The sequence below is a fragment of the Anoxybacteroides voinovskiense genome (assembly GCF_014196205.1).
GTDB lineage: Bacteria > Bacillota > Bacilli > Bacillales > Anoxybacillaceae > Anoxybacteroides > Anoxybacteroides voinovskiense.
On record NZ_JACIDE010000007.1, the window covers coordinates 1 to 112,958 of the forward strand.

Below are 112,958 nucleotides of genomic sequence, written 5' to 3' on the forward strand. Positions count from 1 at the left end.
ATCTTTTTTGCTCATCCCCCTTCTGTTCAAGGAATCCTCCCCTTGAAACATATGGAAGAGGATTTAGCTTCCTCCCACAAACATTTTACTCATACTCGCTAATGATCGCGCGTAGCGACTAAGTCGCAAATGTAGCGCAATACGTCGTCTTGCACGTTGGCAGCTTGCAAATATCGTTTTGCTTCATGGATGTGAAAACGCAATTTGTCTTTTGCCCCTGCCATCGTTAAAAGCGATGGATAGGTCACTTTATCGTTCGCAACGTCGCTGCCGACGTTTTTGCCAATTTTTTCTTCCGACCCTTCAATGTCAAGAATATCATCGCGAATTTGAAACGCAAGCCCTAAATGGGACGCAAACGCATCCAAATTCGCAAGTTGTGCATCAGTCGCCTCGGCTAATAGCGCCCCAGCTAAGACGCTATATTGAAGCATTTTCCCCGTTTTATGGCGGTGAATGTATTCGAGTGCCGTGAGCGAAAGCTGCTTTCCTTCTCCTTCCATATCGGCGACTTGTCCTGCAACCATTCCTTCTGGACCTGCCGCTTTGGCGAGCTCAGCAATTAAGGCAATTTTTGTTGCGGGGGGAATGTTTGGGGCATCGGCAATGACTTGAAACGCATGTGTCAACAGCCCGTCTCCCGCTAAAATCGCCATCGCTTCGCCAAACACTTTATGGTTCGTTGGTTTTCCGCGCCGCAAATCGTCGTTATCCATGCTTGGCAAATCATCGTGAATTAACGAATATGTATGAATCATTTCAATCGCACAAGCAACTGGCAAGCCGGGCGCTAGCTCTTTTTGAAACGCATGCAACGTCGCCAATAAAAGGAGCGGACGGATGCGCTTCCCCCCAGCTTCGAGCGAATAAAGCATCGCCTGCTTTAACGTATCCGGCGCGTGTAGCATCGTGATATAGCGTGACAGTTCTTTTTCCACGAGCTGTTTTTGTTCCCGTAAAAATTGCTCGACTAACACGTTACTCCTCCTCAATGGAGAAAGGCGCTAATTGTCCGTCTTCGCGCAAAATATACTCCATTTGTTTTTCCGCATGTTGCAATTTGTCATGGCACCATTTCGATAGCCGCATTCCTTCTTGGAAAAAAGCAATCGCCTGTTCTAATGGAACGTTGCCTGCTTCCAACTTTCCAACGATTTCTTCGAGCTGTTTCATCGCTTCTTCAAACGTTAATTCTTTTTCTTCACTCATAAATAACTTCCTCCATTCCAAAGACATGGCAGTCAAGGTGCCCGTCTTGTAGGCGCACTTGAATCGCATCGCCTGGCTGTACTTGCCGGACGCTTTTAATCAACTCTTCTTTTTCATTATAAACTAAGCTATAGCCGCGCTCCATAATTTTTAGCGGGCTTAAGGCATGCAGCTGAGATAGAAGCGACGTAAACTGCCATTGTTTTTGCTGCAATAGCGCTTTTACTCCTTTTTCTAGCGATTTCGTAAGCGTTTGTTGCTTTTCTAGCAGTTGTGCTATTTTTTCTGCCGGATGGTGTGCGGTTAATTTGACATGTAGTTGTTCCAAACGTTCGGCTTTCCGTTCCATCATTCGCTCGGTGTTCCGCGTTAGCCGCTCAAGCAATATGTCAAGCTGCTGTTCTTTTTGTTCATATAGCTTTTTCGGATAGCGAAACGCATACGATGTTTGCAAACGGCGCAACCGCTCGGATTCCGTCGTCATTTTTTCTTTCATCGCACGAATTAAGCGGACGTTTCGCTGCGCGAGGCGTTCGGCGAGTTCGGCGACGTTCGGCACTGCCAGTTCTGCGGCCCCCGTTGGCGTTGGCGCACGCAAATCGGCGACAAAATCGGCAATCGTAAAGTCCGTTTCGTGCCCAACCGCCGAAATAATCGGCACGCGTGAGGCAAAAATCGCTCGTGCGACTTTTTCTTCGTTAAACGCCCACAATTCTTCGATCGAACCACCGCCGCGACCGACGATTAACACGTCAATATAGCCGAGCGCATTCGCTTTCTCGATCGAACGGACGATCGAATCAGCGGCTTGTTCCCCTTGAACAAGCGACGGGAACAAAATGATCGTTCCAAGTGGGTAGCGGCGGCGAATCGTTGTCACGATGTCGCGAATCGCTGCCCCAGTTGGCGAAGTGACAACCCCGATATAGCGCGGGAACGCCGGCAACGGCTGCTTATGTTCTTTCGCGAACAGCCCTTCTGCTTCTAGTCGCTGCTTTAGCTGCTCATACGCTAAATATAAATTGCCGATGCCTTCCGGTTGCATTTCTTTTACATATATTTGGTAATTACCGCTCGGTTCGTACACAGAAACTTCCCCGCGCACAAGCACTTTCATGCCGTTTTCGGGGCGGAATGCTAAGTAGCGATTATAACCAGCAAACATAACCGCTTGAATGCGCGCATTTTCGTCTTTGAGCGTAAAATACATATGGCCGCGCGAATGGGACGTAAAATTAGAAATTTCCCCCTTGATCCACAAATCTTGTAGATGGGGGTCGACTTCAAATTTTCGTTTAATGTATTTCGTTAGCGCGGTTACCGTTACATATTTAATATCTGCCACAACATTCTCCTCGCTTATTGTTGTTGATGCGCATCGCGCGCTGCTTCGACTGTATTATGAAGGAGCATCGTAATCGTCATCGGGCCAACGCCTTTTGGCACAGGGGTTAAATAGCTTGCGACTTCTTTTACTTCGTCAAAACGAACATCTCCACAAAGCTTGCCATTTTCTAACCGATTGACCCCGACGTCAATGACAATCGCGCCTTCTTTTACATGCTCTGCCCCGATAAGGTTCGCTTTTCCAACCGCGACAATTAAAATGTCGGCTTGGCGAGTAATGGCAGCTAAATCTTTCGTTTTCGAATGGCAATACGTCACTGTCGCATGCTCGCGTAAAAAGAGCTGACCAACTGGTTTTCCGACAATGTTGCTTCGTCCAACGACAACGACATGCTTTCCGGCAATTTCTACGCCAAGCGATTGCACCATAAATAAAATGCCGTACGGCGTACATGGAAGAAACGCTTTTTGTCCGACCATCATGCGCCCGACGTTAATCGGATGAAAGCCGTCGACATCTTTTTCTGGAGCAATCGCCTCGATTACTTTTAGTTCGTTAATATGGCTTGGTAGCGGTAGTTGGACTAAAATACCGTGCACCGTTTCGTCGCGGTTTAATTGGTCGATTTGTTCTAACAGCATTGATTCGGTAATTGTTGCTGGGAACGTTAAAAGCGTCGAACGAATGCCGACTTCAGCACACGCTTTTTGTTTTCCTTTGACATACGAATGGGACGCTGGGTCATCTCCAACAAGAATGACGGCAAGGCCTGGCTCGATTCCTAAGTTTTTTAATTCTTCTACTTCTTTTGCTAGTTGCGCCCGTTTTGCGCTTGCTAATTCTACTCCATTAATGATTTGTGCTGCCATTGTTCCTGCTCCCCTCTTTTGTGTCGTTTATCACTGAGAAATATTTAATGTGGCTTTTACTTTTGATAGCACGGCGTTAATAAATTTGCTTGATTTATCATCGCCAAACTTTTTTGCCAATTCAATCGCTTCGTCAAAGCTTACGCTCACCGGAACGTCGTCTACATATTTCATTTCGTACGTTGCCATGCGCAAAATGGAACGATCGACGTTTGCCACCCGCTCCAACGTCCATTTTTCTAAGTTGTTGCGCAATAGCTCATCAATTTCTGCTTGATGTTCAACAACTCCAAGTACGAGCTGACGAAAAAACGGATCGAGTTCCTCGCCGTCGACGATATTTTGCATCGCTTCTTCTGGCTCAATCCGGCCAACGTCAATTTGAAACAGCGCTTGAAGTGCTTTTTCCCTTGCTGTATGTCGTTTCATCGTTTCCCTCCTTGTTCCTTAGCGACAAACCAGTCGCCTCCGCTTTTCTTTCTTGTCTAGCTGCGGCTCCTAGCCCCTCGGGACGCTTCCGACCCGCTGCGGCGGCAACAGCCTCCTCGCGGGTCTTTCAGCGCCTGTCGGGGCTAACCAGTCGCCTCCGCTTTTCTTATAAACGAACGTTTATGATGATGATACCATATTTTTGTGATAAACGACACTATAATCCGTACAAATCATGAAGGAGATAGATAAAATTATCGGTTTTTACGAATAGAAATCGTTCTTACGCAGATTCGAACCGTCCTTCGCTTCGAGAATCCCCCAGTTTCCTCCGCTCTTTAAGATAACAAATTTTCGTCAAAAGACAAAGGGGGCAATTTTTTGCCCCCTTTGCTTATTCTACTTCTTCTTGTTTTCCTGTATCAAATTGAACGCCGACGATGTGTACATTAATTTCGCTCGTTTCTAATCCTGTCATGTTAAATAGCGCTTGGCGCACGTTCTCTTGCACTTTTTTCGCCACGCTTGGAATAGATACACCGAATTGAATGAGACAATAAATGTCAATAGCAACCCCATCTTCACGGATATCGACTTTCACGCCTTTTCCGTGGTTTTTCTTGCCTAACCGTTCTACAACCCCCGCTGCAAAGTTTCCGCGCATTTGGGCAACGCCTTCCACTTCGCTCGCGGCAATGCCAGCAATCACTTCAATCACTTCCGGAGCAATTTCTACTTTTCCTAACGTCAATTCTTGCCCCATTTCAAATACGTGCTCAGACATTTGACAGCACCTCCTATGATTTCATTACATCATACAACTCAAGAAACTTCGTGTTGAAGTCTCCTTGCACAAATTTCTCGTGCTCTAATAATTTTAAGTGAAAAGGAATCGTTGTATGAATCCCTTCGATAATAAATTCGCTAAGCGCTCGTTTCATGCGCGCAATCGCTTCTTCACGCGTCGGTGCATGGACGATGAGCTTCGCAATCATCGAATCATAATACGGCGGGATCGTATAGCCAGGATAAGCCGCAGAATCGACGCGCACCCCTAATCCTCCTGGCGGAAGGTACATTTGAATGCGCCCCGGCGATGGCATAAAGTTTTTCTCCGGATTTTCCGCATTAATTCGGCATTCAATTGCCCAGCCGTTAAACGTCACTTCGTCTTGCGTCAACGACAGCTTTTCACCTGAAGCGACGCGAATTTGCTCTTTAATTAAGTCCACGCCTGTAATTAATTCGGTCACTGGATGCTCGACTTGGATACGCGTATTCATTTCCATAAAATAAAACTTTTTCGCTTTATGGTCAAAAATGAACTCGACCGTCCCAGCACCTGTGTAATTCACGGCTTTCGCTGCTTTTACAGCCGCTTCTCCCATCTGCTTGCGCATTTCCTCATCTAACGCTGGCGAAGGAGCTTCTTCGACAAGTTTTTGCAACCGGCGCTGAATGGAGCAATCCCGCTCGCCTAAATGAATGACATTTCCATAAGAGTCCGCGAGCACTTGAATTTCCACGTGACGGAAATCCTCGATATATTTCTCGATATACACCCCTGGATTGCCAAACGCTGTCGCTGCTTCTTGCTGGGTAATGTTAATGCCTTTCACTAGCTCTTGCTCGTTTCTCGCAACGCGAATTCCTTTGCCACCGCCGCCTGCTGTCGCTTTAATAATGACCGGATAGCCGATTTCATTCGCTAGCGCAACCGCCTCATCGATTGTGCCGATGATTCCTTTAGAGCCTGGAACAATCGGAACACCGGCTTCGCGCATCGTTTCGCGCGCAATATCTTTAATCCCCATTTTTGTAATCGCTTCCGGGCTTGGGCCGACAAATGTAATGTTGCATTCTCGGCAAAGTTCAGCAAAAGCAGCGTTTTCCGCTAAAAAGCCGTATCCTGGATGAATGGCATCACAGCCCGTTAATGTCGCGACACTCATCATGTTCGTGAAATTTAAATAGCTGTCTTTGGAAGCGGTCGGTCCGATACAATACGCCTCATCCGCCAGTTGGACATGGAGCGCTTCGCGGTCGGCTTCCGAAAATACCGCCACCGTTTCAATGCCAAGCTCTTTGCACGCTCGAATGACGCGAACGGCGATTTCCCCCCGATTGGCTATTAATAATTTTTTAATCATGGCTCGTCCCCCTTATTTATTCTGGCTTGACAAGGAATAAAGGTTGTCCGTATTCGACGAGCTGGCCATTTTGGACAAGAATTTCGACGATTTCGCCGTTCACTTCTGCTTCAATTTCGTTAAAGAGTTTCATCGCTTCAATAATGCACACAATCGTATCGGTTTTCACCTTATCGCCTACTTTGACATACGGTGCGGCATCTGGAGATGGCGCAGCGTAAAACGTTCCGACCATCGGCGATGTAATTTTATGCAAATTGTCGGCTTTTACTTCTTGTTTTGGCGGTTCTGCTTGCTTTGCTTCTTGCACCGGCGCTGTCGGCATTTGCGTCGCTTCTTGTACAGGCGCTGCCGCTTCTTTCACAACCGCTTTCGGTGCTTCAACGACCGTTTGGACAACGGTTTCCACCGGCGTGCCGGCTGGTTTTTTCATATGTACTTTTGTTCCTTCATGCTCATATAAAAATTCCTCAATATTTGCTTGGTCAATCAATCGAATCAGTTCACGAATTTCTTGAATTTTCAACATCATTCACACCTCTCGCCCCAAAATTGTGTCATATACTACCATCATACGACAGACCTTCCCTCTTGTTCAACAATAGAATATGACTTTTCGGTAAGTTTACTACCTAGTCATACAAACAATTATTATTATATAGCATTAAAATCATTTTTCCACTATGAAAAATAAAATAAGCACTGTTTCCGAAAAAAAGCTGGCCTCTATGACAGAAGCCAGCTTTTTCTTATTTTGTCGGTTGGAATTCGACCGCGATATCTTGCATATCTTTTAATTCGCTCTTGACAAGCTGAATAATTTCATTTGCTGCTTGCTTAGAGCTTGTTTTTGCTTTGACGGTTACCCTTACTGTATCACCGTCCGCGCGAACGAGAACGTCTTCATATCCACCTTTCGATTTGATGAGCGTTTCTAGCGTTGCTTCTTTCTCGGCAAGTGCTTCGAGCTGTTGAATTTTATCCATCGCTTCGCTTTTTTGCTCCGCCGTCGCACTTGTTGAGGCAACAACCGCATTTAGTTGGTCGCGCAAACGGCTGCGCTGGTCCTCAATTTGCAGACGTAAAGCGGTAAAAACATCATCGCTAGCAATGCTTGATGTAACTTTTTCACCTTTCGCTTCCGTTTCTTGTACAGCTGCATCCCCTTTTGCCTTCTCTTTCCCGTCGTTTGTTTTCGTTTGATCATTCATAAATGCGACACTATCATTCATATCTTTTGGAGCCGTCACATAATAGACAGACAATACAACTACTAGGCTTAACATTGTCAATAACCAAACTGTTTGTTTTTTTAGCATGTAAATCAACCTCCCTTATTTTTTTGGCAAGACGGCGACGCGATAACTTGGGACATTGAGGACGCGTGTTACCGCTTCGACAATCCATTGTTTAATTTGTAAATTATCCGCCCCCTTCGCAACGACGAGCACCCCACGAATATCTGGTTTTTTCGTTGTGACAACAATTGGTTGTTCCCCTTCTCCGTCACGAGTCATCACCACTTGTTCGTTAAACGAGTGGTTTTCGATTTTCCGTTTACCACCTTCGCGGTCGGTTTCATCCGTTGTTTGCTGCTGAGTGACGCGGTTTTTTTCTAATACTTTTACTTCGGTTGCATCGACGTTGACAACGACTGTCACATCTTGTACGCCTTCGATCGCTTCTAGCGCTGCTTTTAGCTGCTCCTCGTATTGCTGTTCATACTCGGCAATGACTTTCGCTTTCGTATCCGACGTTTTTCCGAACGTTTCAACCGCTTTGTTGTCCGTTTTTCCTGAAACCGCGACAACGTTTGTTGATGATTGGTCTTTCCACGGATGGCTCATAAGCATGGCCAACACGCCGATACAGAGAAGAAGCAATACGTAAATCGCAGAGATAGGTTTTTTTTCTTTTGTTTCGTTTTCCGATAGTCCAAGCCATCGCTTAATGTACGGAAGCATCCCCCCAGTCCCTCCCTTCCATTTGGACAATGATTTTTTCTTCGTGTACCCCCCATTTCGTGGCGAAAAATGATGCGAGCGTTTTTCGCAATGCTTCATTTTCTCCATCGGTGGAAATAGGTTTTGACACATCGATTATCACTGGTTGAATGGTCTGTTGTGTTGGTGTGTGCTGTTGGCTGACAACTACTTCAATTGTTTGAATATCGTCCGAAGTTGGCAGCGAAGAACGTTCAGTTGTTTGTAAAGTAATTTGCTGCACCGTCAATCCATATTGTTTCATCAACTCCCCAGCTACTTGTTTTTTCATCTGGACAGCCATTTGTTCTAAAATATATGCACGTTGTGAGGCTTGTATTTCTTTTTTCTTTTGTTCTAACTCATTTTTCATCATTTCTTGTTGTTCACTTCCTCCTGTGGTCACTGTTGTTAAAAGGCGATCCACGTCGAGTGAAAAAATGCTTAGTAGTGGCGATAGCATGATAAGAAGGAGAATAAGCCCGATTACCATTTTTACATATTTTTGAAAACTTGAAGATGGTAGCAATAAATCAATGACTATCGTAAACAAAAGAAACACAATAATGGTCGTGACCCATGAAATGATAGCGTGCATCGCTTCTCCCCCTTAACGTACCATCATCGTAATATTTCCCGCGGTAATGATGACCGTTAAACTAAGAAAAAACATGAGCGAAACAATCGCTAACGCTGCTAAAATATAGAGAACGCTTTTGCTAATAATGTTTAAGCAAGCAATCACAGGACCGCCCCCAAGCGGCTGCAATACAGCTGCCGATAATTTATAGACAAAGGAGATGATAAAAATTTTTATAGCTGGAAAAACAGCAATCAGGAGCACTAACGCGACCCCAGCAACCCCAACCGCATTTTTTAATAACATGGAAGCAGTAACAACGGTATCGGTTGCATCGGTAAACATTTTTCCGATTACCGGAATAAAATTTCCAGCAACAAATTTAGCCGCTCGTAACGCAACCCCGTCTGCGATCGCTGCCGTTGCTCCTTTCACTGACATGACGCCGAGAAAAATTGTTAAAATCGCCCCGAGCGCCCCCATCGCTACTTTCGTAAATAAATCCGCTAATTGCGTCACTTTATAATGTTCAGACAGCGTGCTGACGATATTTAATAGCGCTGCTAAAAACAAAAGCGGCAAAGCAATGTATTCGACGATTGCTCCGGTTACATTCATGAGGAAAAGGACCATCGGATGAAAAAACGCTGCTGAAACAAGCCCACCAGAAGAAGCTAACAATGCCAATAAGAGCGGAATGAGGGCAATCATAAAATGGGTCATCGTTTGAATTGCCTCTTGGGCGTATTCCATTGCCAACCGAAAGCTATTGAGCGCAAGAATCATTAACACCATATAGACGACCGCATAGGCGACTTTGCTAACCGCCTGCTGTTCAAACGCATTTTGCAGCGACTGTAAAAACATGCTAAACACAGTTAATAATATAAGCATGCCAAGCAGCCTGCCGTTTGCTTGCAATTCATAGACAAGGAACTTTAACAAGGCGGTCAACCACGCGTTGAACGACCATTCTTTCTCTCCTTGCAAAAATTCTATTAACGAGCCTTTTTGACTTTCCGGCAAAAACCCACCGTATTTGACAATAATGTCGTTCCAATACTTTTGGATATCTCCTATATCGATTGCTTCTAGCTGTTTTTCTGCCATTTGCTGTTCGTTAGGGGCAGCTTGTACTATATATGGCGATAAAAAAAAGGAAGCGGCAACTAACGACAAGATGATCGCTTTTTTCAATCCATCACCCCCTTGAGGAAGGAATCAACCCAATTACCGTTTCAATAATGGCGGTTAAAATAGGGATAGCCATCGCTAAAATTAAAATTTTGCCGCCTAGTTCAATTTTTGAAGCGATGGCACCTTGCCCGGCATCTTTCGAGATTTGCGACGCAAATTCTGCAATATAGGCAATACCGATAATCTTTAAAATCGTTTCAAAATACACCATGTTGATGTTCGTGTCAGAAGCGATTTTTTGCAACATATGCAAAATCGCGCTAATTTGGTCAATTAAAAAAAGAAAAATGGCACACCCAACAAATACGGTTAATAAAAACGCCACGCTGGATTTTTGCTCTTTTAGCAACATAACTAAAAACGTGGCGATTAACCCTATGCCGACAATTTGCAACATTTCAATCGCCATCTCCCCCTAACGTTGGAACAAAAATACGTCTTTTATCTTTTGAAATAAGCTACTAATAACAGAGGCGACCATAAATAAAATGTAAATAAAGCCGATAAGCGTAATCCATTGGGCAAATTCTTTTTTTCCCATTTGCTCTAGTACGGTATGTAGCAAAGCAATTGCCATCCCCACCCCAGCGATTTTAAAAATAACATCGACATCGATTCCCATCATCGTTTTCCTCCTAGCGTTAAATCAATAAAATCACAAGAAGCAAGCCTACAAGGAAGCCTAAACTTTTCGCCATCTTTTCATAGCGCATTTTTTTGTCAAGTGCATCTTGCTCTTCGCGGTCAAGGTGAATAAGCGCCAAGGCAATTTGTTTTTGTTGAGCGATTCGGTCATATTGGCCTAGCGTTTCGCCAAATTGTTTCATCACTTCAAATTCTCCTTGTCTTAAAGCAGTCGCCCGCCAAATCGCCCGTAAGCTCTCTTCCCATGCTTCACAGACGTTCGTTTCCCCCGTCTTCAGTTTTTCAGCAAACCGTTCAAATAGGCGGGAAAACGGGAAAGCAAGTTGTCTTGCTAAATGCAGCGACGCTTCTGTGAGCGGGGTGTGGCCATACATAATTTCTGCTTCAAGCGCTTGCAACGCTGTTTTTAATTGCCGTAACTGGCGAGGACGTTCGTTCAACTGCCGGGCTGCTTCAAAGCCACTCCATGTCGTCGCAAGCAAAATCAGCAATGCGCCAAACCATTTCATCTTCCCACCTCCGCAAATAGCACCGTTCCTGACCGGTCGAGTACGCGTCTGACAGTCCCTGGGCCGCGGTCGTTCGTCAATTCAATAAAGCGTTCAAATACGCGTTGCTCGATAAGCGCACGCAACGTCGGACGGTTGACAACATCGTCCCAGTCTTTCCCGTGAACAGTCGTCCATACACATACCCCCGCACGGACGGCTTCTAATATCGCTTCACTATCTTCTAAGCGCCCAATTTCATCGACAACGAGTACGTCCGGACTCATCGAACGAATCATCATCATCATTCCCTCTGCTTTCGGACAAGCATCCAACACATCGACCCGGCTCCCTAATTCAAATTGGGGGATGCCTTTGACACATCCTGCAATTTCCGAGCGCTCATCGACAATGCCTACCTTTTGCGCCGAGATGTTTTTCGCTGGGACACCGCTACTAATCGTGCGGGCAATGTCGCGAAGAAGCGTTGTTTTTCCTGTTTGCGGAGAGCCGATAATCATCGTATGGCACCAGCGCCCGTCATACACATATGGAATTAACGGTTGGGCGATGCCAATTTTTTGTTTAGCAACGCGTATATTAAAGGAAGTCACGTAGCGAATCGCTTTCACGCTTCCCCCATCGGTAATCACTTTTCCTGCCAGCCCAACACGGTGTCCACCTTGAATCGTAATAAATCCGCGCTTTAATTCTTCTTCCATTGCATATATCGAATAGTGGCTAAGCTTGTTTAACAGGTGGACACCGTCGTCGGCAGTAACTTCGTAAGGAAGAAAGTACGGGGTTCCTTTCGCGATCACCTCTAACGGACGCTGGACGCGAAGGCGGATTTCCTCGATTTCGTTTTTCCACGGAAATGACCATTTTTCTAGTACGTCCGCAATGGTTTTTGGCAACACGTCTATAATTGGTTGCATACGCCCTGCCTCCTATTTATAAATTCCAAAGAGAATGAACGCGACACCAAGCCCAATCCAAAATAATTTGGCAAAAGAAAGCTCGTCCGTTAGCGAAAGAAGACCAATCGTCATCGTCGCAATAAAAATGATTGGGCCGACGACCGCAAGTAGCGCGTTGACGGCCACCGCTTTTTTTACATCGTTTAACAGGAGCATCGTTATTGCCGCTGTCAATTCAATAGCCGCAGATAATACCCGCAACCCTGCCATCGAAAGAACTGTTGCATCGAATAGCGCGAGCCACCGTTTCATCGAATCCCCCTAAAAAATATGATTAGTACAACCTATGCAGCACTTTTTTATTTCAGAAGTAGGGAAAAGAAAAAAACCCCTTGCTAAAATAGCAAGGAGTTTTTTGTTACGCGCGAGAAACGTATGTTCCGTCTGTTGTATTAATAATGAGAACGTCGCCTTCGTTGACGAAGAACGGCACTTGGACGACAAGGCCTGTTTCTAACGTTGCTGGTTTCGAGCCGCCAGAAGCAGTGTCGCCTTTAATGCCTGGCTCTGTTTCCACGACTTTAAGTTCTACTGTGTTTGGAAGTTCTACCCCAATTGTTTCGCCTTGGTACATCATAATGAATACTTCCATACTTTCTTTTAAAAACTTTAATTCATGCTCGATTTGTTGCGAAGGAAGTTCAATTTGCTCGTACGTTTCCGTGTCCATAAAGACGTGCTGGTCACCGTTCGCATATAAATATTGCATTTTTCGGTTGTCAATTTGAGCGCGGTTCACTTTTTCACCGGCACGGAACGTTCTTTCTTGAATCGAGCCTGTGCGAAGGTTGCGCAGCTTCGAACGAACGAACGCTGCCCCTTTTCCTGGTTTTACGTGTTGGAACTCGATGACGCGCCAAATCTCGCCATCTACTTCAATCGTTAGTCCTGTGCGAAAATCGTTTACTGAAATCATCGACCAATGTCCTCCTACTTCCAATATTATAAAATAATCAGCTCTTTTGGTGAGCGAGTCAGCGATTCGTTACCGTCCGCAGTGACAACCGTGTCGTCTTCAATGCGCACACCGCCTAGCCCCGCTATGTAAATGCCTGGCTCTACTGTGACAACCATTCCCGGCTCTAACACCGTGTCCGAGCGAACAGATAGCGCTGGTCCTTCGTGCACTTCAAGTCCGATGCCATGCCCAGTTGAATGACCAAAATATTCGCCGTATCCTTTTTCTGTAATATAGTCACGAGTAAGCGCATCCGCTTCACGACCAGTCATCCCTGGCTTAATGCCTGCCATGCCGCGCAATTGCGCTTGCAATACGACGTCATAAATTTGTTTTAATTCGTCAGTAATATCACCAACGGCAACGGTTCGCGTAATGTCGGAGCAATAGCCTTTGTAATAAGCGCCGAAATCAAGGGTTACGAACTCCCCTTTTTCGATTACTTTGTCGCTTGCCACTCCATGCGGTAACGCCGAACGATAGCCAGATGCAACGATAATATCAAAAGAAGAAGAAACAGCGCCTTGTTTGCGCATGAAAAACTCTAGTTCGTTCGCCACTTCTCTTTCGGTCACGCCAGGGCGAATAAACCGAATGATATGGTCAAACGCTGCATCGGCAATCTCTGCTGCTTCCTTTAATATCTTAATCTCTGCAGCGGACTTAATCAAGCGCAACTTTTCAATGATGCCGGAAACAGGTACAAGTTCGGCTTTTATTTCTTTTGCATACGTTTGAAACGTTGCGTACGACAGATGGTCTTGTTCAAATCCGAGCTTTCGAATGCCAAGCCGTTCGACTTGCTTTGCCACTTCTTCGATGAGTAGTCCGGTATGTTGAACAATTTCGTATCCTTCCACTTGCCGAGACGCCTGCTCAGTGTAGCGAAAATCGGTGATGAATACCGCTTGATTTGGCCCAATCACAACAACGCCAGCCGTCCCGGTAAACCCTGTCATGTACCGCCGGTTGTAGCCACTTGTAATGAGCATGCCGTCAATATCGTATTCCGCAAATCGTTCCCGTAATTTCTCTATTTTTTCCATCGTTCTTCTCCCTTCCCTTTTCTCTCTAACAGCGCCAAAATGGCCAACCGATAGCCGGTAAAGCCAAGTCCGACAATTTGCCCAATCGTCACTGGCGCAATGACCGATACGTGACGAAACGGCTCGCGGGCATGAATGTTGGAAATATGTACTTCTACCACAGGGACATTGACACTAGCAATTGCGTCACGAATGGCATAGCTATAATGAGTAAACGCCCCTGCGTTTAAAATAATGCCATCGTATGTGCCTTCCGCCGCGTGAATTTCGTCAATAATCTCTCCTTCGTGGTTGCTTTGAAAACAAGTAAGCGTCGCACCGTGTTCCGCAGCAAAAGCAATGAGTTGCTGTTCAAGGTCATTTAACGTGTCGCTCCCATAAATGTGCGGTTCACGCTTACCAAGCCGGTTTAAGTTCGGACCGTTAAGCAAAAGAAGACGTGCCATCGCCACCGCCCCTTACAAAGAATGTTCAAACAACCTTATTTTATCATAAACTTCCTGCTCCCACTACTCATTTACGGTGTTTGGCGCTTGTTTTCGCTGTTCGTTTTCTTGCGCTTCAAAGGAAATCGAATAGCCGATGAACAAGCCATATAACACGTACAGGCAAATAGTCGTAATGATTGTGTTTCGTTCTAGTTCTGTTACTGGGCGCAAACTTGGCAACATCGGATTTAAGATATAAAAAACGACAACCCAAAGTATCATCCCATATGCAACGCCGACCCACATGCTCTTTTGCTTCCGAAGCAGTACATAGTAAAGAAGCGCAACTGCAATGGATATTACACCGATGAGAAAAATGGCCAAATAGTTGCCTGTTTTTCCATATTTCCAATCCCCGATGTTCCATGGCAACAAAAGCATGTTCGGACTTAGTTCAGTGAAATGAAAAAAATAGGCTAAATACCCTAACAAGCTCCAAAATACGCCGCCGACAAATCCAGTGATGGCGGCCTTCATCCATAACGCCATCGGCTGTTCGCGTTTATTTTGTTCTAACGGTTCATTCGTTTTCATCATTGCCACCTCCACTTTTAGTATGACCTTTCATAGGAAAACTCATAATAAATTTATCCATACCATGTCTAACCAATTTTATTTTTGGCAATGATAATCATAACATCAACCTAGAGGTTTCCGACCGTTTCTTGTAGAATATAATAATAACAGAGGCGATAAATTTTAAGAAATAGGTTGGTGTAGACAATGGAGAAAGCGATGAAACCGATATACGGAGGACAGGCGGTTGTCGAGGGTGTGATGTTTGCTGGAAGAAAGCATTCTGTTACCGCTATTCGCCGCAAAGACAAATCAATTGAATATTTTCATCTGCCGCGAAAAGCGCACCCGACGTTGACAGCGCTCAAAAAAATTCCGTTTATTCGCGGAATTGTGGCGATTTTAGAAGCGAGCGCCAACGGAGCGAAACATTTTCAGTTTGCAAGCGACCGTTATGAATTAGACCCGAAGGAAACAGCGCAAATCGCGGAAAAAAAGGAAAGTTCGAAGCTATCGCTCGTTGTTAGCGTTGCCGTTGTCGGTATTTTATCCTTTTTGTTTGGCAAATTTTTATTTACAATGATTCCTGCGTTTTTGGCGAATTTTACGAAACCTATTTTTCCGTCCAAAATGGCGCAAATTTTTGTTGAAGGGGCATTTAAGCTATTGTTGCTGTTGCTATATATTTATTCGATTTCATTAACTCCGCTTGTTAAGCGAGTGTTCCAATACCACGGGGCAGAACATAAAGTCATTAATGCATTTGAAAATGGAATGCCGCTAACGGTCGAAAACGTGCAGCGACAGTCGCGGTTGCATTATCGCTGTGGCAGCAGTTTTATTTTATTTACGGTCATCGTCAGCGTGTTTGTGTATATGTTCGTTCCCGTCGATCCGCTTTGGGTGCGGATTGTCAATCGGCTTGCGTTAATTCCCGTCGTTCTTGGCATTTCGTTTGAAGTATTGCAGCTAACGAACCGATTAAGAGATGTTCCTGTCTTGCGCTGGCTTGGATATCCAGGGTTATGGCTGCAGCTATTGACGACAAAAGAGCCGACCGATGACCAAGTGGAAGTAGCGATTGCCTCATTTGAGCAATTGCTTCAGTTAGAAGAACAAGAAACGACAGCCGTTCGGTAACTTTTCAAAGGAGGTGGGGCGGAATGTTTCGTCGTACGATGCATCCGTTAATAGGGATTGTCCTTTTTCTTGGAGCGTTTGGGATCGTATATACACTGTTTGAGGAGCCGGGAGTTCTTTTCCGTCGCATCCTTTTTATTGGATTGTTGATTGTTTTGCTGTATGCCTTTTATCATTTTGTTTATCAACGCCGCATGAATAAGGAGCGGGCCGCTTATTTGAAAGCGGTGCAGCAGTCGAAAAAACTATATGTCGAGCGCGACCGAAAAACACTAGCGAAAGCATCCCAGCCGAAAAAAGGAACGCACCACCGTTTACCGAAAAAACGCAGCACCACACATTTAACGGTCATCGAAGGGAAAAAAGGGAAAAAGAAAAATCGGGCATCATTTTAGCCCGATTTTTTAATATGCCCACGTTTTTAAAAATTGTTCGGTTTTTTGTTTGCCGTAGGCGATTAGTTCGTCGCGAACGCTTTCGGTCATCGCAAATTCCGTCGACAGCACGTGGCGGACAGGAATAAAGATAATGTTTTTTTCGTGCCGTCGTGAAATGTAGCGAACGTCATGCGCTTCTTTCATCGCATGAAATAGCGCTTCGTATAGTTCAATAGCGTTACGAATCTTTTTTTTCGGCCGTTCTTCCGGTTTGGTGCTCAGTTGAATGCCGAGGACAGGGCGTTTTTTCTTTTCGTCGTCAAATAAAAATAGCGGAAAGTTGCTTAACACCCCTCCATCGACAACGATGGATGCGCCTTTTGCCGTATTGAGCTTCACTGGCTCAAAAAAATACGGAATGCTCGTGCTCATTCTTACTGCTTTGGCGACGGAAAACGTATTTGGATCAATGCCATACTGCGGCAAATCGGTCGGTAGAACGAGAATGCGGCCATTTGTGACATCGGAAGCAACGATATGTAAGCGGTCTTTTGGCAAATCACCAAACGTTCGCACTCCTTTTGCTGCTAACACGGTCGCAAGCCAATCTTCTAATAATTTTCCCTTATATAGCCCCATTTTCCAATATAAGAAAACCCATTTCATGAGGGGAAACGGTACAGCTAGTTTTTGCATATCAAGCAGCTTTTGCAAGTCTAGCTCGTCGATCATCGCAATCATTTCTTCGCTCGTATACCCCGCTGCGATTAGCGCAGCGACTAATGAACCAGCGCTCGTTCCCGCCATTCGTTTTGGCGTCAGCCCTTTTTTTTCAAGCGCTTGATATGCGCCAATAAGCGCAAATCCTTTCACACCGCCTCCTGAAAACACGATGTCAATATCCACGCTGTCCTCCCCTTTCTGGCGGTTTTCTATATATATAATAGGAAAACAGCTGATTTAGGTATGGAAAATAAAAAAAGAGTAAGAAACCTTACTCTACGGTCTGCTCATTTTGTTTTTGAATCGTGCGAAGCGTTTCGATTCGTTCGGGGTCTTCTTGAAAGTATTGCACTAAGTCGCCGATGCGGTCGATAGCATTCCAACTTAAATGGTGTTCGATTCCTTCTACATCGCGATAAATGTTCTCCTCATCAACGCCGATGATGCGCATAAACTGCTCTAGCAACTCATGGCGATACACGAGCCGCTTGCCGATTTTTTTTCCTTTCGCGGTTAATACGAGCCCACGATATTTTTCATATACTAAATATTCGTCTTTGTCGAGTTTTTGCACCATTTTTGTGACAGAGGAGGGATGAACGGACAATGCCTCGGCAATATCTGATACGCGGGCATATCCTTTTTCTTCGATAAGAATGTATATTTGCTCGATATAGTCCTCCATGCTCGGTGTCGGCATAACAGTCCCCTCCCATAAACCAATACTGATCAAAAATAGCAATCAGTATTATTATATCATGGGATAGTAAATTGACAAGGACAAGAGCCGATTACGTGAAATATTGTATTTTTGCCTCAGGGAAAAATTGATGGATATAATCGATCATCGTCGCCTCCAGTTTTTTTGCATCTTCATCTTGGTACACGTATTTGCCGATTCCGTACCGCCCCCATTTATATTTCCGTTTGCTCTCATCTAAATCGAGCTTTGTTTTCGGATAACGTTTTTGAATGACAGCCTTTGCTGGTTTTGTGAATCGGTGCTGGATGAGTTCGAATGTTAAATTAGACGTATTCACCCCTGTAAGCTGTTCACGTAACCGCTCAAATAACTCCAAATATCCTTCCTCCCATTCGTCGTGCATGTAAATCGGTGCGACGATAAAGCCGAGCGGATAGCCAGCGTGCGCCACTTTTCGCGCTGCCGCTAACCGCGCATCAAACGAAGACGTCCCTGGTTCAAAGTTTTGGATGACATACCGTGAATTCACGCTAAAGCGAAAGCGCGTTTTTCCGTTATGTTTCGCATCAAGCAAATGGTCGACGTGTTCATATTTCGTGACAAAGCGAAGCCGCCCGTATTCCGTCGCTCCAATAAATTCGATCGCTTTTTTTAATGAATGAGTTAAGTGATCGATGCCGACAATATCGGACGTACAAGCCGCTTCAAAGCGCGTAATGTCCGGCGATCGTTCGTCGATGTACTTTTTCGCTTGGGCAAAAATTTCATCAAGGTTGACATATACACGAATGTAGGGCTTGCTTCCGAGCGTCGTTTGCAAATAACAATAATGGCAATGGCCCATGCACCCTGTCGCAAGGGGAATCGCATATTCTGCCGACGGCTTGGACGTATCAAATTTTAATGTTCGTCTGACACCGACAACGAGCGTTGATTTTGCGTTTCGGTATTGCTGCAACTCGGTTTCGCCCGGGATGCCGCGCACTTGGTTATGCGATGTCGTTTCACGAATGTCAATATGCATATCCGTAAATTTTTCATATAGCTCTTTACCGAGCGGATAATTCAGCGCCTCGGGCTCAAAATAGACGAGCTGTGGAATAAATGGCTTCATACAATCACCTCATTGTTAGTATGGTTGATTGCTATGAGGTGATGAAATACAATTTTTGTCATTGTTTAGAAAAGAAAAAGGAACGGGGTTTCCCGCTCCTTTCTATGCATTACAGCCCGCATTTTAACTGCGCACCGCAGCTTGTGCATGTGTTGCAGCCGCCAATTTCTTCGACTGTTCCTTCGCGGCATACTGGGCAAATGTTTCCGACTTCCGACCCAATCGTGACATCGGTTGCGCGTAAATCTGGAATCGTTTCAACGAGGGCAACGGCTCGTTTTTTCGGTTCTTCTGGAATTAATTCAAGCTGTTCTTCGACTGCATGTTCTTCCGCTTTTAATGTCAATACTTGCGCATCGCGGCTGCCGTCAACATAGACCGTACCGCCTTTTGCGCCGCCTCGCCATAACCGCTCGTACACTTTTTGCACTTGCTCGACCGTATAGCCGCGCGGTGCGTTCACTGTTTTGGAGAGGCTGGAGTCGACCCAGCGCTGGATGATGCATTGCACATCGGCATGCGCTTCTGGCGATAAATCCATCGCGGTCACAAACCAATGCGGCAAATTGTTCGGATCTGCTTCTGGATGGTTGTCCAAATATTCTTGCACGATATCCGCCTTCACTTCAATAAACTTGCCAAGACGTCCACTTCGATAATAAGAAAAGGAAAAATATGGTTCAAGTCCTGTGGACACGCCGATCATTGTCCCTGTGGATCCAGTCGGAGCAACCGTTAATAAATGCGAGTTGCGAATACCGTATGTTAAAATATCTTGGCGAATATCGTCCGGCATTTTTTTCATATAACCGGTGTGAATAAACGCTTCGCGCAATTTCATCGTTTCTTCTTCCGTTTCGCCAACTAAAAACGGAAAGCTTCCTTTTTCTTTTGCGAGCTCAATCGACGCGCGGTATGCCGTTGTCGCAATTGTTTTAAACAGTTCGTCAACAAGTTGATTGCCTTCTTCGGAGCCGTACTCTTTTTCGCAATAAATGAGCAAATCGGCTAATCCCATCACGCCAAGACCGACGCGGCGCTCCCCGAGCGCTTGCTTTTTATTTTCTTCAAGGAAATATGGCGTTGCGTCAATGACGTTATCTTGCATACGGACGCCAACTTCAACCGTCCGTTTTAATTTTTCATAATCAACGACTTTCTTTTCTTTATCGACCATATTCGCCAAATTAATCGCGGCTAAATTGCACACAGAATAAGGTGCGAGTGGTTGTTCCAGCTTATGTTATCCTATCGGCTTTTTATCCGATAGTTCTAACGGTTCATTTCCCGTTAGCTCAGCATACGTTTTCACTAATGAATGTTCATTAGTGCTGCGGCCTCTTGCGGAGATTATATTCTGCCTTTTATATAGGCAGGTTCACTCCGTATGCGTTGCCCCTGACTGAGTTTTTAGGCTCAGCCTTCGGTTCAGGTTCCCATCTCAGGGTTCCTGCTTCATTCCGCAGTTTTTTACGTGAGGCAAACTACTCACCACACGGATTTGTTGCGACTACTTTTTGTCCGTACGCTCTGGCGTTCGTCATGTCGTTGGCGTTGTCGATAAAGAAAATGCCTGGCTCCGCTGAATACGTCGCGCAAATGTTAATCAGCTTCCATAGCTCGCGCGCACGAATTTTGCGATAGACGCGAACGCGATAGCCCATTTTCTCCCATTCGCGCACATCGCCGACTTCGTGCCATTTTTCGTTGTAGATGCGCATTTCTTCTTCCGAATACGTTTCCACATCTGGAAAGCGCAATTCGTATTCTTCGTCGTTTTCCACTGCCTGCATAAACTCTTTCGTTAAGCAAACGGAAATGTTTGCTCCTGTTAAAAAGTCGGGATTGTGCACGCTATACGTACCGCCTGTCCGCAACTTTTCTTCCGCGTCTTTAATAATTTTTTCGCTAAAGCCCCCGTATCCTGGGATGTTTTTATAGTTGACAATCCCTTGATACATCGCGCGCTCTTGCTCGGTGAGCGGCGTAAACTTTAATTTCTCTTTCGCTGCTTTTTGAATACCTTCATCTTCTGTATTTTCCAGCAAATAGCGCAAAATGCGCGGATTTTGCATTTTGGAAATAATGAATTCAATAATGTCCGGGTGCCAATCGGCTAGCATAATCATTTGAGCGCCACGGCGGGAGCCACCTTGCTCGACAAGATGGGTAAGTTTCGCAATGTCGTCTAGCCATGACACCGAGCCGGACGATTTTCCGTTGACTCCGCGCGCGAGCGTATTGCGTGGGCGAAGGGTAGAACCGTTCGTTCCGACACCGCCACCGCGGCTCATAATTTCCATCACTTGTTTTCGATGTTCAGAAATGCCTTCGCGCGAGTCTTTGACAAACGGCATGACGTAGCAGTTGAAGTACGTCACTTCTGTTCCAGACCCTGCGCCGTACAGCACGCGCCCAGCTGGAACAAAATTAAGACTGACGAGCTGTTCATAAAACTTTTCAACCCATTCTTGCCGCTTTTCTTCTGTTTTTTCAACAGCGGCTAACCCGGTTGCGTTCCGCTTCGCAATTTGCTCATAAAAAATTTCCAGCGGCTTTTCAATGACATCGAGCGAGCGAACAACAATGCCTGTTTTCGCTTCCTCTCCGTCTAACACATGCCGGTACTCCTCTTCCACAAGCACATGCGCTTTTTTGTTTTCCAAATCAAGCTTGACGATAAACCCAAGCCCGCGCGCCGGAAACTTCGGATCTTCCTTTACGGTTAAAACGACAAAATCCCCAACGCTTAACGTTAATTTTTCCGTATCTTTAAACGAGTAGCGGTCAAGCATCACTAAACGCGACACGCCTTTATGCGTAATGTGCATGTCCTCCGTAATCGGATGCACTTGCGGAAACAGGCGAATGTCCGCATTTAGTTTTGCAATATCCAGTTTCATTCGTTCAGAAGACGCAACCGTCATTCTTCAATCTCTCCTCTTCTTTCAAATTGTCCACTTTCTGCCTGCAAATTCTGTCTAGATTAAATTACCATATCGCCAACAAAAAAACAATATATAGTATGATATTTTTATCAAAACATACTATATATTGTGTATTAGGTCAACAAATTCGTATTTTGTCAAATAACAAAAACAATAGAAACGAGAGAAAAGAGGAGAAAATTGTCCAAAATCGCCTCATTTTCCCGATAAACGAAACATTTTGCTAGTTGCTTTTCAACAAAAACGAAGAAACGCGGATTTTTCCGCGTTTATCGTTTAAAATTCCACTCATCGCTCGCATATTTTTTTTCCGCGAGCTCGTTTACATACGCCATTTCTTCGACCGATAACGTATACGGTTCTAACACGATCTCAAGCCCTTTTTCAAACCCTTTATAAAACGCTTCTTTCGCCTCCGGAAGTGTAATTTTCCGCTCGGTTAGTTCATTCATTGCGACCGCCTTTTGTTTAAAGTTTTGCCGCAATCGCTCTTTCACTCGCTCGTTCGGGTACTTAAACAAGCTAAAAAGCATCTCTTCATCTAAGTCCAATAAAATCGAACCGTGTTGCAAAATAACCCCTTTTTGCCGCGTTTGTGCGCTTCCTGCCACTTTTCTCCCCTCAACAACGAGCTCATACCAGGACGGGGCATCAAAACAAACAGCCGAGCGCGGATTTTTCAAATCCGCTTTTTCTTCTTCTGTTTTCGGCACAGCAAAATACGCATCGAGCCCTAGGAAACGAAATCCTTCTAAAATGCCTTGTGAAATGACGCGATACGCTTCTGTCACCGTTTGCGGCATTTTTGGATGCGCTTCGGACACGATGACGCTGTACGTCAATTCTTGATCGTGAAGCACGCCGCGCCCGCCCGTCGGCCGTCTCACAAAGCCGAGACCGTATTTTTTCACTGCTTCCATATCAATTTCTTTTTCGACTTTTTGAAAATAGCCGATCGAAAGCGTCGGTGGATTCCAGCCGTAAAACCGAATCGTCGGCGGAATTTTTCCTTCGCTATGCCATTCTAACAACGCTTCATCAAGCGCCATATTAAACGCTGGGGAACAATCACCCGAGTCAATAAATCGCCATCTTTCTTTTTCCATCTATTCCACCCTTCTTTCCCCTTCTTTTGCGTCTATTAGTTTAACAAACAAAGTGGACGAAGGAAAGCGAAAATGCTTTGCGTCTCATGGATAACATCGATATAATAGAATTTGTCGAATGTTGAAAGAAAAGGGGGCTTGTGGCTCGTGCAATGGCTATGGATTATCATTGGCGCCTTGATTACCTATTCTGCTGTCATGTATTTCATGCAGCGCAAAATGGTGAAAACGCTCACGGAAGAAGAATTCCGCGCTGGCTATCGGAAAGCGCAACTCATTGACGTTCGCGAACCAGATGAATACGCTGCTGGCCATATTTTAGGCGCGCGCAATATTCCACTCACACAATTACGTATGCGCATGAAAGAATTGCGCAAAGACCAGCCGATCTATTTATATTGCCAAAGCGGACTTCGCAGCGGCCGCGCCGCCCAAATGCTGTACCGTAAAGGCTATCGTGACCTTTACCATTTAAAAGGCGGCTTTAAAACATGGACAGGGAAAGTGAAGAAAAAATAAGGTGCCAAGCAAAAACGCCTGGCACCTTTTGTTTTATTTCTGATAGCGCAAAATTGGTTTGCGAGCGGCAGTCGTTTCATCTAAGCGTCTCACGACCGTTGTATGCGGCGCTTCTTGGACGATTTCTGGCGTTTCTTCCGCTTCTTTCGCAATTTGGATCATCGCATCAATGAACGCATCAAGCGTTTCTTTTGACTCGGTTTCGGTCGGTTCGATCATCATGCACTCTTCGACAATTAACGGGAAGTAAATTGTCGGCGGATGATAGCCGAAATCAAGCAAACGCTTCGCAATATCAAGCGTGCGTACGCCTAGTTTCTTTTGCCGCTTTCCTGACAAGACAAACTCGTGTTTGCAATGACGGTTGTACGGCAAATCGTAATATTCCGCCAAACGGCGCATCATATAGTTGGCGTTTAATACCGCGTATTCTGTCACCGCTTTTAAGCCGTCTGGACCCATCGAACGAATATACGTATAGGCGCGAACGTTAATGCCGAAGTTGCCATAAAACGGCTTTACGCGCCCGATCGCCTGCGGTCTGTCATAGTCAAAATAGTAGCCGTTTTCTCCCTTTTCCACCGTCGGTTTTGGTAAAAACGGAATGAGGTCAGCCTTTACGCCGACAGGACCTGAACCAGGGCCACCGCCACCGTGTGGACCAGTGAACGTTTTATGAAGGTTTAAATGCACGACGTCAAAGCCCATATCTCCCGGTCTTGCTTTGCTTAACACTGCGTTTAAGTTCGCTCCGTCGTAATACAGCTTTCCGCCTGCAGCATGCACGATTTCCGCCATTTCTAAAATGTTTTCTTCAAAAAGACCGAGCGTATTCGGATTGGTGAGCATAAGCGCCGCTGTATCTGAACCGACGACGCGGCGTAAGTCGTCTAAATCGACAAGTCCTTCTTCCGTCGATTTCACCGTCACCGTTTCAAACCCAGCAACCGTTGCCGACGCAGGGTTTGTTCCGTGCGCCGTATCCGGAACAATGACTTTCGTCCGGTTGTAGTCGCCGTTTGCTTCATGGTAGGCGCGAATCATCATCAATCCTGTCCATTCGCCATGCGCCCCAGCGGCTGGCTGCAACGTCACCGCATCCATGCCAGTAATTTCTTTTAAATGCTCTTGTAAGTCATACATTAATTCAAGTGCCCCTTGCACCGTTTCTTCCGGCTGAAGCGGGTGAATGTGGGCAAACCCAGCAAAGCGGGCAACGTTTTCATTAATTTTCGGATTGTATTTCATCGTACACGATCCAAGCGGATAAAAGCCGGAATCTACTCCGTGGTTGCGCTTTGATAACGCTGTATAATGGCGCATAATGTCAAGCTCCGACACTTCTGGAAGCTCCGGTGCTTCTGTTCGAATGTAATCGGTTGGGATGACTTGTGCGACATCGATGGCTGGTACGTCTAGCGCTGGTAAGCTGTAGCCGATTCGTCCTGGCTTGCTTAATTCAAAAATAAGCGGTTGGTCTTTATGCATGACAATCCCCCAATTCTTTCACAAGCGTATCGATTTCTTCTTTCGTGCGCAATTCCGTCACGGCAATTAGCATGCAGTTTTGCAACTCTGGATACTCGCGCCCGAGATCGTAGCCGCCAATGATTCCTTTTTCCAATAGCTTTTTATTTACTTCCGCTGCCGGCTTGTTCATGCGAACGACAAACTCGTTGAAAAACGGTCCTGGAAATACAACATCAAATCCATGATTGACGAACGCTTCTTTTGCATAATGCGCTTTTTGAATATTCATCGTCGCCATTTCTTTTACGCCATTTTTGCCAAGCGCAGTCATCGCCACCGATGCAGCAAGCGCATTTAACGCTTGGTTCGAGCAAATATTCGATGTGGCTTTGTCGCGGCGGATGTGTTGCTCGCGCGCTTGTAATGTCAAGACGAAGCCGCGGCGACCTTCTTCGTCCGTTGTTTGCCCGACAAGACGCCCTGGAATTTTGCGCATGAGCGCTGATTTCACCGCAAAATAACCGCAATGCGGACCACCGAATTGGGCTGGAATTCCGAACGGTTGCGCATCGCCAACAACGATGTCCGCACCGAACTGGCCTGGCGGTGTTAATACCCCTAACGCAAGCGGATTGCTTGCGACAACGAACATTCCTTGATGCGCATGAGCGATTGGCTCTAGGTCTTTTAGCGGTTCGATTTGTCCGAAAAAGTTTGGATACTGGACAATAACGCATGCCACGTCTTCATCCATTTCTTTTTGCAAGGCATCCACATCCGTCACGCCGTTTTTGTGCGGAATTTCTACTACTTCAAGCCCCGGTCCTTTTGCGTACGTTTTCACGACGTCGCGATATTCTGGATGCACCGCGTTTGATAATAACACTTTTTTCTTTTTCGTATGCGCTGCACTTAATAACGCTGCTTCCGCTAGCGCTGTGCCACCGTCATACATCGATGAGTTCGCCACATCCATGCCCGTTAATTCACAAATCATCGTTTGAAACTCGAAAATTGCTTGCAGTTCCCCTTGTGAAATTTCTGGCTGATACGGTGTATAGGCAGTATAAAACTCCGAACGCGAAATCACGTGGTCAACAATCGTCGGAATGTAATGGTCGTACACCCCTGCTCCTAAAAACGAACAATACGTCTTCGTATCCGCATTTTTCGCTGCAAGTGCCATTAATTCTTTCATTAACTCCGGCTCTGATTTTGCCGGTTTCATGTTGTATTCGCCGCGAAAACGAACGCTTTCCGGGATGTCGGAAAACAGTTCGTCGATCGATTGTACCCCGATTGTTTGTAGCATTTGTTGCTTATCTTCTTCCGTCATTGGTAAATAACGATGAAGCATAACTCTCTCTCCTCACATTATTTTGTGCGCTTATAAAACGGTGTCGCCACCACTTTCGCTTTTAGCCGCTTCCCGCGAACGTCTACCTCTACCTCTGTATCAAGGGCAGAAAACGCAGTCGAAAGGAGTGCTAACCCGATATTTTTCTTCAACGTTGGCGATTGCGTTCCTGTCGTGACGACGCCAACTTGCTCACCGTTTCCATATACGGCATATCCGTGGCGCGGAATGCCTTTGTCGATCATTTCAATGCCGACAAGCTTCCGTGTCGTTCCTTCTTCTTTCTGTTTCTTGAATACTTCTTTTCCGAAAAAGTCAACGTCTTTATTCGTTTTGACCGCAAACCCAAGCCCTGCTTCGATTGGCGTAATGTCTTTCGCCAATTCTTGTCCATAAAGCGGCAAGCACGCTTCAAACCGGAGCGTATCGCGCGCACCAAGCCCGCACGGAAGCACTCCTTCTTCTTTCCCTGCCTCTAAAATCGCCCGCCAAAGCGTTTTAGCATCTTCTGCACGGCAATATAGCTCAAACCCGTCTTCTCCTGTATATCCTGTCCGCGACACGAGCGTTTTAACCCCTGCGACATCGACATCATCGGCGAAAGCGAAAAATTTGATGGCAGATAAATCGACAGTCGTCAATGGTTGCAACACTTTTTCGGCAAGTGGCCCTTGCAGCGCTAGTTGCGCGATATCGTTCGAGATATTGACAAGTTCGACATCGCCAGCTACATGCGCTTGAAGCCAAGCGAAATCTTTTTCAATATTTGCAGCGTTCACGACAAGCAAATAATGGTTGTCTGCTTTTTTATAAATCAACAAATCATCGACCGTTCCACCGTCTTCATAGCACATGAGCGTATATTGAGCACGACCATCTGTTAATTTGGCAACATCGTTTGTCATCATTTTTTGTAAAAAAGCAAGGCTATCTTTTCCTTTTACTTCAAACTCGCCCATATGCGACACGTCAAACAATCCTGCCCGCGTCCGTACGGCGTCGTGTTCTTCTTTAATGCTGGAAAATTGCACTGGCAGTTCCCAGCCGCCAAAATCAATCGTTTTGGCGCCATATTCTGCATACAACGAAAATAGCGGTGTTCTTTTTAGCATATGTTCCCCTCCTTGTCATAAAAAAAGACAGACGACTCCCATATATCGCGATATGGAAGTCTCTGTCCTTTCACCTGAAAGTTTCCCTATAATAGGTGTCCTCGTGGGTGGTTCACGTTCGTGAACGCTCTCCAGAGCTGCGTCAAACAAGAGTTCTTTTGCCTGAGAGATTCGTGTGACCACTTGCTCCTTCGGCGCTACATTCCGTAGTCTCTCCCCTTGTTCTCATCCGCCTATATATAATTTTTAAAAAAATGGTCAAACTATAGGAAAAGATGCCGCAGTTTTTTTAACTTTCTAATTTATTATTATACTACCATTAATATGCGCACAAGGGCAATAAAAATTCAGCGCGGCAAACAAAAAATACCCGAACTTTTTATTAGTAATTTCAGTAAACAATCGTTTATTCACCTATATTACTCTCTACTCAACTAAAAATGTTCGGTATTAAAGGAGACGAAACAATGATGGTCGAGATTGCATTTGATTCCGCGTGGACAGCAGGACTATTGGAACGAAGCGAAAAGGACGGGCCATGGGCGAGCTGGGAAATGTATGAGCTTGCGCTAGAGGCGGCGAAACATTTAGCGATACCTGATTTTGACGGGCTGCAAGCCCCGAAACATTTGCCACATTTAACGCCGCTTCCGCACCAGCTCGAGGTTGCCAAACAAGTCGTCGAAATAATGAACGGCAAGGCGATTTTAGCCGATGAAGTCGGGCTTGGAAAAACGATCGAAGCCGGATTAATCTTAAAAGAATATATGATTCGCGGGTTGGTGAAAAAAGTGCTCATTCTCGTTCCGGCTTCCCTCGTCTCTCAATGGGCGATGGAATTGAATGAAAAATTTTTCATTCCCGCCGTTGCGCAAAAAAAGAGCTACGTGTGGGAACAGTGCGATGTCGTCGTTTCCTCGATCGACACCGCCAAGCGAAGTCCGCATCGTGACATCATTTATGCCCAGCAGTACGACATGGTCATTATTGATGAAGCGCATAAATTAAAAAACAATAAAACAAAAAACTATGAATTCGTGCAACATTTAAAAAAGAAATTTTGTTTATTGCTCACGGCAACCCCGATTCAAAACCGAATCGAAGAAATTTTTCATCTCGTTTCTTTACTGAAGCCCGGCCATTTAGGAAACGCTTCTTCCTTTGCCGAAACGTACGGAAAGGGGCGCACGCTGCAAACCGATGAACATTTAAAAGCACTTGTTAATAAAGTGATGATTCGCAACCGCCGTCTAGATACCGGCATCGAATGGTCGAAGCGCCATGTCGAAACGGTGATGATTGAATTTTCCAAAGAAGAGCGGGAGTTATACGACGCTGTTCGCGCGTTAAAAGTAGACGACGGGCAATTTTCGCTGATAACGATGTTGCGCGAAGCTTGCAGTAGCCGCGAAGCGCTCTTTCTTACGTTAAAAAATATGATGAGCAAATATCCAGAGCCACCTGCGTATTTCGAGACGTTAATCGAAAAAATAAACGCCGTTACGACCAATGCAAAAGCCGAAAAAGCGCTTGAACTTATTCAAGGCATTAACGATAAAGTTATTATTTTTACGGAATATCGGGCGACGCAACTATATTTGCAATGGTTTTTGCAACAGCACGGTATTTCGTCCGTCCCGTTTCGCGGCGGATTTAAACGGGGCAAAAAAGATTGGATGAAAGAACTGTTTAAAACCCGTGCCCAAGTGCTTATTGCGACCGAGGCAGGGGGAGAAGGGATTAACTTGCAATTTTGCCATCATGTCATTAACTATGACCTCCCGTGGAACCCGATGCGGCTTGAGCAACGTATCGGACGCGTCCACCGCTTAGGGCAAACGAATGACGTATATATTTACAATTTTGCCGTGAAAGATACGGTCGAAGAGCATGTACTGAAACTTCTCTATGAAAAAATTCGCCTGTTTGAACGGGTCGTTGGCGAATTGGATGATATTTTAACAAAGATGAACATGACGGATTTCGAAGAATATTTACACGATATTGTGCAATCCCGCAACGAGCGAGAAATGAAAATTAAAATGGAAAATTTAGCGGCGGTAATCGATTTTGCCGACCAATTGGCTAGAGGTGAAGAATATGCGGCAAGATGAAATTCAACAGTTTCTTGAACGATATTTTCGCGCAAACGAGTGCGACATCGTCGAGTGCGAAGACGGATATATGACCGTGCAATTGACGATTGCGATGGATAAAGAATTAATGAACCGCCCGTTTTATTGGCATTACATCGAGCGAACGGGCGGAACACCCGAACCGGTGAAGTTGACGCTCATCACAAAACAAACAGAAAAAACAAAAACGCTCCACGGTGAACAACTTCATTTCGGCTCTCCGAGGCTTCATCAAATATTCCAATCGGCCCAGCGCCGTGGAAGCTATATTCGCCTTTATGAAAAAATGGATGCAACGTCGTCCGTTCCGCTTCATCCATGGCTAGGGATTAATGCCAAAATTTCGTATCAATGCGACCGAAAAAAAGACGCCATTTTGTCACTCGGATTGCATTTAATTACCGGAACGATCGTCGAACAGTTTCATGAAACACTACAAAAACTGCCGCTAACCCCAAAAATTCCGGACTATTGCTTTACTATTTCGCCCATCATTAAACCGCAAAGCGGGATGGTGCGCCTTGAACAATACATGAAAAAAAAGATTGCGCAAGACGATCATACGTGGGCAGAAAAAGCGATCGCACGCTGGAATGAAGACTTAGCGCTACTCGATCATTTTTATGAGGAGGCGGAAGAAAAACCAGAGTGTTATTATATGGAAAAACAAGCGTTAGAAGAACAGTATAAGCCAAAAATTACGATTTCTATCATTAACGGTGGGCTGTTTTACTTGCAGCCTCGCTCATAACCTTTTTAACCATAGAAAAATCTCCCGCAAAACGGGAGATTTATTTCCGGCGAAAAAGCATTTTCAACGAAAACGGAATCATGCCGAACCAGTGAGAAAGCAACGGCGGCTTTTCTTGTTTCCGCTGTTCGCGCAGTCTCTTTCGCTCCTCTTTCGGTTGGTCCATATAGCGAACAAACTGTTGTGTCATAAATTTCATATAATCGTTCACTAATGTTCACCGCCTTTTTTACTTCTATTCTTGCCGATTTTCCGTTTTCTTAATCCATTCTATTATTTCTTGCACAATTTCTTCCACACGCTTTCCTGTCGTGTCAATGACGATATGCGCTTCGGAATAGTACGGCAACCGTTGTTCCCATAATCGTTGGAACTCAGCCTGCTGGTTGGAAAACAGTGGGCGTGTATCATCATCGGCAAGCCTGCGCATAATTTCCGCAAACTCGCAATGTAAATAAATGACTGTTCCCGTTTGTTTCATCCATTCCCGATTTTCCGGCTGGATGACCATCCCGCCACCTGTCGTGACAATAAGTTTATCGGCCGGCAGCGTCCGTAAAAACTCCCGTTCATAGCGGCGAAACGCCGCCTCGCCTTCTTCGGCAAAAATTTGTTTAATTGGCTTGCCGACTTTCTCTTCAATATAGCTGTCCGTATCAATCATCGGTACACAGAGCTGTTCAGCTAGCGCTCGACCAACTGTCGTTTTTCCCGCTCCCATAAACCCTGTTAAATACACTCGTTTCCTCATCGGGCGATTCCTCTCCTTCCAAATCATAATAAGTGGTGGGTAGTTGACTTGCCAACTTCCCCTTTCTTTTTTTCCAACATATCATATTAAGGGGCAATAATGAACTATGAGTATGTTTCTTTCCATTCGATTAACTGTAACGACGGGAAAGAAATCGTAAACTCCGCACTATACCGAATGCCTTCGGAGGAAATAGCAATAAGCGTTACTTTGATGTCGTTTTGCGTCCCTTGTTTCCAATCGTATTGCACCGTGCCATTCGGATAAGTGAACGTCCCTTTCCCTGACTGCTTTCCTGGAGCGCTCGCAGCAATTTGCGCTTTCACATCGACGACAGCCATTTGCATGAGCGAATCAACGTCGGACGATTGCCGCACATAGTCTGCTAGCTGCATTTCTGTCTCGTACAGTTCTAAGGCGTGAAACACCGCCAAACAAAACAGGAAAGAAAACATCACCGTCATTGGAAAAATGACACCTTTTTCGTTTCGTTTCATCATCATCGGGCGATTCCTCCTTTCATTAGAGCTTTTTACAAGCCCCCACTTCAAAAGCCAGAGGCTTTAAGGGGTAGTTGACCGTCTCACCCGCACCGGAAAAAAAGTCGAAACAAACGCTTCGTATCGCTTTCCATTTGTCGCCGTCACCGTAATTTGCACCCCCGTTGTCGCTAGTTGATATTGCACATAAGAAACGTTTTGTAGCACAATTTCGTTTCCTTGCCCGTTCACTCGCCGCCGAATGAGCGTACCATACGTTTCAAAGCTCACTTTTTCCCCTGTTGGCTTATACGCATATAACGTGGTAGAGACATTCTCTAATTCTTTTGCTTCGCGAATTTCGCTTTTTATTTGTTGAAGAAACACTTGCCATTCGAGCGGCTGAAATTCGTTTTGTTTTTCGTGTAGCCAACGAACATCTAATAAAAGCGGAAAAAACGAAACGACAAGCAACACAACGGCTAAAACAACAAGCATCTCAAGCAACGTGAAGCCTCGACTGTTCATTTTTTTACATACCCGCACCTTTCCACCGTTCGATTCATCTCATCGTTCCAGCGAACGCACACCTTTTTCATCCCGTTCCCTAGCTCTGTCCAAAAAATAGCATACGTCACTTTTCCAACTGCCACGATTTTATCGTTCTGCGCGTCACGATTCATTTCTGCATAAAGAAGCTGCTCGGCTTCATTTTTTAATGCGACGTTATGCCTTTCCACCATAATTTGCGTCACCAGCGGCAACAGTGTTGTCGTTATCACTAACAATACTGCTAACGATACGAGCGCTTCGATAAATGTAAATCCATTACAATTTTTGTACATAAAACCTCCCTTTCCCGAGCAAAAACACGAGTCTGTACGTCGTTTTTCCGTTTTTCAATAACACCGTTCCTGATTTATTGACATTTCCATTTGCTAAAAACGTTAACGGATTTTGTAACGTCGCCAGTTCGATTTTCCATGGATTCGGAAGCGACCGCTCGAGTAAGACCGGTCCTAACGTATAGCGCTCCGTCATTCGATAGCGATCTTGCGCATTATAAAAAACGACAATGACCGATTGTTTATGCGTCAGTGCGTACGCTTGGGCGTATAATAAATCATCGGTCAACTGCTCGAGCATATGCGCTTCTTCTTTTGCTTTTTTTAGCTGATCGAGCTGCGGAATAACGATGATCGTCAGCGTACTGACGATCATCAACACGATTAACGTTTCGATGAGCGTAAAGCCATTTTTACGAGCCACTTTCGCTCACTTCTCCGTCGCTACCAATTTGAATCGTATGGCCATTTGGACATTTATTTGATTTAATATATTTTCCGTCAATGAGCTGCTGCACGGTCGGGATTACGTCGTTTTCCATTTCGTACGCCTTCACTTGTGCTTGGACGGTTTTTACGAACGCCTGGCACCCTTTATCATTAATCATTCCATTATGTTTCGTAATGTTTGGAATCATAATTAATAGCAATACGGAAATGACCATAAGCACAATTAACATTTCGATTAACGTAAACCCTTTTTCTTTCATCATCGATTCCCCCTATAGTTGATTCATTGTTTCAAACATTGGCAATAAAATCGCTAAATACAAACAAATGACAAGCAGACCGAGAACAGTGAATAGCAACGGCTGAATGAGCCTCGTCCATTTTTCGATTCGTTCTTCCATTTTTTGTAGAACAAATTGGCTGTAATGAAACAATTCTTTCGCCAGCTCTCCGTTCGATTGGCCGTGGCGAACGACGAGCAGAAGCGCTCGCTCATAATAAGGACGAACGGCAAGTAATGTTTCTAATTTTTCTCCTTTTGCCAACTGTTCTTTCATCGTACTTCCTTCCGCGCGCAAAAACGGAACGTGATGTTGTTTTTCAAATACTTGGAGCGCTTCATATGCCGACAAGCCGCCATTTAATAAATGGCTAAACTGCAACGAAAAGACGTGTGTGTAGTAAAGGGTGGCGACCGTACGAACGAGCGGAATTTTCAACGATAAGCGAATTTGCGTTAGCGGAGGAAGTCGTTTCGCCCAGATGGCATACACGCTTCCCCCTCCCGCACAAAGAAAGCAGATAGATAGAAAAAATATGGGCACCATCGAAACGATTTGTATAAGGAAGTGCGAAACGGAAGAACGAGTGGTGGCAAACGAAGACGAAAGATGAACAAACTGCGGAAGAAGCATTTGTTGAACAATAAGAAGCATCACCACCATAAAACAAAGGAGAAATAGCGGATAACTTGCTGCTTTGCGCAGGCGCTGCCAATACTTCGCTTTATTTAAAAGCATATTTCCCGCCTCGACTAACCCTTGCGCAAACTGCCCGTGTTGCTCAGCAAAAAATAAATATCCAATCGCTTCTGAATGAAACGAAAGCGGCTGCAATGCCTCATGAAACGATAAACCAGAGCGGAAAAACGATAAACAACGTTGTAAATCATGCTGGCGAGCAAGCGGTTGTTGAAATTGCAAAAATTCCATCGCCTGTGCCAATGAATAGCCTTTCTCAAGCAGTTTCCCAAGTTGCGTTAAAAATTGTCCTTGTTCTTCTAGCGACCATTGGTTGTTACGCTTCACCCATTCCCCACCCTTTCAATGAAGAAGGTGGCAAAAACCCGAGCGCAATTCCTTTCGCAATCATTCGCGGTAAGGTTGGATATCGATAAGTGACTAGTTCACCTCGCGCTTCTTTTAAGGCGCTTGCTAACGCTTCTCCATCGAGCCATTCGTAAATGGCGACGCGCCGCACCGACCGTTGTCTGCGGCAAAACGGCGAACATTTCTCGCCGCATAGCGGACAAACTAATTCGACAAGCCGCTGCGCAGTGACGGCTAACAACGTCTGTTCAATTTCTTGCAATGAAACATCAAATTCTAGCAGCCGATAAATCGCACCAACAGCATTTTTCGTATGCATCGTTGTCAGTACTAAATGACCTGTTAACGCTGCACGAACGGAAATTTTCGCCGTTTCCGCATCGCGAATCTCCCCGACCATAATAATGTCCGGATCATGGCGCAAAATCGCCTTCAACCCTGTCGCATACGTAATGCCTGCTTTTTCATTCACTTGCACTTGCAAGCATTCGGTGCGTTTTTCTACCGGGTCTTCTAACGTAATCACGTGACGATTCCACTCTTGACATAGGCGCAACAGCGTATATAACGTCGTCGTCTTGCCTGAACCAGTCGGTCCTGTGAAAATAATTAATCCATGTGAATGATGAAGAAGCGAAACTAATTTTTTCGTTGCACTCGGGAATAAAGAAAGCTGAGCTAGAGGAAGAAATGAGTCTTGCGGAAGAAGACGAATGACGAGGCTCTCGTCGTAAAACGTTGGCAATGTCGATAGCCGCAAACTAACTACACCGCCGTCGACTTCCATTTCCATCGCTCCGTTTTGCGGGCGCCGCCGCTCGCCGATGTCCATGTCAGCCAAAAATTTAAAGTGAGCGACAAGCCGTTCGTGCACATCTTTCGCCAATTTTTCGCGCATCACTAACGCCCCGTCGAGCCGAAATTGGACAATAGCGCCGTCTTTTTTCGGAACGATGTGAATATCGGACGCTTGTAAAGCTGCTGCCTCCCGCACTAACCGGTCGGCTACTTTTTCTACTTCCATTTCATCACCCTTTCTATTTTTCTCGCCTATGTAAATTCGTCGCCTTTTGCCAAATTCCTTCTTTTGTTTTAAAAAAAACGCCACCATTTTTTCTGTTTTTAAGACAAAACAGTGACTAATTTATGAATTTTCCCCGAACATTACAATTAATTACTATAAATATGATTCCAATGAAAAAATGAGTGTATTATAATAAACGTAGCATCGACAGTCTAGAGGTGAAAACAATGGACCAAATTTTAAAAATTACAAACGTCTTAGCCGATCCGACACGCTACCATATTTACGAATATATTACAAAAAAACATAAAGAAGTATCCGTCCAGGAAATTGCAGACGCATTTAATATTCATCCAAACGTCGCTCGGCTTCATTTAACAAAACTAGAAGACGTCAATATGCTCGTTTCGGAAACGCAAAAAACGGGCAAAGGTGGACGCCCGAGTCGCTTGTATCGTCTATCAGACGATGTTATCCAACTTCATTTTCCGTTCCGTGATTACCAACTTCTTTCTAAAATCGCGATTCAAACGATGATGAAGCTAGGAGAAGCAGGAAAACAAGTATTATACGAAACAGGGAAAGCATTTGGCCGAGAACTAGTGGAGCAACGGCTTTCCCACGATCAATCGCCAAGAACGTTAACGTTTTCTGAAAAAGTGAACATTTTAAAAGAAGCGGCGGAAACGGCTGGATTTTACCCATCGTTCGACTATAACGAACAAGAACAAAAAATTTATTTTCAAGTGTTTAACTGTCCGTTTAAAGAAATCGCTTTTCAACAGCCGGAAATGGTGTGTGGCATGCACCATGCATTTTTGCGCGGCATGTTTGAAGCGTTGTTTGATCGGGTAGAATTAGCAGAGTTAGAAAGCATGACAAGCGGCTGTGATTTTTGTGCGTATCGCGCCGTCGTCGATAACGAGCATTGATTTTTGAAAGCGTTGTTTACACGTTGATTACATGTACATTATAATATGTAAAGGCAATGATTTAACGAAAAAGGAGGGGAAAGCAATGGATCGCATGTTCCGCGTGTTGTCATTTTGGACGGGGATTTTTGCCGTCATGTTTTATCTTGGCCACATGCATACAACATCGTTAATTTTCTTCGGCCAAACGGTATTTTTCTTATTGCTTGGATACTTAAAATTAACCGAACGGATGTACATTTACATCTTCGGCGCATACTTAACGATCTTTTTCGCTGCATTTACGTACTGGACAACGTTTATGATGGTTCCAGGCATGGGCGAATAAGAAAAGCGCAAAGCGCCCGCCTATCGGCGAAGATCGCACAAGCCCCACCGAGGAGGGAACGGCTCAGGCCGATGGCGCTTGGAGCTAGACAGCGCTCCACCTAATGGTAAGATTTTATACTTTCTTACCTTTGAAAAAAGCGATGGGAAGCCATCGCTTTTTATTTTAAAAATTGCGGTTCTTTCCACATCGCATCCCAATCGACGTGTACGCCTTTTTGTTGAATCATCACGTGAAATGCCGAACTTATTCCTTCATCGATAATGAGCGAACGAATTGCTCGGTTGCGCCGGCTTTGTTCCGAAAACGGATTCGGGTCGTGATGTGCCACTAAATAGTCAAGAATCCCCGCTGCTAGTAAAAAGCGGTCTTGGCGAATCGTATCCACCCATTCCCATCCTGCTTGTTCCCCATACAACCGAAGCGCATCCCACGGAATATGAGACGTAATGTCCATTTCCCCCGGATAGGCAAGCGGGTTGGCAATAAGTCGATGTTGGTAATAGCCGCGCAAACTTCCTTCACGGCGTCCCGCTTGTTTCCACTCGTCGTCCGTATAGCCGTAATCAACGGTAAACATGACACATCGATCAAAAAATGACGCATGATCGAATAAAAACGCTTTCATCGCCAGCGGCACTTCTAGCCGTTGTCCCTCTAGTAGTTCTATCTTTCGTTCGCGCAAATACGCCAAAATCGCTTCGTTTTCAAGCGGCTGTTTTTCTTCTTGAAGCCGACCGTCTGTTACGGTCACAAATAGCTCATATAGCTCACCCCGTTCACGTGTAATAACGTGAACAGGTAGCGCATCGAAAAATTCGTTGCTAAAGACAATTCCAGAAAAGGAAGAACGTTGCTTACGAAAATCATCCAATCCTTCATAGGAAATGACATGCTGGTGAAAATCTGCGAGCGCCTGTTGTTGTTTTTTTCGTTGGTAAGGGCTTGTATCAACAATCATATACGTCAATTGTTCAAATGTCGCAGACGCTTGTTTCCATTCGGTTAACACGGCGCGAGCAAACTTCCCGTCCCCTCCACCAAGTTCACAAATGCACGGAGGAATCTTTCCTGCCTCCACAAGCTTTATAAATAGCGAAGCGAACAATTTTCCGAACACGTCCGAAACATAGATGCTTGTGTAAAAGTCACCAGTACGGCCGATTTTGTCACGATCTTTCATATAATAGCCGTTTTTTTCGTCGTACAATGCAAGATTCATATAATCAGCATATGAAATACGCTGGTTAGGTGACGACATAATCGCTTCGACGATAAAATTCATGTTTATTTGCTCCTCTTTTTGATTTTCACTATTGACATAGTAAAAATATTAATATATTGTTAAGATAGTAGCTTAACTATATCCCCTCCCATTATTGAGGATAGAACATCCCCCAAAGCCCCTTCTCGATGGAGAAGGGTCTTTTTTTATGCAGGGATTTAAAAGCCGTTTAAAAACGGGTTCGTATCCATTTCGCTAGCAAGCGTCGTTTCTCGTCCGTGCCCTGGCAATACAATTGTTTCTTCTGGCAATGCAAGCAAACGGTCATGGATACTTTCCATCAGCTGTTCATAATCTCCACCAGGCAAGTCGGTTCGGCCAATGCTTCCAGCAAACAATACATCTCCTGAAAAGACCGCACCGATCGCTTCGCAATAGTACGATACGCTTCCCGGGGAATGCCCTGGCGTTTCGAGCAAATTAAACGTAAACGCTCCAATCGCTAACGGCTTGTCTGTTTGTAAACATTGCGGGACGCAAGTTACCTTCACTTGTTTACCAATAAAGTAGGCGGAACCGTTTAAGAGCGGATCGGCTAGCCAATCAGTTTCTTTCGCATGAATGTATACCGGCAGTTCCCACTTAGCCAGCACGTCGTTAATGGCGCCGATATGGTCAAAATGGGCATGGGTTAATAAAATCGCTAACGGCGTATAGCCTTTTTCTTCGATGTAATGAACAAGCTTTGCCCCTTCACTTCCTGGGTCAAAAATGACGCACGTTCGGTCATCTGCATGCAAAATATATGCGTTTGTTTGCAGCGGCCCGAGCGGAATACGCTCCCACTTCATCATCATCCCTCCATCGCCTTCATTTTCCTTCAAAAGGCAGCTCGTGATTACTTTTCGTAGTTTTTTTGACGCTACCCACTTCTTTCTATCCATCATTTTACGCTATCGATTGTTTTGTTACAATGAAAGAAAACGAAAAGAAGGGATATTCGGTGAAAAAAAGATATGCGCTCGCTTCGGTTACTTCCGTCGAACCACATATAGTCACTGACCGCGATGAAGACTGGGTAATCGTTTCGGAACTTCCAGACGATGTTCACGACTATGAAACACTAATTGAACTCGATACCCCAACCGTCACGCCAATTTTTCTTGATTACGGATTCACCACTTTTAGCGGACGTGTTTACGTTTATGAATCCGTTGTCACCGCGTTTACCATCGTTGCAGGCGAAAGTATCGAAATCGACATGTTTTTGCTTCAGCTAGAAGAATATATCGTTGCTAGCGAACAAACGATATACTATATCGCCAAGCATCAACAACCGCTGCTTGAAAAAATAGCGGCCACCTACGGCGTGTCGATTCATATTTTCGACCTCGACAAATGTGGAAAAAACGATTAAAATGTAAAGAGATTATTGTACATATGGTAAAAGGGGGGTAGTGGCATGGGTTTAGTCATTATTTTTGCGTTAGTATCATTGTTAGCGCTTTACGGCATCGTCCGCTCGCTTCGTGAGAAAAATATACTTGCTTTATTGTTCGGTCTAGGAACAGCAGCTGTCTTCGGCTGGTTCACCATAATGACGGTGCTTCACCACGGATTTCCAACAGGAACGCACTAAAAACAAGAGGCTGTTACGCCTCTTGTTTTCGTTTTGCTTCCACGCTTTTCACTTTATCCTCCATGCGTTGTTTTTTATCGCGACGGTCATCGATGCGAATATTTGTCGCGACTCGCTGCACCCCTTTCGCAAACGGCACTTCGTGAATCGCTTGAATAACTTCAAACAGCACCGGAAGTTCTCCTTCAATAATCGTATTCATCGGGGTCAACATAAACTCAATTTTTCCATCATATGTTTCCAACACGTTATGAATTTCCGCGACATAGTCGCTGACGCTTGGGCCTTCTGTCCCAATGGGAATAACCGTAACATCGACAATAGCCATCGAAATTCTCCTTTCTCAACAAACGGCTAATAAAGCAAACAACATGTTGCGACTTGCTTCGTAAATCGCGTCAAACTGTGCAAGCGGCAGCGGGTTCACCCCTTCCCCTAGCTCAATCGTATAGCCAGGACGTTGCCATTTCTGAATAAACCAATCGCGGTAGCCGGCATGGCTATCGATATAACGAACGGCTTGATACCCACTTACCTTTGCCAATTCGTCCACAATCCGTTCTGCTTCTTTCGGTTCACATCCTTCATAGCCCCAATAAATTTCTTTTCCTTGCGTATGAAATGCCACGACGATAGCAAAATCGCTCTCTTCTGTTAGCCTCGCCATCGCCTTCGTTTCTGGCTCTGTCAATGGGGCAACCCCAGGGAAATCACGTGGGGCAGGCGCCTTCGGAATTTTGCGCATTTGTTCTATCTCCCATTTTGCCGGAAATTGATTGTTTAAGTCCACGCCACAAATATTCGCCTTCCATTGGGAAAAATCAGAACTTCCATCATTTATTTGAAGAACGTTGCTTCGATACGGCTCTATCTCCGGCGGCCCATTTAGCACTAAATTCACGCCGTCTGGGTTAACCATCGGAACAATTGATAACGTCACTTTTTGATAGTAGTCAAGCATCGACGCATCATTCGTTAAGCGCAACACATACTCATTCACAAACGCCATCACTACTGCGGTTGTAATCCATTCGTTCGCATGAAATGAGGCGTTTACATGAATTTTTTTCCGTCCACGCCCGATGGAAAGTTCAATGAGCGGCTGGCCAAGTACGCTCGTTCCAATCGTTCGTTGGCGAATGAATGGATAATACGTACATAAGTCATCCATATCTTGCTTCATCGTCGAAAAATCGTAAGGCTGCTTGCCATTCACAATCGACGTTTCTAAGCGACGCGGCAGCCGTAATAACAGCCGGTCTTCATTCATTCGCTCCAGCGCTTCCACCGAAAGCGAAAGCGACTGTGCCATTTGTTCGAGCGTATCCGTTGTTTGGCTATGGTACGTCACGACATCAAATCCTGGGATGCGAACAACCTCTCCGTCGTGTAATTCATGGGAAAGATGCGGGTTCGCATCTTGCAGTAAGGCTATTGGAACCGAAAACCAACGGCTATATAACTCCCACGTGTCTCCTTTACGCGCATAAATCATCGTATCGCCCCCTTTTTTCCAACATATGAACAAATGAAGAAAAAATGTGCACAAAACAAGGGGGCAGCCCTGCTTTACTCTCCAAACGCTTCTTTCGCCAACCAAGCGCCGCCGATAACACCAGCATCGTTACCGAGCGTAGCGATCACGATTTCCGCGCTTTCCGCCACGCGTGGAAAAGCAAACTGTTGAAAATATTTCGTCACTCGCTCTGCAAGCCAATCGCCAGCTTTCGACACACCACCGCCGATAACGATTTTCTCTGGATTTACTACATTTGCAGCATTCGCTAATGCTAATCCTAGATGAAAGAAGACATCTTCCGTCACTTCAAGCGCTAAACGATCGTTTTCTTTTGCTGCATCAAGCACGTCTTTTGCTGTAATCGTTCCCAGATTTCGTAACGAACTGTCCATATGGCTAGTAGCAAGCTTTTCGTTTGCTAGCCGAACGATTCCTGTTGCCGAAGCGATCGTTTCAAGGCAGCCCGTTTTTCCGCAGTTGCATCGCGCCCCGCCAGTTGGGACAGAAGTAATGTGCCCGATTTCTCCGGCTGCCCCGTTCGCTCCACGAACGATTTGTCCATTGGCAATTACTCCTCCACCAACACCTGTCCCGAGCGTCACGCAAATTAAGTTTTTCGCACCGCTTCCGGCTCCTTTCCACATCTCGCCAATTGCCGCAATATTCGCATCGTTGTCTACTGCCGCTGAAAGCGACGTTTCTACTTCCAGTACATTTTTTAACGGATAGTTTTTCCAGCCTAAATTGACCGCTTCATAAATCACTCCGGTATCCCCATCGACTGGTCCAGGCGCCCCCATACCGATGCCGATGAGCTTTTCTTTTGTTTGTCCGTGTTCCTCTAGCTTTTGATCGATTGATTTCGCGATATCGGTTACAATATATTTTCCTTGTTCGTTAAGATTCGTCGGAATTTCCCATTTGTCAATTAATTCCCCGTATACGCTGACAAATGCCATTTTAATCGTCGTCCCGCCTAAATCGACACCTACTAACCATTTTTCTGCCATTATCTCTCATCCTTTTTCATTCGTTTTTCGCGTTCTAATTGCGCTTCATGTCTGACAATCAAAAGCGCCATTTGATAGTCTTTCCCATCGATTAATTGCGATTGGTACAGCTCTTTTAACTCTTCTTCCATCAGTTCTAAGTCGGCTAATCGATCCCCTACATAAATAATCGTGCCATATTGTTTCAACAACTGCTGCACATCGTATACGCTTTCCATTTTTTCACCTACCGCCTTTTTTCTCCACTATAAATGTATAAAGAAACAACAAGCACCGTCAAGGAAAGAACGACAACTGACGGGAAAATGTCATAAAAAAACGCTTACCTCGCTAGCGAGATAAGCGTTACCTGTCGGGGTCGCGCGGATGCAACACGGTTGGTCGACGATTTTTGAGCGGAATAGGAGAACGAATGAACACATCGCGCATCGCTCGGTACGAAAACGGAATAAACGGCCATAAATACGGGACGTTGAACGATTTCATGCTCGCAAGCATAATGATCCATAGCGTTATGCCGAGAAGGTAACCGTATAGGCCAAACATGGCAGAAGCAATTAATAAACCAAGCCGAACGAGCCGATTCGCTAGCCCTAATTCATAGCTCGGCGTTGCAAATATGCCAATCGTCGCGATCGAAAAATAAAGGATGACTTCGTTAGAAAAAATACCAACTTCCACCGCAATGCCGCCAATCATTAATGCCGCGACAAGCCCAAGCGCTGTCGCTAACGACGAAGGGGTGTGAATCGCTGCCATTCGCAACATATCAATCCCTACTTCAATCATCAAAAGCTGCGCAAACAGCGGGAGCGCCCCTTCGCTTGCTTTTCCAACAAACGAAAGCGCCGCTGGCAGCTGTACTTTCTCGGTCATCATCAAATACCAAAGCGGCAATAAAAAAATCGACGCCCACACAGCTAAAAAGCGAACAAACCGTAAATATGCCCCGACGATTGGTTTATTGCGATACTCTTCGGCGTGCTGCAAATGGTGCCAAAACGTCGCCGGCAAAATTAATACACTCGGTGAGCCGTCCACGATAACAAGAATATGTCCTTCATATAAATGAGCCGCCGCTGTATCAGGGCGTTCGGTGTAGCGAACGACCGGATATGGATTCCAATGTCGTCCCGAAATAAATTCTTCTACCGTTTTTTCCCCCATCGGTAATCCGTCGGTGTCAATTTTCGCAATCGCTTCTTTAATATTCTTCACGATCATCGGATCAGCAATGTCTTCAATGTAACATACGCAAATATCCGTTTTTGACCGTCGCCCGACTTGCATATATTCCATCCGCAACGTTCGGTCGCGAACCCGCCGCCTCGTCAGCACTGTATTAAAAACGATCGTTTCTACAAACCCGTCCCTTGCCCCACGAACGACCCTCTCCATATCCGGCTCTTGCGGACCACGCACAGGATATGTGCGCGCATCAATTAAAATCGCATAGCTCACCCCATCGACGAGTAACGCCGTCGGTCCCGCCAACACCCCATCGACTACGCGGTTCAAATCGTCGGTTTTTTCTAACTCGACATACGGAATATATGTTTTTAACAATTTTTCAAGCGGATTGTCACGCAACTTTTCTTCACTTAAAATCGCAAAAAATTGCATAATGTAATGCAAAATATCGTCTTTTACAAATCCATCAATCATAAAAAAAGCCATTTCCCGCCCTGCATATTCGACATCTAAATGAAGGACGTCAAAACTTTTGCCGACCCCAAGCCTTTCCCGTAAATACGCGACATTTTCCGCTAGCACGGCTGAAACCGCTCGCTTTTCTTGCTTCATGTTTCCACCTGCCCATCATTTACCTTCCATCATGGACAAATTGCAAGAAGTTCATACATATTTTCCAATAAAGCTGCATACATTGGTGAAAAACTTGTCCGCATAGAGGGAGGAAACAATGAAACGAACATTCCAGCTGCTCGCGTTATGTATCGCGTTTTTGCTTACTTTGTATACATTCCCTTTCACTCTAGAGAAGCCGACAAAAGAAACAATTATTTTTTTTCCGCTTGACCGAACAGCAGCGTTTATTCAAGCAACAACGGCATTGCAAGCACAGCCAGAAAAGCCACGCAGTTCCTACTCGCTTCTTTGGAAAGTTTCTTCTTCGCTGAATGAAACCGCCTACTTGCGCCAAGACATTTCGCTTTTGTTTGCGGATGGTCGTTTAGTCGGAACGCTATCCAAATGGAAAGAAAACAGTCAGGCGTTGCTTCAAGAAAACAACATAAAGCAAACGGACAGCCACTTTTTCCAAGCGATTTCGTTTCACTACGGTGAACTACATCGAGGGCAAACGTTTACGAGCGCACAAAAAATGAGCGGGGATTATTTATATGTCGTCGCTTCTTCGTACGAACCGTTTACTTCCTTTCGCCGTGGAAAAACAGCCGCCGAAAAAGAATGGCAGCGCGTACTTACAAAAGCAACGACCGATTTTCTTCAGTACAATGCAAAAACGATGCTCGACCATTTAGGAATCCACACTGAAAATTACTACCATTTTTATTTGCCGGAATTGCTCCTCTATAACGAGCAGCCATTCCCAGGGGTGTCCCAAGCAAAAACAAAAAAAATTATTGGGAACCTTTGGGAAGGATTGTATAAAAACTATTTTCTTGGCGTGAAACAAAATGACGGAACGGTCGTTTCACCAATTGGTAGCACCATTCCGCTTCTTCTCATCAGCAAAGACTATTCTCATTTACTCGTCCTAACAAAAATGAAAAACGGGGAAACGGTGCAGCTTATGCAGCAAATTTCCCCATAACCTTTAGCGAAACCCAATCGATAAGCCAAACATAACGAGCAGCGACGCAAAAACAAACGCCGCAAGCTGCCGCTTCCATAAGCGGTGGCGCGGCAAGTGAACGATGCCAGCCGCTAAAAAGCCACCGATGAGCCCGCCGATATGTCCAGCATTATCGATCCCTGGAAGCAATAGCCCAAGCGCTAAATTCAGCACGACAAGCCCGATAATATTCGTTCCCATCGTTTGAAAAAAGAGATGGCGATAAACCGTCCCGAAATAAAGCAATGCGCCAAACAGCCCAAAAATGGCTCCTGATGCTCCTGCGGACAGCGATGTCGTAAACAAGAAACTGCCGAGCGTCCCGAAAAAACCAGCGACAAGGTAAATGAAACAAAAGCGGAAAGAGCCATACAACCGCTCGGTCGCCATGCCAATATAATAAAGTGCCATTGTGTTCATCAATAGATGAAAAAAGCCGATATGCAAAAAAATAGGCGTAATAAAGCGCCACCACTCTTGTTGCATCAGCGGGTTAAACTTCGCCCCGTAACGAATTAACACATCCGGATTCGTGCTGCCACCATGTGATTCCAATAAAAGAAACATCACAATTTGTAAGGCGATGAATACGTATGTAAATAGCGGGCGGCCGTAATCAAGCAGTCGCTCTTCGTTTTCCCGCCGCTCTTTTTCTAAACGAAACACGAGTCGCTGCACATGTTGCGCCGCCAGAAATGGATCGACTTCACGTGCAACAGGTTCTAATACAACCGGTTCACGAAGAACATCACTAATTTGTTGCAATGCATGTACCGCATTTCCTGAATGAAGCAAAACGGTATGCAACTGCGGGAAATGTTCTGTTGTCTTAGCAACGACCCATTCCCAATCATCGACCGGTGGATACGTCGATACGTATATATTTAATACGTGATTCCCTCGACGAAACGGTCGATTTTGCAGCTGCATCGCCACGTGCGTTGTATAATCGAGATCGCGCGCTAACCAGCTGCTCCAATCGACATCGTAGCGAACGAGGCGAACGAGCGGTGCATGTTGCCCGAACGACGCTAACCAAATTTCCTCAGGGGCATTGGCTAATTTGATGATACGGTATTGTTTTTTCACAAAAAAATAAACAAGCTGCCAATAAAGAAGCTCCACATTCCCCTCTCCCTTTCGCTAAAAAGAGCAATTTTTTCCTATTGTATCACACTTCGCGAACGACTTGGGAAACAATTAACTTACGGATGGCCGGAACGTTCATCCCCACCTGCACAAGCCACCGCCGCAACGGGCGAATGCGTAAAACGGCATTCAACACTTGATATCGATAGCGATACATCACCAACGAACTAAGCAAAATAAAAAGCGCATACACCATTTTTCTCATCATATCCCTCCTCTTTTCCGTTTGTTTATTCTTTTTTCCAAAAGAGAAGGAAATTATAAAAGCGTCCTCTTTACGGACGCTCATGACGGAAAAACGGATCCATTACTTGTTTCAATACGTTCGCTGAATGAGCAAATTTCGCACGCTCTTCTTCCGTCAGTTTTAACTCAATCACTTCGCGAATGCCGTTTCGGTTGACGACCGCTGGAACGCCGATATAAATGTCGTGCTGGCCATATTGACCGTCTAAATAAGCGGATACGGTAAGCACAGCATTTTCATTTTGTAAAATCGCTTTTGTCAATCGGACAAGTCCCATCGCAATTCCGTAATACGTTGCTCCTTTTCGTTGAATAATATGATAGGCCGCATCGCGAACGTTCGTAAAAATTTTCTCTAAATCTTCTTGTTTATATTCCGGACGCTCATTAACAAGGTCAAGCACCGATCTTCCGCCAATATCCGCATGGCTCCAAACCGGCAACTCCGTATCCCCATGCTCACCAATAATATAGGCATGGACGTTGCGGGCATCCACTTGAAAATACTCCCCAAGTAAATAACGAAAACGAGCCGTATCTAAAATTGTCCCTGAGCCAATGACCCGTTCTTTTGGCAGCCCAGAAAACTTCCACGTGGCGTACGTTAAAATATCCACTGGGTTTGTCGCAACGAGAAAAATGCCATTAAATCCGCTCGCCATCACTTGTGAAACGATCGATTGGAAAACTTTCATATTTTTATCCACTAAATCTAAGCGCGTCTCCCCTGGCTTTTGATTCGCCCCTGCCGTAATGACGACAAGGTCGGCATCTTTGCAATCGCTGTAGTCACCAAACCAAATTTTTGTTGGCGACGGCGCAAATGGAAGCCCGTGGTTTAAATCCATTGCATCGCCTTCTGATTTTTCTTTATTGAGATCAATGAGTACTAGTTCTTCTGTTATTCCTTGGTTGAGCATCGCAAATGCGTAACTTGAGCCGACAAATCCTGTTCCAATAAGCGCTACACGATTTACACCGTTCATTTTTTCTCCACCTTTCCCTTATCTCACGTTTTTTGATTGTACACCGTTTCTTTTTTTACTTTTCCTTATAACTATTACAACTTCATGACAAAAAAGTAAACAATCGTTGAACAAAAAATGGCGAGCCAGTTCACAACGTCATTATTTAACCAATCTTGCCCTTTTATTCTTATCGTTTGTTTTCCGCAATGCTTTCGCTTTTCCGTTTCGATTCCACACACCGTGCAGCGGTACGAAGCTTGCCAAACGGCACCGAGATATGTATCTACAACGCTGCCGAAAAAGCCGAAAGTACTGACGGCAACTATGGAAATGTCATGCCATAATACGTTCCCGACAAGCGCAATCACGAACGCGCCGAAAAAAGAGGCGAGCGTTCCAAGCGATGTCACCGCCCCCGATGTGCCTGGCTCGACTTTTTTCCACGTTGTAATCATTCTTGGGGATTGGCGGCTGACGCTCCCAATTTCCGATGCCCATGTATCTGCGTTCGCCGCGGCAATGGAAACGGCAAATAGCCCATGCCAACTCCAATGAGGGAAAACGAGAGCAAGCAAGCTAATCGCCGCTGGAATGCTGCCGTTGGCGAGCACTTGCACATAATCACGCTGTGCCCCTTTTTCTATTTTCTCTGCTAGTAATTGTTTTTGCTGATGGCGAAAATGGCTCCAAACACTAGACGTCGCAAAAAATACCCCGAGCAAACATAATCCTTGCCAAGAAAAGCTAGCCGCTACTGCCGTCCCGACAAGCATCGTCGCTATTGCCCCTGACAAAGAAAGCGAACGAACGAAAAACCCACCGATAGCAACGAATACGATCGCGATATACTCATTCATGGCAAACGATGACCTTTTCATTCGTAATAATAACATCGACCGGTATGTCGTGCGGCTCGATTGGCAGCTGTTCTATCACTTGAAACGAGTATGCTAACGAAGCAGTCGGGCTTTTCACTTGTTGTAAATACCGGTCATAATAGCCGCCGCCATATCCGATTCGATACCCATCGGTAGAAAAGCAAATACCAGGGACAATCATTAACTCAATCGCCTGTGGGGGTATTTCTTCTGTGATCGCTTCGATTGGCTCCCTTAGTCCAAAATATACTGTTTCTAGCTGGGCAAACGAGCGAATCGCGCGAAACGTCATCGTCTTCGTTTCCGGATAGCATTTTGGCACACAAACGATCTTCCCTTCTTCCCACGCCTTTTCAATGATAGGCATTGTATTAATCTCTTGCCCTTTGGAAACCGTCAGTGCCACCGTCGTCGCTTGTTGCCACCCCGAAAAAGCGTATAACTTAGCGGCAATTTGTTCGTCGTATGCTCGCTTTTCTTCCGGCGTTAATTGCCGCAGCCGTTCTCTCATTTGTTCGCGAATAAACGATTTCATCCTTTTCCTCCTTTAACAAAAAAGCAGCAGGAAATCGCTTCCTACTGCTTACTTTGTTTCACGATGAACAGTTGCTTTTTTATCTCGTGGGCAATATTTTTTTAGTTCCAGACGGTCTGGATTATTGCGTTTATTTTTTGTGGAAATATAGTTACGTTCGCCGCATTCTGTGCAAGCTAATGTAATGTTTACGCGCATCTTTTTCCCTCCAAACTTTTTATAATCAGACCTTTCTATGATAGCATTTTTTTTTCGCGATTTCCATATTTAATTTAGACATTTTGATATTGGCGAATTTTTTTTATATATCGTGTGACCGTTTCCCGCACTTTTTGCCCGTCAAACGCCTCAGAATAAATCGTAAATACCGGCTGATCTACTTCCGGCAAAATAAACGTCCAACTGCCATCCGGATGGCGTACTTTAATGCCGCCACCGACATCTACGTTCGTTTCGCTTTCGTCTTCGATAAGCTTCCGCATCACGACCGCGCGAGCGTTCCACGGGCAGAACACGTAATCTTTTAACCAATGTAGGCGTGGAAGGGAAGCGATAACTTGCGATAGCGGGCGGGCTTCGACGGCAAAAAGCTGAAGCAGCTGAACAAACGCAAACACCGCATCGTACAAAAAATGAAACGGATGCGACCATGCGCGCAACATTTCTCGTCGCGTTCCTTCTACTCGCTTCGTGCTGCCGTTTAAACGGCTGGCAACCGACTCTAATCCAGAAGGGGCATACGCCGGAAGCGGCACCGAGCGATCTGAATGAAAGAGAAGCGATACGAGCGTATAAAGCGAAAATAGCTGCTCCTCCGTTATCATATTCCCTGTTTCGTCCATTATGAAAAATTGTTCGCCGTCTTTTTTCGCCACGACAGCAAATAAGGCGTTTGTTGCTTTGAGATATTCGCGCAGTTCGTGAAGAGATGTTTGTTTAATTATGGTGACTTCGTGGGTTGAAAACAACTGTTCGATAAGTGAAGAAGCATTTGCGTCCGAAACAAAGAGCGCGTTTGGGTGAAGAGAAAGCGACATATATTGACGCATTGCTTGAATGTATGGAGCGCTTGGCTGACGTTCATAGTTGGCATACCCGATTTGTTCAAACGCAACGCGACGAATATTCCCTTGGGCAAATGTATGCTCTAGTTTTTTTTCTTGGAAGCGATCGAGTGGGTAGCCACATTCGTCATATAAATCGATATACACTTTGTCATTTTCTAAAAAGAAATATGCCCCACCAGCATGAGATAAGCGAGAGAGGTGGTAGCGGACGACTGGTGCTGTTGTCCCTTCTTGCCATTCGGTCGTACAAATGCCAGAGGCATGCAATCCTTGGGAAAACGATTGTTTCATCATGGTTGTAAACGGATGCCCATCACTCGCAACGATGACGTGGCTGTGTAGCGGCAATATGCTGCCGTAAGCGGCACCGAGTTTAGCCGCATAGTCTGGGGTCATCTCGACATTCGCTACTCCAGAAATGCCACGCACACCAAAGAGCGGTTGCGAAGCATCTGTTCCCCAGAAAAGAGACGAATGAACGACCGTTCCCTCGACAATCGTTTTACTTGGCCAGATTTTCGTATTCGGTTTCACATGCACGTTCGGCTGAATTGTACAATGGCTACCGACGACGGATTGTTCGAGCAACTCCACATGGTTCGCTACGTACGTATCGTTTGCGACTAAACTTCCACGCAATTCTGCATAGCGCCCGATATAGACGCGATCCCAAATAATGCTGCGTTTCACTGACGTATGTTCGCCGATATGCACGTTTGCGCCGATGACGGTATATGGGTCAATTTTCGCATATTTACGAACACATCCTCCTTCGCCAATAAACGCCGGGCCGACGATAACCGCGCCATCTTCAATTTTAGCGCCTGCACCGACCCAAACATGAGGAAATACTTCCTGCCCTGGGGGCGAAACATTTACGCGCTTATTTAACAAGTCGATATGTGCCTTTCGATATTGCTCAATGCTTCCGATATCCAACCAATAGCCATCCGCAAAAAAGGCATAAAGTGGGGCATTTTGCTGCATTAAGTATGGAAAAATATCGTTGCTAAAATCACATTTGTCTTCTTTCATGTATTGGAAAATCTCCCGTTCGAACAGATAAATTCCTGTGTTTACTAAATCGCTATACACTTCGTTCCATTTCGGCTTCTCCACCAATTGTTTTACCCGTCCATCGCTTGCCGTAATAATTCCGCCGTAATCGAGCGGATTAGCTTGCTTCGTTGCTACAATCGTCGCAAGCGCACCGCGGTCGCGGTGAAACGCCATCGCTTCAAATAAATCAATATCCGTTAAAGCGTCGCCGCTGACGACGATAAACGTATCGTCAATAAATGACATGGCGTTTTTTATGCTCCCTGCTGTTCCGAGCGGCTCTTGTTCTTCAAAATAACAAATATTCACTCCAAAGCGGCTGCCGTCCCCGAAATACGTCTTAATCGTTTCCCCCAAATAGTGAATCGTAATCGCAATATCCGTCACCCCAAACCGCTTTAGCCAATCAATTGCGTATTCTAGCACTGGCTTTCCAACAAGCGGCACCATTGGCTTTGGCACGTCGCAAGTAAGCGGTCGGAGCCGCGTTCCTCGCCCGCCAGCCATAATAATTGCTTTCATCCCCCCACCCCCTGGATTTTACGGAATATTCTTAAAATATCTCTGTTTTTATTTTATCTTTCGTCACTCACGTATACAAGATAGACATTTTGTCGATTTTATGTAGTTATTTATGTTATATTCAAAAAGGGTGATACAAATGATGGAATATGTGATGTTTGCACTAATTGGGATATCGGTTTTTTTACTACTTGTATCTTTTTTTGGAAAAGACCGCCTCAAACAAGTCGAAGAGCAGCTCGATCAGTTAACGCTTTCGCTTGCCCAAGAAACATACCAGCTAAAAAAACGGCTGAAAGTGTTAGAGGAAGAATTGCTGATGGACGACGTAATACAATCGACAAAAACACGGGCGGAAACCGCTGCTTTCTCTGTGCACGACCGCATCCGGCTCCTTTATAAACAAGGGCTTTCCGCAGAGCAAATTGCCCGAGAAACGGCAATGACGGTAGAAGAAGTTCGCATGGTGTTGCGGGGGATTGCTCGATGAAAAAAGAAATTCGCGCTTTTGCACTTGGCATGTTGCTTTCGACTTCTATCCTTGGGGTTGTCTATTATCAGTACGACAAGCAGCAACCGCTAACAAAAGCACAAGTAGACGCTTATTTGCAAAAACATCACAAAATTGCGCTGAGCAACGCGCAATATACTGCACTTAAAGAAAAAGCAAGCAAAGCGAACAAACAAGCAAAACAGCGGACACCGAATATTACTACCGTTCATATTTATCATCTTGTCATTGAAAAAGGGGACGTTCCTGCCAAGTTCGCGAAAGAATTAGAAGCAGCGAACATCATTGCCGATGCAGATGCTCTTACCTCTTACTTAGAAACGCATCAGCTTACACGGGCAATTCGCCCCGGCACGTACGAAATTCGTAGCGACATGAGCTACGAACAAATCGCGGCGATGTTAACGCATTAAGAAAAGCGCAAAGCGCCCGCCGATCGGCGAAGATCGCACAAGCCCCACCGAGGAGGCTTCGCCGCCGCAGCGTGGGGCGGAGCGACTCGAGCCGATGGCGCTTGGAGCTAGACAGCGCTCCACCTAATGGTAAGATTTTATACTTTCTTACCTTTTTGAAAAAAGGTGAGCCCTTCGCTCACCTTTTCATTAACTATTTAAATCATAATGTCTTCCTTTGACGAGATACACGACATGTTCTGCCATGTTGGTGACGTGGTCCGCTGTGCGCTCGAGATAGCGCGCAATTAATGACAGCATGTTCATTTGCGAGAAATTTTCTTGCGAATGCTCAAGCTGTAACAAATCACGCATAATTTGCCCATATAATTCATCGACTTCGTCGTCCATGTCGGAAATTTTGCGCGCTAATGCGACATCCTCTTCGTTATACGCTTTTAACCCGAGCGAAACCATGTCTAGCGCAATTTGATGCATGCGAACAAGCTTATCGATCCCCATCACAAACGGCTGTTCACCGATACGAATCGTCGCTTTCGCAATGTTCACCGCGTAATCGGCAATTCGCTCCACATCGGTCGCGATTTTAATGGCGACGACAATGCGGCGCAAGTCAATTGCGACGGGCTGTTGTTTGGCAATTAACAAAATCGCAAAATCGTTAATTTCTTCTTCTAACATGTCAATTTGGCTGTCGCGCTCGATCACTTCTAACGCTTGATCGACGTTTTTCGTTTGAAATGCCTCAATCGCTTGGATCAGCGCAGTTTCTGTTAAATTGCCTAACTCTATCAGTTTTTGTTGCAACGTTTTTAAGTCGTATTGAAATTTTCCTCTCATCGTTCCCGTCTCCTTTTTATCCGAATCGACCAGTAATGTAATCTTCTGTCCGCTTGTCTGCCGGAGTCGAGAATAATTGGTCTGTTTCCGCAAACTCGACTACTTCTCCATTCAAGAAAAACGCGGTCCGGTCGGAAATGCGAGCCGCTTGCTGCATGTTGTGCGTCACGATGATAATGCTGTAGTTTTTCTTTAACTCTTCAATCAATTCTTCGACTTTTAGCGTCGAAATCGGATCAAGCGCCGATGTCGGTTCGTCCATTAAAATGACATCTGGTTCAATCGCTAAGCAACGGGCGATGCATAACCGCTGTTGCTGTCCACCCGACAATCCATACGCATTTTCATGAAGGCGGTCTTTCACTTCGTCCCAAATCGCTGCCCCGCGCAAACTTTTTTCCACAATTTCATCGAGTATTTTTTTGTCGCGAATGCCATGAATGCGCGGACCATAGGCGACGTTTTCATAAATGGATTTCGGAAACGGATTTGGCTTTTGGAACACCATGCCCACTTGTGTGCGCAATTCTTCAACGCGATACGTCGGATCAAAAATATTGCGACCGCGATACGTAATTTCGCCCGATGTGCGCACGTTCGGTACAAGTTCAATCATTCGGTTTAACGTTTTAATGTACGTCGACTTCCCGCATCCTGATGGACCGATAATTGCCGTTACTTCGTTCTCATAAATGTCTAATTCAATATTTTTTAACGCATGATGCTCACCATACCATAAATTCAATTCTTTTGTGCGGTAAACAACTGCTTTTTCTTCAGTAGGCGCTATCGTCTTTTCTTTTACCATTGTCAACATAAAACCCCTCTCCTTCATCTAGGCGCTAAAACCGTTTTTGAAATTTATTCCGAATCCATATTGCAATCGAGTTGAGCATAACTAATAAAACAAGCAACACAACAATTCCTGCTGCTGCCACATGTTGAAACTCCTCTTGCGGTCTTCCCGTCCAGTTGTAAATTTGCATTGGCATGACCGTGAATGTATCGAACACACTTTTCGGCAAATATGCAATAAACGTTGGGATACCTAATACAATTAAAGGAGCTGTTTCACCGATTGCACGGGACAGTGCCAAAATGCTCCCAGTTAAAATGCCTGGAACGGCAGCTGGCAACACCACTCGGTAAATCGTCTGCCATTTCGTCGCTCCCATTCCGTACGATGCTTCCCGAAGCTGGTTTGGCACCGCACGAAGCGCCTCTTGAGAAGCAACGACGATCACCGGCAATACAAGCAAGCTCATTGTTAACCCCGCAGCTAATACACTTCTCCCTAGCTCCATTCCTCGTGCAAATACCGTTAATCCAAGCAAACCGAACACAATCGACGGTACACCTGCCAAGTTAGAAATGTTTGTTTGGATAAAATCTGTAAATCGACTCTTTTTTGCATATTCCTCTAAGTAAATGGCTGTCCCCACACCTAAAAAAAGTGAAAGTGGCGCAACCATTGCCATGAGCCAAATCGATCCGACTAACGCTGCTTTAATCCCCGCCCGTTCCGGTATACGAGAGGGGAAGTTTTGTAGAAAATCAATGTTTAGCCAGCCAGTTGCTTGAGTGAATACCCGATAGAGAAGAACAACAAGGATAATTAACCCAAATACGGTCGCAAAGAAAAATAAAAGCTTAAAGATGTTGTTTTTCACTAACCGTCCGTTCATGTGCTGAATAACTTCGCTATGATCGACCAATCGTTTCATCAATATTCCTCCCTAAAGCGACGAGAAATATATTGTGCCAGTAAGTTCATCGCTAACGTAAAGACAAAAAGTGTCATTCCGACTGCATAAATACTGTAGTAAATCGTTGTTCCGTATCCGGCATCACCTGTTGTCACTTGTACGATGTATGCAGTCATCGTTTGGATTGATTGTGTGACATCAAATGTTAATACTGGCGATGAACCCCCTGCTACCGCAACAATCATCGTTTCTCCAATCGCACGGGAGATAGCCAGCACGAACGAGGCAATTACGCCAGATGCAGCGGCTGGAAGCACTATTTTTACCGCAGTTTCTAGCTTTGTAGAACCAAGTCCTAACGCTCCTTCTCGAATGGCATTCGGTACTGAACTCATCGCATCCTCTGATAAAGAAGCGACCATCGGGATAATCATAATCCCCATCACAAGACCAGGACTAAGGGCGTTAAATACTTCCAATCCAGGAATAATTTTTTGCAACAACGGTGTAACAAATGTTAATGCAAAAAAACCGTACACAATCGTAGGAATCCCTGCCAACACTTCTAATATCGGCTTAATGATTTTTCTTGTTCGTTCGGTTGCATATTCACTCAAATAAATCGCTGACGCTAGCCCAACGGGAATAGCTACTAACATTGCAATCGCAGTAGTTAATAATGTTCCAGTTACAAGTGGCGCTATCCCGAATGAACCACTTTTTTCATTCCACGGCAACCATTCTTTTGCTGTCAAAAACTCTACAATCGATACACGGCTAAAGAATGTAAACGTTTCAAATAAAAGCGTGAATACAATCCCTAGCGTGGTAAACATAGATACGGCTGCTGTTAGTAGTAATAGCTTTGGCATTATTTTTTCCATTATGTTTACTCTATTTTTACTTGCTTTTTTCTCTTTTATCATTTCGCGAACGGAGTATGCTCGTCTCTCTTGCTTTGACATAGCCATCCGAAAACCCCTTCCTTTTTTCATGACGAGATGAGAAGCATCATTTTGCTTCTCATCTCATCGTCTTTTGTTATTTTTTTAATCCTTCGAGCGTCTTTAACTGTTGAGTATACTCGTCTTTCGGCAACGCTACATATCCGACATCTTCAGAAAACTTAGCCCCATTTTCTAAAATGTATTTCGCAAAATCATACACTTGCGGCTTTTCTTTTAACGATTTTAAGTTGACGTAGGTAAACAATGGGCGAGAAAGCGGTTTATATTCGCCGCTGCGAATCGTTTCATGCGTCGGCTCCACTGGACCGTTGCCACCGTCAATTGGTACAACTTTCAATTTGTTTTTATTTTCTACATAATAGGCGAACCCGAAATACCCAATCGCATTTTTATCGCCCTCAACACCCTTAACAAGTACGTTATCATCTTCTGATAACTGGGCGTTTTTGTTAATCGGTTGTTTATTTAAAATGACTTCATCGAAATAGTCGAACGTCCCTGAATCGTGACCTGGGGAGAATAATTTAATTTCTTCATCTGGCCAGCCTTTACGAATATCAGACCATTTCACTTTGTCGTTTCCGCTAACCGCACCAGATGTCCAAATTTTCTTCAACTCATCTACCGTTAAATGATCTACCCACGTATTTTCTTTATTAACAACGACTGAAAGACCGTCGTAGGCAATTTTAAACTCTTGATATTCAATACCATTTTTTTGCGCTGCTTGTTTTTCTTCGTCTTTAATCGGGCGAGAAGCGTTAGAGAAATCTGTTTCTCCTTTGGTGAATTTCTCAAATCCACCGCCTGTTCCAGATACCCCAACAGATACTTTTACGCCTGGCTGTTCCGCCATATATTCTTCTGCTGTTGCCTCCATGATTGGAAATACCGTTGAAGAACCGTCCATTTTTACGTCGCCTTGCAGTTGTTGACTAGAACCGTTTTTCTCTCCTTCATTAGTAGCATTGCCCCCACATGCTGTTGTGAATGCCAGCACTCCGCTGAACATCGTTGAGAGTGCAACAACTTTCCAGTTTTTCATTCGTCATTTCCTCCTACCATTTTTCGTGGTTTGCTTTACATGTTCAAGAATAACGGAGCAGTATTAATTGCGTTTTAATGCAATGTTAACGTTTTGTAAAGATAAAAGCAGCCCTTGGTTAAGGCTGCTTTTGCACGTTTTCAGTTTGTTCCGTTGTCGTAGTAGTTCCGGTTACTTTTTTTTGCTTTAGCTCAAAATACGCATCTAAAATGCGACGACCGATTTTGTTGTTAATTGGATAGTGCGGTTCTTTTTGATATGCCCACGGCACGACGACCGCAAACGATACTTCAGGGTCGTTATATGGGGCATAGCCGACAAGCGTTAAGTTGTACGTCTGCGCGTTTCGCATGCTTTGAATTGGTCCGTCATAAAACGCTTGGGCTGTCCCTGTTTTCCCTGCTGGTTTGTACGGAGCATCCGCGAAAAAGCCCGCTGCTGTTCCTCCCTTTTCTTGCATGACGCGACGCAACCCTTCTTTCACGTGATTAATGTACTCTGTTTTCATATCGACTCGATTGAGTACAACTGGCTGAAAATCACGAATGACCGGTCCGAGTTCTTTGCCATCATTATTCGGTTCACGAATTTCTTTGACAATTTGTGGTTTCATTCGATAACCGCCATTTGCGATCGTAGAAATATATTGCGCCATTTGCAGCGGCGTATACATATCATATTGCCCGATGGCAAGGTCTAATAAAAATCCCGGCAACGTACTTGTTCCTTGAAACCCGATAATTTCATTCGGCAAATCAATCCCTGTCTTTACCCCTAAACCAAATTGGCTAAAGTAGCGACGAATCGTTGAAAATGCTTCTGTGTTAATTGCAAGCGGCGCATGCGGGCGATATACTCCGCCACCGATCGCGATTGCTGTTTTAAACATATACACGTTCGATGAACGTTGCAAGGCTGTCAATTCGTTAATCCGCCCCATCGTTTGGTACGATTTTTTCACCGGCGTTCCTTTAATATAAAGCGGTTCGTCGACGATGTACGTATACGGATGGAGAACACCTGTTTGCAACCCGGTTAAAACCGTTGCCCCTTTAACCGCGGAGCCCATCGCATACGCGGATGTCATCGTCCCGAGCGCATAGTCTTGCAACTCGACTTTTCCATTTTTATCTTTGACAAACCGTTTCCCTGCCATTGCTAAAATTTCACCTGTTTTCGGATTCATCATAACAACAAACGCCCGGTCTAGCAGTGGAGTTCCACCAAATCGTTTTGCTGCTTTTAGTTCGTCTTCGATAATTTGTTCGACGCGTTGCTGCAGTTCGATATCAATCGTCAGTACAACGTCTTTGCCGCGCTGCCCATCATATACTGTTTCCGTTTCTATCACATTTCCTGATTTGTCAGTAATATTTTTTATTTTCGCTTTTTTTCCGTGCAACACATCTTCGTACTGCGCTTCTAAGTAACTTTTCCCGACGCGGTCGTTTCGACTATAGTCGCGCGCTAAAAAATAATCTAGCTGTTCGCGCGGCACCCCTTCGCTATCGCTTGTTACGCTACCGAGCACCGAACGAAACGTATTTCCATACACATAGCGCCGCTCCCAATCCGTCGTCGTATCCACCCCTGGCAATTCTTCTAAATGTTCGCTGACGACCGCATATTCTTGATTAGTGACGTCTTTATTTTTGACAATTTGCGGCGTTAACGCATAACCGCCATCGAGTTCTCGTTTAATCGCTAACACTTTCATTTCTTGTGGTGTAATTTCTTTTAAATCGTCTGGAGTAATTCGTTCCAATGTCAGTTCGTAAATTTTTTTGTCGAGCTCTTTATCAGATAGTCCTCTTTTCTTCCATGCTTTTTTCTCTGACTCGCTCACCTTTTCTTTCGCTTTTTCTTTTCTCGTTAAAATCCAATAATCTTTCATGTCCCGCTCTGTAATTTTATCCGTCGGTTTATCAATGTATTTTGCTAACCGTTCAGCAATGACTAGCGTATCTTCTGGAGTTGTCGTTTTCGTACGCGTATACGTAATTGCATTGAGCGGAATGTTATCGACAATGACACGGTTGTATCGATCGTAAATTTTCCCGCGCGGCACCGGCATACTTACGGTCACATTTTCCGTTCGCTCTACCTCTTTTCGGTATTGTTCCCCGTATACAATTTGCACGACGCCAAGCCGTAAAATTAACGCCGAAAATAATAAAAATACGCCAAAGAACAATATATTCAATCGAAACGGCACTTGCGCCCTTTTCTTTTTCTTCAAGATAAAACCCTCCCTTTTTCGTTCCATGTTTATTTTAAAAGAAAACATACCGTTTGGCTAGAAAAGCGCATAAAAAAGAGGCTCTAGGAATGAGAGCCTTCTTCTACGCGCGGATGCCCACTATCGACTCGGATGCGACGAACGAAGAAATAAATAAGCGAATGCCCTGCACCAAGCACAAGCATGAGCGGAGGAATGGCTATTTTTTCATCAAACAAAGCAATCGTCAATAAAAATAACAAAATCGACGCCACCCGCCCACCGTTTAAAAACAATTCGCGCACTACGATATATTCGACCCGCCGTTCCGCAGAATTCTTACTTTTCCCAATCACATCAAACGTCAACGAAGAATACGGAACGAGAAGGAGCGGATACGCAACCGCAATGGTTGCTGCATACAACAAAAGACGGGGGTAAGAAAGCTGAAAAACAATGAGAAAAAGCGAAATATACAACAATAAACCGCCACATAAAATCGCTTTTTTCCGATGCACCGGCTGAACAAAGCGAGACACGACGTAATAAGCGATAAATGAAGTAAAGGAATTGACAAACGCAAATTTCCCAAGCGCCCATTCACTGCCTGTCACTACATAAACAAAGACGGAAATAACAAAGACGAAAATTCCTTCACGCAATCCTTGAAAAAAATGCGCACTTGTAATAAGCCGCCAGTTTTTATTCGTTTTCCGCTCCTTTAGAATGCCCCATACGCTATATGTCCCATTTGCCGGACGCCTTTGCAGAAAAAAGCTAAGCGCGACCGCCGCAACAAACAACCCAAGGGAAGTCGAAAAGATCACGGTGTAGCCAATCGATTGGGCAAGGGAAGAAATAAAATACCCAGCAACAATCGGCCCAATCATCCCCGCTACCGACGTTAAAATGCCTAAAAAACCATTAAAAAAATCACGCGTATCTGGTTCCGTAATTTCAAACGTCAGCACATTAAACGCAAGCCAATAAAAACCGTACCCAATCCCTAATAAAGCGCCAAGTAAAAGCAAATAATCGCGCGCGTGATTGCCGACGATGAGCACGCTCAGAAAAAAAAGCGCTAAAAACGACACACCAAGACGTAAGACGATAATGCGGTCGACTTGTTTCGCTAACCTTCCTGCGAAAAGAAACGTCAGTGGCTGCATCGTGACGATTGCTAACTGGTAGAGCGCTAAATCGCGAAACTCTCCAGATTGTTTCCACAAATAGACGTTCACAAACGTATTCGACAGCGCTACGCTAAGCGCATAACACCCACCAATGCACAATAGCAATACCAAATCCCGTTTTGCTTTTTGATTAACTATTTGTGTGAAAATCGCCATCGCCAACTCCCCTTTTCATCTAAACGGTAGTGTTGGCAGCTTTTCTTTCTTCTATACAAAAAAGGACGGCGAAAAGCCATCCTTTTTTACAGGTGTGTTGATGAACGAATAAATAAAGTTGACACCACCATATTTCTAGCTTTTCTGTCGTAGTCGGCAAACCGTTCGTTTGCCGACTGGGCATGCAGAGTGCATGCCCCCCTCGAACAATGAACGCTTTGCGGGCAAATTGTCTTTGCCCGCCGGCGTTCTTGTTCGAAGGAAACGGCAGAAAAGCTTGTATTCAGCGGTGCATCCATGATGTTTTGTAACAAAACAATGGATAATCAACACCGTTACTTTTTGTCATTATTTTGCTTCTTGATAACGTTTTGCTACTTCGTCCCAGTTCACAACGTTCCAGAATGCAGAAATATATTCTGGGCGACGGTTTTGATATTTTAAGTAGTACGCATGCTCCCAAACGTCTAAGCCAAGAATTGGCGTTTTTCCTTCCATGATTGGCGTGTCTTGGTTTGGAGTGCTTGTCACTTCTAGTTCACCGTTGTTCACCACAAGCCAAGCCCATCCTGAACCGAAACGAGTCGTTGCTGCTTTTGCAAACTCTTCTTTAAACGCCGCAAAGCTGCCGAATTTTTTGGTGATTGCTTCGGCTAATTCTCCTGTTGGCTCGCCGCCACCGTTTGGTGAAAGAATCGTCCAGAAAAGTGAATGGTTCGCATGTCCGCCTCCGTTGTTGCGAACCGCTGTGCGAATGCTTTCTGGAAGCGCGTCTAAGTTGCTAAGCAATTCTTCCAACGTTTTATTTTGCAACTCTGCATGTCCTTCTAACGCAGCGTTTAAGTTTGTCACGTACGTGTTATGGTGTTTTGTGTGATGAATGTTCATCGTTTCTTTGTCAATGTGCGGCTCAAGCGCATCATACGCGTAAGGTAATGGTGGTAATTCAAAAGGCATTTCAATTCCTCCTTTGTTGTCATTATGTACGTGGACGGGTGTGACTTTTTTCACGTCCACCTAAAATTAGCTTACCAAAATTGCCACAATGTTTCAATTTATTTGCCTATGTAACTAAGAATCGATACAATGAACATGGAATGATAGGAAAGGTGTGAAAGAAAATATGTTCATGCAGTTATGGAAAAGTTTGTACTCTCCGAAGGATATCGCCCGCTTTCGCTTTCAAAAAATCGGAAAAGCGATTGGATATGTTTTTTTGCTAGCATTTCTTTCGTCACTGCCGCTGTCATATTATATGTCCGTTAATTTAGTTGATGGGATTCGCTACATGAAAACGTTATTGGAAAACGAGATACCGTCTTTCAACATTGAAAACGGAAAACTTGCTTCTTCTGCTACACAGCCTATCACGATTAACGAGCACGGCTTGACGATTGTCTTTGATAGCACAGGGAAGGTTACAACAGAAGAAATGGAGCGGGCAACGAACGCTATCGGCTTATTAAAGCACGAAGCGGTTATTGTAACAAACGGACAAACGCAGACTTATGACTATGCCATGTTTTCTAATATGACATTAACAGATGCAGACGTTCGCTCGTTTCTCGGAACGGTACAGTCATTACTTCCGGTATTTATTCCGCTTCTCTTTGTTTTTATTTACGTATTTATAAGCGCTAGTAAATTTGTTGGGGTTTCTGTTCTCGCATTTATTGGGCTTATTTTACGAAGCACGCTAGACAAAAACATTTCCTATCGGCATACGTGGGTAATGTCTGCTTACGCGATCACGCTGTCGACCGTCTTTTTTGCCGTCATGGAAACCGTTCAAGCAGCTGTGCCGTATGCGCCGTTTGTCCATTGGTTCGTTTCTATCACCGTCCTCTTTTTAGCAATAAAAGAAATTCCGTCACCAACCTTAAAAGAATAAACCGGTCGACATTACGTTGACCGGTTTTATTCGACTTGAAAGCTTGTTGTCAGCTTTTCAAGCGACTTCGATAAATCAGTTAATTTTAGCCCCGTCCGATACATTTTTTTCATTTGCGCCGTTTGCTCTTCCGAAGAATGAAGCATTTGTTTCGCACTAGCAAGCGTTTCTTGAGAAACTGAAGCAAATTCCAATGCCGATTGCTCCATCTGCGGCAACGTTTCATGCAGTTTTTCTAACCCTTCTTTCATATGTACGAGATGCGCACTGACGCGGGAAATTTCATTCATCAACTGTTCAATGGACTGTTTCGACCGACTGGCATTCGTTAAATATGAGGCAATTTCGGTTGACATATTTGTAAATGCATCAGCAGCTTTATCCGACACTTGTTCCATCGCTTGAATCGACTGCGCGATTTCTTCTGTCGCTTTTGCTGACTGCTCCGCTAACTTTCTTATTTCTCCTGCTACGACAGCAAATCCTCTTCCTGATTCCCCTGCTCTTGCCGCTTCAATCGTCGCATTTAAAGCGAGCAGTTTCGTTTGTTCAGCGATTTGTTTAATAACATCAACGACATTCGTAATATCGTCGGCATGCTCTTTCACACCTATGACGGTTTCTTTCGTTTTCGCAAATGTTTTACTGATAGAAGTAATCGCTTCTACTAATTCGTTCATATTGTTTTCGCCGATTTTAGCCGAACGATTCATCTCCGCCGAACTCGTACTAATTTGTTCCATGTTTTGTAATACAACAGTGATTTGCTCCTTCATCCGCTCAAACGTTTGCACACTCTCATCCGATGACAACGCTGTCTCCTCAGCGCCTTGCTTGACGATGTTAATGGCTGCAATTAACTCCTTGCCTCCGTGCAAGACATGCTCGGAAGAATCTTTTAATTCTTCGCCTGTTTGGGATAAACGAACAGTTGTTGTGTTGATCTCGGCAATCATTTTCTTCATATTGCTAAGCATTTGATTGAATCCGTCTACTAACGAACGAATTTCTGGGGCTGTTGTTTTAATGTCCAGCTGAGAACGTAAATCCCCTTGCTCGACTTTTTTCATCCAATTTCGTAATTGCATGAGCGGATTGGTTAAACTTTTGACAAATGTAATCACAAAAAGAGACGACAATAACGCGCTTATTGCAACAGTAGCAACTGTAAATCGCCCAAGTTGTTCGATTGTCTCCATATAAGAAATAGTCGGCACAACGAGTACATAAATGCCTTTTAGTTCTTGGATTTCTTTATAAGCAATTGTATAGTCTACACTATTGAGCGAGTAATGAATTACCCCTTGTTTTGTTTTGCGGATGCTTTCTACTAACTTTTGCGGAAAATGTATGTTTGCCTGTTCACTTGTTTTAAACGGCTGCACATCATGATCTACAATAAGAAAAAAGTCCGCTTGTAGCCCGTCCTGCATTAATTCCGCCTGTTGCTTTCGAACGCTTCCGTTGATTTTTGCCAAAAATTTATCTTCGTTTCCTACATACATATACATTAAATTTTGCGCAATCTCGTACATCATATTAGCTTCACGCTCAAGGCGGTTTTCGATGATGTGCAATGTTGTTTCTTTTGCTTTCTGATACGAAACGAATCCGACAACGCCAATAGATCCAATCAATAAACTTAAAAATAAGAAAAGCAGACGAGTTTGCAAGCTAATACGTAACCTTCCCTGTTTCACTACATTGCTCCTCCATTTTCTCATTCCTAAGACGAATCGGTTTTTTCGCACGTTCTCCCCCACCTTACTTGAACATTGATACATACATCATACTTACAAAGTGTTAAGCAACTGTTAAACAACTATTAATTTTAGGAAAAGAGAACATATTTTTCATGGACAAGCATACATAGTAATAACGACCTTTTGGGGGAATGCTCTAATGAAAAAGCTAATTCGCGTGCTCGTTTTTCTTTTTCTTTTGTACGTTGTTTACTACGATGTTGCAAAAGGGACGTTGCCGACACAAACAAACGCACCGGTCCATGAAACAGAAACAGCGAAACGCCTCCCGTATCAAATAATCGAAATAAAAGCCGGCGACACGCTCGTTTCCATCGTCGAACAGCAGCAAAAAGGGCCCTTGCCTGTACCGATCGACACGCTCATTCGTGATTTTGAATCGTTAAACCCTGGCGTCAAAGCAACTGCTTTACAAATCGGAAAATCGTATAAAATTCCTGTCTATCGCAAGTAACTCCGCGAATTTCTTGTCAATTTCCTATAAACATTGATACAATAGTGCAGAAAGCATAAGTTCTTAAAGGAGCGAAGGATCCGTGAATGAAATCATTCATCGTTCAAAAACCCGTCCGGTTCGCGTCGGCAACTTGACAATCGGCGGAAGCAACGAAGTCATTATTCAAAGTATGACAACGACCAAAACACACGATGTCGATGCGACGGTTGCTGAAATACATCGATTAGAAGAAGCAGGCTGCCAAATCGTCCGCGTCGCCTGCCCAGATGAACGGGCGGCAAACGCCATTTCAGAAATTAAAAAACGAATTAACATCCCGCTTGTCGTTGATATTCATTTTGACTACAAATTAGCATTAAAAGCAATCGAAGGCGGTGCGGATAAAATTCGCATCAACCCGGGAAACATCGGCCGCCGCGAAAAAGTCGAAGCGGTCGTTAAAGCAGCGAAAGAACGCGGAATTCCGATTCGAATTGGCGTCAACGCCGGTTCGCTCGAAAAGCGGATTTTAGAAAAATACGGCTATCCGACCGCCGACGGGATGGTCGAAAGCGCCTTATACCATATCCGCATTTTAGAAGAGCTTGATTTTCACGACATTATCGTATCATTGAAAGCATCCGATGTTCGCCTTGCGATTGAAGCGTACGAAAAGGCAGCAAGAACGTTCGACTACCCGCTTCATCTTGGCATTACTGAATCAGGCACGCTTTTCGCTGGAACAGTAAAGAGTGCGGCTGGGCTCGGCGCCATTTTAAGCAAAGGAATCGGAAATACTGTCCGCATTTCGTTAAGCGCCGATCCGGTCGAAGAAGTGAAAGTCGCTCGCGAATTGTTAAAAGCATTTGGCTTGGCGGCAAATGCAGCGACACTTATTTCTTGTCCGACGTGCGGACGAATCGAAATTGATTTAATTAGCATCGCGAATGAAATCGAAGAATACATCGCAAACATTAAGGCGCCAATTAAAGTCGCTGTCCTCGGTTGCGCCGTCAACGGCCCTGGAGAAGCGCGCGAAGCGGATATCGGCATCGCCGGGGCGCGCGGGGAAGGACTATTATTCCGCCACGGACAAATCGTCCGTAAAGTTCCAGAAGAAAAAATGGTCGAAGAATTGAAAAAAGAAGTCGATAAACTCGCAGAAGAATATTTCGCTAACCAAGCAAAAGCTTGACGCATTCCGCGCCAAGCTTTTTTCTTTTAGTAATAAAACGGAATCACAAACAATTTTATAATAATCGACACTACGCCGATGCCGATTGCCCACATTCCTAACGTCGTTGCTCCGCGTCGACGCGCCATAAAGCCGACAATAATCCCTGCTGCTCCTAACAAAATCGGCATAATAAACAAGGAAAGAATCGACAAGGCAAGCGCCGTCCATCCCCAGCCGCTTCCATTTGCTCCTTCTCTTTCTTCCCGTTCGTCATATCGACGAACCGGTTCAGCGATTTCTGCGGACGTCTCTTCCATAAAATCTGGCTCTCGTTCAACTCGACCAATCGATTGCACGTAACTTCCGTACGTACGTTTGTTATTATCTCCCATGTTGTTCCCTCGCTTTCGTAAAGTAAAAGGAGCATTTTTAGTATCGGTCGTTTCCGAAAAAATATCGCTGCGAATGTTTTCATATGCAGGAAAATTGCATGCGATATGTTACAATATCGAATAGAAAGGAGTGCTTTATATCGAAATGAAAAAACGTCTTGGCATCGACATCGATGGAACCGTTACTTGTCCAAGTACATTTATCCCTTATTTAAACCGCACGTTCCAAAAACAATTAACGCTTGCAGACATTACGCAATACAATTTAGCACCTTTGTATGACACAACCGAGGAAGAAATCGATCGGTGGATGGAACAATACGAAGCAATGATTTACAAAGAAGCGCCGCTCGCGCCAAATGCGCTTGAAGTCATCGATAGCTGGAAACAGCAATACGAACTATTTTATATTAGCGCCCGCGGCAAACATTTATACGACATTACCGAGCAATGGTTTCAAAAACATGGGGTTCATTACCATCATATCGAACTGATAGGCTCGCACGATAAAATCGAAGCGGTAAAAACATACAATATCGCTGCCTTTTTCGAAGACAAATACGACAACGCTTGCGACATCGGCGAACAATGCAACATCCCTGTCATTTTATTCGACACCCCATATAACCAAGGTCCATTGCCAAAACAAGTCATCCGCGTGAAAACATGGCTAGAGGCGAAACAGCATATTGACAGGCTTTTATCGCCATCACCGTTAACAAATGCAAGTGAGCGTGCATAAACCAAACGGGATATCTCTTTAATACGAGATATCCCGTTGACATTCTGGACATTTTCCGTATATTTCAAATTTATGATCCGCTACTTCATAGCCTTGCAAATGCTCCTGCAATTCCCCCATCGGGCATGTAGCAATTTCTTTCGTTTTGCCGCATTCCATACAAATAAAGTGATGATGGTGGTGCGTGCTATCGCACTTAAAACGAAAATGCTTCTCACCAGACAATTCCGTCATTTCTAAAATGCCGAGCTCAACAAACAGCGATAAATTGCGATAAATCGTATCAAAGCTTAAGCCGGGATAGTCGTTTTTTAACGCCTCTAATACGTCTTTTGCTGTTAAATATTTATCCGTGCGCGAAAACAAATGCAGCATCTCTTCTCGCTTGCCCGTGTGCTTAAACCCTTTTTCTTTCATCAGCTGAATGGCTTGCGCAACATTCATTTCCTTATCCCCTTTTCCATTTTTTCCACCAAATTGTGATAAGCAAAATGCAGACAGAAAGCATCACAATCGTTCCGCCCGGCGCCAAATCTAGCTCATACGACAAAAACAATCCAGCAATTACCGACAGCTCGCCAAAGAAAACCGAATACGCAATCGCTTGCTTAAACCCTTTTGCCACACGAATGCTAGCGGCAACCGGAAGCGTCATTAGCGACGACACTAACAAAATGCCAACAATGCGCATCGAAGCCGCAATCACTAACGCCACTAATACAATAAACACAAAATGAATTGCCCTCGCCCGAATGCCGGAAGCAAGCGCATATTCTTCATCAAACGACAGAAGAAACAACTCTTTATATAAAAACCAAATCGTTGCGACAACGACAATGGCAATGCTTACAATGACCCACACATCTTGCCGGCTGACGGCACTCACGCTGCCGAACAAATACGAAAACAAATCCGTATTAAATCCGTTTGCCAATGAAATAAAAATGACGCTTAATCCGATTCCGCCGGATAAAATAATCGGAATCGCCAATTCTTGATAATGCTTATAGACGCTGCGCAATTTTTCAATCAACAACGACCCAGCAACAGAAAATCCCATCCCCATATACAGTGGATTCCAGCTGAGCAATCCGATTTTTTTTTCCATCAATAAGCTAGCAGCAATCCCCGCCAGCGTCACATGGCTCAACGCATCAGCGATTAACGATAACCGACGGACGACGATAAACACGCCTAATAGCGGGGCTACAAGCCCAATCAATACACCGGCAAAAAAGGCGTTGCGCAAAAACTCGTATTGAAACATCGCTTCAATCATTACAATCCCCCTAATGTTGGTGGGAAAGCACGTGCAAATGATGGCCGTAAAAGGCAGACAAATCATCGGCTTGCAACTCAGCAAACTCCGCTGCTTTCCCGTGGAAATATAAATGTTTATTTAAACATGCGACATGCGTTACTTTTTCGGTAATCGTTCCAACGTCGTGCGTCACTAACACAAGCGTGATGCCAAGATGGCGGTTTAGCTCTTCTAGCATGTTGTAAAAGTTTTGGACGTGATGAACGTCGACACCGACGGTCGGTTCATCTAAAATCAATAGCTCCGGCTTACTGACAATCGCTCGAGCGATAAAGACGCGCTGCTGCTGGCCTCCTGACAACTCCCCGATGTTTTGCTTCTGAAATTTTGTCATCCCAACCGCTTCAATCGCCTCTTTCACTGCATCCTTTTCCTTTCGCGTAAAAAAGCGGAAAAGACCGAGCTTAGCCGTTAGTCCACTAGCGACGACTTCTTCGACCGTTGCCGGAAAGCCGGTATTAAAACTATTCGCTTTTTGCGACACAAACCCGACACGGTGCCACTCTTTAAATTCCGAAATTGGTGTACCAAATAAAAAAATGTTTCCTTGCTGCGGTTTTAATAAACCTAAAATGCATTTTAACAACGTCGATTTTCCAGAACCGTTCGGACCAACTAACCCTAAAAACGCCCCCTTCGGTACGGAAAACGTCACATCTTCTAACACATTTTCTTTTTCATAACGGAACGACACGTGCTCCACTTTTAATGCTTCTTCCTTTGTCATGGCGTCTCCCCTGTTATTTAAGAATGATTACGATTTAGCTGCGAATATAGTATAGCGAAAACGAATTCGTTTGTAAACGAACGTTAATGAATCGCGGACTTAAACTTCGCCCCTCTTACTTCGTGCGTATTCATAATCGTAATAAACGCATGTGGGTCTAGTTCATACACAATCGCTTTTAACTTCGTCAATTCAAGGCGCGTTACGACGGCATAAATGACTTCTTTTTGTGCATCGGTATAGCCGCCTTTTCCTTGCAGCTTCGTCGTGCCACGTCCAAGCCGATGCAAAATTGCATCCGAAATATCTTCATACTGGTCAGATACAATGATGACCGCTTTCGTTTCATCGAGCCCTTCGATGACCGTATCAATCGTTTTAAACGCAATATAATACGTCATCACCGAATACATCGCTTGCTCTAGCCCAAAGACAAACGCTGCCCAACCGAAAATAAAAATATTCATAAACATCACAAACTCCCCGACAGAAAAAGGGAGCTGTTTCGTTAATAAAATCCCTAATATTTCTGTTCCGTCTAACGAACCGCCGTGGCGAATGACAAGCCCCACGCCAACGCCTAACGTCAATCCACCAAAAACGGTCGCTAAAATCGGTTCTTTCGTCAATGGCTCCATATGATGAAACATCCGTTCGACAACCGCTAAACAAACAATGCCAAAAATCGATGAAAACATAAACGTTTTCCCGATTTGCTTATAGCCGTAATACATAAACGGCGCATTTAACAACACGACAAGCGTCGCGAAATTTAAAACCGACCATTTCTCCGGCAAAATATAATCTAAAATAAGCGAAATGCCAATAATTCCCCCGTCAATCATTTTGTTCGGCATTAAAAATCGCTCAATCGAAAGCGCAGCTAACGATGCGCCAAGCAAAATAAGCAACAGTCGGTACAGCACATGCCCCGTACTTTCTTTTTTATGCTGCTTCTGCACCAATCTTACTCCCCCTTTTTCTTTATACTATAACACATTCTTCCACCACATTTCATACGATACACATAGATGGAAAGGAGGCACGATAGATGAACCTTTACCAGCAACTCATCAATCAAAAAATAAAAACGATTACGCCGGAAGAGCTTGTTGCATACAGCCACGATTATGGCATTCCATTAACGGTCGAACAAGCAAAACAAATCATTCACATCGCCCGCACGAATAAAATTAACGTATTTAACCCACAAGAACGGGCAAAATGGGTGCGAGAATTAGCAAAAATTACGTCCCCACAAACAGCGAAACAAGCAAATGAGCTGTTTTTAAAGTTTGTCAATAAAAAATAAGGCGATCTCACAGCGGAGATCGCTTAATTTTTTCCAACACTTCTTCATCAAACGATTGGGCGCGCAACATCGCGATTTCCAAACGATATGGCGGTTTTTTCTCGTTTTTATCATCGCCAACGTACGGCGTCTCTAAAATTTTTGGAATGTCCGCAAGGCTTGGGTGATGCACGATGTAATTGAGCGTTTCAAATCCAATATGGCCGAACCCGATATTTTCATGACGGTCTTTTCGGCTGCCGCGCGGGTTTTTGCTGTCGTTAATGTGTAACACTTTTAGCCGCTCTAAGCCAATAATTTTGTCAAATTCCTCTAACACCCCGTCGAAGTCATCAACGAGATTATATCCAGCATCGTGAACGTGGCACGTATCGAAACAAACCGATAGCTTGTCGTTATGCACAACACCATCGATAATTTTCGCTAGTTCTTCAAAGCGGCTGCCACATTCCGACCCCTTGCCCGCCATTGTTTCTAACGCAATTTGCACCGGTTGCTCACGGGTAATGACTTCATTCAGCCCTTCAATAATTTTCTTAATGCCTGCATCTATTCCCGCTCCGACATGCGCGCCTGGATGAAGAACGATTTGTTTCGCACCGATGGCAGCCGTTCGTTCAATTTCCGCGCGTAAAAAATCGACGCCAAGCTGGAACGTATCGGCATTTATCGTATTTCCGATGTTAATGATGTAAGGGGCATGTACGACAATTTCTTCAATGCCATGCTCTTTCATATGGGCAAGCCCTGCTTCAATGTTTAATTCCTCGATTTTTTTTCGCCGCGTATTTTGCGGAGCACCTGTATAAATCATAAACGTCGTTGCACCGTAAGAAACCGCTTCTTCACTCGCCGCAAGCAACATTTTTTTTCCGCTCATCGACACATGTGAGCCGATTTTCAACATCTCCATCTCCCCTTCGCTGCGCCATGGCTTATTTTTTCTTTAGGCGTTTCTTTTGCTTTTCGAGTTGTTCTTGCAGTTTTTTCTTATATCCTGGCTTTACTCGCTTCGGTTTTATTTTTTTTACTAGCTGTTGAATATCATCGCTTTGTTTTGCTCGTTTGCTCCGCTGGTTCCAAGGAGGCAAGTCTTCCCACTCTCCCCGCACAAGGTCGCGGTGAATAAAGGAAATCCCCTTTTTCTCCAATTTTATCAACATCTCTTGGTCGGAAGGTTCATAAATTGTCGTGGCGATTCCTGTGTAGCCAGCGCGCGCCGTTCGTCCGACGCGATGTACGTAAAAATCTAAATCGCTCGGCAATTCATAGTTAATGACATGGCTGACTCCTTCAATATCGATGCCGCGTGCCGCTAAGTCTGTCGCGACGATGAATGGAAATTCAAGGTCACGAATTTGTTTCATCATTTTTTTCCGCTCTCGCGGCGTTAAATCCCCGTGTAAAATCCCTACTTTTAGCCCTTTTTCGCTTAACGCATCTGCCACTTCATCCGCTTTCTTTTTCGTATTCGTAAACACGATGGCTAAATACGGATTATACGCGACAAGCATCTCATGCAATAGCTTTATTTTGTCACGATGGCGAAGAGGAACGAGCACGTGCTCGATGTTTTCTGCTGCTACTTGTTTTGGGGCGACATGGACGTATTTCGGGTTTTCCATATATTTTTTTAAAAACGGTTTTAACTTTTCTGGAATTGTCGCGGAAAACACAAGCATTTGCAATTCTTTCGGCATTCTCGCCGCTATTCGGTCGACATCGACAATAAAGCCCATATCGAGCATTAAATCTGCTTCATCAACGACTAGCGTCTTCGCGGTATGGACAAACAGCGCCTGCTCGCGAATTAAATCGTTAATTCTGCCAGGAGTCCCAATCACGATATGCGGCTGTTTTTTTAATTTTTCAATCGCCTTTTGCTTGTCTGTCCCTCCGATAAAGCAACGAGCTGTAATCGAGGCTTTTTTTGGACAATGCTTCGTGATGCGAAGCACTTCATGGTAAATTTGCGTCGCTAATTCCCTTGTTGGCGCAGTAATAACTGCTTGCACGTCATCGCGTGACGGGTCGATATGATGAATAATCGGCAGTACGTACGCATGCGTCTTTCCTGTCCCTGTTTGCGACTGTCCAATGACGCTTTCGCCGCGAAGGACGCTTGGAATAACGCGCTCTTGAATTTCTGTCGGTTGATAAAATCCAAGCTCTTTAATCGCTTCTATAATAAAAGGCTGAAACGAAAACCGTTCAAACAACGTTTCTTTCATGCACTTCTCTCCTTTCCTTGCAAACAAACCCGATTTACCATTATAGCGGATTTTCGCTTCTTCTCGCAACAATAGGCACTTAGGAAAAAACATTTTCTGTGATATTCGCATACTGTATGATAGAAAGTTGTTAGAAAGGAGGAAACAAAGATGATGCGACCACCAATGGTTCCCCCTCCATCCGCGCGCCCGTTTTCCTTTCCACGCTCTCCGTTTCCAACGCAGCCGTTTTACGGTGCCCCAAGAGCAGGCGGCGGATTGTTATCTCGTTTATTTTCCGGCGGCCAAGCAGCTTCGCCTTTTCGTGCGCTACCAATGCAAACGATGGCGAGTGGTGCAAGTAGCGCAGGCGGCGGAATTAGCGGAATGCTAACTAATGTGCAAAAAATGCTCGGCATTGCGCAAAACGTCATGCCAATGGTTCAACAATACGGACCGCTCGTCAAAAACTTGCCAGCGATGATGAAAATATGGAAAGAACTGAAAACAACGGATACAACCGAAGAGAAAAACGAAAAAGCAGAAACGAAAAAAGAAAAACAATCTTCCCCGCGTGAACTACCAACAGCGAAACAAGCTCCGAAAGAAAAACGAAAAAACGAGCCAAAACCATCTGTCCCGAAGCTTTACATTTAGTTCGTTTTTGTCTTCTCCCTCATTCTCCGCTATAATGAAAGATGTACAACGGAGGGGGGAAGAACGATGGAAGTCATTAAAATTACACCGCGCGGCTATTGCTACGGCGTCGTTGATGCAATGGTCATTGCGCGAAACGTCGCCTTAGACAAAACGTTGCCACGGCCGATCTACATTTTAGGCATGATCGTTCATAATAAACACGTCACCGACGCGTTCGCAGAAGAAGGCATTATTACACTCGATGGGGAAAATCGGCTCGAGATTTTAGAAAAAATCGACCACGGAACGGTTATTTTTACCGCCCACGGTGTCTCACCAGAAGTAAAAAGGCGCGCGCGCGAAAAAGGGCTTGTGACGATTGATGCCACCTGCCCAGACGTGACAAAAACACATGACTTAATTCGCGAAAAACTCGAAAAAGGCTATGACATTATTTACATCGGCAAAAAAGGGCATCCCGAGCCAGAAGGAGCGGTCGGCATTGACCCAACGCGCATTCATCTTGTTGAAACCGTCGCCGATGTCGAAAACCTTGCCGTCACCAATGAAAAAATCATGGTCACAAACCAAACGACGATGAGTCAATGGGACGTTGCACATATTATGGAAAAAGTGAAAGAAAAATATCCACACGTCGAAATGCATAAAGAAATTTGCCTAGCGACCCAACTTCGGCAAGAAGCAGTCGCCGAACAAGCGAAAGAAGCAGACGTGACGATTGTCGTCGGCGACCCGAAAAGCAACAACTCGAACCGGCTCGCACAAGTATCGGAAGAAATTGCGGGAACGAAAGCATACCGCGTCGCCGACGTCACCGAAATCGAAATTGACTGGATTAAAGACGCGAAAAAAGTCGCTGTCACCGCTGGGGCTTCCACACCAACGCCAATTACAAAAGAAGTCATCGACTTTCTCGAACAGTTTGACCCGAACAATCCAGCTACGTGGAAACGCGAACGAAAAGTGCCGTTGCAAAAAATTTTGCCGAAAGTCAAAACGAAAGGTGTCCAATAAGGACACCTTTTTCAAAAGATAAGAAAGAAAATTTTGGGTTCAAAGAGCTGTCTAGCTCCAAGCGCCATCGGCTCGAGTCGTTTCCTCCTCGGTGGGGCTTGTGCGCTCTTCGCCGATAGGCGGGCGCTTTGCGCTTTTCTTATACAAATGTAAACGGGTCGGTATGCACTTCTGACGCGAAAATAGAAACGTCCCATTTCCCCCCGATTTGTTGCTCTAAAAAGCGAGCTAGTCCTTGTTTCATCACTTTTTCTGCGTGATGCCCTGGGTCGACGATGTGAAGCCCAAGTGCCATCGCGTCATGCGCCACATGATAATAGACGTCGCCTGTGACATAAACATCGGCTCCACTCATTTTCGCCTGGCGAATATATTTATTTCCGTCGCCGCCAATGACCGCCACTTTTTTCACTTTGTCATATAAATTGCCGACAACGCGCACCGTTTGTACGTCGAGCGCTTTTTTTACATGCTCCGCAAAGGCACGAAGCGTCATTTCTTCCGGTAAATATCCGATGCGCCCTAATCCCCATGTCCGTCCTTTATTTTCTAACGGATAAACGTCATACGCGACTTCTTCGTACGGATGGGCTTTCCACATCGCCGCAATCACCTTTTTTTGCAGCGACGCTGGAAAAATCGTTTCTATCCGTACTTCCTCTACTTCTTCTAACGTTCCTTTTTCACCGATAAACGGATTTGCCCCTTCCTCCGGTAAAAATGTCCCAATGCCGCGGCTATTAAACGTGCAGTGGCTGTAATTTCCGATATGGCCAGCTCCGGCATTCCCAATCGCTTCCCGAACAGCGTATGCGTGCGTTTCCGGAACATAGACGACTAATTTTTTCAACGCTTCTTCATACGTCGGCACTAAGACGTCGATTTCTTGTAGCCCAAGCGCCTCTGAAAGCCAGTCGTTCACGCCGCCTGTGGCAATGTCTAAATTTGTATGGGCAGCATAAATGGCAATATCATGTTTGAGACATTTTTCGACGATTCGCCCTTGCGCTTGGTCGGTAATGATTTGCTTCAGCGGACGATACAACGGAGGGTGGTGGGCGATGATAAGGTCGACGTTTTTGCTAATCGCCTCATCCACCACCTCCTCCAGCACGTCAAGCGTCACCATCACGCGCTGAACGGGCTTATTGAGCGAGCCGATTTGCAAGCCAATCGGGTCTCCTTCCATCGCTAAGTGCTTCGGCGCAAATTGCTCTAACAGTTGAATGATTTCCTGTCCATTTGGAATTTTACTCATCGCGCAAGACCTCCTCGATTAACTGAATGTTTCTTTCTAGCGCTTCTTTCTTCGCCATCCCTTCTTTTGTCGTCGCCTTTTCTTCTAATTCCGCAATAATTCGCCGCCAATGCTCCATTTCTTTGCGCCATTTTTTCACAAATACATCGCTTCGTTCCGTTCGTAAAAACGGACCAACCAACAACTCTGCCTCGAAATCTCGGTATGGCTTGAAAGGATCGCCTTTTTCCGCCACTAACACCTCATAAATTTGCCCATCTTCTTCTAAAATCCGTTCGGCGATTAATTCCCAGCCGTTCGTAACCAACCATTTTCGCACGACATGTGCGCCAACATTCGGCTGCAAAATAAGCCGCTTCACTGTTTGCACTTTCTGCTTTCCCGCTTCTAAAATATGCGCAATTAACGTTCCACCCATGCCAGCGATTGTCATGCAATCGACTTCTCCCGCTTCAATGACCGCCAAGCCGTCGCCTTTTCGTACAGAAATGACGTCGCTTAGCCCAACTTTCATCACTTGTTGCTTCGCGGAACGAAATGGGCCGTCTGCCACTTCCCCTGCCACCGCTTGCACAATATATCCGTGCAAATACGCATAGCACGGCAAATACGCATGGTCCGAACCGATATCGGCTAAGCGCGCACCCTTAGGGATAAACGAAACGACCGTTTCTAATCGCTTCGATAGCTTTAATTCGTTCATTCTATCTTCCTTTCCTTCCAATAACAGTCCTCCGCTTCATTGTATCATAAACAAAAAACCCCTTCACCTAAGGCAAAGGGATTTTAGAAGTTATTGCAGTTTAGATAGCCATTTCGCCATTTCGTCTGCTTTGTCTGCAGGAACAAGACCAGATGGCATGTTACCGCGTCCATGTTGGATGACGTCTTTAATTTGATCTAACGAAAGGCGTTTTCCTACACCTTTTAACGACGGACCGACACCGCCCTCATAGTTCACCCCGTGACAGGCGCTGCACGTTTGTTTATAAAACTCTTCTGGATTTGCTGCAGTCGCTTTTTCTTCTGTTTTAGCGCCGCCTTTTTGCTCTTCCGCAAGCTCTTTTGCATCCCCAAGCCCCTTGAAAGAAAGAGCAATCGTTAGACCGATTCCCAATACCATAATAAGTACAAATGGGATTAATGGATTGCGATTCATCGTATTTACCTCCCTTTATGTATCCATCCTTTAAATGTAACCGCTATAAACAACTTTATTTTACTGTAAATCATCAAGAAGGAAAAGCCCTAATCTAAAATCTTGCAGAAAATCGTCGAAAAAAGAAAAGCGAAGGCGACTGGTTAGCTGCGACGGGGCGAATGTTCTTCCCCCGGAGAGGTGCTCGTCACCTCGAGGGGGAAGGTTATTTGACCCCCGAGCAGCTAGGAGCCGTAGCTAGACACCTCCGAAAAGCGAAGGCGACTGGGCAGCGCTCTTTCTTTTCAAAAATCAAAAAAAGAACGACCCCGTAAGTAATAGTAAACCGAGCACCCCAGAAATCGTTAAATATAAAAAACGAAAGCGCATCCCGATTACTATCCATAGAAAACAATTTAAAAAAATGACAAGCGACAATACCGCTTTTGATCCAGAAAAGTAATAGTCGCTCAGTCGCACCGTGGCAAGAAACAAAAGAAACGCCCCACTAATCAACGGCAAATGCACAAGTGCTTCTTTTCGCCATCGCCATATTGCCATTAGACAAATTCCGACAAAAAATGCCAAAAGGAGCATTTGCAAAACGAATGATAATTCAGTAAAATAAATGACAAGAACACCTGCTGGAAGCAATAAACAAATAAACAACAGAAAGAAAACCGTCGCCCATCGTTTTCGGCTAGGAGCGGCAGAAGGAGTAACTTCCCCTTCTGTATAAAGCGCTAACAAATAATCGCAATAATGCTCTGGGAGAAGACGGGACCGTTTCCAATATTCAATTTCGCGCACAATAATTTCACGTCGTTTTTCGTTCATGCCGATCGACCTTTCTATCGAAATAAAAATAGTTTACTTCCCCGCGAAGAAGTAAACTATTCATTCCCCGCTTTTTAAGCATTGCTCAAAAAGCGGAGAACGTTTTACTCTAAAAAGTCTTTCAGGCGCTTGCTACGGCTTGGATGGCGCAATTTTCGTAGCGCTTTTGCTTCGATTTGGCGAATGCGCTCTCTTGTGACGCCAAACACTTTTCCGACTTCTTCAAGCGTACGCGTGCGTCCATCATCTAACCCAAAGCGGAGGCGAAGCACGTTTTCTTCTCGGTCTGTTAACGTATCAAGCACGTCTTCGAGTTGCTCTTTTAATAGCTCATACGCCGCATGCTCTGAAGGCGACGTCGCATCTTGGTCTTCAATAAAGTCCCCTAAATGCGAATCGTCTTCTTCGCCAATCGGAGTTTCTAACGATACTGGCTCTTGGGCAATTTTTAAAATTTCGCGCACCTTCTCCGGCGTCAAATCCATCTCCTCTGCAATTTCTTCTGGAGACGGCTCGCGACCTAAATCTTGCAACAGTTGGCGTTGGACGCGGATGAGCTTATTAATCGTTTCGACCATATGAACAGGGATGCGAATCGTCCGTGCTTGGTCGGCAATCGCTCTTGTAATCGCTTGGCGAATCCACCACGTTGCGTACGTACTGAACTTATATCCTTTTCGGTAGTCAAACTTTTCAACCGCTTTAATTAGTCCCATGTTTCCCTCTTGAATGAGGTCTAAAAACAACATGCCGCGACCAACATAGCGTTTCGCAATGCTGACGACAAGGCGCAAGTTCGCTTCCGTAAGGCGACGTTTCGCCTCTTCGTCTCCTTGTTCAATCCGTTTGGCAAGCTCAATCTCTTCTTCCGCCGACAACAGCGGAACGCGACCAATTTCTTTTAAATACATACGAACCGGATCGTTAATTTTCACCCCAGGTGGAACGGTTAAATCATTTAGATCAAACTCTTCTTCTTTCAAATCATCTAAATCCGGGTCATCTTCTAAATCCGATTCGCTAATTACATCAATTCCTTGTTCTGTCAAGTATTCGTAATATTCATCCATTTGATCCGAGTCAAGATCAAAGCTTGCTAACCGTTCAGCAATTTCTTCATATGTTAATACACCGCGTTTTTTGCCTACTTCCACTAATTGTTCTTTTACTTGCTCTAACGTTGCATCCGTTTCGATTTGTTTTGAACGAGCTGATTTTTCAGCCATCTCGTCACCTTCCTTCTAAAACTTTCCCATCACACTACAATTGTTTTTTCATTTCCAAAATTTCTTGGGCGATGCGTGCCGCCTTTAAAAAATCTTTTTGCCGCTCTGCTTCCAGTTTTTCCTGTTCTTTTTCTTTTAGCTTTAACCATTTTGGGTAATTCAACACATGTTTCATATAGTCATTTAATTCTTGAGAAGAAAGATTTTCATTAATAAGCATCATCGACAGCTCGGTTACAAGCGGTTTTAGCTCGTTCGGCATGCGAGCTAGCAGGGCGCTAACGTCCGGTTCGTTTCCTTCTTCATAAAACGCGTAAAGGTAAGCAGCAATTGCCCGATGTTCCTCGATGTTAAATCCGCCTTGCACTGTCTGTTGGACGGTAAACGCGACGTCACGATTGCGCAACATATGGGCAAGCAACATCCGTTCGGCGTTATGAAACGCTGGGAGCAACTTTTTTTGCAACGGCTGCTGCCGCATCACATGCCGTTCACGCGTAGCATGTTCTTTCTTTTTGTAACGTGCTAGTTGCTGTTCTAAGGCAGCTAATGAAAGAGAAAACTCGTTCGCGAGCTGACGTAAATAATAGTCCAGTTCCACAGGAGAAGAAAGTCGGCTAATTTCGCGCAACGCTTCGTCAATATAACGAATTTGGTCGTTTTCGTTTTTTAAATTTTTTCCTCTACGCAAATACGCCAGTTTAAACGCCGTAAGAGATCGGCTTGATTCAAGGATGTTTCGCTGAAAAGACTCCGACCCGTTTCGGCGAATATACTCATCTGGATCAAGGCCATCAGGAATTGTTGCAATTTTCACATGGCAGCCGGCTTGTGCTAATAATTCGGCTGCCCGAACCGCCGCGTCCATCCCTGCTGAGTCCCCGTCATAACAAATGACGACCGTTTCTGCGTTTCGCCGCAAAATGCGTGCCTGCTCTTCGGTTAGTGCCGTCCCCATCGTGGCGACCGCATTTCCGACCCCTGCTTGCACCGCTGAAACAACATCGGCAAACCCTTCAAACAAAACAGCTTGCTGCTGTTTTCTAATCGGAAGGCGTGCTTGGTGAAAATGGTATAAAATTTTTCCTTTATGAAAAATCGGCGTTTCTGGGCTGTTTAAATATTTTGGCTGCCCCTCTCCAATCGCCCGCCCGGAAAACGCGACTGTTTCCCCATGATGATTATGAATCGGAAACATAATTCGGTTGCGAAAACGGTCAAAATAGTTGCCGTCTTCTTTCCGAATGACAAGACCTGCCTTTTCCATCAGCTCTAACGAAAAGCCACGGCCTTTTAAAAATTTTACCGCTACGTCCCAAGCTGAGGGAGAGTAGCCGATGGCAAACTGCTCGATTGCTGATGATGAAATACCTCGTGTTTGCAAATAGTGAAGCGCTTCTTGCCCCTCTTTTGTATTTATGAGCAAATGATGATAAAATTTCTTTAAAAGTTCATGCGCTTCGATCATTTTTTTTGTATCGTTCGTTTCCGTTGCCCGCTGCGGCTGTTCTTGGAGCGCGAAATGGGATAAATCCACGTTCGCCCGCCTTGCCAGCCGCTCGGCTGCTTCCACAAACGATAGCCCTTCGATGTCCATCAAAAACGAGAAAACATTTCCGCCTGCTCCGCAACCAAAGCAATGGAAAATTTGCTTTTCGGGAGATACCGAAAACGATGGCGTTTTCTCTCCATGGAACGGGCAAAGTCCGAAATAATTTCGTCCTTGTTTTTTCAGCTGGACGTACTCACTAATCACATCGACGATATCAACCGCTCGCCGGATTTCTTCAATTGTTTCTTCGGGAAGGCGATATCCCATATGAACAACTCCGTAATGTATTATTCTCGACCTATGTCTATTTTCCTGCGAGTTTCGACAAAATTTTTTCGAAACTTTTTCGAAACGTCTGTCGTTCTTCTGCGGAAAAACGTTTCATTCCTTTCGCATACACTCCTTGTCTTCGCTGTTTCGCATGCAGGTAGCGAACATAGAGCCGATGGCCCATTTCTTCTTCCGTATACACGTTTCCACGCGGAGAAACGACGTAAATATTTCGATGGACGAGCATGCTCGCTAACCCAACATCTTGCGTGACGACGACATCGCCCGCCTTCGCATGGTTGACGATGTATAAATCCACCGCTTCTTTTTCTGCATCGACATATACCCATTGCATCGGTTGGTCGTGCGAAAAATGGCTGTAGGAAGACACAAACACGCTCTCTACATTATATTGACGAGCGAGCGAAAAAATTTCTTGTTTCACAGGACAAGCGTCCGCATCGACAAAAATAGTCAAATCTCGCCGTGCATACGTTTCCTTTTCTACATGTTTCTCAAAAATCCTGCTTCTCCTCCTATGACCATCGCCGAATTTTGTCGATTCCCTTCTTGACAATAAACTATACATAGTTTACTCGTTCTCTATACGCTCTAAACGTGCTTTTATCACAATTTTTTATTATAATACAAACGAATAGAATATGCTATAAAAAAATATCCCCTCGTTTTTCGTGGAGAAGAAATAAAACGAGCTTCGCCTTGGCTCAGCCCGTTTTTGTCGGTTATAACTTTCGTTTTTTCATAATGATGTTCGCTGTTTCTTCCACCGCTTTATTCGTCACATCAATAACATCGCAGCCGATTTTTTGAATGACTTTATCAAAGTAATCCAATTCTTCTTTAATCCGTTCGATATTCGCATAAATTGCTTTATCGTCTAGGCCGAGCGCTTTTAATCGCTCACGGCGAATCGAGTTTAATTTTTCTGGGCTAATTTTTAATCCAAAACATTTTTCCGGTGATACTTTAAACAGCTCTTCCGGCGGCTCGACTTCTGGTACAATCGGGACGTTCGCCACTTTCAGACGCTTATGCGCCAAATATTGCGAAAGCGGCGTTTTCGATGTACGTGACACACCTATTAACACAATATCTGCGCGTAAAATGCCGCGCGGGTCACGGCCGTCATCATATTTCACCGCGAATTCAATCGCTTCGATCTTCTTAAAATAATCTTCATCAAGCACGCGCACTTGTCCTGGTTCATACCGCGGCGTCATCTGAAACAAATCGCGCATTTTTTCGATAAGCGGACCGATAATATCATACACCTCTACCCCTTCGCGCTGCGCCTCTTCGATTAAAAACTGGCGCATTTGCGGTACAACGAGCGTAAATGCAATAATCGCATCGTTCATTTTCGCAAGCGCAACGACTTCTTTCAATGTTGTCGTATCTTCGACGTACGGCACGCGTTTTAATTGAATAATCGAGCTATTAAATTGACTAGCGGCTGCTTTGACGACTAATTCCGCCGTTTCCCCCCCTGAGTCAGAAACTACGTATACGACGCGTTGCATTCCCCAACCTCCTTACAGCAAATCATCTTTCGCTAACGCAACAAACGCTTTCGTAATGTTCGTTTTTGTAATTCTGCCGATGACTTCAAATCCTTTTTCCGTCTTTTTTACAACCGGCATCGCATCAATTTGTTTCTCAATTAACCGTTCGGCAACATCGATTAATAAATCGTCTTTATAGCAGACTGTAATATTTGGCATTCTTGTCATAATAATATTTACTGGAATGGACGTAAGCTCTTGTTTGCCGATGCTCGTCCGCAACAAGTCTTTTCGCGACAAAACGCCGGCTAAAAGCGACTCTTCATCAACGACGAATAACGTCCCTACGTCTTCTAAAAACATCGTAACGATAGCATCATACACGCTAACGTTTTCATTCACAACAACAGGAATCGATTGATAATCACATACTTTTAGTTTTTTCAGCCGATCGGCAAGAAGCTGAGTACCCGTTTTTCCTGTATAAAAATAGCCGACTCTCGGTCTCGCTTCCAAATAGCCGGCCATCGTTAAAATCGCCAAATCAGGACGAAGCGTTGCCCGTGTTAAATTTAATTTCTCCGCAATGCTCTCCCCAGTAATCGGTCCATGATCCTTGACGATTTGCAAAATTTGCTCTTGGCGCTTATTTAGTTCGATTGTCATTCACCACCTTACGAAAAACTAAAAAAGACATACGTATACGAAAATATTATAACTTAATTCCCCACTTTGCAAAGGAGAAATCACGAAAATTCAAAAAAACGAAACGCGAAAATGACCGTGGAAGGGAAAAAGAGCCGAGCCAAAAGGGGGATTTCCCTTAAACAAAACACAACCTATTGTTTTATACCGATATGAGGTAATGGGAAAAGGTGTCCCGATCCTTTTGGGACACCTTCTTTTATTGCAAATGATTTTTTAACTGCTCGATTTGCGTTAAAAAGCGTTTTGTTTTTAATGAAAGACCGGAGTATTCATCGTAATAGGCGGAAATGATGCGGTTCAATTCTTTTTTTGTCTCTTCCTTCACAGAAATTTTCCCAAGCCGTGACAAATCTAAATAATAAAACAGACGCAACAGTTTTACCGCCGCAGGAGAAAGTGGCAGCCGATGAGGGTCGGTCGCTTCGCAACGATGACAAAGAAACCCTCCCTCTTTCAGCGAAAATGAAAACGTTCCTTCTGTTTGTTTACAGACGGCACAACAATCAAGCGTCGGATACAGCCCCATAACGCGCAACATTTTCATCTCATAAATATATGTAAGGATTTCTAAATCCAACCCATCGTTCATATATTTTAATGTTTGCAGCAGCAACTCAAACAAATATGGATTCGGGCGCTGCTCTTCTGTCACTTTGTCCGTCAACTCGACAATATACGAAGCATAGGCGGTAGCGAAAATATTTTCCCGAATGCCGCGCAACGAATCGATAATTTCCGCTTGCTGCAAGCTGCCAACCCCGCGGCTTTTTTGCACTAAATAATATCCGTATGTAAACAACTGCGTGACAGACGAAAGGCGGCTGCTCGGCTTTTTGGCACCGCGAGCCATGACAGCCACCTTCCCCCATTCCCTTGTCCATAACGTCACAATCTTGTTCGTTTCCCCGTAATCTACTGTTCGAAGCACAATCGCTTCGCATTTTTCCAACAATGCAATCACCACCAAGCTGAAAAGCAGCTTAGAAAATCGGCTGGTCCATTTCTGTCAACTCTTGCTCTTGCTCATCTTTTGGTTGATGCTCTTTTTCAAGCTCTTTAAAAAGGAGATACGTGTCGATATTTCCTGTTTGGCTGAACAGCTTCCACGTAAACTCAAGCATTGAACCACACCTTTCCGCCTGCAGGATCTTTCTGTGTTGTCGGCAAATCGCCATAAACACTCGCCCGAGCTATTTATTAGGTTGGCATTACGGCAAATGATTTATGTTATATAAAATTTGTTAATACTCGTCTTCCCTAAACCCGAAATCGCGAAGCTGCGACAATTTATTGCGCCAATCTTTTTGCACTTTCACCCAAAGCTCTAAAAATACTTTCGACCCAAGCAGCGCCTCAATGTCTACGCGGGCGCGCTGTCCAATTTCTTTTAGCATTCGCCCTTGTTTTCCAATAATAATTCCTTTTTGTGAATCGCGCTCGACGATAATCGTTGCCCCGACGTATACCGTCTGGCTATCTTCGCGGCGTTCGATGGAATCAATAACAACAGCAATCGAATGCGGCACTTCTTCACGCGTCAAATGAAGCGCTTTTTCGCGAATCAACTCCGCAATAATAAACCGTTCTGGGTGGTCAGTTACTTGGTCGGCCGGGTAATATTGCGGACCTTCCGGCAAATACGACTTAATTTGCTCGATCAGCGTTTCGACGTTGTTCCCTTGCAGCGCTGAAATCGGCACAACTTCCGCAAACGAATAGAGCGACCGATAGCGATCGATAAGCGGCAATAAGTCGTCTGGATGGATTTGGTCGATTTTGTTCACGACTAAAAATACCGGCGTATTCACTTCCTTCAGCCGCTCGATAATAAAGGCGTCGCCACGACCGAATCCTTCTTCGGCGTTAATCATAAACAAAATGACATCGACTTCTTTTAAAGCGTTTTGTGCTACTTTCATCATAAAATCGCCGAGCTTATGCTTTGGCTTATGAATTCCTGGCGTATCGATAAAAATGATTTGCGCATCATCGGTCGTATAAACGCCTTGAATTTTATTGCGTGTCGTCTGCGGTTTATCGCTCATAATCGCAATTTTTTGGCCGATGACACGGTTTAAAAACGTTGATTTTCCAACGTTCGGTCTCCCGATAATGGAAACGAATCCTGATTTAAATCCTTCTCTACTCATGTAAATCCTCCGCTGAAAATGCTCCTGGTAATAGTTCTTTCACCGTTAGTTCCGTTACGTCGCCTTTCAAATTGGCTAAAATTACTTTCATATTTGGCGGACACAACTCCGCAATGACTTGGCGGCACGCCCCGCACGGCGGAACTGGACGGGAAGTATCGGCGATGACCGCAAGCGCTGCATATTCGCGCGCCCCTTCCGAATAGGCTTTAAATAAAGCGGTGCGCTCTGCACAATTGCATAAACTGTACGCTGCATTTTCAATATTGCATCCGTGATATATTTTTCCATCTACTGTTAGTAGTGCAGCACCGACTTGAAATTTGGAGTAAGGGGCGTACGCATATTCCCGTGCTTTTTTTGCTTCTGCGACTAATTGTGTCATTTCCATGCTGCTTTCCTTCCTTTCGAGGCACTTGCCTCTTTCTTTATTTTACAAGAAATTGAGAAAAATTTCATCTTTCTTCGCAAGAAAATTAACAGAAAAATTAGAATTTTACCACTTGTTAACGATGTGGGGAAGAAAAATAATCGCCCCGACAATTCCTGCGACTACTGCTGCAACAAGTACCGCTCCGGCAGCAATATCTTTTGCCGCTTTCGCAAGCGGATGAAACTCTTTCGTCACTAAATCAACAGCGCGTTCAACCGCTGTGTTCATTAACTCTAAACTAATGACGAGCGCGATAACGACTAACAACACGAGCCATTCCTGCACGGAAAGGCGGAAAATATATGCAAGCAATACGACAATAAAAGCAGCCAACAAATGAATTTTCATGTGCGCTTCTTCTTTTACGGCAACGACAATTCCTGTCCACGCATCAAGAAACCGTTTCCATTTCATGTTCGGCTTGCTCATACATTTATCGCTTTAACCCATATTTTTCAAGAATTTGTTCTTGTTTTGCAAACATTTCTTTTTCTTCTTTTTCTGTTTCGTGGTCATACCCAAGCAAATGCAAAAAGCCATGCACCGCTAAAAAGCCGAGTTCGCGCATGAACGAATGCCCATACTCCGTTGCCTGCTCTTTTGCTTTCGGGATAGAAATAATAATGTCGCCGAGCACTGGTGGGATGTCCGCTCCGATAATTTCTATTTCGCCTTCTCCCATTTCTTCAAGAGCAAAGGAAATGACATCGGTCGGCTGGTCTTTTCCGCGGTAGTCACGGTTAATGATCTGGATTTGTTCGTTATCAACAAACGACACGCTCACCTCCGCACCGTCTGGCACTTGCTCGACTTCAGCCGCATAGCATAACAATTGCTCGAGCGTTTGAATTTGTTCGTCGGTTACTTCTCCTGTTTCATCAATCCAATCGATGGATAGAGCCATAGGTCTTCCCCTTTTCTATTGATAGTTTGGACAAAAAGAGACCCATGCGCAAGATGGGCCTGACATTTCTATTATATACCAGCTTGGTCGTACGCTTCAATAATTTTCCCGACGAGCGGATGGCGAACGACGTCGGACTGTTCAAGAAAAACGAACGAAATGCCGCTTACCGCTGCTAAAATATCTTTCGCCACCGCAAGTCCTGACGGAACGCCTTTTGGTAAATCGACTTGCGAAATATCGCCGGTAATGACCATCTTCGAGCCGAAACCAAGCCTGGTTAAAAACATTTTCATTTGTGAAGGGGTCGTATTTTGCGCCTCGTCTAAAATGACGAACGCATCCTCTAACGTCCGACCGCGCATGTACGCAAGCGGAGCGATTTCGATCGTTCCGCGTTCAATGAGGCGTTGTGTATGGTCAGCCCCTAATACATCGTGCAACGCATCGTAAAGCGGACGTAAATACGGGTCGACTTTTTCTTTTAAGTCCCCTGGCAAAAATCCTAAATTTTCCCCTGCTTCGACAGCCGGACGCGTTAAAATAATGCGCTTAACTTGCCCTGTTTTCAACGCCTGTACAGCCATCACAACCGCTAAGTACGTTTTCCCTGTTCCTGCCGGGCCGATGCCAAACACAAGGTCGTGCTGCTTAATTGCCGTAATATACTGCCGCTGTCCTAACGTTTTGACGCGAACCGGTTTTCCTTTTGCATTTTTTGTAATTTCTTCGTCATACAGTTCTAAAAAATATTCAATCGTTCCGTTTTTCGCCATTTGCACGGCGTACATAACGTCTCGCTCGCTAATCGCAATTCCTTTGCGAATGACGCGAAGCAACTGGCGCAAGACGTCATCGACAAGCTGAACGTGTTCGTGGCTGCCGGAAACGTTGACGACACCGCCGCGCGTCACAATCGAAACAGCCAATTCTTGTTCGATTCGCTTCAAATGGGCATCATGAATGCCAAAAAGCGAAATCGCTTCGTTTGGATTTTCGATTTGCTGGCTAATCGTGACAAACTCTTCTGACATTCCTCAATCTCCTTGAACAATAGGTTGTGGTTGCGCAATGTTTTCATGAACTTCATAATACATTTCTACTTTTACTTTACCATTCTCTTTCTCCGCATGCAAAACCTTTTCATCTTTAATGGAAGCGTCGTCGTCTAATTTTGCCTGCAACTCTTTTCTGGCGATTTTTTTCGCTTGTTGAAACGCCTCGTTCCATGAATAACTTCGTTTCACTTGTTCTGTTTCGCGGTAAATAACACGCTCATAAACAATCGGCAGCTCCCATTTCCAAAAACGAAGCGGTCGCTTTTGCGATTCCGTTTCGTAATGAGCAAACGACAGCTTTTGAAATCCCCAAACAGGAATGGCGAAAGATTGGATAGAAAGATAATGTTTTTCGACATATTTTCCAGTAAAAACGTGAAACACTGCCTCTAATGGAAGGACAACGGTAGACTTGTACCATGTTTCGCCAAAAATTTTTCCTTTCGCAGGTACAAATTTCGTTTGCCCTTCTTTTCCGATAATGCCGGATACTAATAGTTGCCCTTTTTCTACATGGTCATGGACGGAAACGAGCGGTTGCCCCTCTTCCACGAACAAATCGGTAATGACTGCTTTCTTTTTTGCGACTAAATGGCGAATCGGTATTTGTTCCGGCTCTTTTGGTTGTTTTTTTTCAACGACTTGAAAATAAAACGTCGTCCCTCTTAGTTCAACTCCTACCCACGTGAGCGTATCGATGCGATCGGTTAATTTTTTTTGGATTATTTCCGGCGGGTCAAGAAGAAATTGAAACGCCCCTTTTTCTACCCCCATTTGCTTCAGTTCTTTTAAAATGCGATGTTCTGTTTCCGGCTTCGCCCCCTGTACATGCACGCCCCATACCATATTGGATAACAAAAACACTACCGCCAAAAATAAAAAAATACCGAGCAAAAAACCGAAATTAGCGAACGTTTTCTTCAGAAGAAACGGAAACCCGCTTCTTCTGCCAAAAGAGAGCTTGCATTCACTTTGACGGACAATCGGCCGAAGGCGTGGAACGTCTTTTAGCAACATAAAAAATGTGAGTTTATCTTCCCCTATTTTTCGTACGTTCCAAACGGTCATTCCGTTTCGCAAACAGGCGTTCACCAATCGTTCCGTCCCTCTTCCTTGTATAGTCACTTGGACGCTTCCGGTAAAAAAATGAGCCCATGTGTTTTTCATCGTCTTCCTCCTCATTGGTCCAAATAAACGACTTGCTGAATTTTTCCTTCGAGTAAAATTTCTTCAGGTAAAATCGTTTTAATAACAAACTCTTCGCCGCGAACGAGGAGTTGGCCTTGCTTTAGCAGCAAACGCAGTTCTTTATCGCTAAACGTCAATAACCCGCGATGGTTTTCAATGTAAATATGTATATGTCCAATCATCGTAATCCGAGGAAGGTCCATGACAACATCGGCCGGTAATTCTAACTGATTTGCGAGCCATTTTTTCACTTGTTGCCGCCATTTTTTCATTAAAAGAACCCCCTTTCATCTCATACATATGAGAAAAAAAAGGGGGATAGCACTAAAAAAAAGACCGCCTTGCAAGGCAAGGCAGTCTTTTATGATAAATATTGTTGTACAAGTTTGTTGACGAGAGAGCCATCCGCTTTTCCTTTTACTTTTGGCATGATTGCTCCCATCACTTTGCCCATATCCGCTTTCGAAGAAGCACCGACTTCGGCAATCGTTTGTCGAATGATTTCTGCCAGTTCTTCTTCACTAAGCTGCTTTGGCATGTATAGTTGAAGTATGCGAATTTCTTCCTTTGTTTTGTCAACAAGGTCTGAACGACCAGCGTTTTCGAATTCTTGGAGGGAGTCTTTACGCTGTTTTAATTCACGAGCAAGTACGGTCAGCTCTTCGTCTTCAGATAACGTTTTGCCAAGTTTAATCGCTTCGTTTTGCAACGCCGCTTTCACCATCCGAATGACGGAGAGTTTTTCCTTTTCTTTGTTTCGCATCGCTTGCTTCATATCATCGTTTAGACGTTCAAGAAGACTCATAAATACACCCTCTTTTAATGCTTGCGCTTTCTAGCCGCTTCAGACTTTTTCTTACGTCTTACGCTTGGCTTTTCATAGAATTCACGCTTTCTTGCTTCTTGTAACGTACCTGTTTTGGAAACAGCACGTTTGAAGCGACGAAGAGCATCTTCAAGCGATTCGTTTTTGCGAACGATTGTTTTTGACATCCTACTTCCCTCCCTCCGAACAACAACACTTGCATTTGTAGTACAAAACATGTACTTGTCAATTATAATACATCCCTTAGAAGAGGTCAACTAAAAAAGCTGTCATCATCTCCCTTCCTTGTCCATACAATGGTGAAGAAGGAGGGAGAGCGATGGGACGTATATTCATTTTATTTTTGATTCATCTTGGTATGTTTTTGCTTGGCATGCTCATGATGAAGTCAGGGCTTTATGTACTATCTGGTCATCGGTTAAAGCGATGGATATTGCATTTTACGAAAACGCCTATTCAAAGCTTCCTGACCGGAACGGTTGCCACGGCGCTACTACAAAGCAGCTCGGCGATGATGGTGCTTACCGTCGGGCTTGTTTCGACCGGCTATTTAACGTTCCAGCAATCGATTGGCATCATTTTAGGAAGCAATATCGGTTCGACAATTACAACCGAACTTATCACCCTTGATGTTGGTGCTAGCATCATCCCACTATTACTCATCGGGGCGTTTCTCGTCTTTTTTGTACGCCATCGTATCGGATATAGCATCGGCATGACGCTCATTGGGCTTGCTTGTTTATTTTTCGCGATGGAAGGGTTCAGCGCCTTGGCCAAACCGCTTTCCACCACTCCTTTCGTCCATGAATGGCTACAACAAACGAACCGCTCGTATATCGCCGGCATTCTCGTCGGCACCGTGTTGACTGCCATCATTCAATCAAGCGCTGCGACGATCGGCATCGCCATGGGGTTTCTCAGCGAACAATTACTGACGCTGCCAGCTGGCATTGCCATTTTGCTTGGCGCTAATATCGGCACGTGCGTCACCGCTTTATTAGCGAGCATCGGTGCAAGCCGAGAAGCAAAATTCACCGCCTATACGCATTTATGGCTCAACATTGTCGGCGTCGGTATTTTTTCGTTATTCATTGCTCCATTTGCCAAGCTCGTTAGCCTCTTTGCGTATTCGCCCGATGTGCAATTAGCGCACGCAAGCGTCTTATTTAACGTCATTTGCTCCGTTGTTGCGCTGCCGTTTACCCGTTGGATTGAATGGTGGGTTTATGTTGTTCACGGGATTAATAATCGGTCGTAGCTGTTTTCCCTTGAACGATTGCCACGCCGGAGCTTGTGCCGATGCGCGTTGCGCCAGCTTCTATCATCGCTTCCGCCCCTTGAAGATCGCGAACGCCGCCCGACGCTTTCACCCCAATATTCGGACCAACCGTTTTTCGCATGAGCGCGATATCTTCGACCGTTGCACCGCCGGTGGAAAACCCTGTCGATGTTTTCACGTAATCAGCACCTGCTTGCACCGCTAGACGGCAAGCGCGTACTTTTTCTTCTTCAGAAAGCAAGCATGTTTCAATGATTACTTTCACAAGCGCTTTTCCTTTTGCCGCTTCGACTACGGCACGAATGTCGCGCTCCACTAATGCATCGTCACCATCTTTTAGTGCGCCGATATTAATGACCATATCAACCTCGGTTGCCCCTTTTTCAATCGCATCTTTCGTTTCAAACGCTTTCGTTTCTGGTGTATTCGCTCCGAGCGGAAAGCCGATGACGGTACATACTTTTACATCGGTTCCTTTTAGTAACTCAGCTGCTGTCGCCACCCATGTCGGATTGACACAAACAGACGCAAATCTATACTCTTTCGCTTCTTCACACAATTGCACGATTTGCGCTTTCGTTGTATTCGCTTTCAAGAGCGTGTGGTCAATCATTTTCGCAATGTTCGTTGCCATTGTAACTCTCCTTTCTGACTAACAGAAGTCTGACCTCTATCATCATACCACTTTTTCATTTCAAAAACTAGTTTTCCCGAAAAAATGACGAAAAATGACGAAACCGAAAGAAACCCAGCGACACGCTGGGTTAGGAGCTTAATTTTATATTTTCTACCGAATCGGACAAAACGCGGACAAATTCCCCTTCATTATACGGATAGCCCGCTTTCGTAATTTTTACTTTCACAAGCTGCCCGACCATCTCTTCCGTCGCCGGGAATTTCACTTTTAAATAGTTATCCGTATACCCGACGTATAACCCGCTATTTGGCTCTTCTTTGTAAGGTTCTTCTGGAATGACTTCGAGCACATGTCCTTCAAACTGCGACGCGTATTCTTTTGCTAGTTGGTCAGAAAGCGCAATTAGCCGATGGACGCGCTCATTTTTCACGTCTTCGTCCACTTGGTCTGGCATTCTCGCCGCTGGCGTGCCTGTTCGTTTGGAATACGGGAAAACGTGCAGTTCAGAAAAACGTTGGTCGCGAATAAAGTGAAATGTTTCCATAAATTCTTCTTCGGTTTCCCCAGGGAATCCGACGATGACATCTGAAGTGACGGCTAACTCTGGAAATACTTCGCGTAAACGCGCCAACCGCTCGGCAAAAAATTCCGTCGTATATTTGCGACGCATCCGCTTCAACACCGTATTCGAGCCGGACTGTAACGGAATGTGCAAATGGCGGACGATTTTATCCGATTGTTTCAATACATCGATTACTTCATCCGTAATTTGGCTTGCTTCAATCGAGGAAATGCGAATTCGTTTCAACCCGATGACTTGCTCGTCAAGGTCGCGAAGCAGCGCCGCAAAATTATAATCTTTCATATCTTCGCCGTATCCACCCGTATGGATGCCAGTCAACACAATTTCTTTATAACCCGCATCCACAAGCTGCTGCGCTTGGCGAATGACTTCTTTTGGATCGCGTGAACGCATTAAGCCGCGCGCCCACGGAATGATGCAAAACGTGCAGAAGTTGTTGCACCCTTCTTGAATTTTTAACGATGCCCGCGTCCGGTCGGTAAATGCCGGCACGTCTAATTCTTCGTATACGCGCGTTTTCATAATGTTGCCGACGCCGTTAATCGGTTGGCGCTCCCGCTTAAATCGCTCGATATAGTCCAAAATTTTCGCACGGTCTTGCGTTCCGATGACGACGTCCACTCCAGGAATCGCCATCACTTCCGCCGGCGACGTTTGCGCATAACAACCCGTGACGCAAACGACCGCATCTGGATTTTGCCGGATTGCGCGGCGAATGACTTGACGGCTTTTTTTGTCCCCAGTATTTGTCACCGTGCACGTATTAATGACGTACACGTCCGCATGGCTTTCAAACTCTTTTCGCTCATATCCTGCTTGCTTAAACAGTTGCCAAATCGCTTCTGTTTCGTAATGATTTACTTTACATCCTAACGTATGAAATGCCACTGTTGGCATTGTTCTCACCTCACTTTAATTCCCACTCATACGATGCCGCTGCCAATACGTAAAGCGGAGCTGTTTCCGTGCGCAAAATGCGCGGACCAAGCCCGCACGCCAAAAAGCCGTGGCTTCGAAACAACTCCATTTCTTGCCCAGCGAAACCGCCTTCCGGGCCAAACACGACAATAAGCGACTGCCCTTGCTTCATTTGCTGAAGCACCGTTTTTAGCGCAGCCGCTTCGCCGTTTTTCGCCTCTTCTTCATACGCCACGAGCCGGTAGTCGCACGTTTTGGCAAACTCAACGAGCTCGCGAATCGTCATCGGGGCATATACATGCGGTACGTTCGCTCGATGCGCTTGCTCTGCCGCTTCTTTCGCGATTTTTTGCCAACGCTCAAGCTTTTTTTCCGCTTTTTTTTCTTCCCATTTCACGACAGAACGAGCGGCTAAAAACGGAATAAACGCAAAAGCGCCCAGCTCCGTTCCTTTTTGAATGACGAGCTCCAATTTATCCGCTTTCGGTAGACCGTGAGCAATGTAAATCTGCGCCGGCAATTCTGTTCGCTCTTCTTTCCATTCTATAACACGAGCGATGACGCTCTCATTGGTAATTTGTTCAATTTCACACAAAGCAGACAAGCCATTTCCATTGCTGCAAATCACTTCGTCCCCTTCACTCATCCGCATCACGCGAACGATATGGTGATAATCGTCCCCAGTGATGACGATTTGCTCATGGTTGTTGATCTGGTCACTTGACACAAAATACCGTTGCAAAATGACACCTTCTTTTCACGCTTTTCTTGCGATAAATGCGACCCAATCTTCCATCGTCAACGTTTCTTCAATCGTAAACCCTGCGTTTACAAGCCCGTCTTTTACTTCTTGTTTTTTCGCTTGAATAATTCCAGACGTGATGAAATACCCGTTCGGCTCTAGCAAACGATACGCATCATCGACAAAGCGCAAAATAATTTCGGCTAAAATATTAGCGACAATGACGTTTGCCGTTTGCTCGATATGATCAAGTAAATTATTTTGCATCACCGTCACGACATGGTGCACTTTATTTAGCTTGACATTTAATTTCGCGCTATCGACGGCAACCGGATCTAGATCGAGCGCTCGCACACATTTCGCCCCAAGCATCGCCGCGGCAATGCTTAAAATGCCAGACCCGGTGCCGACATCGATGACCGTATCCCCCGGTTGCACACACTTTTCAAGCGCTTGAATGCACATGACCGTCGTCGGATGCGTCCCTGTTCCAAACGCCATTCCAGGGTCTAATTCAATAATTAATTCATCGGTCGATACGCGTTCATACGTTTCCCACGTTGGTACGATCGTAAATCGCTCTGAAATTTTCACCGGATTATAATATTTTTTCCAAGCAGTGGCCCATTCTTCTTCGTTCACTTCGCTAATCGTCACTTTATTTCGTCCGACGTCGATGTTGTAAAGCATTAAGTTGTTAATCGCTTCTTTAATTGCCTCGACCGTTTCCCCTAAAAAGCTATTCACTGGCAAATACGCTTTTATCACGACCCCTTCTTCCGGATAGTCGTCCGGATTCAACTCGTAAATTTCGCCAAATTGCGTATCGCGTTCTTTCGTTAAATCGAACGGATCTTCAATGACGACGCCGCCAGCACCTGCTTCGTGCAAAATGTTCGAAATCGCCTCAACCGCTTCATGTGTCGTATGGATGCTAATTTCTGACCATTTCATAAATGTTCCCCTTTAAACGCTTTTTTTACTTTTTCAAAAAAGCTGTCTTGCGTTTGATGCATTTGGTGTCCGCCTAATTGATCAAATTCTCGCAACAGTTGCTTTTGTTTTTCCGTCAGTTTCGTTGGCGTAACGACGCGAACGATGACATGCTGGTCGCCGTTTCCGTAACCGCGGACGTTCGGCACCCCTTTTCCTTTGAGGCGGAATTTCGTGCCTGTTTGCGTCCCTGCTGGAATTTTCAGCTTCACTTTTCCATGCAATGTCGGCACTTCTAATTCGTCACCGAGCGCTGCTTGGGCGAACGTCAACGGCATTTCGCAATAAATGTCGTCGCCATCGCGCTCGAAAAATTCGTGCGGTTCGACGTGGAACACGATATATAAATCGCCTGATGGTCCGCCGTTTACTCCCGGTTCTCCTTGACCGGCTACGCGCAATTGCTGGCCGTCATCAATTCCGGCTGGAATTTTGACGTGAATTTTCTTCCGCTTTTTCACGCGCCCCTTTCCGCCGCACGTCGTACATTTTTCTTTAATGAATTGCCCTGTCCCACCGCAATAATGGCACGCTCTTCGGTTAACGATTCGGCCAAACGGCGTCACTTGTTCGACGCTTATTTGCCCTGTCCCGTGGCAATGTGCGCACGTTTCTTTTTTCGTGCCTGGTTTTGCGCCAGAGCCGTGGCATGTGTCGCACGTTTCTTCGCGCGGAATTTCGATGTCCGTCTCTTTTCCGAACGCCGCTTCTTCAAACGTCAGCGTCATCGTATATTGCAAATCTGCGCCCGCACGTGGGGCGTTCGGGTCACGACGTCTTCCGCCGCCAAAAAAGGACGTGAAAATATCTTCAAAACCGCCAAATCCGCTAAAGCCGCCAAAATCAAAATCGTCGCTGCGGAACCCGCCAAACCCTTGGTTCGGGTCAGCATGACCAAATTGGTCGTAGTGTGCCCGTTTTTGGTCATCGCTTAATACTTCGTACGCTTCTTTAATTTCTTTAAACTTCTCTTCCGCTCCCGGCTCTTTATTGACGTCCGGATGGTATTGCTTCGACAGTTTTCGATATGCTTTTTTAATTTCATCTTTTGTCGCGTTTTTGCTTACTCCGAGAATTTCATAATAATCTCGTTTCGTCATCATCACCCACTCCCGATTCACTCACATAAAATTAATTGTACCATTCGCTTCTTGGCATATGCAATAGAAATGAAAAAGTCAAAGCCAAGGCAGGCCTGACTTTGACTTTTTCGTGTTTACTTATCGTCTTTTACTTCTTCAAATTCCGCATCGACGACGTTGTCGTCTTTTTTGGCAGTGCCGTCAGCGCCTTGTTGTTGCGCTTGTTTTGTTGCTTGTTCATATAGTTTAATCGATAACTGCTGCACGATTTCTTGAAGGGCATCTTTTTTCGCCCGAATGTCGTCGAGGTCGTTTTTCTCAAGCGCTGCTTTTAATGCGTCTTTTGCTTCTTGCGCTTTTTTCACTTCCGCTTCGTCGACTTTTCCTTGCACTTCTTTTAACGTTTTTTCTGTTGTGAACACTAAATGATCGGCTTCGTTGCGAAGATCTGCCGCTTCTTTCCGCTTTCTGTCCGCTTCCGCATTTTCTTCTGCCTCGCGAATCATGCGCTGAATTTCTTCCTCTGAAAGACCAGACGATGTTTTAATCGTAATCGACTGCTCTTTATTTGTGCCTAAATCTTTCGCGCGCACGTGGACAATTCCGTTCGCGTCAATGTCGAACGTTACTTCAATTTGCGGTACGCCACGAGGTGCTGGCGGAATGTCGGTTAATTGGAAGCGCCCGAGCGTTTTGTTATCGGCAGCCATCGGACGTTCCCCTTGCAAAACGTGAATGTCTACCGCCGTTTGGTTATCTGTTGCCGTCGAGAAAATTTGTGATTTGCTTGTTGGGATGGTCGTATTGCGCTCAATTAGTTTCGTAAAGACGCCTCCCATTGTTTCAATCCCTAGCGAAAGCGGCGTAACGTCTAGTAATACGACGTCTTTGACGTCCCCTGCAATAACTCCGCCTTGAATCGCTGCACCGATCGCTACTACTTCGTCTGGGTTCACGCCTTTATGCGGCTCTTTGCCGATTTCTTTTTTAATCGCCTCTTGAACGGCTGGGATGCGCGTCGAACCGCCGACTAGAATGACTTTATCGATGTCTGCTGGCGTTAAGCCTGCATCTTTCAACGCTTGGCGCACTGGTCCCATCGTGCGTTCGACAAGATGAGCAGACAATTCTTCAAATTTCGCGCGCGTTAACGTCATTTCTAAATGCAACGGCCCTGTTTCGTTGGCACTAATGAACGGCAACGAAATTTGTGTTTGCGTCACACCAGAAAGGTCTTTTTTCGCTTTTTCGGCAGCGTCTTTTAAACGCTGAAGCGCCATTTTATCTTTGGATAAGTCGATGCCATGCTCTTTTTTGAACTGCTCGACTAAGTAATCAATGATGACTTGGTCGAAGTCGTCCCCACCAAGATGGTTATCGCCAGCTGTCGCTTTTACTTCAAACACGCCATCGCCTAACTCCAAAATCGATACGTCAAACGTACCGCCGCCTAAGTCGTAGACGAGAATCGTTTGGTCTTCATCCATTTTATCCAAGCCGTATGCAAGCGCTGCGGCTGTCGGCTCGTTAATGATGCGCTCGACTTCTAGGCCTGCGATTCGTCCCGCGTCTTTTGTCGCTTGGCGCTGCGCGTCGTTAAAGTAAGCAGGGACGGTAATCACCGCTTTTGTCACCGGCTCGCCTAAATACGCTTCCGCATACGATTTTAAGTATTGTAAAATCATCGCCGAAATTTCTTGCGGCGTATATTGTTTTCCTTCGATTTCGACTTTGTAGTTTGTTCCCATATGGCGCTTAATGGAAATAACGGTATTCGGGTTTGTAATCGCTTGGCGTTTCGCCACTTCCCCGACTTGTCGTTCCCCGTTTTTAAACGCGACGACAGAAGGCGTTGTTCGACCTCCCTCTGGGTTTGGAATGACTTTTGGCTCTCCGCCTTCTAACACCGCTACGCAAGAGTTTGTCGTTCCTAAGTCAATACCGATAATTTTGCTCATCGCAATCACCTTCCTGTTTATTGATTTACTTTCACCATTGCCGGTCGAATGACACGGTCTTTTAGTTTGTATCCTTTTTGAAACTCTTCGACGACCGTATTCGGTTCGTAATTGCTATCTTCCACTTGCATGACTGCTTGGTGGACGTGTGGATCGAACGGTTTGCCAACCGATTCAATCGCTTCGACGCCTTCTTTCTTGAGCGCTTCGACGAGCGAACGGTAAACCATTTCGACCCCATGCAAAATGGATTTCGCTTTTTCATCTTCGACTTCTACTTTTAAGGCGCGTTCAAAGTTGTCTAACGCCGGTAATAAATCGGTCACTAAACTTTGGGCGCGGTATTTTTCCGCTGCTTCAAATTCTAATTTTGTGCGGCGTCGGAAATTATCAAAATCCGCATATAAGCGGAGGTAACGCTGTTCCATTTCTTGTAATTTGTTTTGCAGTTCGGCAATTTGTGCGTGCGCTTTTGCTAGCTCCTCGTTTTGTGCCTCTGCTTCTGCTAGTTCTTGCTCTGTTTCTACTGTTTCTTCTGTCGTTTGATCATATGTAGTTTCTTCTTGCATTTCGAGCGTTTCTTTTTCTCTTTCCATCGCCCTCACCTCCCTTAACGTCATCAAATATGTATGTTCACAAGGAAAGGATGGGGTGTCAAGCACCGACCATCCATTATCCAATATGACCAATGCTAGTCGTTTTGATACCAGTCTGTCAGCACCGTCGATAAATCGGAAGCGACACGGTTTAAAATCGTAATGACGCGGGAATATTCCATGCGTGTTGGACCGAGCACTGCAATCGTTCCTAAAGGTTCTTCGCCAATGGAGTACGTTGCCGTAATTAAGCTGCAGTTTTCCATTCCACTCAACTGGTTTTCGCGTCCGATTGTTATTTGAATCCCTTTTTGCCGATGTTTGCGCAACAAACGGTAAAAGTCTTTTTCTTGTTCGATCATCGCCATTAACGAGCGAATTTTTTGAATATCGCTAAATTCTGGTTGGCTGAGCATGTTCGTTTTTCCGGCGAAAAACATTTTCTCTTCTTGCGGAATGTCAAGTGTCTCACCGATCGTTTTGAGCATGCTGTCATAGCTATAAATATGCATGCGCAACACGTTCGCTACTTCTTTGTAAATTTTGTCTTTTAAATCAATCAGTGGAACACCGACAAGTCGTTCGTTTAAAATGTTCACCATTTTTTCTAAATCAGAAGCGTTCACCGCTGCCGGAATGGTAATGACGCGGTTTTCGACATGCCCTGTATCCGTGACGATAATCGCTACCGCCGTTTCTTTATTTAGCGGGATAATTTGCAGCCGCTTTAACTTATTTTCTTTCACAGCTGGACCGAGAACAATGGACGTATAGCTCGTTAAATCCGATAAAATTTGCGCTGATTTTTGCACTAATTTTTCCAATTCGTAAATTCGCTCGGCAAAAATCGATTTAATTTTGTTCATGTCTTCTTGTGTCAGCCGCTGTGGCGATAATAGATGATCGACATAATAACGATAGCCTTTTTCCGATGGCACCCTTCCAGAGGAAATGTGCGTTTTTTCAATATACCCTAACTCTTCTAAGTCTGCCATCTCATTCCGAATCGTCGCAGAGCTAAACGTAATTTTCTCTTTTTTAGCCAACGTTCGAGAGCCGACGGGCTGACCGTAACGGATAAAATCATCAATAATGACTTGTAAAATGAGCAATTGGCGATCAGTTAACAACGATCATCACCTCTGTTAGCACTCAGGTTGTTCGAGTGCTAAATCTATTATTAAAGTATCAAATTCGGTCGCTTCTGTCAATTAGCTGACATGAAGAAACGCTTCAAATACAACATTGCCAAGCAGCTTGCCGCGGTGAGTAAGGCGAAGATGCGTTTCCGTTTCTTCCAGTAGCCCGTTTGCTGTTTGTTCGGCAATGACATCGCCGAATACGTCGTTCAGCGAACGATGAAACTTTTCGTAAAACCGTTGTTTCGATACTCCTTCTATTTTCCGAAGCCCTAAAAACATTTCTTCTTCCATTCGTTCGCGCTCATTCACTTCATGCTGTTCGACGTACGGCAGCTTCCCTTTTTCGATGTGCTCAATATATTTTTTCACCGGTCCAATGTTGACGTTGCGTATGCCGTTCATATAGCTATGGGCGCCAGCGCCAATGCCATAGTAATACTCATTGTTCCAATACGTTAAATTATGCCTGCTTTCGAATCCAGCACGAGCGTAGTTACTTAGCTCATATTGAACGTATCCGTGTTGTTGCATTTGTTTCATCGTCTCTTCGTACATTTCCGCTTCTTCGTCTTGTGATGGCAAAAAAAGCTTTCCTTTTCGCATCAAGTTATAAAACACTGTTTTTGGCTCGATAATTAAGGAATAGGCGGAGATGTGCGGAACATCAAGCGAGAACGCCACCGCTAAATCCTTTCGGAATTGTTCAAGCGTTTGCCCTGGCAGTCCATAGATTAAGTCGATGCTAATATTCGTAAAACCAACCGCTTTTGCTGTTTCGACCGCCTGCCATACGTCGCGTGTTTGATGGGTGCGGCCGATTTGGCGTAATAGCGTGTCGTCGAACGTTTGCACCCCGATGCTTAATCGGTTGACGCCCGCATCTTTTAAAAGCTGCAATTTTTCGCGCGATAGTTCGTTCGGATTCGCTTCTACCGTAAATTCTACGTGATCGACAGCGAACGGAAGAGAGCGATGAATGCTTGTGAACAAAAAATCGAGTTGTTCGATCGTCAACGCGGTTGGCGTGCCGCCGCCAATAAAAATCGTCTGCAACCGCTCCGTCGGAAACTGTGCAACCGTTTCTTTCATTTCTTGTTCCATCGCCTGCAAATATTCTGCTACCGGCTGTCCTTTGACAAACACTTTATTAAAATCGCAATAATGGCAAATGTGCGTACAAAACGGAATGTGCAAATACGCTGCCTGAATCACTCGTCATCGCTCCTTTACGTAAAAAACAAGGCTATCCCATCCGATGAGACAGCCTTTGTTTCCTTATTTTTTATCATCCATTTTCAATACGGCCATGAACGCTTCTTGCGGAACTTCGACGGAACCGACTTGCTTCATCCGCTTTTTCCCTTCTTTTTGCTTTTCTAACAGCTTCCGTTTCCGCGATACGTCCCCGCCGTAACATTTCGCTAACACGTTTTTCCGCAGCGCTTTAATTGTCGACCGAGCGACAATTTTATTGCCAATGGCTGCTTGTACCGGCACCTCGAATTGTTGGCGCGGGATTAAGTCTTTCAGCTTTTCAACAATCACTTTTCCACGCTCATATGCCGAATCGCGATGCACAATGAACGAAAGGGCGTCAACTTTTTCGCCATTTAAAAGAATGTCCATTTTGACAAGTTTCGACGGCTTATATCCAATAAGTTCGTAGTCGAAAGAGGCATAGCCTTTTGTGCTTGATTTTAAAATATCAAAGAAATCGTACACAATTTCCGAAAGCGGAATTTCATAAATTAACATGACCCGCTTTTCGTCTAAATATTGCATATCGACAAAAATACCGCGTTTGCCTTGGCATAATTCCATCACTGCCCCGACGTAATCGTTCGGCACCATGACCGTTGCTTTGACGTACGGCTCTTCGACACGGTCAATTTTTTGCGGATCCGGCATGTTGGACGGGTTATCGACTTGCAGCTCTGTTCCGTCCGTTAAATATACTTTATACACAACGCTTGGCGCCGTTGTAATTAAGTCAATGTTAAATTCGCGTTCGATGCGCTCTTGAATAATTTCCATATGCAATAGCCCTAAAAAGCCGCAGCGGAAACCAAAGCCGAGCGCTTGCGACGTTTCTGGTTCAAATTGCAGCGCTGCATCATTTAGCTGCAGTTTTTCCAACGCCTCGCGCAAATCGTTGTATTTGGCTGTATCAATCGGATACATCCCACAAAACACCATCGGATTTAAGCGACGATATCCTGGAAGTGGTTCAGCCGCAGGCCGCTTCGCATCGGTAATCGTATCCCCGACGCGCGTATCGCTAACGTTTTTAATCGACGCGGTCAAATAACCAACGTCCCCGACTGTCAGTTCATCAACTACTTTTGCTTTTGGGGTAAAGACGCCGACTTCGACAACTTCAAACTCTTTTCCGGTCGACATCATTTTAATTTTTTGTCCTGGCTTTACCGTTCCTTCGACGACGCGGATGTAAGCAACGACCCCGCGGTATGAGTCGTAGAGCGAGTCGAAAATAAGCGCTTTTAGCGGCGCGTCTGGGTCGCCAGTTGGCGCTGGTATTTTTTCGACGATTTGCTCTAAAATTTCGTCGATACCAATCCCCGCCTTGGCCGAAGCTAATACCGCCTCCGAAGCGTCAAGTCCGATGACGTCTTCAATTTCTTGGCGGACGCGCTCTGGCTCTGCGCTTGGGAGGTCGATTTTATTAATGACCGGCAAAATTTCTAAGTTATTATCGAGCGCTAAATAGACGTTTGCCAACGTTTGCGCTTCAATTCCTTGCGCCGCATCGACAACGAGAATGGCACCTTCACAAGCGGCTAAGCTTCTCGATACTTCATACGTAAAATCGACGTGTCCTGGCGTGTCGATCAAATGGAAAATATAGTCTTCTCCGTTTTTTGCTTTATAGGTTAGCTGAACGGCATTTAATTTAATCGTAATGCCGCGCTCCCGCTCGAGCTCCATCGAGTCAAGCAATTGATCTTTCATTTCCCGCTCAGAAATCGCCCCTGTGCGTTCAAGAATGCGGTCAGCTAACGTCGACTTGCCGTGGTCAATATGCGCGATAATCGAAAAGTTGCGGATTTTCTCTCTTCGTTTTAGTCTTTCTTCACGATTCATTTAGTTCACTCCTACCGTTTCCGAAACTACACTAGCTTTGATTATAGCAACACCACCGGCAATATTCAACGTATAAAAAAAGCCGGATTCCCGACTTTATCATTTTCCAAAAAAAAATCCCCCTCTACGATTAGTGGGGAATCAATCGATGAATTTGCCAAGCAGCGAAAGCAGCTTAGCGGCTGCTAGATGAACCGCTTCCGCCAATCGCTTTCCAAGCTCTGAGAACATGTTAAACATTTTCCATTGTTCTAACTTTTTTGCTTTCTCGTCCACCGTTTCGGCCGTCATTTTGTTTCCTAGTACCGTTGCCTCGACTGCTCCTTCTTCGTTTTTCTTCACAGCAACTACCGATTGGAACGAGGGGTCGTGATATCCTTTCATTTTTAAAAGCCCTTCGTTCGCTTGCTGCATGCCAAGCAGCACACCGAAAAAAAGGATGACGACAGCGGCAAAAAACTGTATCGTAAACTTCATCTCTACCCTCCGATGTCAATATATCAACGTTTTTCCCACCTTATGGGCGCCAAAACTACACTCATTATTTCTTTTGCGCTGGAGCTGGCGCTTGTACTTTTTCTGCTTGCCAATAATACTCGCTGAACACATCCGCAACCGCAGCCGCCGTGCGGAACAGCTCTTCAAACGTATTGTCCACTCCGCCAAACTCAATTAATATGGCATTCCCTGATAAATCTTGGTTGAACTTCCCGTTTGTTTCGGCCCCTTTTTTCTCGATTACTCCTCGGCTTAGTCCTGGGTATTTTTTTTGCAACAATTGATGGAGATTCGTCGCGACTTGCAGGTTTTTTTCATAATTTGGATTTTCCCCGCCGATAATAAACACGACACGCGCGTAATCCGTTCCGTTAATCGTTACAGTCGTATATTTTCGCGGACGCGAATCACGATGAATGTCGATGAAATATTGTAAATCGCGGGTTTGTTTCATCGCTTCCATCACGACTTCTCGCGACATATCGTACGATTGATAATACTTCATCCCCTTTTTCGATAATTCCGCTTGGATATCTATTGGACTTTCTTCTGCGCCAATTCCCCGCTTTTCTAGTTCTTCCGCCAACCGCTCTCCTACTTTTGTTACGTTTACCGTCCGATGAAAAGCTAAATCAGGGTCAGTGACTCCTTTTAGCGCAGGCAAATATGATTCGTACGTATGCGTGTGATAAATGTACACCACTTTTTTTCCACCGGTCGTCATCGTTGGCGGCGGCACTGGCTTTTCATCTTGCACTTCATCCGCTTTTTCTAAATTGTCCAACGAGGCTTCTCGCTCGGCTAGCATCACTTCAAGCGGTGGCGCAGATTCGTATGGCATGTTCGTATAATCCGTTCCTTCTCCGGCAACCACAATTTTACTATCATATAAGGCAAAGCCGGGCAATTCCTTCCCGAGAAAGCTGCGCGGGTCGTTTAAGTTCACGCTCGTAATCGTCCGAAATAATATAGAGGAATAGCTAATGTGTTGTCGTTCTTTCGGCAAATTTTGTGAAAAATAGTGGTTTTCAAAGCTAAGCAAATGAACGAACGTCTCCTCAGGAAAATGGTTTACGACATTGTTGACGGATGACGAGGAGAAACGATATTCAGGCTTTAAAGATGTCAACACCCCAATAAGCGTGAACATCATCATCCAGCCTAAAACAGCGATGATGGCTATTTTTTTTATGCTTGTCCCATGAACGGTTACGAACGGTCGAGAGCGGATCCGATTCATGTTCTCACCCTTTCTAAGCTTGTCTACTAATTTAACAGTATGGTCAAGCTTAAAAAGATAGAACCGAATTTTTCCGGATTAATGTGTATAAGCGCCTATGTCGCTTTGATCGATTTGCTCATGGAGCGCTGCATTTAAGCCGCTAGCAAGTAAATTCGCCATATCTTCGATAAACACATCAACTTCTTTTGGCGTCACCATTAAATTATGGCCAAGCGGCGTCAATACTTCGTGAATAAGCGCCCGTTTTTCTTCGTCGGCAAGTGTTCCGATCATCCCTAAAAATGCCGAACGCTCTTCTTTTGCCGGCATGTCTTCTTCCGTTAATTTTTTTCTTCTTCCAAACGCCCAACCAGATGGCGCTAATGAGTTTGACGGGCGCTTCTCTTCTTTCATTTCTCTTCCGAAATGCTTCAACAAAAAATCAATCGTATCGCTCGTAATCGACACCGCATCTACAACCGTCGGCACCCCGATAGCAATGACAGGAATCCCTAACGTTTCTTTACTTAGTTCTTTTCGTTTATTTCCTACCCCTGAGCCAGGATGGATGCCCGTATCGGAAATTTGAATTGTCGCATTGACCCGTTCTAACGACCGCGCCGCTAACGCATCAATGACAACGACAAAGTCCGGCTTCGTTTTTTCGACGACCCCGCGAATAATGTCGCTCGTTTCAATACCAGTCGTTCCCATGACGCCTGGAGCGATCGCACTTACCGGTCGAAACCCTTCTTCGACGCTTTCTGGTTGTAACTGAAACAAATGCCTTGTAATCAACAAATTCTCGACCGTTAACGGTCCGAGGGCGTCCGGAGTGACGTGGTCGTTCCCAAGCCCGACAACAAGACAGCTTGCTTCTTGTCCAATCCGTAATTTCTTTAAAAACGAATGAAACTCTTTCGCAAAAATTTGTTCGACTTTTTTTTGCAGCTCCGTATCTTGTTCACGAATCCCTTGTGCTTCAATCGTAATATACGTCCCTGGTTTTTTGCCGATCGATTTTGCCCCTTCTTCCGTTACTTCGACGTATGACAATTTCACCCCGTCGATTTCTCGGTCGCAAATAACGACTCCTTCCATTGGCGATGATGTTTCGCGCTTTTGTTGTAGCCGCTCTTCGATGGCGATTTCGTGCGCTTCAATCGCCAAGTCCGTTCGCACCGCGTATTTGCTGAGATCTAGCATAGCTACCTCCTCCTTTTGTTTACGCTATGCTTATTGTCGCCGGCTTGGCGCGTTTTCATACAATGTTCGTTCTCTGCGTGCACTTTTACTATGGGCAAATTGCAAATAGTCTTGCATAATTGCGGCCTGTTTGATAGAATATCACTTGTTCTTGAATATGGCGAAATGCGACAAAAGAATAACGTAGATAGGTAATTAACGGAGGTGAAATACATTGGCAAACATTAAATCTGCAATCAAACGTGCAAAAACAAGCGAAAAGCGCCGTGCTCATAATGCTGCGATGAAATCTGCAATGCGCACAGCCATCAAAAAATTCGAAGCGCTTGTAGAAGCAAAAGACGTAGAAAAAGCACAAGAAGCATTCGTTCTTGCGTCGAAGAAATTAGATAAAGCGGCAAGCAAAGGCTTAATCCATAAAAACGTAGCAAGCCGCCAAAAATCTCGCTTAGCGAAAAAATTAAACAGCATCACAGCGTAAAAACGACCTCTCTTAGGTCGTTTTTTTCATAAAGAAGCGATAAGAAAAAGCCGCACTATGCCGGCTTTTTGCTCCATTTTACAAGCAACAACTCAATAATGAGCTGCTTGTCCATCGCACTGCTTTTCATTTGGTAGTCTGCTTCCGCTAAATCATGGATGATGCGTAACAGTTCTTCCTCGGAAAATGAAGCCATTTGACCAAGCGCTAATTTCACACGGAACGGATGCACTTTCAAAATAGAGGCGATTTGCTGCTGCCCATACCCTTTCGTCGCTAATGCTTTCACTTGATATAAGAGGCGGAATTGGGAAGCAAGAAGCGAAACAATTTTAATTGGTTCTTCTTGATTTTCTACCAAATCATAAAACACTTGCAGCGCTTCTTCGATGTTGCGCTTGACCACTTTTTCGACAAGCACAAACGCATTTTGCTCCAACGTGCGCGATACAAGCATTTCCACCGTTTCTTCGGCAATCGTTCCTGCTTGTCCGACGTATAACGATAGCTTCTCTAATTCATTCGAAAGCATCGTTAAATTCGTCCCTACCAATGCCAGCACTCTTTCTTTTGCCTCGGCGGTTATCGTAGCTCCATGTTCTTGAACGCGCTCCTCGACCCAGCAGTACAACTCCTTTTCATTCAGCGGCGACGCGACAAATACTTCCGCTTCTTTCATTAAGCGCTTCGTTATTTTTTTCCGCTCGTCTAATTTTTCATACGCTCCTGTAAAAACAACAATGGAAAAAGGGGAAGGCGAAGCTATGTATTCCTCCAGTTTTTTTAGGTCGTGCTCCACCTTCTCTTTTCCTTTTTCCGCCGTTAAAAAAATAGGGTTTTTCACGACGACTACTTTTTTCTCCCCAAAAAACGGCAATGTTTCCGCCTCTTCCACCGCAACTTCCACCGGCGTTTCCTCACAATCATACACCGCTAAATGAAAATCGCGCTCCTCTTCCGTTAATGCGGCGCTGACAAGCCGTTTGACCGCTTCGTTTGCTAAAAACGGTTCCGTTCCATATACTAAATAAAGCGGCGCCAATGTTTGCCGATTGATTTTCTTAAAAAAATCCAACCCCATGTTTCTCTTCCCCATTTCTTTTTTCGTTCGCTCATTAAGATACACTGTTTTTTGGACATTTACAAGAGAGCCGGCAAACGGGGAAAGCCGACTCCCATTTTATATAAACGCTGATAAAGAAAAGTTCTTTATCAACGGGTATTACTATCTTATCCCGCGCGCTTGAAACTATTTGTGTTAACTGTTGTTAAGATAGGAAACGCATAATTGACGTATAGATTTTTTTCCCGTTTTGGCGTATACTAAAAATGATTGCACGAGGAGGGGTAAGGATCATGAACGAATTTGAGAAAAACGTACAGTGCACACGCAATGATGCGGTCGATTCTGGTGTCGGCTTCATGGTTTCCTTCGGCTTTTTCGCCACGATGTTCATTATTGCGACATTAGTGAAATACTTTGGTTCATGATGAAAAGAGATTGCTTTCGGCAGTCTCTTTTCTTTTTCCCCTCCTGCCGTGCTATATTTTATGGCACCATCACCATAAAGGTTCCGGTTTTTTTCGTATACCGATAGTGAATCGCTCCGTGCTCATCGATGCGTAAAACGGAGATATGATGCGCTTTTAACCGCTCCAGCACGATTTGGTGCGGATGGTGGTAGCGGTTATTTTTTCCGACGGAAATGACGGCTAGTTTCGGCATGATTGTTTGTAAAAACGATTCAGAGGTTGACGTTTCGCTGCCATGATGCCCAACTTTTAGTACGTCGGCGCGCAAATGTGGAAACGACGTAAGCAACTGTTGTTCTCCTTCTTTTTCTAAATCTCCAGTAAATAGCCATGATAACGGACCGAGCTTGGCGTATAACACGATCGAGCGGTTATTATCGGAAAGGGGAGCAGCGGTCGGCGTTGGATGAAGAACGAAAAACGATGCATCCCCTACTTTCCATCGATCCCCTTTTTGCCATTCTGTCACCGTAATGCCGTGTTTTTTCGCCATTGCAATCACGGGGGCTAACGCTTCGTTTACCGCCCCTTTCCCAATCGCTAATTCGCGGACATGGATTTGTCGGATGACTTCCGTCGCAGCTCCCATATGGTCCATATCGCCGTGGGTAAGGATTAAACGGGTGAGTTCACGCACCCCTTTCGCCCGCAAAAAAGGGACAACAACTTGTTTTCCGACGTCCCATTCGCTCGTTCGTATTTGCCACGGCTGTTTCGGAAGCGAAACAGTTCCACCGGTGTCGATTAAATAGACACCTTGGCGATACGGCAATTCAATATAAATGCAATCCCCTTGACCGACATCAAGAAACGCCACTTCCCCATACTTATCCATATACGGCCAACTCGCCTGCAATAATGCAACAAGCGCTACATATAGAAACGATCGGTACTTTCCTTGTTCCATTCGGCGAAACGCCCATACAATCGCCGCCCCATAACAACATAAGAAAATAGGTGACGGACGACCGAGCACGAACGAAAAAGGATCTTTTTCTGCCAAAAAAACGACCCATTCGTTCGTTGTTTCGATGATTCCGTTTACTAAGCGAATGAAAAAAGCGCCGACCGGTAATGAAAGGTAGCTCATTCCTAGCGAAAGAAGCGAAAGCGGCAAAATAAGAAACGAATACAGCGGAACAAACAAAAGATTAAGCGGGATGCTTAACAGCGAAACAGCAAAAAAGTGATATAGCACAAACGGCAATGCACTAACTTGAGCAATAAATGTCGTCAACGATAGACGAACGACCGCCGAATGGCGCTGGGCAATCGTCGTAATCGATAAAATGAGCGCAAACGATACGATAAACGACAGCTGAAATCCTGCTTGAAAAAGCGCGTACGGCTGAAAGGCAAGCATTAGTATACATGCTATGCTAAGGACATCTAACGGCACCATCGATGACTTTTGATAGCGAAGGATTAAAAAAAGCATTGCCATGAGCACCGCACGAACAACGGAAGGAGAAGCGCCTGTCATGACCATATATACCGGAAGACAAAGGAGGAGAACAAGCGTTGCCGTCTCTCGCGTCACGAAACGAATAAGTACATAAAAGCAAGCGCTAACTAATAACGTTACATGCGAACCAGAAATGGCTAATAAATGGATTAGCCCAAGTTTTTGATAGCCTATTTGCAGCTCCTCTTCCATCTCTGTTCGTTCACCGTAAATAAGCGCCTGCACAATGCCGGCAGAAGCAGGAGGAAACAAGTCAGCAATCGCGCGAAGCCCTTGCTGGCGCAACGTAAGCAGCTTTTCATATATGGTGAGAGGAGTCGGTGTACACTGCTGAAGCGAAAGCGATTGTGGGCGAACGAGCCAATGAATGTGCTGAAAGTGCAAATAGTCGCGGTAGTTAAAAGCGGCAAAGTTGCGAGAAGGCTCTGGTTTTTCTAAGTTCCCGCGGAACGTACAAACCATGCCAATCGCTAACTGAGAAAATTCGCGCTGCTGTTGTTCGCTTTTAAGACGGTATAGCAGTTGCACAGCTTCCCCCTCTTTTGTCCGAACGACCGCTTTGAAGCGATCGCCATCTATCGTAACAGGCGCTATGAAGCGAACGGTAAACTCCGTTTTTTCTTGTGGAAGAATGGTCGTATTATGGCGTTCGACCCAATTCGTATAGAGAAAAAAAAGGATGGCGGCACAGAGCGACGGAAGAAAAAGAAGGCGTTTGCGAAGAAAGAGGAAGAAGAAATAGCCGATGATGGCGATGGCATGAAGCGAATGAAATCGTTGCCCTCCACTTGTTACACCGAAAATCGCCGCGATGGCGATATATACGATATTCCCTTTCATTTTTCATCCCCTTTTATCGGGCATGCCACTAACGCATGCCCGCATTTTAATCGATGTGCTGAAGAAGCGAGAGCACATTTTTGTCAAACGGAACGTGACGAACGAGCACGTTTGCTTGCTGAAACAGCTCTAGCGCATACGGATGGTTTTTGTAGTCTTTGGCATAATAAACGGCGGAAATGCCGCTTTGAATAATTGCTTTACAGCAATGCAAACACGGGAAATGCGTGACGTAAATTTCCGCTCCTTCCGTTGGCACCCCGAATTTCGCACATTGCAAAATGGCGTTCATCTCGGCGTGAATCGTGCGAACGCAATGATTGTCAATAACGTAGCACCCTTCATCGATGCAATGAGCTCCCCCGGCAATCGAGCCGTTGTAACCGCCAGCGATAATTCGTTTGTCGCGAACGATCGTCGCCCCGACGGCAAGGCGTGTACACGTGCTGCGCAGCGCGAGCAAATGACTTTGTGCCATAAAGTATTGATCCCATGTAATTCGTTCCATTGCCCATCTCCCCTGTCCAATTGTTTACCATTAGTGTACTCGGTGAGAAAAAAGGCGTCAATTTCCTTAGCGAATGATAATTTGCCCTTTCATTTTTTCGAGCGATTTTTCGCCAATTCCTGATACGTTCAATAAGTCTTCTATTTTCCGAAACGGCCCATGTTCTTCCCGGTAAGCAATAATGGCAGCCGCTTTTGTCGGACCAATTCCTTGAATTTTTTGAATGTCTTCAATCGTTGCATGGTTAATGTCAATCTGTTCTTTTCCATCCGAAGTGTGATCCGGTGCTGGGGCGTTTTCTCCTTTTACCGGGACGTAAATCATCATTTCATCATGCACTTTCGCCGCTAAATTTACTTTTGTTTGATCGGCTTCGTTCGTGAACCCGGAAGCGAGCGCAATTGCATCGCGAACACGGGCGTTTTCTGCTAATTCATACACGCCTGGACGAACAACTGCCCCTTTCACATCGACGACGACCAAAGACGGTGCTTGCTTCTCTTCTTTCGTTTCCTGTCGTTCCGTTGCTTCGGTTAGCTGTACCGGAAAGGAAGTATTCTCTTCCGGTTGGCGATTGCTATAAAGAAAAAAGGCGAGTCCGAGCGCAAGAAGCACCCATACGTACCATCGTTGCTGCATGTTTTTTATCCACTGTTTCATCTTCCACCACCCTTTCAAAAATGTTGCATAAAAAAATATGTTTTTTCATACATATCGTGAAGAGAGGGATTGAAAAAATGGAACGTATGATCCATCACCTAAAGAAAGGGGGACGAGCCGTGAAAATCGGTGTGATTGGCACAGGAAACATGGGGAGAATGCTCATTGAAGCATGGATAGAAGCACGTGCGGTAGCTGAACAAGATATCGTCATCACGAATCGCACAATGAAAAAAGCGTTGGACGTTCAACACACTTACCCGCAAATCGAAGTAGTAGCCAATCCAGAAGAAGTCATTCAACGGACAAATATCGTCTTTTTATGCATCAAACCATTGGATATTCACCCCCTTTTAATCGAGCTAGCACCTTACTGGACAGCCGAGCATTGCCTCGTTTCGATCACAAGCCCAATTGCCGTCGAGCAGCTCGAGTCCGTTGTCCCTTGCCACGTCGTTCGCGTCATTCCGAGCATTACGAATCGGGCACTTTCTGGAAGTTCGTTAATTACTTTTGGCCATCGCTGTGCCGCGCATTACCGCAAGTATATCGAGCGTTTGTTTCAAGCAATTTCTACCCCTGTCTTCATCGACCAAGACATCACGCGAATCGCCTCCGATATCGCCAGCTGCGGACCAGCCTTTTTTAGCTATTTGCTGCAGCGGTTTATCGACGCTGCCGTACAAAAAACAAACATTTCAAAAGAGATGGCGACCGAATTGGCGAGCGACATGATCATTGGCGTTGGGGAATTGTTGAAAAAAAAGATGTACACCCTTCCGACATTGCAAGAAAAAGTGTGCGTCAAAGGTGGAATTACTGGGGAAGGCATTGCAGTGTTAGAAGCAGAAGTAGGCGAGATGTTTGCCCACGTTTTTGAAAAAACGAATGCAAAATTTGTCGAGGAAGTAAAAAAAGTTCATAACCAATTTCATTAATTCGGCAAAAACGACAAAATTCCTGCTAAAAAAATAAGCTGCCACCTTGGACAGCTTATTTTTTTGCGACGAAAAAAATCCGTTCCGACGTGTCGCACGGCGCGGAATCCGTAAAGTCGGCACATACTTCGAGCACAGTAAATCCTGCATCCGCGAGCCATTGTTCATATTGTTGCTGCGTAAACGTGCGCTGGACGTGCGATTCATCGTACCGCTCGTAACGCCCTCGGTCCGTTTGCACAAAAAACGTTAGTTCATGAGCGACCGTATACGGCGTATCAAGCGGCTCGCATTGCCAAATGTAGCTGACCGATTCATCGCTATCCGCAAACGTCGCTCCTTGGAACTGCTCCATTTTATAGACGGAATGAACGTCAAACAACAACAAGCCACCTTCTTGAAGCGCTGCATGCACCCGACGGAACGTTTGCATGACATCTGCTTCTGTTAATAAATAGTTGAGTGAATCGCAAAAAATGACAACGATATCGACTGGCGGAACGTCTAATTCGACCATATTTTGTTGGAAAAGCGCGACGTTCACACGCTCCCGCTCGGCTTTTTCTTGTGCAACGGCGAGCATATTTTCTGACAAATCGACCCCTGTCACAAAAAAGCCGTCTTTCGCTAAGCGAACGGCTAATTCCCCTGTTCCACAGCCAACATCGACCACCCGTTTCGCATCCGCACGACCGTATTGACGTACCTTTCGCTCGACAAATGCTTTCCATTCGTCATACGGCGCTTCGCTCATTAACGCATCATACCAATAGGCAAACGATTCGTACGTCATTGCACGAAATCACTCGCCACGTCTTCTACCGGCGCATCGCCCCAAAGACGTTCTAAATTGTAATATGCGCGGTCGTCTTTATGAAACACATGAACGACAACATCGCCTAAATCGACGAGCACCCATTTTGCTTCGTCGAATCCTTCTAATCGTTTGACCGGAATTTGTTGTTCTTCCGCCTTTTCTTTAATTTCCCGCGCAATAGCTTGCACTTGTTTTTCCGAATTGCCGTGGCAAATCATAAAATAGTCAGCGACAAGTGAAATACCTTTCATATTTAGCGCGACAATATTTTCTGCTTTTTTCTCATCGGCCGCCCGAACGGCGACGCGCAAAATATCACGTTCATTCACTGGCAGACTCCCCCTTTTTCTTCATCATGAGTGCATTATATGTTTCAATCGTCGTTGGATAAATCGGCTGATTTTTTTTCAATAAAAACTGAATTGTATTTTTTAACGCTTGGATGAGTGCTTCGTCTAAGTCGTGTTTCGCTAATTCGCGCACTTCTTCTACTCCAGGGAATATTCGTCCTGGTTCGATATAGTCGGCGATATAGATAATTTTCTCTAATAACGTCATGTCGCTACGACCAGATGTATGGTAACGAATCGCATTTAAAATGGCTTCGTCGTTAATGCCGACTTCCGTTTGCACTAAATAAGCGCCGACTGGCGCATGCCAAAGTTCGGTATTATGCAAAAGCAAATCGTTTGGCATATTTTGCTCTAAAATAATTCGTTTCATTTCCTCTTTCGGACGAAATTTTGCGTAGTCATGAAAAATGGCTGCTAACTCTGCCTTTTTTTCATCCGCCCCATACTGCTTCGCTAGAGCGATAGCGGTTTCCATCACTCCAAGCGTATGTTGGTAACGGTGATCGGTAAGCTGCTTTTGGACGATTTCT

At 45.0% G+C, this 112,958-nt stretch carries 130 protein-coding genes, 2 pseudogenes and 1 riboswitch (1 of these 133 running past the window's edge); of the genes and pseudogenes, 23 read left to right on the plus strand and 109 right to left on the minus strand.

Translation table 11 applies throughout. The annotated features are described in order from the left end of the window. Positions 1-98: 98 nt before the first annotated feature. From GGR02_RS06015 to GGR02_RS06115, 21 genes are all read right to left on the minus strand, one after another. A complete protein-coding gene (locus GGR02_RS06015; protein ID WP_229706106.1) occupies positions 99-977 on the minus strand; it encodes a polyprenyl synthetase family protein in 879 nt (292 codons plus the stop codon). Between the two features lies 1 nt (position 978). After that, positions 979-1,209: an exodeoxyribonuclease VII small subunit gene (locus tag GGR02_RS06020; RefSeq protein ID WP_066326138.1), complete on the minus strand. Its 231-nt coding sequence runs from the start codon at positions 1,207-1,209 to the stop codon at positions 979-981. After that, positions 1,202-2,554, minus strand: coding sequence for an exodeoxyribonuclease VII large subunit (gene xseA, locus GGR02_RS06025; RefSeq protein WP_183183840.1), 1,353 nt, complete (start codon positions 2,552-2,554; stop codon positions 1,202-1,204). The genes GGR02_RS06020 and xseA overlap by 8 nt, the downstream gene beginning before the upstream one ends. A gap of 14 nt (positions 2,555-2,568) precedes the next feature. Further along, complete coding sequence (gene folD, locus GGR02_RS06030; RefSeq protein WP_183183841.1) at positions 2,569-3,426, minus strand: bifunctional methylenetetrahydrofolate dehydrogenase/methenyltetrahydrofolate cyclohydrolase FolD; 858 nt, start codon at positions 3,424-3,426, stop codon at positions 2,569-2,571. 30 nt (positions 3,427-3,456) lie between these two features. After that, the gene (gene nusB / locus GGR02_RS06035; protein WP_183183842.1) at positions 3,457-3,855 is read right to left on the minus strand and encodes a transcription antitermination factor NusB; all 399 of its coding nucleotides are present in this window, start codon (positions 3,853-3,855) and stop codon (positions 3,457-3,459) included. 394 nt (positions 3,856-4,249) lie between these two features. After that, entirely contained in the window at positions 4,250-4,639 is a 390-nt protein-coding gene (locus tag GGR02_RS06040; RefSeq protein WP_183183843.1) for an Asp23/Gls24 family envelope stress response protein, read from the minus strand. A gap of 13 nt (positions 4,640-4,652) precedes the next feature. Next, entirely contained in the window at positions 4,653-6,005 is a 1,353-nt protein-coding gene (accC, locus tag GGR02_RS06045) for an acetyl-CoA carboxylase biotin carboxylase subunit (protein ID WP_183183844.1), read from the minus strand. A 16-nt stretch (positions 6,006-6,021) separates the two neighbouring features. Continuing rightward, positions 6,022-6,534, minus strand: a complete 513-nt coding sequence (gene accB / locus GGR02_RS06050) for an acetyl-CoA carboxylase biotin carboxyl carrier protein (RefSeq protein ID WP_183183845.1) — start codon at positions 6,532-6,534, stop codon at positions 6,022-6,024. Between the two features lie 220 nt (positions 6,535-6,754). Beyond that, positions 6,755-7,324 (minus strand): SpoIIIAH-like family protein, encoded by a 570-nt coding sequence (locus GGR02_RS06055; RefSeq protein WP_183183846.1) that lies wholly within the window; start codon positions 7,322-7,324, stop codon positions 6,755-6,757. A 15-nt stretch (positions 7,325-7,339) separates the two neighbouring features. Continuing rightward, positions 7,340-7,969, minus strand: coding sequence for a stage III sporulation protein AG (gene spoIIIAG / locus GGR02_RS06060; protein WP_183183847.1), 630 nt, complete (start codon positions 7,967-7,969; stop codon positions 7,340-7,342). Beyond that, complete coding sequence (gene spoIIIAF, locus GGR02_RS06065) at positions 7,953-8,585, minus strand: stage III sporulation protein AF (protein WP_183183848.1); 633 nt, start codon at positions 8,583-8,585, stop codon at positions 7,953-7,955. Before spoIIIAF ends, spoIIIAG begins: the two co-directional genes overlap by 17 nt. 12 nt (positions 8,586-8,597) lie before the next feature. After that, the gene (gene spoIIIAE / locus GGR02_RS06070; RefSeq protein ID WP_183183849.1) at positions 8,598-9,764 is read right to left on the minus strand and encodes a stage III sporulation protein AE; all 1,167 of its coding nucleotides are present in this window, start codon (positions 9,762-9,764) and stop codon (positions 8,598-8,600) included. A 4-nt stretch (positions 9,765-9,768) separates the two neighbouring features. Continuing rightward, positions 9,769-10,173: a stage III sporulation protein AD gene (spoIIIAD, locus tag GGR02_RS06075; RefSeq protein WP_183183850.1), complete on the minus strand. Its 405-nt coding sequence runs from the start codon at positions 10,171-10,173 to the stop codon at positions 9,769-9,771. A gap of 6 nt (positions 10,174-10,179) precedes the next feature. After that, positions 10,180-10,386, minus strand: a complete 207-nt coding sequence (gene spoIIIAC / locus GGR02_RS06080; RefSeq protein ID WP_183184009.1) for a stage III sporulation protein AC — start codon at positions 10,384-10,386, stop codon at positions 10,180-10,182. Between the two features lie 19 nt (positions 10,387-10,405). Further along, entirely contained in the window at positions 10,406-10,918 is a 513-nt protein-coding gene (gene spoIIIAB, locus GGR02_RS06085; RefSeq protein WP_183183851.1) for a stage III sporulation protein SpoIIIAB, read from the minus strand. Further along, complete coding sequence (gene spoIIIAA, locus GGR02_RS06090) at positions 10,915-11,835, minus strand: stage III sporulation protein AA (protein WP_183183852.1); 921 nt, start codon at positions 11,833-11,835, stop codon at positions 10,915-10,917. The genes spoIIIAB and spoIIIAA overlap by 4 nt, the downstream gene beginning before the upstream one ends. Positions 11,836-11,847: 12 nt before the next feature. Then, entirely contained in the window at positions 11,848-12,129 is a 282-nt protein-coding gene (locus GGR02_RS06095; protein WP_183183853.1) for a YqhV family protein, read from the minus strand. A gap of 106 nt (positions 12,130-12,235) precedes the next feature. Beyond that, positions 12,236-12,793, minus strand: a complete 558-nt coding sequence (gene efp, locus GGR02_RS06100) for an elongation factor P (protein WP_183183854.1) — start codon at positions 12,791-12,793, stop codon at positions 12,236-12,238. Between the two features lie 26 nt (positions 12,794-12,819). Beyond that, on the minus strand, positions 12,820-13,881 hold the full coding sequence (locus GGR02_RS06105) for a M24 family metallopeptidase (RefSeq protein WP_183183855.1): 1,062 nt from the start codon (positions 13,879-13,881) through the stop codon (positions 12,820-12,822). Further along, positions 13,869-14,327 carry a type II 3-dehydroquinate dehydratase gene (gene aroQ / locus GGR02_RS06110; protein WP_183183856.1) on the minus strand — a complete coding sequence of 153 codons (459 nt, stop codon included), beginning with the start codon at positions 14,325-14,327 and terminating at the stop codon, positions 13,869-13,871. Before aroQ ends, GGR02_RS06105 begins: the two co-directional genes overlap by 13 nt. Before the next feature lie 63 nt (positions 14,328-14,390). Beyond that, the gene (locus GGR02_RS06115; RefSeq protein ID WP_183183857.1) at positions 14,391-14,906 is read right to left on the minus strand and encodes a YqhR family membrane protein; all 516 of its coding nucleotides are present in this window, start codon (positions 14,904-14,906) and stop codon (positions 14,391-14,393) included. 186 nt (positions 14,907-15,092) lie between these two features. Between GGR02_RS06115 and GGR02_RS06120 the strand changes: the two genes are divergently transcribed. Then, entirely contained in the window at positions 15,093-16,025 is a 933-nt protein-coding gene (locus tag GGR02_RS06120; RefSeq protein WP_183183858.1) for a DUF1385 domain-containing protein, read from the plus strand. A 23-nt stretch (positions 16,026-16,048) separates the two neighbouring features. After that, positions 16,049-16,420, plus strand: a complete 372-nt coding sequence (locus tag GGR02_RS06125; RefSeq protein ID WP_183183859.1) for an SA1362 family protein — start codon at positions 16,049-16,051, stop codon at positions 16,418-16,420. A 9-nt stretch (positions 16,421-16,429) separates the two neighbouring features. Here GGR02_RS06125 and GGR02_RS06130 read toward each other — a convergent pair whose 3' ends face one another. From GGR02_RS06130 to GGR02_RS06155, 6 genes and pseudogenes are all read right to left on the minus strand, one after another. Continuing rightward, positions 16,430-17,308, minus strand: coding sequence for a patatin-like phospholipase family protein (locus GGR02_RS06130; RefSeq protein ID WP_183183860.1), 879 nt, complete (start codon positions 17,306-17,308; stop codon positions 16,430-16,432). Between the two features lie 88 nt (positions 17,309-17,396). Beyond that, entirely contained in the window at positions 17,397-17,825 is a 429-nt protein-coding gene (mntR, locus tag GGR02_RS06135; RefSeq protein WP_183183861.1) for a transcriptional regulator MntR, read from the minus strand. Positions 17,826-17,916: 91 nt separating this feature from the next. Further along, positions 17,917-18,942, minus strand: a complete 1,026-nt coding sequence (gene splB / locus GGR02_RS06140; protein WP_183183862.1) for a spore photoproduct lyase — start codon at positions 18,940-18,942, stop codon at positions 17,917-17,919. 109 nt (positions 18,943-19,051) lie between these two features. After that, a pseudogene (locus GGR02_RS06145) lies at positions 19,052-20,176 on the minus strand (vitamin B12-dependent ribonucleotide reductase); the annotation flags it as partial. A 256-nt stretch (positions 20,177-20,432) separates the two neighbouring features. Then, a pseudogene (locus GGR02_RS06150) lies at positions 20,433-21,869 on the minus strand (vitamin B12-dependent ribonucleotide reductase); the annotation flags it as partial. Positions 21,870-22,159: 290 nt separating this feature from the next. After that, positions 22,160-22,996: a lipoate--protein ligase family protein gene (locus GGR02_RS06155; protein ID WP_183183864.1), complete on the minus strand. Its 837-nt coding sequence runs from the start codon at positions 22,994-22,996 to the stop codon at positions 22,160-22,162. 147 nt (positions 22,997-23,143) lie between these two features. Between GGR02_RS06155 and GGR02_RS06160 the strand changes: the two genes are divergently transcribed. Then, positions 23,144-23,515 (plus strand): rhodanese-like domain-containing protein, encoded by a 372-nt coding sequence (locus GGR02_RS06160; protein WP_183183865.1) that lies wholly within the window; start codon positions 23,144-23,146, stop codon positions 23,513-23,515. A 33-nt stretch (positions 23,516-23,548) separates the two neighbouring features. Here GGR02_RS06160 and gcvPB read toward each other — a convergent pair whose 3' ends face one another. From gcvPB to gcvT, 3 genes are read right to left on the minus strand one after another with little or no spacing between them, the layout of a single operon-like run. Beyond that, positions 23,549-25,003 carry an aminomethyl-transferring glycine dehydrogenase subunit GcvPB gene (gene gcvPB, locus GGR02_RS06165; RefSeq protein ID WP_183183866.1) on the minus strand — a complete coding sequence of 485 codons (1,455 nt, stop codon included), beginning with the start codon at positions 25,001-25,003 and terminating at the stop codon, positions 23,549-23,551. Continuing rightward, positions 24,996-26,342: an aminomethyl-transferring glycine dehydrogenase subunit GcvPA gene (gene gcvPA / locus GGR02_RS06170; protein WP_183183867.1), complete on the minus strand. Its 1,347-nt coding sequence runs from the start codon at positions 26,340-26,342 to the stop codon at positions 24,996-24,998. Before gcvPA ends, gcvPB begins: the two co-directional genes overlap by 8 nt. A gap of 17 nt (positions 26,343-26,359) precedes the next feature. Then, positions 26,360-27,454: a glycine cleavage system aminomethyltransferase GcvT gene (gene gcvT, locus GGR02_RS06175; protein WP_183183868.1), complete on the minus strand. Its 1,095-nt coding sequence runs from the start codon at positions 27,452-27,454 to the stop codon at positions 26,360-26,362. Positions 27,455-27,594: 140 nt separating this feature from the next. Then, positions 27,595-27,683, minus strand: a riboswitch (glycine riboswitch). 238 nt (positions 27,684-27,921) lie between these two features. Here gcvT and GGR02_RS06180 point away from each other — a divergent pair. Continuing rightward, positions 27,922-29,568: a DEAD/DEAH box helicase gene (locus GGR02_RS06180; protein WP_183183869.1), complete on the plus strand. Its 1,647-nt coding sequence runs from the start codon at positions 27,922-27,924 to the stop codon at positions 29,566-29,568. Continuing rightward, positions 29,555-30,340 carry a YqhG family protein gene (locus tag GGR02_RS06185; protein WP_183183870.1) on the plus strand — a complete coding sequence of 262 codons (786 nt, stop codon included), beginning with the start codon at positions 29,555-29,557 and terminating at the stop codon, positions 30,338-30,340. The genes GGR02_RS06180 and GGR02_RS06185 overlap by 14 nt, the downstream gene beginning before the upstream one ends. 40 nt (positions 30,341-30,380) lie before the next feature. Here GGR02_RS06185 and GGR02_RS06190 read toward each other — a convergent pair whose 3' ends face one another. From GGR02_RS06190 to comGA, 9 genes are all read right to left on the minus strand, one after another. Further along, positions 30,381-30,539 carry a YqzE family protein gene (locus tag GGR02_RS06190; RefSeq protein ID WP_183184011.1) on the minus strand — a complete coding sequence of 53 codons (159 nt, stop codon included), beginning with the start codon at positions 30,537-30,539 and terminating at the stop codon, positions 30,381-30,383. Between the two features lie 36 nt (positions 30,540-30,575). Beyond that, positions 30,576-31,091, minus strand: a complete 516-nt coding sequence (locus tag GGR02_RS06195; RefSeq protein ID WP_183183871.1) for a shikimate kinase — start codon at positions 31,089-31,091, stop codon at positions 30,576-30,578. Positions 31,092-31,195: 104 nt separating this feature from the next. Further along, positions 31,196-31,594: a competence type IV pilus minor pilin ComGG gene (comGG, locus tag GGR02_RS06200; RefSeq protein ID WP_229706108.1), complete on the minus strand. Its 399-nt coding sequence runs from the start codon at positions 31,592-31,594 to the stop codon at positions 31,196-31,198. 60 nt (positions 31,595-31,654) lie between these two features. Beyond that, complete coding sequence (gene comGF, locus GGR02_RS06205) at positions 31,655-32,098, minus strand: competence type IV pilus minor pilin ComGF (protein ID WP_183183872.1); 444 nt, start codon at positions 32,096-32,098, stop codon at positions 31,655-31,657. Continuing rightward, positions 32,095-32,415 (minus strand): competence type IV pilus minor pilin ComGE, encoded by a 321-nt coding sequence (gene comGE, locus GGR02_RS06210; RefSeq protein ID WP_183183873.1) that lies wholly within the window; start codon positions 32,413-32,415, stop codon positions 32,095-32,097. The genes comGF and comGE overlap by 4 nt, the downstream gene beginning before the upstream one ends. Then, positions 32,399-32,839, minus strand: a complete 441-nt coding sequence (gene comGD / locus GGR02_RS06215) for a competence type IV pilus minor pilin ComGD (protein WP_183183874.1) — start codon at positions 32,837-32,839, stop codon at positions 32,399-32,401. The genes comGE and comGD overlap by 17 nt, the downstream gene beginning before the upstream one ends. Then, on the minus strand, positions 32,829-33,125 hold the full coding sequence (comGC, locus tag GGR02_RS06220) for a competence type IV pilus major pilin ComGC (RefSeq protein ID WP_183184013.1): 297 nt from the start codon (positions 33,123-33,125) through the stop codon (positions 32,829-32,831). The genes comGD and comGC overlap by 11 nt, the downstream gene beginning before the upstream one ends. Positions 33,126-33,137: 12 nt before the next feature. Continuing rightward, positions 33,138-34,172, minus strand: coding sequence for a competence type IV pilus assembly protein ComGB (gene comGB, locus GGR02_RS06225; RefSeq protein ID WP_183183875.1), 1,035 nt, complete (start codon positions 34,170-34,172; stop codon positions 33,138-33,140). Next, the gene (comGA, locus tag GGR02_RS06230) at positions 34,162-35,217 is read right to left on the minus strand and encodes a competence type IV pilus ATPase ComGA (protein WP_183183876.1); all 1,056 of its coding nucleotides are present in this window, start codon (positions 35,215-35,217) and stop codon (positions 34,162-34,164) included. Before comGA ends, comGB begins: the two co-directional genes overlap by 11 nt. A gap of 227 nt (positions 35,218-35,444) precedes the next feature. Here comGA and GGR02_RS06235 point away from each other — a divergent pair, with 227 nt between their 5' ends. Both GGR02_RS06235 and GGR02_RS06240 read left to right on the plus strand, forming a co-directional pair. Beyond that, positions 35,445-36,149, plus strand: coding sequence for a helix-turn-helix transcriptional regulator (locus GGR02_RS06235; RefSeq protein ID WP_183183877.1), 705 nt, complete (start codon positions 35,445-35,447; stop codon positions 36,147-36,149). A gap of 85 nt (positions 36,150-36,234) precedes the next feature. Then, positions 36,235-36,477: a DUF2626 domain-containing protein gene (locus tag GGR02_RS06240; RefSeq protein WP_066326192.1), complete on the plus strand. Its 243-nt coding sequence runs from the start codon at positions 36,235-36,237 to the stop codon at positions 36,475-36,477. A 160-nt stretch (positions 36,478-36,637) separates the two neighbouring features. Here the strand turns inward: GGR02_RS06240 and GGR02_RS06245 are convergent, their stop codons facing one another. Both GGR02_RS06245 and GGR02_RS06250 read right to left on the minus strand, forming a co-directional pair. Then, positions 36,638-37,762 carry a class I SAM-dependent methyltransferase gene (locus GGR02_RS06245; protein WP_183183878.1) on the minus strand — a complete coding sequence of 375 codons (1,125 nt, stop codon included), beginning with the start codon at positions 37,760-37,762 and terminating at the stop codon, positions 36,638-36,640. A gap of 158 nt (positions 37,763-37,920) precedes the next feature. Further along, a complete protein-coding gene (locus GGR02_RS06250) occupies positions 37,921-38,553 on the minus strand; it encodes an MBL fold metallo-hydrolase (RefSeq protein WP_183183879.1) in 633 nt (210 codons plus the stop codon). A 152-nt stretch (positions 38,554-38,705) separates the two neighbouring features. Between GGR02_RS06250 and GGR02_RS06255 the strand changes: the two genes are divergently transcribed. Next, on the plus strand, positions 38,706-39,119 hold the full coding sequence (locus tag GGR02_RS06255) for a hypothetical protein (protein WP_183183880.1): 414 nt from the start codon (positions 38,706-38,708) through the stop codon (positions 39,117-39,119). Positions 39,120-39,164: 45 nt separating this feature from the next. Next, the gene (locus GGR02_RS06260; protein ID WP_084256353.1) at positions 39,165-39,341 is read left to right on the plus strand and encodes a DUF2759 domain-containing protein; all 177 of its coding nucleotides are present in this window, start codon (positions 39,165-39,167) and stop codon (positions 39,339-39,341) included. Positions 39,342-39,354: 13 nt separating this feature from the next. Here GGR02_RS06260 and GGR02_RS06265 read toward each other — a convergent pair whose 3' ends face one another. From GGR02_RS06265 to GGR02_RS06285, 5 genes are all read right to left on the minus strand, one after another. Then, complete coding sequence (locus GGR02_RS06265; RefSeq protein WP_183183881.1) at positions 39,355-39,669, minus strand: MTH1187 family thiamine-binding protein; 315 nt, start codon at positions 39,667-39,669, stop codon at positions 39,355-39,357. 15 nt (positions 39,670-39,684) lie between these two features. After that, entirely contained in the window at positions 39,685-40,836 is a 1,152-nt protein-coding gene (locus GGR02_RS06270) for a M14 family metallopeptidase (protein WP_183183882.1), read from the minus strand. Positions 40,837-40,910: 74 nt separating this feature from the next. Continuing rightward, positions 40,911-41,870 carry an ROK family glucokinase gene (locus GGR02_RS06275; protein WP_183183883.1) on the minus strand — a complete coding sequence of 320 codons (960 nt, stop codon included), beginning with the start codon at positions 41,868-41,870 and terminating at the stop codon, positions 40,911-40,913. After that, positions 41,870-42,088: a YqgQ family protein gene (locus tag GGR02_RS06280; protein WP_183183884.1), complete on the minus strand. Its 219-nt coding sequence runs from the start codon at positions 42,086-42,088 to the stop codon at positions 41,870-41,872. Before GGR02_RS06280 ends, GGR02_RS06275 begins: the two co-directional genes overlap by 1 nt. A 127-nt stretch (positions 42,089-42,215) precedes the next feature. Continuing rightward, positions 42,216-43,673 carry a spore germination protein gene (locus tag GGR02_RS06285; RefSeq protein ID WP_183183885.1) on the minus strand — a complete coding sequence of 486 codons (1,458 nt, stop codon included), beginning with the start codon at positions 43,671-43,673 and terminating at the stop codon, positions 42,216-42,218. Positions 43,674-43,791: 118 nt separating this feature from the next. Between GGR02_RS06285 and GGR02_RS06290 the strand changes: the two genes are divergently transcribed. Further along, positions 43,792-44,664: a hypothetical protein gene (locus GGR02_RS06290; protein WP_183183886.1), complete on the plus strand. Its 873-nt coding sequence runs from the start codon at positions 43,792-43,794 to the stop codon at positions 44,662-44,664. A 3-nt stretch (positions 44,665-44,667) separates the two neighbouring features. On the opposite strand, the gene GGR02_RS06295 is transcribed toward GGR02_RS06290, so the two are convergent. From GGR02_RS06295 to GGR02_RS06325, 7 genes are all read right to left on the minus strand, one after another. Continuing rightward, positions 44,668-45,810: a rhomboid family intramembrane serine protease gene (locus tag GGR02_RS06295; RefSeq protein WP_183183887.1), complete on the minus strand. Its 1,143-nt coding sequence runs from the start codon at positions 45,808-45,810 to the stop codon at positions 44,668-44,670. A gap of 46 nt (positions 45,811-45,856) precedes the next feature. After that, on the minus strand, positions 45,857-46,039 hold the full coding sequence (locus GGR02_RS06300) for a hypothetical protein (RefSeq protein WP_183183888.1): 183 nt from the start codon (positions 46,037-46,039) through the stop codon (positions 45,857-45,859). Positions 46,040-46,109: 70 nt separating this feature from the next. Beyond that, the gene (locus GGR02_RS06305; RefSeq protein WP_183183889.1) at positions 46,110-47,066 is read right to left on the minus strand and encodes an L-lactate dehydrogenase; all 957 of its coding nucleotides are present in this window, start codon (positions 47,064-47,066) and stop codon (positions 46,110-46,112) included. A gap of 74 nt (positions 47,067-47,140) precedes the next feature. Next, a complete protein-coding gene (locus GGR02_RS06310) occupies positions 47,141-47,905 on the minus strand; it encodes a DUF92 domain-containing protein (protein WP_183183890.1) in 765 nt (254 codons plus the stop codon). Further along, the gene (locus tag GGR02_RS06315; protein ID WP_183183891.1) at positions 47,898-48,461 is read right to left on the minus strand and encodes a 5-formyltetrahydrofolate cyclo-ligase; all 564 of its coding nucleotides are present in this window, start codon (positions 48,459-48,461) and stop codon (positions 47,898-47,900) included. The genes GGR02_RS06310 and GGR02_RS06315 overlap by 8 nt, the downstream gene beginning before the upstream one ends. A 48-nt stretch (positions 48,462-48,509) precedes the next feature. Continuing rightward, positions 48,510-48,659, minus strand: a complete 150-nt coding sequence (rpmG, locus tag GGR02_RS06320) for a 50S ribosomal protein L33 (RefSeq protein WP_066326207.1) — start codon at positions 48,657-48,659, stop codon at positions 48,510-48,512. A 74-nt stretch (positions 48,660-48,733) separates the two neighbouring features. Beyond that, positions 48,734-51,109: a sugar phosphate nucleotidyltransferase gene (locus GGR02_RS06325; RefSeq protein WP_183183892.1), complete on the minus strand. Its 2,376-nt coding sequence runs from the start codon at positions 51,107-51,109 to the stop codon at positions 48,734-48,736. Between the two features lie 139 nt (positions 51,110-51,248). On the opposite strand from GGR02_RS06325, the gene GGR02_RS06330 reads away from it, so the two are divergent. After that, entirely contained in the window at positions 51,249-51,599 is a 351-nt protein-coding gene (locus tag GGR02_RS06330; protein WP_183183893.1) for a hypothetical protein, read from the plus strand. Continuing rightward, positions 51,596-52,033, plus strand: a complete 438-nt coding sequence (locus tag GGR02_RS06335; protein ID WP_183183894.1) for an endolytic transglycosylase MltG — start codon at positions 51,596-51,598, stop codon at positions 52,031-52,033. Before GGR02_RS06330 ends, GGR02_RS06335 begins: the two co-directional genes overlap by 4 nt. Positions 52,034-52,222: 189 nt before the next feature. Here GGR02_RS06335 and phoU read toward each other — a convergent pair whose 3' ends face one another. The 8 genes from phoU to GGR02_RS06375 all read right to left on the minus strand — a co-directional run bounded on the left by phoU (position 52,223) and on the right by GGR02_RS06375 (position 61,116). Next, on the minus strand, positions 52,223-52,873 hold the full coding sequence (phoU, locus tag GGR02_RS06340) for a phosphate signaling complex protein PhoU (RefSeq protein WP_183183895.1): 651 nt from the start codon (positions 52,871-52,873) through the stop codon (positions 52,223-52,225). A gap of 16 nt (positions 52,874-52,889) precedes the next feature. Beyond that, complete coding sequence (gene pstB, locus GGR02_RS06345; RefSeq protein WP_373286607.1) at positions 52,890-53,708, minus strand: phosphate ABC transporter ATP-binding protein PstB; 819 nt, start codon at positions 53,706-53,708, stop codon at positions 52,890-52,892. 7 nt (positions 53,709-53,715) lie between these two features. Beyond that, positions 53,716-54,558, minus strand: a complete 843-nt coding sequence (pstA, locus tag GGR02_RS06350; RefSeq protein ID WP_373286608.1) for a phosphate ABC transporter permease PstA — start codon at positions 54,556-54,558, stop codon at positions 53,716-53,718. A gap of 38 nt (positions 54,559-54,596) precedes the next feature. After that, on the minus strand, positions 54,597-55,544 hold the full coding sequence (gene pstC, locus GGR02_RS06355; RefSeq protein WP_373286609.1) for a phosphate ABC transporter permease subunit PstC: 948 nt from the start codon (positions 55,542-55,544) through the stop codon (positions 54,597-54,599). Between the two features lie 76 nt (positions 55,545-55,620). Continuing rightward, the gene (locus GGR02_RS06360; RefSeq protein ID WP_183183899.1) at positions 55,621-56,592 is read right to left on the minus strand and encodes a PstS family phosphate ABC transporter substrate-binding protein; all 972 of its coding nucleotides are present in this window, start codon (positions 56,590-56,592) and stop codon (positions 55,621-55,623) included. A 118-nt stretch (positions 56,593-56,710) separates the two neighbouring features. Beyond that, positions 56,711-58,831 (minus strand): peptidoglycan D,D-transpeptidase FtsI family protein, encoded by a 2,121-nt coding sequence (locus GGR02_RS06365; protein WP_229706109.1) that lies wholly within the window; start codon positions 58,829-58,831, stop codon positions 56,711-56,713. An 83-nt stretch (positions 58,832-58,914) separates the two neighbouring features. Beyond that, positions 58,915-60,159: an MFS transporter gene (locus GGR02_RS06370; protein ID WP_183183901.1), complete on the minus strand. Its 1,245-nt coding sequence runs from the start codon at positions 60,157-60,159 to the stop codon at positions 58,915-58,917. Positions 60,160-60,507: 348 nt separating this feature from the next. Further along, a complete protein-coding gene (locus GGR02_RS06375; RefSeq protein ID WP_183183902.1) occupies positions 60,508-61,116 on the minus strand; it encodes a superoxide dismutase in 609 nt (202 codons plus the stop codon). Positions 61,117-61,282: 166 nt separating this feature from the next. Between GGR02_RS06375 and GGR02_RS06380 the strand changes: the two genes are divergently transcribed. Beyond that, entirely contained in the window at positions 61,283-62,050 is a 768-nt protein-coding gene (locus tag GGR02_RS06380) for a DUF1189 domain-containing protein (RefSeq protein WP_183183903.1), read from the plus strand. A gap of 26 nt (positions 62,051-62,076) precedes the next feature. On the opposite strand, the gene GGR02_RS06385 is transcribed toward GGR02_RS06380, so the two are convergent. Continuing rightward, complete coding sequence (locus GGR02_RS06385; protein WP_183183904.1) at positions 62,077-63,801, minus strand: methyl-accepting chemotaxis protein; 1,725 nt, start codon at positions 63,799-63,801, stop codon at positions 62,077-62,079. A 151-nt stretch (positions 63,802-63,952) separates the two neighbouring features. Here GGR02_RS06385 and GGR02_RS06390 point away from each other — a divergent pair, with 151 nt between their 5' ends. Together GGR02_RS06390 and ispG are read left to right on the plus strand one after the other, a co-directional pair. Beyond that, positions 63,953-64,267, plus strand: coding sequence for a LysM peptidoglycan-binding domain-containing protein (locus tag GGR02_RS06390; RefSeq protein ID WP_183183905.1), 315 nt, complete (start codon positions 63,953-63,955; stop codon positions 64,265-64,267). An 82-nt stretch (positions 64,268-64,349) separates the two neighbouring features. After that, positions 64,350-65,444, plus strand: a complete 1,095-nt coding sequence (gene ispG / locus GGR02_RS06395; protein WP_183183906.1) for a flavodoxin-dependent (E)-4-hydroxy-3-methylbut-2-enyl-diphosphate synthase — start codon at positions 64,350-64,352, stop codon at positions 65,442-65,444. 26 nt (positions 65,445-65,470) lie between these two features. On the opposite strand, the gene GGR02_RS06400 is transcribed toward ispG, so the two are convergent. Next, positions 65,471-65,818, minus strand: coding sequence for a DUF4190 domain-containing protein (locus GGR02_RS06400; RefSeq protein WP_183183907.1), 348 nt, complete (start codon positions 65,816-65,818; stop codon positions 65,471-65,473). 145 nt (positions 65,819-65,963) lie between these two features. Between GGR02_RS06400 and GGR02_RS06405 the strand changes: the two genes are divergently transcribed. Next, positions 65,964-66,560 (plus strand): hypothetical protein, encoded by a 597-nt coding sequence (locus GGR02_RS06405; RefSeq protein WP_183183908.1) that lies wholly within the window; start codon positions 65,964-65,966, stop codon positions 66,558-66,560. Between the two features lie 18 nt (positions 66,561-66,578). On the opposite strand, the gene GGR02_RS06410 is transcribed toward GGR02_RS06405, so the two are convergent. From GGR02_RS06410 to GGR02_RS06425, 4 genes are all read right to left on the minus strand, one after another. After that, entirely contained in the window at positions 66,579-67,004 is a 426-nt protein-coding gene (locus GGR02_RS06410) for a Fur family transcriptional regulator (protein WP_183183909.1), read from the minus strand. A gap of 4 nt (positions 67,005-67,008) precedes the next feature. After that, on the minus strand, positions 67,009-67,839 hold the full coding sequence (locus GGR02_RS06415; RefSeq protein ID WP_183183910.1) for a metal ABC transporter permease: 831 nt from the start codon (positions 67,837-67,839) through the stop codon (positions 67,009-67,011). A 10-nt stretch (positions 67,840-67,849) separates the two neighbouring features. Then, positions 67,850-68,608, minus strand: coding sequence for a metal ABC transporter ATP-binding protein (locus GGR02_RS06420; protein WP_183183911.1), 759 nt, complete (start codon positions 68,606-68,608; stop codon positions 67,850-67,852). Between the two features lie 83 nt (positions 68,609-68,691). Next, positions 68,692-69,573 carry a YitT family protein gene (locus GGR02_RS06425; protein WP_183183912.1) on the minus strand — a complete coding sequence of 294 codons (882 nt, stop codon included), beginning with the start codon at positions 69,571-69,573 and terminating at the stop codon, positions 68,692-68,694. Positions 69,574-69,659: 86 nt separating this feature from the next. Between GGR02_RS06425 and GGR02_RS06430 the strand changes: the two genes are divergently transcribed. Beyond that, entirely contained in the window at positions 69,660-69,920 is a 261-nt protein-coding gene (locus tag GGR02_RS06430) for a DUF2624 domain-containing protein (RefSeq protein ID WP_183183913.1), read from the plus strand. Positions 69,921-69,927: 7 nt separating this feature from the next. Here GGR02_RS06430 and GGR02_RS06435 read toward each other — a convergent pair whose 3' ends face one another. Next, positions 69,928-70,827, minus strand: a complete 900-nt coding sequence (locus GGR02_RS06435; RefSeq protein ID WP_183183914.1) for a deoxyribonuclease IV — start codon at positions 70,825-70,827, stop codon at positions 69,928-69,930. Positions 70,828-70,855: 28 nt separating this feature from the next. Continuing rightward, on the minus strand, positions 70,856-72,151 hold the full coding sequence (locus tag GGR02_RS06440) for a DEAD/DEAH box helicase (protein ID WP_183183915.1): 1,296 nt from the start codon (positions 72,149-72,151) through the stop codon (positions 70,856-70,858). A 150-nt stretch (positions 72,152-72,301) separates the two neighbouring features. Between GGR02_RS06440 and vrrA the strand changes: the two genes are divergently transcribed. Together vrrA and GGR02_RS06450 are read left to right on the plus strand one after the other, a co-directional pair. After that, entirely contained in the window at positions 72,302-72,787 is a 486-nt protein-coding gene (gene vrrA / locus GGR02_RS06445) for a VrrA/YqfQ family protein (RefSeq protein WP_183183916.1), read from the plus strand. Positions 72,788-72,853: 66 nt separating this feature from the next. Continuing rightward, the gene (locus GGR02_RS06450; protein WP_183183917.1) at positions 72,854-73,804 is read left to right on the plus strand and encodes a 4-hydroxy-3-methylbut-2-enyl diphosphate reductase; all 951 of its coding nucleotides are present in this window, start codon (positions 72,854-72,856) and stop codon (positions 73,802-73,804) included. Between the two features lie 139 nt (positions 73,805-73,943). On the opposite strand, the gene GGR02_RS06455 is transcribed toward GGR02_RS06450, so the two are convergent. The 20 genes from GGR02_RS06455 to rpsU form a co-directional block, all read right to left on the minus strand. Next, entirely contained in the window at positions 73,944-75,062 is a 1,119-nt protein-coding gene (locus tag GGR02_RS06455; RefSeq protein ID WP_183183918.1) for a Nif3-like dinuclear metal center hexameric protein, read from the minus strand. Further along, the gene (locus GGR02_RS06460) at positions 75,055-75,765 is read right to left on the minus strand and encodes a tRNA (adenine(22)-N(1))-methyltransferase (RefSeq protein ID WP_183183919.1); all 711 of its coding nucleotides are present in this window, start codon (positions 75,763-75,765) and stop codon (positions 75,055-75,057) included. The genes GGR02_RS06455 and GGR02_RS06460 overlap by 8 nt, the downstream gene beginning before the upstream one ends. A gap of 90 nt (positions 75,766-75,855) precedes the next feature. Continuing rightward, entirely contained in the window at positions 75,856-76,221 is a 366-nt protein-coding gene (cccA, locus tag GGR02_RS06465; protein ID WP_183183920.1) for a cytochrome c550, read from the minus strand. 291 nt (positions 76,222-76,512) lie between these two features. Then, positions 76,513-77,037: a hypothetical protein gene (locus GGR02_RS06470; protein ID WP_183183921.1), complete on the minus strand. Its 525-nt coding sequence runs from the start codon at positions 77,035-77,037 to the stop codon at positions 76,513-76,515. Between the two features lie 104 nt (positions 77,038-77,141). After that, positions 77,142-78,263 (minus strand): RNA polymerase sigma factor RpoD, encoded by a 1,122-nt coding sequence (gene rpoD, locus GGR02_RS06475; protein WP_183183922.1) that lies wholly within the window; start codon positions 78,261-78,263, stop codon positions 77,142-77,144. Between the two features lie 34 nt (positions 78,264-78,297). Continuing rightward, positions 78,298-80,082, minus strand: coding sequence for a DNA primase (dnaG, locus tag GGR02_RS06480; protein ID WP_183183923.1), 1,785 nt, complete (start codon positions 80,080-80,082; stop codon positions 78,298-78,300). A 37-nt stretch (positions 80,083-80,119) separates the two neighbouring features. After that, positions 80,120-80,608 (minus strand): YaiI/YqxD family protein, encoded by a 489-nt coding sequence (locus tag GGR02_RS06485; RefSeq protein ID WP_229706113.1) that lies wholly within the window; start codon positions 80,606-80,608, stop codon positions 80,120-80,122. A gap of 220 nt (positions 80,609-80,828) precedes the next feature. Further along, a complete protein-coding gene (locus GGR02_RS06490) occupies positions 80,829-81,626 on the minus strand; it encodes a pyruvate, water dikinase regulatory protein (protein ID WP_183183925.1) in 798 nt (265 codons plus the stop codon). A gap of 12 nt (positions 81,627-81,638) precedes the next feature. Next, complete coding sequence (locus GGR02_RS06495) at positions 81,639-82,274, minus strand: helix-turn-helix transcriptional regulator (protein WP_183183926.1); 636 nt, start codon at positions 82,272-82,274, stop codon at positions 81,639-81,641. A gap of 238 nt (positions 82,275-82,512) precedes the next feature. Beyond that, entirely contained in the window at positions 82,513-83,268 is a 756-nt protein-coding gene (recO, locus tag GGR02_RS06500) for a DNA repair protein RecO (RefSeq protein ID WP_183183927.1), read from the minus strand. A 28-nt stretch (positions 83,269-83,296) separates the two neighbouring features. After that, positions 83,297-83,437, minus strand: a complete 141-nt coding sequence (locus GGR02_RS06505; protein WP_183183928.1) for a YqzL family protein — start codon at positions 83,435-83,437, stop codon at positions 83,297-83,299. Between the two features lie 120 nt (positions 83,438-83,557). Further along, positions 83,558-84,466 (minus strand): GTPase Era, encoded by a 909-nt coding sequence (gene era, locus GGR02_RS06510; protein ID WP_183183929.1) that lies wholly within the window; start codon positions 84,464-84,466, stop codon positions 83,558-83,560. Continuing rightward, positions 84,459-84,857, minus strand: a complete 399-nt coding sequence (locus GGR02_RS06515; protein ID WP_183183930.1) for a cytidine deaminase — start codon at positions 84,855-84,857, stop codon at positions 84,459-84,461. The genes era and GGR02_RS06515 overlap by 8 nt, the downstream gene beginning before the upstream one ends. A gap of 105 nt (positions 84,858-84,962) precedes the next feature. Beyond that, positions 84,963-85,313, minus strand: coding sequence for a diacylglycerol kinase family protein (locus GGR02_RS06520; RefSeq protein WP_183184014.1), 351 nt, complete (start codon positions 85,311-85,313; stop codon positions 84,963-84,965). Positions 85,314-85,332: 19 nt separating this feature from the next. Next, the gene (ybeY, locus tag GGR02_RS06525) at positions 85,333-85,803 is read right to left on the minus strand and encodes an rRNA maturation RNase YbeY (protein ID WP_183183931.1); all 471 of its coding nucleotides are present in this window, start codon (positions 85,801-85,803) and stop codon (positions 85,333-85,335) included. Positions 85,804-85,874: 71 nt separating this feature from the next. Beyond that, the gene (locus GGR02_RS06530; RefSeq protein ID WP_183183932.1) at positions 85,875-86,837 is read right to left on the minus strand and encodes a PhoH family protein; all 963 of its coding nucleotides are present in this window, start codon (positions 86,835-86,837) and stop codon (positions 85,875-85,877) included. Positions 86,838-86,840: 3 nt separating this feature from the next. Next, complete coding sequence (gene yqfD / locus GGR02_RS06535; RefSeq protein ID WP_183183933.1) at positions 86,841-88,028, minus strand: sporulation protein YqfD; 1,188 nt, start codon at positions 88,026-88,028, stop codon at positions 86,841-86,843. Positions 88,029-88,039: 11 nt separating this feature from the next. Then, complete coding sequence (yqfC, locus tag GGR02_RS06540) at positions 88,040-88,321, minus strand: sporulation protein YqfC (protein ID WP_183183934.1); 282 nt, start codon at positions 88,319-88,321, stop codon at positions 88,040-88,042. An 89-nt stretch (positions 88,322-88,410) separates the two neighbouring features. Next, complete coding sequence (locus tag GGR02_RS06545; protein WP_183183935.1) at positions 88,411-88,854, minus strand: GatB/YqeY domain-containing protein; 444 nt, start codon at positions 88,852-88,854, stop codon at positions 88,411-88,413. Positions 88,855-88,868: 14 nt separating this feature from the next. Then, a complete protein-coding gene (gene rpsU / locus GGR02_RS06550) occupies positions 88,869-89,042 on the minus strand; it encodes a 30S ribosomal protein S21 (protein ID WP_027407847.1) in 174 nt (57 codons plus the stop codon). A 152-nt stretch (positions 89,043-89,194) separates the two neighbouring features. Between rpsU and GGR02_RS06555 the strand changes: the two genes are divergently transcribed. Next, positions 89,195-90,133, plus strand: coding sequence for a Na/Pi symporter (locus GGR02_RS06555; protein ID WP_183183936.1), 939 nt, complete (start codon positions 89,195-89,197; stop codon positions 90,131-90,133). Here the strand turns inward: GGR02_RS06555 and deoC are convergent. The 13 genes from deoC to gpr all read right to left on the minus strand — a co-directional run bounded on the left by deoC (position 90,117) and on the right by gpr (position 104,833). After that, positions 90,117-90,788: a deoxyribose-phosphate aldolase gene (deoC, locus tag GGR02_RS06560; protein WP_183183937.1), complete on the minus strand. Its 672-nt coding sequence runs from the start codon at positions 90,786-90,788 to the stop codon at positions 90,117-90,119. The genes GGR02_RS06555 and deoC overlap by 17 nt on opposite strands. Before the next feature lie 130 nt (positions 90,789-90,918). Next, a complete protein-coding gene (mtaB, locus tag GGR02_RS06565; RefSeq protein WP_183183938.1) occupies positions 90,919-92,271 on the minus strand; it encodes a tRNA (N(6)-L-threonylcarbamoyladenosine(37)-C(2))-methylthiotransferase MtaB in 1,353 nt (450 codons plus the stop codon). A gap of 10 nt (positions 92,272-92,281) precedes the next feature. Beyond that, positions 92,282-93,034: a 16S rRNA (uracil(1498)-N(3))-methyltransferase gene (locus GGR02_RS06570; protein ID WP_183183939.1), complete on the minus strand. Its 753-nt coding sequence runs from the start codon at positions 93,032-93,034 to the stop codon at positions 92,282-92,284. Positions 93,035-93,049: 15 nt separating this feature from the next. Next, the gene (gene prmA, locus GGR02_RS06575) at positions 93,050-93,988 is read right to left on the minus strand and encodes a 50S ribosomal protein L11 methyltransferase (protein ID WP_183183940.1); all 939 of its coding nucleotides are present in this window, start codon (positions 93,986-93,988) and stop codon (positions 93,050-93,052) included. Then, positions 93,985-95,127, minus strand: a complete 1,143-nt coding sequence (gene dnaJ, locus GGR02_RS06580; protein WP_183183941.1) for a molecular chaperone DnaJ — start codon at positions 95,125-95,127, stop codon at positions 93,985-93,987. The genes prmA and dnaJ overlap by 4 nt, the downstream gene beginning before the upstream one ends. 116 nt (positions 95,128-95,243) lie before the next feature. Beyond that, positions 95,244-97,067, minus strand: coding sequence for a molecular chaperone DnaK (dnaK, locus tag GGR02_RS06585; RefSeq protein WP_183183942.1), 1,824 nt, complete (start codon positions 97,065-97,067; stop codon positions 95,244-95,246). A gap of 17 nt (positions 97,068-97,084) precedes the next feature. After that, positions 97,085-97,687, minus strand: a complete 603-nt coding sequence (gene grpE / locus GGR02_RS06590; RefSeq protein WP_306415772.1) for a nucleotide exchange factor GrpE — start codon at positions 97,685-97,687, stop codon at positions 97,085-97,087. Between the two features lie 71 nt (positions 97,688-97,758). Continuing rightward, positions 97,759-98,793, minus strand: a complete 1,035-nt coding sequence (hrcA, locus tag GGR02_RS06595) for a heat-inducible transcriptional repressor HrcA (protein ID WP_183183944.1) — start codon at positions 98,791-98,793, stop codon at positions 97,759-97,761. 81 nt (positions 98,794-98,874) lie between these two features. Continuing rightward, positions 98,875-100,017: a radical SAM family heme chaperone HemW gene (gene hemW / locus GGR02_RS06600; protein ID WP_183183945.1), complete on the minus strand. Its 1,143-nt coding sequence runs from the start codon at positions 100,015-100,017 to the stop codon at positions 98,875-98,877. 63 nt (positions 100,018-100,080) lie between these two features. Then, positions 100,081-101,907, minus strand: coding sequence for a translation elongation factor 4 (gene lepA, locus GGR02_RS06605; RefSeq protein WP_183183946.1), 1,827 nt, complete (start codon positions 101,905-101,907; stop codon positions 100,081-100,083). Positions 101,908-102,048: 141 nt separating this feature from the next. Beyond that, a complete protein-coding gene (locus GGR02_RS06610) occupies positions 102,049-102,384 on the minus strand; it encodes a YqxA family protein (protein WP_183183947.1) in 336 nt (111 codons plus the stop codon). Between the two features lie 64 nt (positions 102,385-102,448). Then, entirely contained in the window at positions 102,449-103,645 is a 1,197-nt protein-coding gene (gene spoIIP, locus GGR02_RS06615; RefSeq protein WP_183183948.1) for a stage II sporulation protein P, read from the minus strand. Between the two features lie 78 nt (positions 103,646-103,723). Beyond that, complete coding sequence (gene gpr, locus GGR02_RS06620; RefSeq protein ID WP_183183949.1) at positions 103,724-104,833, minus strand: GPR endopeptidase; 1,110 nt, start codon at positions 104,831-104,833, stop codon at positions 103,724-103,726. 214 nt (positions 104,834-105,047) lie between these two features. On the opposite strand from gpr, the gene rpsT reads away from it, so the two are divergent. Continuing rightward, on the plus strand, positions 105,048-105,314 hold the full coding sequence (rpsT, locus tag GGR02_RS06625) for a 30S ribosomal protein S20 (protein ID WP_183183950.1): 267 nt from the start codon (positions 105,048-105,050) through the stop codon (positions 105,312-105,314). 55 nt (positions 105,315-105,369) lie between these two features. Here rpsT and holA read toward each other — a convergent pair whose 3' ends face one another. After that, positions 105,370-106,395 carry a DNA polymerase III subunit delta gene (holA, locus tag GGR02_RS06630; protein WP_183183951.1) on the minus strand — a complete coding sequence of 342 codons (1,026 nt, stop codon included), beginning with the start codon at positions 106,393-106,395 and terminating at the stop codon, positions 105,370-105,372. 275 nt (positions 106,396-106,670) lie between these two features. Between holA and GGR02_RS06635 the strand changes: the two genes are divergently transcribed. Further along, the gene (locus tag GGR02_RS06635) at positions 106,671-106,805 is read left to right on the plus strand and encodes a YqzM family protein (protein ID WP_084256359.1); all 135 of its coding nucleotides are present in this window, start codon (positions 106,671-106,673) and stop codon (positions 106,803-106,805) included. Positions 106,806-106,863: 58 nt separating this feature from the next. Here GGR02_RS06635 and GGR02_RS06640 read toward each other — a convergent pair whose 3' ends face one another. From GGR02_RS06640 to GGR02_RS06650, 3 genes are all read right to left on the minus strand, one after another. Then, complete coding sequence (locus GGR02_RS06640; protein ID WP_183183952.1) at positions 106,864-109,152, minus strand: DNA internalization-related competence protein ComEC/Rec2; 2,289 nt, start codon at positions 109,150-109,152, stop codon at positions 106,864-106,866. 46 nt (positions 109,153-109,198) lie between these two features. Continuing rightward, a complete protein-coding gene (locus GGR02_RS06645) occupies positions 109,199-109,660 on the minus strand; it encodes a ComE operon protein 2 (RefSeq protein ID WP_183183953.1) in 462 nt (153 codons plus the stop codon). 66 nt (positions 109,661-109,726) lie between these two features. After that, positions 109,727-110,320, minus strand: a complete 594-nt coding sequence (locus GGR02_RS06650) for a helix-hairpin-helix domain-containing protein (protein WP_183183954.1) — start codon at positions 110,318-110,320, stop codon at positions 109,727-109,729. Positions 110,321-110,439: 119 nt separating this feature from the next. Between GGR02_RS06650 and comER the strand changes: the two genes are divergently transcribed. After that, positions 110,440-111,258, plus strand: coding sequence for a late competence protein ComER (comER, locus tag GGR02_RS06655; protein ID WP_183184015.1), 819 nt, complete (start codon positions 110,440-110,442; stop codon positions 111,256-111,258). Positions 111,259-111,313: 55 nt separating this feature from the next. Here the strand turns inward: comER and GGR02_RS06660 are convergent, their stop codons facing one another. The 3 genes in view from GGR02_RS06660 to yqeK are tightly spaced (each overlapping or abutting the next) and all read right to left on the minus strand, a layout consistent with a single transcriptional unit that may run on beyond the window. Continuing rightward, complete coding sequence (locus GGR02_RS06660) at positions 111,314-112,051, minus strand: class I SAM-dependent DNA methyltransferase (RefSeq protein WP_183183955.1); 738 nt, start codon at positions 112,049-112,051, stop codon at positions 111,314-111,316. Further along, positions 112,048-112,404 (minus strand): ribosome silencing factor, encoded by a 357-nt coding sequence (gene rsfS / locus GGR02_RS06665; RefSeq protein WP_183183956.1) that lies wholly within the window; start codon positions 112,402-112,404, stop codon positions 112,048-112,050. Before rsfS ends, GGR02_RS06660 begins: the two co-directional genes overlap by 4 nt. Next, positions 112,397-112,958 carry the 3' portion of a bis(5'-nucleosyl)-tetraphosphatase (symmetrical) YqeK gene (gene yqeK, locus GGR02_RS06670; protein ID WP_183183957.1) on the minus strand. 20 nt of this gene lie beyond the right edge of the window, so the window shows 562 of its 582 coding nt (coding positions 21-582); the start codon falls outside the window, past its right edge; its stop codon occupies positions 112,397-112,399. The genes rsfS and yqeK overlap by 8 nt, the downstream gene beginning before the upstream one ends.

Bases quoted from the DNA above. Each gene is read 5' to 3' on its own strand.
- GGR02_RS06645 (WP_183183953.1), bottom strand. From the start codon at position 109,660: ATGGAACGAATTACATGGGATCAATACTTTATGGCACAAAGTCATTTG.
- GGR02_RS06495 (WP_183183926.1), bottom strand. From the start codon at position 82,274: ATGACAATCGAACTAAATAAGCGCCAAGAGCAAATTTTGCAAATCGTC.
- GGR02_RS06460 (WP_183183919.1), bottom strand. From the start codon at position 75,765: ATGAACGAATTAAAGCTATCGAAGCGATTAGAAACGGTCGTTTCGTTT.
- spoIIIAA (WP_183183852.1), bottom strand. From the start codon at position 11,835: ATGCAACCAATTATAGACGTGTTGCCAAAAACCATTGCGGACGTACTA.
- cccA (WP_183183920.1), bottom strand. From the start codon at position 76,221: ATGAATCGCAATCCATTAATCCCATTTGTACTTATTATGGTATTGGGA.
- GGR02_RS06040 (WP_183183843.1), bottom strand. From the start codon at position 4,639: ATGTCTGAGCACGTATTTGAAATGGGGCAAGAATTGACGTTAGGAAAA.
- spoIIIAB (WP_183183851.1), bottom strand. From the start codon at position 10,918: ATGAAATGGTTTGGCGCATTGCTGATTTTGCTTGCGACGACATGGAGT.
- GGR02_RS06545 (WP_183183935.1), bottom strand. From the start codon at position 88,854: ATGAGTCTTCTTGAACGTCTAAACGATGATATGAAGCAAGCGATGCGA.
- GGR02_RS06020 (WP_066326138.1), bottom strand. From the start codon at position 1,209: ATGAGTGAAGAAAAAGAATTAACGTTTGAAGAAGCGATGAAACAGCTC.
- pstA (WP_373286608.1), bottom strand. From the start codon at position 54,558: ATGAACGGACGGTTAGTGAAAAACAACATCTTTAAGCTTTTATTTTTC.
- comGF (WP_183183872.1), bottom strand. From the start codon at position 32,098: ATGAACAGTCGAGGCTTCACGTTGCTTGAGATGCTTGTTGTTTTAGCC.
- yqfC (WP_183183934.1), bottom strand. From the start codon at position 88,321: ATGAAAAAATGGCGGCAACAAGTGAAAAAATGGCTCGCAAATCAGTTA.
- vrrA (WP_183183916.1), top strand. From the start codon at position 72,302: ATGATGCGACCACCAATGGTTCCCCCTCCATCCGCGCGCCCGTTTTCC.
- GGR02_RS06250 (WP_183183879.1), bottom strand. From the start codon at position 38,553: ATGAAGTGGGAGCGTATTCCGCTCGGGCCGCTGCAAACAAACGCATAT.
- GGR02_RS06380 (WP_183183903.1), top strand. From the start codon at position 61,283: ATGTTCATGCAGTTATGGAAAAGTTTGTACTCTCCGAAGGATATCGCC.
- GGR02_RS06640 (WP_183183952.1), bottom strand. From the start codon at position 109,152: ATGAAAGGGAATATCGTATATATCGCCATCGCGGCGATTTTCGGTGTA.
- mntR (WP_183183861.1), bottom strand. From the start codon at position 17,825: ATGCCGACACCGAGCATGGAGGACTATATCGAGCAAATATACATTCTT.
- GGR02_RS06335 (WP_183183894.1), top strand. From the start codon at position 51,596: ATGAAAAAAGAAATTCGCGCTTTTGCACTTGGCATGTTGCTTTCGACT.
- GGR02_RS06375 (WP_183183902.1), bottom strand. From the start codon at position 61,116: ATGCCTTTTGAATTACCACCATTACCTTACGCGTATGATGCGCTTGAG.
- GGR02_RS06300 (WP_183183888.1), bottom strand. From the start codon at position 46,039: ATGAGAAAAATGGTGTATGCGCTTTTTATTTTGCTTAGTTCGTTGGTG.
- GGR02_RS06330 (WP_183183893.1), top strand. From the start codon at position 51,249: ATGATGGAATATGTGATGTTTGCACTAATTGGGATATCGGTTTTTTTA.
- GGR02_RS06095 (WP_183183853.1), bottom strand. From the start codon at position 12,129: ATGAAACGGTGGCTCGCGCTATTCGATGCAACAGTTCTTTCGATGGCA.
- splB (WP_183183862.1), bottom strand. From the start codon at position 18,942: ATGAAGCCATTTATTCCACAGCTCGTCTATTTTGAGCCCGAGGCGCTG.
- spoIIIAF (WP_183183848.1), bottom strand. From the start codon at position 8,585: ATGCACGCTATCATTTCATGGGTCACGACCATTATTGTGTTTCTTTTG.
- GGR02_RS06305 (WP_183183889.1), bottom strand. From the start codon at position 47,066: ATGAACGGTGTAAATCGTGTAGCGCTTATTGGAACAGGATTTGTCGGC.
- prmA (WP_183183940.1), bottom strand. From the start codon at position 93,988: ATGAAATGGTCAGAAATTAGCATCCATACGACACATGAAGCGGTTGAG.
- GGR02_RS06435 (WP_183183914.1), bottom strand. From the start codon at position 70,827: ATGTTGAAAATCGGCTCACATGTGTCGATGAGCGGAAAAAAAATGTTG.
- folD (WP_183183841.1), bottom strand. From the start codon at position 3,426: ATGGCAGCACAAATCATTAATGGAGTAGAATTAGCAAGCGCAAAACGG.
- GGR02_RS06270 (WP_183183882.1), bottom strand. From the start codon at position 40,836: ATGATTTATGCGCGTAAAGGAGACACGTGGGAGTTATATAGCCGTTGG.
- GGR02_RS06390 (WP_183183905.1), top strand. From the start codon at position 63,953: ATGAAAAAGCTAATTCGCGTGCTCGTTTTTCTTTTTCTTTTGTACGTT.
- GGR02_RS06610 (WP_183183947.1), bottom strand. From the start codon at position 102,384: ATGAAGTTTACGATACAGTTTTTTGCCGCTGTCGTCATCCTTTTTTTC.
- accC (WP_183183844.1), bottom strand. From the start codon at position 6,005: ATGATTAAAAAATTATTAATAGCCAATCGGGGGGAAATCGCCGTTCGC.
- comGE (WP_183183873.1), bottom strand. From the start codon at position 32,415: ATGTACAAAAATTGTAATGGATTTACATTTATCGAAGCGCTCGTATCG.
- holA (WP_183183951.1), bottom strand. From the start codon at position 106,395: ATGGGGTTGGATTTTTTTAAGAAAATCAATCGGCAAACATTGGCGCCG.
- deoC (WP_183183937.1), bottom strand. From the start codon at position 90,788: ATGGCAACGAACATTGCGAAAATGATTGACCACACGCTCTTGAAAGCG.
- aroQ (WP_183183856.1), bottom strand. From the start codon at position 14,327: ATGGCACGTCTTCTTTTGCTTAACGGTCCGAACTTAAACCGGCTTGGT.
- accB (WP_183183845.1), bottom strand. From the start codon at position 6,534: ATGTTGAAAATTCAAGAAATTCGTGAACTGATTCGATTGATTGACCAA.
- GGR02_RS06265 (WP_183183881.1), bottom strand. From the start codon at position 39,669: ATGGCTATTGTCGATGTTACGGTTATTCCCATTGGGACAGAAGGCCCA.
- GGR02_RS06120 (WP_183183858.1), top strand. From the start codon at position 15,093: ATGGAGAAAGCGATGAAACCGATATACGGAGGACAGGCGGTTGTCGAG.
- gcvPB (WP_183183866.1), bottom strand. From the start codon at position 25,003: ATGCATAAAGACCAACCGCTTATTTTTGAATTAAGCAAGCCAGGACGA.
- GGR02_RS06155 (WP_183183864.1), bottom strand. From the start codon at position 22,996: ATGGAAAAAGAAAGATGGCGATTTATTGACTCGGGTGATTGTTCCCCA.
- GGR02_RS06285 (WP_183183885.1), bottom strand. From the start codon at position 43,673: ATGAAGCAAGAAAAGCGAGCGGTTTCAGCCGTGCTAGCGGAAAATGTC.
- GGR02_RS06470 (WP_183183921.1), bottom strand. From the start codon at position 77,037: ATGAACGAAAAACGACGTGAAATTATTGTGCGCGAAATTGAATATTGG.
- GGR02_RS06105 (WP_183183855.1), bottom strand. From the start codon at position 13,881: ATGGAAAAAATAGAGAAATTACGGGAACGATTTGCGGAATACGATATT.
- grpE (WP_306415772.1), bottom strand. From the start codon at position 97,687: ATGACGTTAAGGGAGGTGAGGGCGATGGAAAGAGAAAAAGAAACGCTC.
- GGR02_RS06360 (WP_183183899.1), bottom strand. From the start codon at position 56,592: ATGAAAAACTGGAAAGTTGTTGCACTCTCAACGATGTTCAGCGGAGTG.
- dnaK (WP_183183942.1), bottom strand. From the start codon at position 97,067: ATGAGCAAAATTATCGGTATTGACTTAGGAACGACAAACTCTTGCGTA.
- comGC (WP_183184013.1), bottom strand. From the start codon at position 33,125: ATGAAAGAAAAAGGGTTTACGTTAATCGAAATGTTAATTGTGCTTATG.
- comGG (WP_229706108.1), bottom strand. From the start codon at position 31,594: ATGATGATGAAACGAAACGAAAAAGGTGTCATTTTTCCAATGACGGTG.
- efp (WP_183183854.1), bottom strand. From the start codon at position 12,793: ATGATTTCAGTAAACGATTTTCGCACAGGACTAACGATTGAAGTAGAT.
- GGR02_RS06415 (WP_183183910.1), bottom strand. From the start codon at position 67,839: ATGATTGAAGCGATGTTTCAATACGAGTTTTTGCGCAACGCCTTTTTT.
- GGR02_RS06325 (WP_183183892.1), bottom strand. From the start codon at position 51,109: ATGAAAGCAATTATTATGGCTGGCGGGCGAGGAACGCGGCTCCGACCG.
- GGR02_RS06660 (WP_183183955.1), bottom strand. From the start codon at position 112,051: ATGACGTACGAATCGTTTGCCTATTGGTATGATGCGTTAATGAGCGAA.
- GGR02_RS06530 (WP_183183932.1), bottom strand. From the start codon at position 86,837: ATGTCAGAAGAGTTTGTCACGATTAGCCAGCAAATCGAAAATCCAAAC.
- GGR02_RS06055 (WP_183183846.1), bottom strand. From the start codon at position 7,324: ATGCTAAAAAAACAAACAGTTTGGTTATTGACAATGTTAAGCCTAGTA.
- GGR02_RS06245 (WP_183183878.1), bottom strand. From the start codon at position 37,762: ATGAATTTTATCGTCGAAGCGATTATGTCGTCACCTAACCAGCGTATT.
- GGR02_RS06125 (WP_183183859.1), top strand. From the start codon at position 16,049: ATGTTTCGTCGTACGATGCATCCGTTAATAGGGATTGTCCTTTTTCTT.
- GGR02_RS06635 (WP_084256359.1), top strand. From the start codon at position 106,671: ATGAACGAATTTGAGAAAAACGTACAGTGCACACGCAATGATGCGGTC.
- GGR02_RS06315 (WP_183183891.1), bottom strand. From the start codon at position 48,461: ATGAAATCGTTTATTCGCGAACAAATGAGAGAACGGCTGCGGCAATTA.
- yqfD (WP_183183933.1), bottom strand. From the start codon at position 88,028: ATGAAAAACACATGGGCTCATTTTTTTACCGGAAGCGTCCAAGTGACT.
- rpmG (WP_066326207.1), bottom strand. From the start codon at position 48,659: ATGCGCGTAAACATTACATTAGCTTGCACAGAATGCGGCGAACGTAAC.
- GGR02_RS06450 (WP_183183917.1), top strand. From the start codon at position 72,854: ATGGAAGTCATTAAAATTACACCGCGCGGCTATTGCTACGGCGTCGTT.
- GGR02_RS06235 (WP_183183877.1), top strand. From the start codon at position 35,445: ATGGACCAAATTTTAAAAATTACAAACGTCTTAGCCGATCCGACACGC.
- mtaB (WP_183183938.1), bottom strand. From the start codon at position 92,271: ATGCCAACAGTGGCATTTCATACGTTAGGATGTAAAGTAAATCATTAC.
- GGR02_RS06280 (WP_183183884.1), bottom strand. From the start codon at position 42,088: ATGGAAAGCGTATACGATGTGCAGCAGTTGTTGAAACAATATGGCACG.
- GGR02_RS06520 (WP_183184014.1), bottom strand. From the start codon at position 85,313: ATGAAATGGAAACGGTTTCTTGATGCGTGGACAGGAATTGTCGTTGCC.
- GGR02_RS06290 (WP_183183886.1), top strand. From the start codon at position 43,792: ATGAAACGAACATTCCAGCTGCTCGCGTTATGTATCGCGTTTTTGCTT.
- gcvT (WP_183183868.1), bottom strand. From the start codon at position 27,454: ATGCTAAAAAGAACACCGCTATTTTCGTTGTATGCAGAATATGGCGCC.
- GGR02_RS06370 (WP_183183901.1), bottom strand. From the start codon at position 60,159: ATGGCGATTTTCACACAAATAGTTAATCAAAAAGCAAAACGGGATTTG.
- rpsU (WP_027407847.1), bottom strand. From the start codon at position 89,042: ATGTCAAAAACAATCGTTCGCAAAAACGAATCGCTTGAAGATGCTCTT.
- GGR02_RS06180 (WP_183183869.1), top strand. From the start codon at position 27,922: ATGATGGTCGAGATTGCATTTGATTCCGCGTGGACAGCAGGACTATTG.
- GGR02_RS06260 (WP_084256353.1), top strand. From the start codon at position 39,165: ATGGGTTTAGTCATTATTTTTGCGTTAGTATCATTGTTAGCGCTTTAC.
- GGR02_RS06490 (WP_183183925.1), bottom strand. From the start codon at position 81,626: ATGCAACGCGTCGTATACGTAGTTTCTGACTCAGGGGGGGAAACGGCG.
- GGR02_RS06275 (WP_183183883.1), bottom strand. From the start codon at position 41,870: ATGGCAGAAAAATGGTTAGTAGGTGTCGATTTAGGCGGGACGACGATT.
- spoIIIAG (WP_183183847.1), bottom strand. From the start codon at position 7,969: ATGCTTCCGTACATTAAGCGATGGCTTGGACTATCGGAAAACGAAACA.
- GGR02_RS06420 (WP_183183911.1), bottom strand. From the start codon at position 68,608: ATGACAAAGGAAGAAGCATTAAAAGTGGAGCACGTGTCGTTCCGTTAT.
- gpr (WP_183183949.1), bottom strand. From the start codon at position 104,833: ATGCTAGATCTCAGCAAATACGCGGTGCGAACGGACTTGGCGATTGAA.
- nusB (WP_183183842.1), bottom strand. From the start codon at position 3,855: ATGAAACGACATACAGCAAGGGAAAAAGCACTTCAAGCGCTGTTTCAA.
- spoIIIAD (WP_183183850.1), bottom strand. From the start codon at position 10,173: ATGGCGATTGAAATGTTGCAAATTGTCGGCATAGGGTTAATCGCCACG.
- GGR02_RS06190 (WP_183184011.1), bottom strand. From the start codon at position 30,539: ATGAAATTTATGACACAACAGTTTGTTCGCTATATGGACCAACCGAAA.
- GGR02_RS06195 (WP_183183871.1), bottom strand. From the start codon at position 31,091: ATGAGGAAACGAGTGTATTTAACAGGGTTTATGGGAGCGGGAAAAACG.
- pstB (WP_373286607.1), bottom strand. From the start codon at position 53,708: ATGAAGGAGAGGGGTTTTATGTTGACAATGGTAAAAGAAAAGACGATA.
- GGR02_RS06455 (WP_183183918.1), bottom strand. From the start codon at position 75,062: ATGAGTAAAATTCCAAATGGACAGGAAATCATTCAACTGTTAGAGCAA.
- dnaJ (WP_183183941.1), bottom strand. From the start codon at position 95,127: ATGACGAAACGAGATTATTATGAAATTCTCGGAGTAAGCAAAAACGCG.
- ybeY (WP_183183931.1), bottom strand. From the start codon at position 85,803: ATGGCTCTATCCATCGATTGGATTGATGAAACAGGAGAAGTAACCGAC.
- GGR02_RS06555 (WP_183183936.1), top strand. From the start codon at position 89,195: ATGGGACGTATATTCATTTTATTTTTGATTCATCTTGGTATGTTTTTG.
- GGR02_RS06185 (WP_183183870.1), top strand. From the start codon at position 29,555: ATGCGGCAAGATGAAATTCAACAGTTTCTTGAACGATATTTTCGCGCA.
- spoIIIAC (WP_183184009.1), bottom strand. From the start codon at position 10,386: ATGGGAATCGATGTCGATGTTATTTTTAAAATCGCTGGGGTGGGGATG.
- comGA (WP_183183876.1), bottom strand. From the start codon at position 35,217: ATGGAAGTAGAAAAAGTAGCCGACCGGTTAGTGCGGGAGGCAGCAGCT.
- GGR02_RS06400 (WP_183183907.1), bottom strand. From the start codon at position 65,818: ATGGGAGATAATAACAAACGTACGTACGGAAGTTACGTGCAATCGATT.
- GGR02_RS06410 (WP_183183909.1), bottom strand. From the start codon at position 67,004: ATGAATGTTGCGCAAGCCATTCAGCTGATGAAAGAAAAAGGGTTTAAG.
- GGR02_RS06515 (WP_183183930.1), bottom strand. From the start codon at position 84,857: ATGGAAATGACACAATTAGTCGCAGAAGCAAAAAAAGCACGGGAATAT.
- rpoD (WP_183183922.1), bottom strand. From the start codon at position 78,263: ATGGCTGAAAAATCAGCTCGTTCAAAACAAATCGAAACGGATGCAACG.
- gcvPA (WP_183183867.1), bottom strand. From the start codon at position 26,342: ATGCTTCATCGTTATTTACCAATGACGGAAGAAGATAAGCAACAAATG.
- GGR02_RS06650 (WP_183183954.1), bottom strand. From the start codon at position 110,320: ATGAAACAGTGGATAAAAAACATGCAGCAACGATGGTACGTATGGGTG.
- spoIIP (WP_183183948.1), bottom strand. From the start codon at position 103,645: ATGAATCGGATCCGCTCTCGACCGTTCGTAACCGTTCATGGGACAAGC.
- pstC (WP_373286609.1), bottom strand. From the start codon at position 55,544: ATGTCAAAGCAAGAGAGACGAGCATACTCCGTTCGCGAAATGATAAAA.
- GGR02_RS06310 (WP_183183890.1), bottom strand. From the start codon at position 47,905: ATGAATGAGTATATCGCGATCGTATTCGTTGCTATCGGTGGGTTTTTC.
- lepA (WP_183183946.1), bottom strand. From the start codon at position 101,907: ATGAATCGTGAAGAAAGACTAAAACGAAGAGAGAAAATCCGCAACTTT.
- GGR02_RS06505 (WP_183183928.1), bottom strand. From the start codon at position 83,437: ATGCTTGAGTTTACGTGGAAGCTGTTCAGCCAAACAGGAAATATCGAC.
- dnaG (WP_183183923.1), bottom strand. From the start codon at position 80,082: ATGGGATATCGCCTTCCCGAAGAAACAATTGAAGAAATCCGGCGAGCG.
- GGR02_RS06430 (WP_183183913.1), top strand. From the start codon at position 69,660: ATGAACCTTTACCAGCAACTCATCAATCAAAAAATAAAAACGATTACG.
- GGR02_RS06405 (WP_183183908.1), top strand. From the start codon at position 65,964: ATGAAAAAACGTCTTGGCATCGACATCGATGGAACCGTTACTTGTCCA.
- GGR02_RS06440 (WP_183183915.1), bottom strand. From the start codon at position 72,151: ATGAAAGAAACGTTGTTTGAACGGTTTTCGTTTCAGCCTTTTATTATA.
- phoU (WP_183183895.1), bottom strand. From the start codon at position 52,873: ATGAGAGGAAAATTTCAATACGACTTAAAAACGTTGCAACAAAAACTG.
- era (WP_183183929.1), bottom strand. From the start codon at position 84,466: ATGAGTAGAGAAGGATTTAAATCAGGATTCGTTTCCATTATCGGGAGA.
- GGR02_RS06240 (WP_066326192.1), top strand. From the start codon at position 36,235: ATGGATCGCATGTTCCGCGTGTTGTCATTTTGGACGGGGATTTTTGCC.
- GGR02_RS06115 (WP_183183857.1), bottom strand. From the start codon at position 14,906: ATGATGAAAACGAATGAACCGTTAGAACAAAATAAACGCGAACAGCCG.